108 protein-coding genes and 1 riboswitch (2 of these 109 cut by a window edge) are annotated in these 113,747 nt (G+C 72.3%); of the genes, 34 read left to right on the forward strand and 74 right to left on the reverse strand.

Annotated elements, in window-relative coordinates; genetic code table 11:
* Positions 1-42 carry the 5' portion of a hypothetical protein gene (locus ACA361_RS01585; protein WP_375009925.1) on the reverse strand. The gene continues 309 nt to the left of window position 1, outside the view, so the window shows 42 of its 351 coding nt (coding positions 1-42); it begins with the start codon at positions 40-42; its stop codon lies off the left edge, out of view.
* Positions 43-160: 118 nt separating this feature from the next.
* Here ACA361_RS01585 and ACA361_RS01590 point away from each other — a divergent pair, with 118 nt between their 5' ends.
* Entirely contained in the window at positions 161-961 is an 801-nt protein-coding gene (locus tag ACA361_RS01590) for a class I SAM-dependent methyltransferase (RefSeq protein ID WP_375009926.1), read from the forward strand.
* A gap of 60 nt (positions 962-1,021) precedes the next feature.
* Positions 1,022-1,702 carry a hypothetical protein gene (locus ACA361_RS01595; RefSeq protein WP_375009928.1) on the forward strand — a complete coding sequence of 227 codons (681 nt, stop codon included), beginning with the start codon at positions 1,022-1,024 and terminating at the stop codon, positions 1,700-1,702.
* A gap of 20 nt (positions 1,703-1,722) precedes the next feature.
* Here ACA361_RS01595 and ACA361_RS01600 read toward each other — a convergent pair whose 3' ends face one another.
* Positions 1,723-3,798 (reverse strand): glycohydrolase toxin TNT-related protein, encoded by a 2,076-nt coding sequence (locus ACA361_RS01600; protein ID WP_375009929.1) that lies wholly within the window; start codon positions 3,796-3,798, stop codon positions 1,723-1,725.
* Between the two features lie 111 nt (positions 3,799-3,909).
* Between ACA361_RS01600 and ACA361_RS01605 the strand changes: the two genes are divergently transcribed.
* Positions 3,910-4,434: an NADAR family protein gene (locus ACA361_RS01605; RefSeq protein ID WP_375009930.1), complete on the forward strand. Its 525-nt coding sequence runs from the start codon at positions 3,910-3,912 to the stop codon at positions 4,432-4,434.
* Here the strand turns inward: ACA361_RS01605 and ACA361_RS01610 are convergent.
* Both ACA361_RS01610 and ACA361_RS01615 read right to left on the reverse strand, forming a co-directional pair.
* Positions 4,424-5,308 carry an LLM class flavin-dependent oxidoreductase gene (locus ACA361_RS01610; protein ID WP_375009931.1) on the reverse strand — a complete coding sequence of 295 codons (885 nt, stop codon included), beginning with the start codon at positions 5,306-5,308 and terminating at the stop codon, positions 4,424-4,426. The genes ACA361_RS01605 and ACA361_RS01610 overlap by 11 nt on opposite strands.
* Complete coding sequence (locus ACA361_RS01615) at positions 5,305-6,252, reverse strand: zinc-binding dehydrogenase (protein ID WP_375009932.1); 948 nt, start codon at positions 6,250-6,252, stop codon at positions 5,305-5,307. The genes ACA361_RS01610 and ACA361_RS01615 overlap by 4 nt, the downstream gene beginning before the upstream one ends.
* A 55-nt stretch (positions 6,253-6,307) precedes the next feature.
* Here ACA361_RS01615 and ACA361_RS01620 point away from each other — a divergent pair, with 55 nt between their 5' ends.
* Entirely contained in the window at positions 6,308-6,640 is a 333-nt protein-coding gene (locus ACA361_RS01620) for a YnfA family protein (protein WP_375009933.1), read from the forward strand.
* A 3-nt stretch (positions 6,641-6,643) separates the two neighbouring features.
* On the opposite strand, the gene ACA361_RS01625 is transcribed toward ACA361_RS01620, so the two are convergent.
* Positions 6,644-8,455 (reverse strand): serine/threonine-protein kinase, encoded by a 1,812-nt coding sequence (locus ACA361_RS01625; protein ID WP_375009934.1) that lies wholly within the window; start codon positions 8,453-8,455, stop codon positions 6,644-6,646.
* A 262-nt stretch (positions 8,456-8,717) separates the two neighbouring features.
* On the opposite strand from ACA361_RS01625, the gene ACA361_RS01630 reads away from it, so the two are divergent.
* Genes ACA361_RS01630 through ACA361_RS01640 form a run of 3 tightly spaced genes read left to right on the forward strand, consistent with a single transcriptional unit; the run spans position 8,718 to position 10,757 of the window.
* Positions 8,718-9,227: a hypothetical protein gene (locus tag ACA361_RS01630; RefSeq protein ID WP_375009935.1), complete on the forward strand. Its 510-nt coding sequence runs from the start codon at positions 8,718-8,720 to the stop codon at positions 9,225-9,227.
* Between the two features lie 44 nt (positions 9,228-9,271).
* Positions 9,272-10,015 carry a hypothetical protein gene (locus ACA361_RS01635; protein ID WP_375009936.1) on the forward strand — a complete coding sequence of 248 codons (744 nt, stop codon included), beginning with the start codon at positions 9,272-9,274 and terminating at the stop codon, positions 10,013-10,015.
* Positions 10,016-10,031: 16 nt separating this feature from the next.
* Entirely contained in the window at positions 10,032-10,757 is a 726-nt protein-coding gene (locus ACA361_RS01640) for a hypothetical protein (RefSeq protein ID WP_375009937.1), read from the forward strand.
* 73 nt (positions 10,758-10,830) lie between these two features.
* On the opposite strand, the gene ACA361_RS01645 is transcribed toward ACA361_RS01640, so the two are convergent.
* From ACA361_RS01645 to ACA361_RS01665, 5 genes are all read right to left on the reverse strand, one after another.
* On the reverse strand, positions 10,831-11,262 hold the full coding sequence (locus tag ACA361_RS01645) for a hypothetical protein (protein WP_375009938.1): 432 nt from the start codon (positions 11,260-11,262) through the stop codon (positions 10,831-10,833).
* 846 nt (positions 11,263-12,108) lie between these two features.
* Positions 12,109-13,344: an RNA polymerase sigma factor gene (locus tag ACA361_RS01650; RefSeq protein ID WP_375009939.1), complete on the reverse strand. Its 1,236-nt coding sequence runs from the start codon at positions 13,342-13,344 to the stop codon at positions 12,109-12,111.
* Positions 13,341-13,676, reverse strand: a complete 336-nt coding sequence (locus ACA361_RS01655; RefSeq protein WP_375009941.1) for a YciI family protein — start codon at positions 13,674-13,676, stop codon at positions 13,341-13,343. Before ACA361_RS01655 ends, ACA361_RS01650 begins: the two co-directional genes overlap by 4 nt.
* Before the next feature lie 20 nt (positions 13,677-13,696).
* A complete protein-coding gene (locus ACA361_RS01660; RefSeq protein ID WP_375009942.1) occupies positions 13,697-14,323 on the reverse strand; it encodes a dihydrofolate reductase family protein in 627 nt (208 codons plus the stop codon).
* Positions 14,324-14,438: 115 nt separating this feature from the next.
* Positions 14,439-14,948, reverse strand: a complete 510-nt coding sequence (locus tag ACA361_RS01665; RefSeq protein ID WP_375009943.1) for a hypothetical protein — start codon at positions 14,946-14,948, stop codon at positions 14,439-14,441.
* Between the two features lie 4 nt (positions 14,949-14,952).
* Here ACA361_RS01665 and ACA361_RS01670 point away from each other — a divergent pair, with 4 nt between their 5' ends.
* The 3 genes from ACA361_RS01670 to ACA361_RS01680 all read left to right on the forward strand — a co-directional run bounded on the left by ACA361_RS01670 (position 14,953) and on the right by ACA361_RS01680 (position 16,478).
* Positions 14,953-15,282, forward strand: coding sequence for a response regulator transcription factor (locus ACA361_RS01670; RefSeq protein WP_375009944.1), 330 nt, complete (start codon positions 14,953-14,955; stop codon positions 15,280-15,282).
* Positions 15,283-15,353: 71 nt separating this feature from the next.
* Positions 15,354-16,010 carry a class I SAM-dependent methyltransferase gene (locus ACA361_RS01675; RefSeq protein WP_375009945.1) on the forward strand — a complete coding sequence of 219 codons (657 nt, stop codon included), beginning with the start codon at positions 15,354-15,356 and terminating at the stop codon, positions 16,008-16,010.
* 126 nt (positions 16,011-16,136) lie between these two features.
* Positions 16,137-16,478 carry a hypothetical protein gene (locus tag ACA361_RS01680; protein WP_375009946.1) on the forward strand — a complete coding sequence of 114 codons (342 nt, stop codon included), beginning with the start codon at positions 16,137-16,139 and terminating at the stop codon, positions 16,476-16,478.
* Positions 16,479-16,493: 15 nt separating this feature from the next.
* Here ACA361_RS01680 and ACA361_RS01685 read toward each other — a convergent pair whose 3' ends face one another.
* Positions 16,494-17,378 (reverse strand): Gfo/Idh/MocA family protein, encoded by an 885-nt coding sequence (locus ACA361_RS01685; protein WP_375009947.1) that lies wholly within the window; start codon positions 17,376-17,378, stop codon positions 16,494-16,496.
* A gap of 64 nt (positions 17,379-17,442) precedes the next feature.
* Here ACA361_RS01685 and ACA361_RS01690 point away from each other — a divergent pair, with 64 nt between their 5' ends.
* Positions 17,443-18,015 carry a TetR/AcrR family transcriptional regulator gene (locus ACA361_RS01690; protein ID WP_375009948.1) on the forward strand — a complete coding sequence of 191 codons (573 nt, stop codon included), beginning with the start codon at positions 17,443-17,445 and terminating at the stop codon, positions 18,013-18,015.
* Positions 18,016-18,079: 64 nt separating this feature from the next.
* Positions 18,080-19,294: a Cmx/CmrA family chloramphenicol efflux MFS transporter gene (locus tag ACA361_RS01695; protein ID WP_375009950.1), complete on the forward strand. Its 1,215-nt coding sequence runs from the start codon at positions 18,080-18,082 to the stop codon at positions 19,292-19,294.
* Here the strand turns inward: ACA361_RS01695 and ACA361_RS01700 are convergent.
* From ACA361_RS01700 to rraA, 4 genes are all read right to left on the reverse strand, one after another.
* The gene (locus ACA361_RS01700; protein WP_375009952.1) at positions 19,283-20,542 is read right to left on the reverse strand and encodes a hypothetical protein; all 1,260 of its coding nucleotides are present in this window, start codon (positions 20,540-20,542) and stop codon (positions 19,283-19,285) included. The two genes, ACA361_RS01695 and ACA361_RS01700, sit on opposite strands and share 12 nt — an antisense overlap.
* 284 nt (positions 20,543-20,826) lie before the next feature.
* On the reverse strand, positions 20,827-22,686 hold the full coding sequence (locus ACA361_RS01705) for a M6 family metalloprotease domain-containing protein (protein WP_375009954.1): 1,860 nt from the start codon (positions 22,684-22,686) through the stop codon (positions 20,827-20,829).
* Positions 22,650-22,892 (reverse strand): hypothetical protein, encoded by a 243-nt coding sequence (locus tag ACA361_RS01710; RefSeq protein ID WP_375009956.1) that lies wholly within the window; start codon positions 22,890-22,892, stop codon positions 22,650-22,652. The genes ACA361_RS01705 and ACA361_RS01710 overlap by 37 nt, the downstream gene beginning before the upstream one ends.
* 146 nt (positions 22,893-23,038) lie before the next feature.
* Positions 23,039-23,518 carry a ribonuclease E activity regulator RraA gene (gene rraA / locus ACA361_RS01715; protein ID WP_375009958.1) on the reverse strand — a complete coding sequence of 160 codons (480 nt, stop codon included), beginning with the start codon at positions 23,516-23,518 and terminating at the stop codon, positions 23,039-23,041.
* A 112-nt stretch (positions 23,519-23,630) separates the two neighbouring features.
* Here rraA and ACA361_RS01720 point away from each other — a divergent pair, with 112 nt between their 5' ends.
* Complete coding sequence (locus ACA361_RS01720; protein WP_375009960.1) at positions 23,631-24,716, forward strand: protein kinase; 1,086 nt, start codon at positions 23,631-23,633, stop codon at positions 24,714-24,716.
* 22 nt (positions 24,717-24,738) lie between these two features.
* Here ACA361_RS01720 and ACA361_RS01725 read toward each other — a convergent pair whose 3' ends face one another.
* Entirely contained in the window at positions 24,739-25,191 is a 453-nt protein-coding gene (locus ACA361_RS01725; RefSeq protein WP_375009962.1) for an Lrp/AsnC family transcriptional regulator, read from the reverse strand.
* Between the two features lie 67 nt (positions 25,192-25,258).
* Between ACA361_RS01725 and rocD the strand changes: the two genes are divergently transcribed.
* Positions 25,259-26,461 carry an ornithine--oxo-acid transaminase gene (gene rocD / locus ACA361_RS01730; protein ID WP_375009963.1) on the forward strand — a complete coding sequence of 401 codons (1,203 nt, stop codon included), beginning with the start codon at positions 25,259-25,261 and terminating at the stop codon, positions 26,459-26,461.
* A 1-nt stretch (position 26,462) separates the two neighbouring features.
* Here rocD and ACA361_RS01735 read toward each other — a convergent pair whose 3' ends face one another.
* The 4 genes from ACA361_RS01735 to ACA361_RS01750 all read right to left on the reverse strand — a co-directional run bounded on the left by ACA361_RS01735 (position 26,463) and on the right by ACA361_RS01750 (position 29,900).
* Positions 26,463-26,987 carry a flavin reductase family protein gene (locus ACA361_RS01735; RefSeq protein WP_375009964.1) on the reverse strand — a complete coding sequence of 175 codons (525 nt, stop codon included), beginning with the start codon at positions 26,985-26,987 and terminating at the stop codon, positions 26,463-26,465.
* 25 nt (positions 26,988-27,012) lie between these two features.
* Complete coding sequence (locus tag ACA361_RS01740; protein ID WP_375010877.1) at positions 27,013-27,468, reverse strand: DUF6113 family protein; 456 nt, start codon at positions 27,466-27,468, stop codon at positions 27,013-27,015.
* A 37-nt stretch (positions 27,469-27,505) separates the two neighbouring features.
* Positions 27,506-28,405, reverse strand: coding sequence for an N-acetyl-1-D-myo-inositol-2-amino-2-deoxy-alpha-D-glucopyranoside deacetylase (gene mshB, locus ACA361_RS01745; RefSeq protein ID WP_375009965.1), 900 nt, complete (start codon positions 28,403-28,405; stop codon positions 27,506-27,508).
* Between the two features lie 85 nt (positions 28,406-28,490).
* Positions 28,491-29,900 carry a serine/threonine-protein kinase gene (locus ACA361_RS01750; RefSeq protein WP_375009966.1) on the reverse strand — a complete coding sequence of 470 codons (1,410 nt, stop codon included), beginning with the start codon at positions 29,898-29,900 and terminating at the stop codon, positions 28,491-28,493.
* Between the two features lie 189 nt (positions 29,901-30,089).
* On the opposite strand from ACA361_RS01750, the gene ACA361_RS01755 reads away from it, so the two are divergent.
* Positions 30,090-32,183: a prolyl oligopeptidase family serine peptidase gene (locus ACA361_RS01755; RefSeq protein ID WP_375009967.1), complete on the forward strand. Its 2,094-nt coding sequence runs from the start codon at positions 30,090-30,092 to the stop codon at positions 32,181-32,183.
* Here ACA361_RS01755 and ACA361_RS01760 read toward each other — a convergent pair.
* Complete coding sequence (locus ACA361_RS01760; RefSeq protein WP_375009968.1) at positions 32,180-33,913, reverse strand: ABC transporter ATP-binding protein; 1,734 nt, start codon at positions 33,911-33,913, stop codon at positions 32,180-32,182. The genes ACA361_RS01755 and ACA361_RS01760 overlap by 4 nt on opposite strands.
* Positions 33,910-35,664, reverse strand: coding sequence for an ABC transporter transmembrane domain-containing protein (locus ACA361_RS01765; protein ID WP_375009969.1), 1,755 nt, complete (start codon positions 35,662-35,664; stop codon positions 33,910-33,912). The genes ACA361_RS01760 and ACA361_RS01765 overlap by 4 nt, the downstream gene beginning before the upstream one ends.
* Positions 35,665-35,977: 313 nt before the next feature.
* On the opposite strand from ACA361_RS01765, the gene ACA361_RS01770 reads away from it, so the two are divergent.
* The 4 genes from ACA361_RS01770 to ACA361_RS01785 all read left to right on the forward strand — a co-directional run bounded on the left by ACA361_RS01770 (position 35,978) and on the right by ACA361_RS01785 (position 40,753).
* Positions 35,978-37,222, forward strand: a complete 1,245-nt coding sequence (locus ACA361_RS01770) for a PP2C family protein-serine/threonine phosphatase (RefSeq protein ID WP_375009970.1) — start codon at positions 35,978-35,980, stop codon at positions 37,220-37,222.
* A 149-nt stretch (positions 37,223-37,371) separates the two neighbouring features.
* Positions 37,372-38,061 (forward strand): succinate dehydrogenase cytochrome b subunit, encoded by a 690-nt coding sequence (locus ACA361_RS01775; RefSeq protein ID WP_375009971.1) that lies wholly within the window; start codon positions 37,372-37,374, stop codon positions 38,059-38,061.
* Between the two features lie 2 nt (positions 38,062-38,063).
* Positions 38,064-40,001, forward strand: a complete 1,938-nt coding sequence (locus tag ACA361_RS01780; RefSeq protein ID WP_375010878.1) for a fumarate reductase/succinate dehydrogenase flavoprotein subunit — start codon at positions 38,064-38,066, stop codon at positions 39,999-40,001.
* Positions 40,001-40,753: a succinate dehydrogenase/fumarate reductase iron-sulfur subunit gene (locus ACA361_RS01785; protein ID WP_375009972.1), complete on the forward strand. Its 753-nt coding sequence runs from the start codon at positions 40,001-40,003 to the stop codon at positions 40,751-40,753. The genes ACA361_RS01780 and ACA361_RS01785 overlap by 1 nt, the downstream gene beginning before the upstream one ends.
* An 18-nt stretch (positions 40,754-40,771) precedes the next feature.
* Here the strand turns inward: ACA361_RS01785 and ACA361_RS01790 are convergent, their stop codons facing one another.
* From ACA361_RS01790 to ACA361_RS01815, 6 genes are all read right to left on the reverse strand, one after another.
* Entirely contained in the window at positions 40,772-41,815 is a 1,044-nt protein-coding gene (locus ACA361_RS01790; protein ID WP_375009973.1) for a LysR family transcriptional regulator, read from the reverse strand.
* A 116-nt stretch (positions 41,816-41,931) separates the two neighbouring features.
* Positions 41,932-42,726 (reverse strand): Crp/Fnr family transcriptional regulator, encoded by a 795-nt coding sequence (locus ACA361_RS01795; RefSeq protein WP_375009974.1) that lies wholly within the window; start codon positions 42,724-42,726, stop codon positions 41,932-41,934.
* A 231-nt stretch (positions 42,727-42,957) separates the two neighbouring features.
* Entirely contained in the window at positions 42,958-43,728 is a 771-nt protein-coding gene (locus tag ACA361_RS01800; protein WP_366613586.1) for a succinate dehydrogenase/fumarate reductase iron-sulfur subunit, read from the reverse strand.
* Positions 43,728-45,719, reverse strand: a complete 1,992-nt coding sequence (locus ACA361_RS01805; protein WP_375009975.1) for a fumarate reductase/succinate dehydrogenase flavoprotein subunit — start codon at positions 45,717-45,719, stop codon at positions 43,728-43,730. Before ACA361_RS01805 ends, ACA361_RS01800 begins: the two co-directional genes overlap by 1 nt.
* 14 nt (positions 45,720-45,733) lie before the next feature.
* A complete protein-coding gene (locus ACA361_RS01810) occupies positions 45,734-46,564 on the reverse strand; it encodes a hypothetical protein (RefSeq protein ID WP_375009976.1) in 831 nt (276 codons plus the stop codon).
* A gap of 292 nt (positions 46,565-46,856) precedes the next feature.
* Positions 46,857-47,384, reverse strand: a complete 528-nt coding sequence (locus tag ACA361_RS01815) for a helix-turn-helix domain-containing protein (RefSeq protein WP_375009977.1) — start codon at positions 47,382-47,384, stop codon at positions 46,857-46,859.
* 119 nt (positions 47,385-47,503) lie between these two features.
* Between ACA361_RS01815 and ACA361_RS01820 the strand changes: the two genes are divergently transcribed.
* Positions 47,504-48,091 (forward strand): hypothetical protein, encoded by a 588-nt coding sequence (locus ACA361_RS01820; protein ID WP_375009978.1) that lies wholly within the window; start codon positions 47,504-47,506, stop codon positions 48,089-48,091.
* Entirely contained in the window at positions 48,088-48,663 is a 576-nt protein-coding gene (locus ACA361_RS01825; RefSeq protein WP_375009979.1) for an OmpA family protein, read from the forward strand. The genes ACA361_RS01820 and ACA361_RS01825 overlap by 4 nt, the downstream gene beginning before the upstream one ends.
* On the opposite strand, the gene ACA361_RS01830 is transcribed toward ACA361_RS01825, so the two are convergent.
* A complete protein-coding gene (locus tag ACA361_RS01830) occupies positions 48,644-49,558 on the reverse strand; it encodes a serine/threonine-protein kinase (protein ID WP_375009980.1) in 915 nt (304 codons plus the stop codon). The genes ACA361_RS01825 and ACA361_RS01830 overlap by 20 nt on opposite strands.
* A gap of 197 nt (positions 49,559-49,755) precedes the next feature.
* Here ACA361_RS01830 and ACA361_RS01835 point away from each other — a divergent pair, with 197 nt between their 5' ends.
* Positions 49,756-51,303, forward strand: coding sequence for an LCP family protein (locus ACA361_RS01835; RefSeq protein WP_375009981.1), 1,548 nt, complete (start codon positions 49,756-49,758; stop codon positions 51,301-51,303).
* On the opposite strand, the gene ACA361_RS01840 is transcribed toward ACA361_RS01835, so the two are convergent.
* A complete protein-coding gene (locus ACA361_RS01840; RefSeq protein ID WP_375009982.1) occupies positions 51,304-51,906 on the reverse strand; it encodes a prepilin peptidase in 603 nt (200 codons plus the stop codon).
* Between the two features lie 79 nt (positions 51,907-51,985).
* On the reverse strand, positions 51,986-52,273 hold the full coding sequence (locus ACA361_RS01845) for a hypothetical protein (RefSeq protein WP_375009983.1): 288 nt from the start codon (positions 52,271-52,273) through the stop codon (positions 51,986-51,988).
* A gap of 134 nt (positions 52,274-52,407) precedes the next feature.
* Between ACA361_RS01845 and ACA361_RS01850 the strand changes: the two genes are divergently transcribed.
* Positions 52,408-53,934, forward strand: coding sequence for a DUF2079 domain-containing protein (locus ACA361_RS01850; RefSeq protein WP_375009984.1), 1,527 nt, complete (start codon positions 52,408-52,410; stop codon positions 53,932-53,934).
* Here the strand turns inward: ACA361_RS01850 and ACA361_RS01855 are convergent.
* From ACA361_RS01855 to ACA361_RS01900, 10 genes are all read right to left on the reverse strand, one after another.
* Positions 53,876-55,030, reverse strand: coding sequence for a glycosyltransferase 87 family protein (locus ACA361_RS01855; RefSeq protein ID WP_375009985.1), 1,155 nt, complete (start codon positions 55,028-55,030; stop codon positions 53,876-53,878). The genes ACA361_RS01850 and ACA361_RS01855 overlap by 59 nt on opposite strands.
* 333 nt (positions 55,031-55,363) lie before the next feature.
* A complete protein-coding gene (locus ACA361_RS01860) occupies positions 55,364-56,833 on the reverse strand; it encodes a hypothetical protein (RefSeq protein WP_375009986.1) in 1,470 nt (489 codons plus the stop codon).
* A gap of 131 nt (positions 56,834-56,964) precedes the next feature.
* Positions 56,965-57,360, reverse strand: a complete 396-nt coding sequence (locus ACA361_RS01865) for a hypothetical protein (RefSeq protein WP_375009987.1) — start codon at positions 57,358-57,360, stop codon at positions 56,965-56,967.
* 26 nt (positions 57,361-57,386) lie between these two features.
* Complete coding sequence (locus ACA361_RS01870) at positions 57,387-57,983, reverse strand: hypothetical protein (RefSeq protein ID WP_375009988.1); 597 nt, start codon at positions 57,981-57,983, stop codon at positions 57,387-57,389.
* On the reverse strand, positions 57,983-58,381 hold the full coding sequence (locus ACA361_RS01875) for a DUF3592 domain-containing protein (protein ID WP_375009989.1): 399 nt from the start codon (positions 58,379-58,381) through the stop codon (positions 57,983-57,985). Before ACA361_RS01875 ends, ACA361_RS01870 begins: the two co-directional genes overlap by 1 nt.
* Positions 58,382-58,409: 28 nt before the next feature.
* Positions 58,410-59,804: a hypothetical protein gene (locus ACA361_RS01880; RefSeq protein ID WP_375009990.1), complete on the reverse strand. Its 1,395-nt coding sequence runs from the start codon at positions 59,802-59,804 to the stop codon at positions 58,410-58,412.
* 147 nt (positions 59,805-59,951) lie between these two features.
* Positions 59,952-60,476 (reverse strand): DUF3592 domain-containing protein, encoded by a 525-nt coding sequence (locus tag ACA361_RS01885; protein ID WP_375009991.1) that lies wholly within the window; start codon positions 60,474-60,476, stop codon positions 59,952-59,954.
* A 13-nt stretch (positions 60,477-60,489) separates the two neighbouring features.
* Positions 60,490-60,891, reverse strand: coding sequence for a hypothetical protein (locus tag ACA361_RS01890; RefSeq protein WP_375009992.1), 402 nt, complete (start codon positions 60,889-60,891; stop codon positions 60,490-60,492).
* Between the two features lie 24 nt (positions 60,892-60,915).
* Positions 60,916-61,491 (reverse strand): hypothetical protein, encoded by a 576-nt coding sequence (locus ACA361_RS01895; RefSeq protein WP_375009993.1) that lies wholly within the window; start codon positions 61,489-61,491, stop codon positions 60,916-60,918.
* The gene (locus ACA361_RS01900; protein WP_375009994.1) at positions 61,464-63,074 is read right to left on the reverse strand and encodes a hypothetical protein; all 1,611 of its coding nucleotides are present in this window, start codon (positions 63,072-63,074) and stop codon (positions 61,464-61,466) included. Before ACA361_RS01900 ends, ACA361_RS01895 begins: the two co-directional genes overlap by 28 nt.
* A gap of 304 nt (positions 63,075-63,378) precedes the next feature.
* On the opposite strand from ACA361_RS01900, the gene ACA361_RS01905 reads away from it, so the two are divergent.
* Entirely contained in the window at positions 63,379-64,596 is a 1,218-nt protein-coding gene (locus tag ACA361_RS01905) for a C40 family peptidase (RefSeq protein ID WP_375009995.1), read from the forward strand.
* A gap of 74 nt (positions 64,597-64,670) precedes the next feature.
* Here ACA361_RS01905 and ACA361_RS01910 read toward each other — a convergent pair whose 3' ends face one another.
* From ACA361_RS01910 to ACA361_RS02000, 19 genes are all read right to left on the reverse strand, one after another.
* Positions 64,671-65,255, reverse strand: a complete 585-nt coding sequence (locus tag ACA361_RS01910; protein WP_375009996.1) for a hypothetical protein — start codon at positions 65,253-65,255, stop codon at positions 64,671-64,673.
* 32 nt (positions 65,256-65,287) lie between these two features.
* Positions 65,288-66,505: a glycosyltransferase 87 family protein gene (locus ACA361_RS01915; RefSeq protein ID WP_375009997.1), complete on the reverse strand. Its 1,218-nt coding sequence runs from the start codon at positions 66,503-66,505 to the stop codon at positions 65,288-65,290.
* Between the two features lie 25 nt (positions 66,506-66,530).
* On the reverse strand, positions 66,531-67,904 hold the full coding sequence (locus tag ACA361_RS01920) for a hypothetical protein (protein WP_375009998.1): 1,374 nt from the start codon (positions 67,902-67,904) through the stop codon (positions 66,531-66,533).
* Between the two features lie 150 nt (positions 67,905-68,054).
* Complete coding sequence (locus ACA361_RS01925) at positions 68,055-69,518, reverse strand: OmpA family protein (RefSeq protein WP_375009999.1); 1,464 nt, start codon at positions 69,516-69,518, stop codon at positions 68,055-68,057.
* Positions 69,519-69,697: 179 nt separating this feature from the next.
* Positions 69,698-69,823 carry a hypothetical protein gene (locus ACA361_RS01930; RefSeq protein ID WP_375010000.1) on the reverse strand — a complete coding sequence of 42 codons (126 nt, stop codon included), beginning with the start codon at positions 69,821-69,823 and terminating at the stop codon, positions 69,698-69,700.
* 228 nt (positions 69,824-70,051) lie between these two features.
* Positions 70,052-70,747 (reverse strand): response regulator, encoded by a 696-nt coding sequence (locus ACA361_RS01935; protein WP_375010001.1) that lies wholly within the window; start codon positions 70,745-70,747, stop codon positions 70,052-70,054.
* Entirely contained in the window at positions 70,748-71,950 is a 1,203-nt protein-coding gene (locus tag ACA361_RS01940) for a sensor histidine kinase (RefSeq protein WP_375010002.1), read from the reverse strand.
* Positions 71,950-72,828: a type II secretion system F family protein gene (locus tag ACA361_RS01945; RefSeq protein WP_375010003.1), complete on the reverse strand. Its 879-nt coding sequence runs from the start codon at positions 72,826-72,828 to the stop codon at positions 71,950-71,952. Before ACA361_RS01945 ends, ACA361_RS01940 begins: the two co-directional genes overlap by 1 nt.
* Complete coding sequence (locus tag ACA361_RS01950) at positions 72,828-73,754, reverse strand: type II secretion system F family protein (protein WP_375010004.1); 927 nt, start codon at positions 73,752-73,754, stop codon at positions 72,828-72,830. Before ACA361_RS01950 ends, ACA361_RS01945 begins: the two co-directional genes overlap by 1 nt.
* 1 nt (position 73,755) lies before the next feature.
* On the reverse strand, positions 73,756-75,246 hold the full coding sequence (locus ACA361_RS01955) for a CpaF family protein (RefSeq protein ID WP_375010005.1): 1,491 nt from the start codon (positions 75,244-75,246) through the stop codon (positions 73,756-73,758).
* Between the two features lie 3 nt (positions 75,247-75,249).
* Positions 75,250-75,597 (reverse strand): TadE family protein, encoded by a 348-nt coding sequence (locus ACA361_RS01960; RefSeq protein WP_375010006.1) that lies wholly within the window; start codon positions 75,595-75,597, stop codon positions 75,250-75,252.
* A complete protein-coding gene (locus ACA361_RS01965; protein WP_375010007.1) occupies positions 75,594-76,016 on the reverse strand; it encodes a TadE/TadG family type IV pilus assembly protein in 423 nt (140 codons plus the stop codon). Before ACA361_RS01965 ends, ACA361_RS01960 begins: the two co-directional genes overlap by 4 nt.
* Positions 76,013-77,230 (reverse strand): CpaE family protein, encoded by a 1,218-nt coding sequence (locus ACA361_RS01970; RefSeq protein WP_375010008.1) that lies wholly within the window; start codon positions 77,228-77,230, stop codon positions 76,013-76,015. The genes ACA361_RS01965 and ACA361_RS01970 overlap by 4 nt, the downstream gene beginning before the upstream one ends.
* On the reverse strand, positions 77,227-77,973 hold the full coding sequence (gene cpaB / locus ACA361_RS01975; RefSeq protein WP_375010009.1) for a Flp pilus assembly protein CpaB: 747 nt from the start codon (positions 77,971-77,973) through the stop codon (positions 77,227-77,229). Before cpaB ends, ACA361_RS01970 begins: the two co-directional genes overlap by 4 nt.
* 29 nt (positions 77,974-78,002) lie before the next feature.
* Positions 78,003-79,430 carry a hypothetical protein gene (locus ACA361_RS01980; protein ID WP_375010010.1) on the reverse strand — a complete coding sequence of 476 codons (1,428 nt, stop codon included), beginning with the start codon at positions 79,428-79,430 and terminating at the stop codon, positions 78,003-78,005.
* 774 nt (positions 79,431-80,204) lie between these two features.
* A complete protein-coding gene (locus tag ACA361_RS01985) occupies positions 80,205-80,837 on the reverse strand; it encodes a hypothetical protein (protein ID WP_375010011.1) in 633 nt (210 codons plus the stop codon).
* Between the two features lie 26 nt (positions 80,838-80,863).
* A complete protein-coding gene (locus ACA361_RS01990; RefSeq protein ID WP_375010012.1) occupies positions 80,864-82,396 on the reverse strand; it encodes an RNase A-like domain-containing protein in 1,533 nt (510 codons plus the stop codon).
* 113 nt (positions 82,397-82,509) lie between these two features.
* Entirely contained in the window at positions 82,510-83,196 is a 687-nt protein-coding gene (locus ACA361_RS01995) for a hypothetical protein (protein WP_375010013.1), read from the reverse strand.
* A gap of 55 nt (positions 83,197-83,251) precedes the next feature.
* Positions 83,252-84,118 (reverse strand): hypothetical protein, encoded by an 867-nt coding sequence (locus ACA361_RS02000; protein WP_375010014.1) that lies wholly within the window; start codon positions 84,116-84,118, stop codon positions 83,252-83,254.
* A 147-nt stretch (positions 84,119-84,265) separates the two neighbouring features.
* On the opposite strand from ACA361_RS02000, the gene ACA361_RS02005 reads away from it, so the two are divergent.
* The 7 genes from ACA361_RS02005 (at position 84,266) to ACA361_RS02035 (ending at position 93,209) form a co-directional block, all read left to right on the forward strand.
* On the forward strand, positions 84,266-85,786 hold the full coding sequence (locus ACA361_RS02005; RefSeq protein ID WP_375010015.1) for a Hint domain-containing protein: 1,521 nt from the start codon (positions 84,266-84,268) through the stop codon (positions 85,784-85,786).
* 14 nt (positions 85,787-85,800) lie between these two features.
* Positions 85,801-86,271, forward strand: coding sequence for a hypothetical protein (locus ACA361_RS02010; protein WP_375010016.1), 471 nt, complete (start codon positions 85,801-85,803; stop codon positions 86,269-86,271).
* 260 nt (positions 86,272-86,531) lie between these two features.
* On the forward strand, positions 86,532-86,849 hold the full coding sequence (locus tag ACA361_RS02015; RefSeq protein WP_375010017.1) for a DUF4282 domain-containing protein: 318 nt from the start codon (positions 86,532-86,534) through the stop codon (positions 86,847-86,849).
* Between the two features lie 48 nt (positions 86,850-86,897).
* A complete protein-coding gene (locus ACA361_RS02020) occupies positions 86,898-89,249 on the forward strand; it encodes a protein kinase (RefSeq protein ID WP_375010018.1) in 2,352 nt (783 codons plus the stop codon).
* A 10-nt stretch (positions 89,250-89,259) separates the two neighbouring features.
* The gene (locus ACA361_RS02025; RefSeq protein WP_375010019.1) at positions 89,260-90,396 is read left to right on the forward strand and encodes a response regulator receiver protein; all 1,137 of its coding nucleotides are present in this window, start codon (positions 89,260-89,262) and stop codon (positions 90,394-90,396) included.
* A 246-nt stretch (positions 90,397-90,642) separates the two neighbouring features.
* Positions 90,643-92,493, forward strand: a complete 1,851-nt coding sequence (locus tag ACA361_RS02030; RefSeq protein WP_375010020.1) for an AAA family ATPase — start codon at positions 90,643-90,645, stop codon at positions 92,491-92,493.
* Positions 92,494-92,525: 32 nt separating this feature from the next.
* Positions 92,526-93,209, forward strand: a complete 684-nt coding sequence (locus tag ACA361_RS02035) for a 4Fe-4S single cluster domain-containing protein (RefSeq protein WP_375010879.1) — start codon at positions 92,526-92,528, stop codon at positions 93,207-93,209.
* On the opposite strand, the gene ACA361_RS02040 is transcribed toward ACA361_RS02035, so the two are convergent.
* The gene (locus ACA361_RS02040) at positions 93,146-93,682 is read right to left on the reverse strand and encodes a hypothetical protein (protein WP_375010021.1); all 537 of its coding nucleotides are present in this window, start codon (positions 93,680-93,682) and stop codon (positions 93,146-93,148) included. The genes ACA361_RS02035 and ACA361_RS02040 overlap by 64 nt on opposite strands.
* A gap of 144 nt (positions 93,683-93,826) precedes the next feature.
* On the reverse strand, positions 93,827-94,132 hold the full coding sequence (locus tag ACA361_RS02045) for a hypothetical protein (RefSeq protein ID WP_375010022.1): 306 nt from the start codon (positions 94,130-94,132) through the stop codon (positions 93,827-93,829).
* 27 nt (positions 94,133-94,159) lie between these two features.
* Between ACA361_RS02045 and ACA361_RS02050 the strand changes: the two genes are divergently transcribed.
* Positions 94,160-94,552 carry an FHA domain-containing protein gene (locus ACA361_RS02050; protein WP_375010023.1) on the forward strand — a complete coding sequence of 131 codons (393 nt, stop codon included), beginning with the start codon at positions 94,160-94,162 and terminating at the stop codon, positions 94,550-94,552.
* 68 nt (positions 94,553-94,620) lie between these two features.
* Here ACA361_RS02050 and typA read toward each other — a convergent pair whose 3' ends face one another.
* On the reverse strand, positions 94,621-96,474 hold the full coding sequence (gene typA, locus ACA361_RS02055) for a translational GTPase TypA (protein ID WP_375010024.1): 1,854 nt from the start codon (positions 96,472-96,474) through the stop codon (positions 94,621-94,623).
* A gap of 191 nt (positions 96,475-96,665) precedes the next feature.
* Positions 96,666-96,807: riboswitch (cyclic di-AMP (ydaO/yuaA leader) on the forward strand.
* Positions 96,808-96,814: 7 nt separating this feature from the next.
* On the opposite strand from typA, the gene ACA361_RS02060 reads away from it, so the two are divergent.
* The gene (locus tag ACA361_RS02060) at positions 96,815-97,855 is read left to right on the forward strand and encodes an NlpC/P60 family protein (RefSeq protein WP_375010025.1); all 1,041 of its coding nucleotides are present in this window, start codon (positions 96,815-96,817) and stop codon (positions 97,853-97,855) included.
* Between the two features lie 74 nt (positions 97,856-97,929).
* Here ACA361_RS02060 and ACA361_RS02065 read toward each other — a convergent pair whose 3' ends face one another.
* A complete protein-coding gene (locus ACA361_RS02065; RefSeq protein WP_375010026.1) occupies positions 97,930-98,343 on the reverse strand; it encodes a (deoxy)nucleoside triphosphate pyrophosphohydrolase in 414 nt (137 codons plus the stop codon).
* Between the two features lie 23 nt (positions 98,344-98,366).
* Positions 98,367-99,170 carry a Mut7-C RNAse domain-containing protein gene (locus ACA361_RS02070; RefSeq protein ID WP_375010027.1) on the reverse strand — a complete coding sequence of 268 codons (804 nt, stop codon included), beginning with the start codon at positions 99,168-99,170 and terminating at the stop codon, positions 98,367-98,369.
* A gap of 149 nt (positions 99,171-99,319) precedes the next feature.
* Between ACA361_RS02070 and ACA361_RS02075 the strand changes: the two genes are divergently transcribed.
* Positions 99,320-99,748, forward strand: a complete 429-nt coding sequence (locus ACA361_RS02075) for a ribonuclease domain-containing protein (protein ID WP_375010028.1) — start codon at positions 99,320-99,322, stop codon at positions 99,746-99,748.
* Between the two features lie 50 nt (positions 99,749-99,798).
* Here the strand turns inward: ACA361_RS02075 and ACA361_RS02080 are convergent, their stop codons facing one another.
* From ACA361_RS02080 to ACA361_RS02120, 9 genes are all read right to left on the reverse strand, one after another.
* Positions 99,799-100,863 carry an NlpC/P60 family protein gene (locus ACA361_RS02080; protein WP_375010029.1) on the reverse strand — a complete coding sequence of 355 codons (1,065 nt, stop codon included), beginning with the start codon at positions 100,861-100,863 and terminating at the stop codon, positions 99,799-99,801.
* Positions 100,860-101,519: a hypothetical protein gene (locus ACA361_RS02085; RefSeq protein WP_375010030.1), complete on the reverse strand. Its 660-nt coding sequence runs from the start codon at positions 101,517-101,519 to the stop codon at positions 100,860-100,862. The genes ACA361_RS02080 and ACA361_RS02085 overlap by 4 nt, the downstream gene beginning before the upstream one ends.
* The gene (locus ACA361_RS02090) at positions 101,520-103,961 is read right to left on the reverse strand and encodes a type IV secretion system protein (RefSeq protein ID WP_375010031.1); all 2,442 of its coding nucleotides are present in this window, start codon (positions 103,959-103,961) and stop codon (positions 101,520-101,522) included.
* Between the two features lie 185 nt (positions 103,962-104,146).
* Positions 104,147-106,660, reverse strand: a complete 2,514-nt coding sequence (locus ACA361_RS02095) for an ATP-binding protein (protein WP_375010032.1) — start codon at positions 106,658-106,660, stop codon at positions 104,147-104,149.
* 115 nt (positions 106,661-106,775) lie between these two features.
* Positions 106,776-109,847, reverse strand: coding sequence for a TcpE family conjugal transfer membrane protein (locus ACA361_RS02100; protein ID WP_375010033.1), 3,072 nt, complete (start codon positions 109,845-109,847; stop codon positions 106,776-106,778).
* Between the two features lie 53 nt (positions 109,848-109,900).
* Positions 109,901-110,185 carry a hypothetical protein gene (locus tag ACA361_RS02105; protein WP_375010034.1) on the reverse strand — a complete coding sequence of 95 codons (285 nt, stop codon included), beginning with the start codon at positions 110,183-110,185 and terminating at the stop codon, positions 109,901-109,903.
* 67 nt (positions 110,186-110,252) lie between these two features.
* A complete protein-coding gene (locus ACA361_RS02110; protein ID WP_375010035.1) occupies positions 110,253-111,239 on the reverse strand; it encodes a conjugal transfer protein in 987 nt (328 codons plus the stop codon).
* A 435-nt stretch (positions 111,240-111,674) separates the two neighbouring features.
* Entirely contained in the window at positions 111,675-112,766 is a 1,092-nt protein-coding gene (ychF, locus tag ACA361_RS02115; RefSeq protein ID WP_375010036.1) for a redox-regulated ATPase YchF, read from the reverse strand.
* Between the two features lie 66 nt (positions 112,767-112,832).
* Positions 112,833-113,747, reverse strand: partial view of an alpha/beta hydrolase gene (locus ACA361_RS02120; protein WP_375010037.1) — the 3' portion only. The gene runs 93 nt beyond the window's last position; the window shows 915 of its 1,008 coding nt (coding positions 94-1,008); its start codon lies off the right edge, out of view — the gene reads right to left on this strand; it ends in the stop codon at positions 112,833-112,835.

A 113,747-nucleotide genomic window follows, 5' to 3' on the forward strand; every position in this document is an offset into this window, starting at 1 on the left:
GATGATCCGTATCTCGGCGCCCGTGCCGCCGTGCTCGCCCATGTCCTGACCGTACGGGAAAGGGGGGCCGGTCAACGCCCCCCGTGAAACTGATCACCCTACGCCGTCCGGCATCGGCAAGGCCGCTACATGCTCATGACCGATCGGATAAATTACGACGGTGAATTGGGCCGTCGCGACGTACGACTCCGCCTTCGGGTACGTCTCCGCACATGGCGCGCCCCTGGTCGATCTGCTCGACCCGCAGCCCGGCGAGCGGATCATCGACCTCGGGTGCGGCACCGGCACGTTCGCCGCGGAGATCGCCGAGCGCGGCGCCGAGGTGCTCGGCATCGACGGCTCGCCGGAGATGGTCGCCCAGGCCGGCCGGCTGCACCCCGGGCTGTCGTTCACGATCGGCGACGCGCACGACTTCACCACCACCGAGCCGTTCGACGCGGTCGCGTCCAACGCCGCCCTGCACTGGATGGTCCGCGACCCGGACGCCGTGATCGCCCGGGTGCACGCGGCGCTGCGGCCCGGCGGCCGGTTCGTCGGCGAGCTCGGCGGCGCCGGCAACTGCGCCGAGCTGATCGTCGCGATGCAGACCGCGTGGCGGGTGTTCGGCCTCGGCGAGCCCGAGCTGCCCTGGTACTTCCCCACCCCCGCCGAGTACGCGCGGCGCCTGGAGGACGGCGGGTTCACGATCCGGCTGCTGGAGCACGCCGACCGCCCGTCCCGGATGACCGAGGGCCCCAACGGCGCCGCCGACTGGGTGCGCGTGTACGCGCCGCGCGCGCTGGCCGACGTGCCGCCGGAGATGGTCGAGCCGCTGCTGCACCGCATCAACGACCTGGCCGCGCCGGCGCTGCGCCGCGAGTCCGGCTGGGTCGCCGACTACGTTCGGCTCCGCTTCGCGGCCGTCCGCAAGGCGGACAGCAGCGCCCCGATGCCCGAGGGGCCGCCGTTCAGCGGTCTCTGATCTTGGCGGCGCGGCCGGTTCCTCCTGGGTTCGGGGCGGTCGCGAACGTAGGGTTGAGGCATGCTGCGCCTGCGCGATCATCGCACCGGACAGGAGCTGGAGCTCCCGCCGTACGGGCTGCGGGTACACGTGCACGAGGGGAACGAGCGCGCGCTCGTGACCGCCGACCTGCTGCGGCGGGTCGCCGAGCGGTCCCGCCGCCGCGTCGTCCTCACCCGTTCCGCGGCCGTCCGCCCGCACGCCGACTTCGCCGAGCTCAGCATGCCCGAGGTGGAGGTCGCCGATCCGGCCGGGCCGCCGGACGGCACGCTGTGGATCGGCTCGGAGGCGGTCCCCGGCCGCCGCTGCCTGGTCGTGCCGCCGGAACGCTACGAGTGGGACAAGCTGGTGGAGAGCGCCAGCGCGGACCCGCTGTGCGTCCGCCTGGCGATCCTCCGCGAGCGCTACTTCGAACCGGACGTGATGGACGGCGACCTCGTCGTCGGCGCGGGCCGCGACCTGGCGCACTGGCGGGACGCGGTGGCCGAGTGGGCGACGCAGCCGGGCCGGCCGATGGACCGCGCGTACGCGGCCGAGGCCGAGGCGGCGCTGTGGGACGACCTGGACAGCCCCACCGCGCTCGCCGTCCTCGACGAGCTCACCGCCGACCCGCGGGTCGAGCCGGGCGCCAAGCTGGAGACCGTGATCCATCTGGACCTGATCCTGGGCCTGGACCTGGTCGCCGCCATCGGCCGCGCCTGACCGCGCCCCGCGCGGCGGCGTCAGCCGTCCTGGACGGTGACCAGCGCGCCCTCGGCGACGAGGTCGGCGACGGACCGTTCGAACAGGTAGGCGGTGCCGCCGCCGGGCTGGTCGAACCACGGCACCGCGATCCCGGTCAGCGCGCGCAGCGGGCGCTGGAGGCGGAACGCCTGGTACGGGCGGCCGGCCCAGTCGGGCGGCAGCGACCGTTCGGTGAACGGCGTCCGCACCGCGTAGGTGAGGTTGCCGCCGTCGCCCCCGTACCGGTCGACGGTCGTCCCGGCCGGCACCTCGATGATCTTCCGGTCGCGGAACAGCGTCAGCGGCGGCTCGCCCGCCAGCGGCGTGATCGGGCGTTCCGGCGGCGGGCCGTCGAGCAGGACCGATCCGAGCAGGTAGGCGGCCGCCTGCCGCTCCGCCGCGAACACCGACTCGTGGTCGCGGCGGCCGCGCTCCCCGGCCTGGAAGACCGTCCAGCGCCCGTCCTCGCGCAGCAGGCACCACGCGCCCTCGGCGACCTCCCCGACCCGGTACGCCGACGCCGGCACGCCGAGCTCGCGCAGCCGCTTCTCAAGGACCTCCGCCCCGCCCGCCGACGGCTCGGCGCCGGCCGGCTCGCGACCGGGCGGCCGCGAAGCGGGGACCGGGGCGGCGGGGACCGGGTCGGCGGGGGCCGGGGCGGCGGGCTGCTGCTGGGAAGCGGAGGCGGGCGGCGCTGAAGCGGGGTCGGGGGCGGGGGTGCGCGGGGGTGCCGGGCGGCCGGTGACGGCGGCGCTCGCGGCGTCCATGGCGGCGTCGTCCACCTCGGGGATCCGGAAGCCGCGCGCCCGCGCGTGCGCGACCAGGTCGGGCTCGGGCGGGATCCCGTGCTCCTCCAGGTAGTAGCCCACCGCGCCCGCCCACACCCACGCGCCGTCGGTGTGGAACGTCAGCGGCACCCGGTCGCCGCGCGCGGGGTCGATCTGGTCGGGGGCGGCGGAGCGCGCCGCCATCACGACCGGCGCCCCCTTCAGGTATCCGGCCAGCCGCGCGACCTCGCCGTCCGGTACGGCGGGACGCGACACCGAGGGCCGCCCGCCGTCCGGCTCCACGTGGTCGAACACCCGCGCCCGCCGCAGGCCGCCGCTCCCGCTGGACCCGGGCCCGGGCTCAGGCTCGGGGTCGGGCTCGATCCGCTGGACGACCGTGGCGGCGGCCGGGGGCGGGCCGGCGGCGTCCAGGCGGCGCCTGATCCACTCGCGTCCGGCGTGCTCGGGGAAGCGCTCCACCTCCAGCCGCAGGTCGCCGACGGACGGCGCGGAGTTCCAGGCGGGCTCCTCGTCGTTGGTGAACTTCGCCTGGACGCGTACCGTCCCCTCCTCGAACGTCACCCGGTAGTCGATCCGCCCCCAGGTGCTCCGCTGGAACCCGTACGTACCGGCGCGGAGCCGGTCGAACAGGGCGTCCGCCGCCGGGGGCAGCGCCCAGGTCAGCATCGTGCGGTCGGCGAGCTGCACCATGGCGGGCGGGTGCTCGACATGGTCGCCGGCCGCCTGGTAGTAGCCGAAGACCTGGTCCCACAGGGCGGGGGCCTGGTCGCCGACCAGGACGCCCAGCTCGTTCGACAGCAGCTCGATCTGCTCCATCGGGTTGAGCGCCTCGCCCGGCTCGGCGCGCGGGTACGACGGCTCGCGGCCCTCCAGCCGGGCCTGGAGCCATCCCGGCAGGTGGGCGCCGTCGCGCGGCATCACGATCTGGTCGCGCCGCCAGCAGTCCACGGGGATGGGCGGGTCCCAGTTGGGGTCGTGGTCGTAGTTGAAGATCGGGCGGATCGGCGCGCCCGGCTCCAGCATGAACCGGGCGGAGAACCAGGTGCCCTGCTCGGGCAGGTAGTGCGCGCGGCGCAGCTCCAGCATCAGGTCCGTCAGCTCGGACGGCATCCCCTCCGGGCGGAGCGTCTTGCCGTCCTCGGTGAGCACGGTCACCGCCATGTCGTTCACCGCGACGGTCGCGATGCAGTGCACGTCCACCCGGCGGCTGCCGGGCGGCGCGATGCCCGCCAGGAAGTCGATGACCCGCCGCTGCACCTCGGCGATGCGCTCCTTCTGCCCGCTCACGAACCCGTCCCCCACTCCGATCAAGGCGAATGCCCGGCAGGCTACCGATTGATCTGGTTTGGGGCACGAAACCGTTTGCGACCGCACTGCCCGCTGCGCCACGCTCGGAGGATGCGCATGGAGGAGCTGCTCGACCTGGAGGAACGCGGCCGGCTGCCGGAGTTCGTGCTGTTCTGGGGCGGCAGGAAGGAGAAGGGCCGGCTCAGCCAGTGGTACCCGTCGCCGTTCACGGTCGACGGCGTCGAGTACCCGACGGCCGAGCACTACATGATGGCCGAGAAGGCGCGCCTCTTCGGCGACACTGCCGCCGTCGGGAAGATCCTCGCCGATCCCGACCCGGGCCGCGCCAAGGCCCTCGGCCGCCGCGTGCAGGGCTTCGACGAGGACGCCTGGACGGCCGCGCGGTACGAGATCGTCGTGCGCGGCAGCATCGCCAAGTTCGACTCCGACGACCGGCTGCGGAACTACCTGTTCTCCACGTCCGGCAAGGTGCTCGTCGAGGCCAGCCCGCACGACCGGGTCTGGGGCATCGGACTCGACGAGCACCAGCCTGAAGCGCTGAGGCCGTCGCAATGGCGCGGCCTGAACCTCCTCGGGTTCGCCCTGATGGACGCCCGGGACGCGCTCAGCGCCTGAGCAGGGCGGCGGCCTCGCCGACCAGCTCGATCTGGCGCAGGTGGTCCCCCGGGAACGGCATCGCGATCACGCGGTGGGCGCCCGCCTCCGCCAGCGCCGCGAACCGTTCGGCCGCCCGCTCCGGCGTGCCGGTGACCAGCGCGGCGCGGGCCTCGTCCGCCGTCATGCCGTACTCGGTGAGGCCGCGGACCTGCGCGTCGATCCGTTCCGCCGGGACGTCGCCGAGCCCGACGCTCACGCTGACCGTCAGCCGGGGCGCGGGCCGGCCGTACTCGGCCGCGAGCGCCGCCAGCTTCTCGGCGGCGGGCCCGATCCGCGCCGGATCCGAGAACGCCGGGTACCACTCGTCCCCGAACCGCGCGGCCCGCCGCATCGCCGCGGGCCCGCCGCCGATGAGGACCGGCGGCATCGGCGCGCCCGGCGACAGCGTGACCTCCCCGTCCGCCAGCTCCACGGCCTCGCCCCTCACCAGGCCGGGCAGGACCGCCAGCGCCGCGTCGGTCCGCGCGCCGCGCTCCGCGTACGGGACGCCCGCCGCGCGCCAGCCCGCGTCGCCGTGGACGGCCCCGCCCGTGCCGACGCCCAGCAGGACCCGGCCGCCGGACAGGTGCTGGAGGCTGGCGATCTGCTTGGCGGCCCACGCGACCGGCCGCAGCGCCAGGATCATCACACCGAACCCGATCCGCACCCGTTCGGTGACGGCGGCGGCGGTCGCCATCCGCAGCGTGCTGTCCAGGAACGGCCGGTCCCTGGCGATCAGGTGGTCGCCCACCCACACCGACTCCAGCCCGGCGTCCTCGGCGCCCCTGGCGTACACGGCCACTCCCGCCGCCTGCTCCAGGCCGCCCGACGGAAGGTACACCCCGACGTTCACCGGCCGACCTCCAGCAGGGTCTTGCCGACGGTCGCGCGCGTCTCGATGGCCCGGTGCGCGTCGGCGGCCCGTTCCAGCGGGAAGCGCTGCCCGATCACCGGGCGCAGCCGTCCCGCGGCCGCCTCCCGAAGGGCGCTCTCGGTGTACGAGCGCCTCAGCGCCGGATCCGGATCCGGCTTCACGAGGACGACGCCGCGTTCGGCGGCCCGCTCCTCCGGCACGCCCGCCCACTCGCCGCTCGACAGCCCGTAGCTGACCATCCGGCCGCCCTTGCCGAGCAGCCCGAACGCGGCCCGCCCGATGTCACCGCCGACGCCGTCGAATACCACGTCCACGCCCCGGACGGCCTCGGCCCACCCCGGCCGCCCGTAGTCGACCGCCTCGTCCGCGCCCAGCTCCCGCGCCAGCGCCAGCTTCCGCTCGCCTCCGGCGGCCGCGACCACCGTCGCCCCCGCCGCCTTGGCGAGCTGCACCAGCAGCGTGCCGACCCCGCCGGCCGCCGCCTCCACCAGCACCCGCTCCCCGGGGCCAGGCGCCGCCGCCCGCAGCATCATCGTCGCCGTACGCCCGTCGGCGAGCAGCGCGACCGCGGCGTCCAGCTCCAGCCCGTCCGGAACGGCGAACAGGCCGGCCGCGTCGACGTCGGCCCGTTCGGCGTATCCGCCGGAACCGCCCATGCCGCTGACGATCCGCTTCCCGGCCAGCTCCGGGTCCGCGCCTTCGCCGACCGCCGCGACGACACCGCCGACCCCGTTCCCCGGTATCACCGGCAGGTCCGGCTTGAACGGCGACGGCGCGCCCGACCGGAACTGCGTCTCCACGAACGTGATGTTCGCGTACGCCACGTCCACCAAGACCTGCCCCGGGCCCGGCACCGGATCGGGCGCGTCACCCGCGACGAGCACCTCCGGCCCGCCGAACTCCCTCAACCACACCGCTCTCATGGGTCAAGCGTGCAACCTCGACCTGACTTGAGGTCAACCCGCTACCCTCACGATCATGACGATCGCCCGGTCCCTGCTGCTCTTCGCCCTGGCCGCCCTCGCCGAGATCGGCGGCGCCTGGCTGGTCTGGCAGGGCGTCCGCGAGCACCGCGGCCTCGCCTGGACCGGCGCCGGCGTGCTCGCCCTCGGCGCCTACGGCTTCGTCGCCACCCTCCAGCCCGACGCGAACTTCGGCCGCATCCTCGCCGCGTACGGCGGCGTCTTCGTCGCCGGCTCCCTCGCCTGGGGCATGGCGCTCGACGGCTTCCGCCCCGACCGGTACGACGTCATCGGCGCCCTGATCTGCCTCGCCGGCGTCGCCGTCATCATGTACGCCCCGCGCCCCTGACCGCTACTTCGGCAGCATCGCCACGATCTCCGGCTTCAGCAGGTCGCGCACCTTCGCGTACGGCGCCGTCAGCCGGTCGTACATGCAGCTGCTCCCGCCGGCCGACCAGTTGATCTCGAACTGGCCGGGCGCGAAGAACGGCGTCGCCACCGCCGGCCACGGGCCCGTCACGTCCTGCCGCGGGAAGAAGTCCTTACGCTCCGGCCCGCCGTGCACGCAGCCCCGCGGCCCCCACATCACCTGCCCCCACGGCCTGCGCCCCGTGTCGGACTCGCTCTTCAGCCGCCCCCACAGCGTCGCCAGCCCGCTCGCCGTCAGCGTCCCCGGCTTGAACACGTCGTCCGCCTTCAGCGCCCGCCCGGTCTTCAGATCGACCGTGACCGCCCATCCCGGCATCTCCCCGTCCGCGGGCGCGCAGTACCGCGCGTTCGTCTTGTAGACCGCCGAGACCAGCGACGGCCCGCGCAGCCCCACCCGCGCGGTCGTGCTCAGCCGCGCGTCCTGGGTGCACTGGGTCCCCGCGTCCGTGCCCGCCCTGCGGAGATAGCCGATGGTCCAGTCCAGCGGCTCGCGCAGCGCCCTGTTGACGCGCTCCTGCGCCGCCGCGTCCCGGAGCCCGGTGATCCGCGCGTACTGCGCGTTCTGCACCACCAGCCGCGCCTCGGTGTACGCCTGGTTCTGGACGGCCACCGTCGCCGCAACCGGCTGCGTACGGGGCGTCGCCTCCCCGTCGTCGGCCGTCGTGTACGCGACGACCCCGCCCGTACCCGCCACCACGGCCGTACCCGCCACGACCAGCGCCGCCTTACCGCCGACCGTCGCGAACACGCCCGTACTGCTCGTCGCCACGCCCCCGCCGACGACGGCACCGCCGGCACCGGCGCCCGCGCCCGTTCCCGCCGCCGCGCCGGTGGCGGCCGCGGCCCCCGCCGCGACCGGCGCCGCCGAACCGATCCCCGCCGCCACCAGCGGGAACAGCGCCGCCAGCGCGACGGCCGTACCGGCCAGCGCCCGGACGCCCCGCTGCTCCCAGTCCGCCCCGTAGGCCGCGGCCGCCGCCCGCTCCAGCTCCTCCACGAACGCCGCCGCCCCCGCGGGACGCCCGCCCGGCTCCTTCGCCATCCCCCTGGCGACGAACTCCCGCAACGCCTCCGGCAACTCGTCCACCGGGACGTCCGCGTTCAGGTGCTTCGCCATCAGCTCGGGCCCCGACCCCGTGAACGGCCGCCGCCCGGTGACGCACTCGTAGAAGACGCACGTCGCCGCGTACACGTCCGCCGCCGGCGTCGCGGGCTCCCCGCGCCACTGCTCCGGCGGCATGTACGCGGGCGTCCCCGAACGCCCGTCCTCCCCCTCCGGCACCGCGATCCCGAAGTCGATGAGCTTGCTCAGCCCGTCGGCCTGCACCACCACGTTCGCGGGCTTGTAGTCCCGGTGGACGACCCCCACCGCATGCGCGGCCGCCAGCCCCCGCAGCGACCCCTTCAGCACCGTCAGCGACGCCTCGGCCCCCAGCGCCCCGTGCTCCGACAGCACCCGCTTCAGCGGGACCCCGTTGACCGCCTCCATGACGATCGCGGCGCCGTGCTCGCTCTCCACCAGCCGGTAGAGCCGCGCGACGTGCGGGTCCCGTACCCGCCCCAGCAGCACCGCCTCATGCCGCAGCCGCTCCAGCTCGGTCCCGGCGCCGCGTACCAGGTATTTGATCGCGACCGGCGTCCCGGCCGTCGCGTGCCGGGCCAGCACCACCCGTCCCTGGGCACCGGCCCCCAGCTCCCGAACTTCGTGAAACCCGTCGATCCGCCACACGTCCACCGCACACCCTCCTACCTCTGATCATGAGGCACGCACGGTGTGATCGCCTCCCGTCACGGAAAGTTCGGTCCCTCCGGACACGAACCTTTCCGCAACGAAGCTCTTTTCCCGCCCCACACTCCTCTGTAAGCTTTCGCGCGTACTCCGCCCCGTTGTCGAGACCGGACGATCAGGGATGGCGATGCACGCCCGGTTGGTACGTTCCTCCCCCCACGGGCGTTCCTGCGCACGACCCGCACTGACGCTGACCGCCCTCGCGGCCTTGGCCGCCGCCTGCGGCCAGCAGCCGTCCTCAGGCGACTTCAACCCCAACGGCACCCTCTCCCGCAACACCCCCGCCACCTCCGCGCCGTCCGCGTCCCCCTCGGCCCTCCCCACAGCCCAGGTGAACCAGACCGTCCTCACCCGCTACCGCGAGTACCAGCGCGTCTACAAGCGGGTGTACGAGTCCAACGACCCGTCGGAGCTGAGCACGGTCGCCATGGACCCCCTGCTCACCCAGATCACCCGGGACGTCGAGAAGACCAGGGCGCAGGGCGAGATCTGGCGCTTCACGAACATCTCCAACGCGAAGGTCTACGCCCGCGCGAAGGACGGCCTCACCGTCTACGTCGTCGACTGCGTCCGCACCCTCGCCAGCTACCGCTTCTCCGCCAGGACCGGCAAGCGCACCGGCGGCGGCGAGGGCGGCTCCTACCTCCACCGCACCGCCGTCCGCTACGACGCCGGCACGTGGAAGGTCTCCGAGACCGTCCGGGACGACAAATGCTGACCCGCCGTACCGCACCGAAGGCGGCCCCCGAAGAAGGACCCGCGATGCCCCGACGCCCGCGCCTGACCCCCTTGGCCGCCGCCTCCCTGACAGCCGCCCTGACGGCCCCCTTCCTGACCGCCCTCCCCGCCAACGCCGCCCCCTGCGGCATCGGCTCCGGCCAGCCTGTCTGCTTCCCCGAGAGCGACGGCAGCCAGACCGGCGGCGGAGGCGGCGGCACCGGCGGCTCAGGAGGCGGCGGTAACGCCCCGATTCCCGGCCTCAACGCCGATGATGAAGGGCTCGGCCCTGGGGGCGACCCGGAACCCGCTCCAGAAGCACCGGCGCCCGCCACGATCGACCTGGCTGAGAGCGCCCGCGCATCGGCGCCCATGCCGGTGCCGACCGTCCACACCGCGCCAGACGGCAAGACGTACGTCAAGGTGAAAACCGGCCTGTGGGTAGACGGCTTTGAGACGGTGCAAACCCCGCCCGTCTCCGCTGGAGACCAGATCGTCCAAGCGACCGCGGCACCCCGTTCCGTGTCCTGGAATCTCGGTGAGACGACCATCACGTGCAATGGTCCGGGCAACGAGAACGGCACCGAGTGCAGCCACACCTACAACCGGTCGTCCGCCAGTGTTCCAGGCGGCGCCTACAAGATCACAGCAACGATCACGTGGGGGGTCACCTGGACCTGCGAAGGATCGGAATGTGACGCGCCAAGTGGCACTCTCGCCGATCTCAGTTCGACCTCGGCCCCGAGTCCGCTGGTCGTGAGCGAGATACAGACCAATACCCGGCAATGAAGGCGACCGGCCCAGTATGACCCCTACCAAGCTGTCCGGCGCACTGCTGCTCATATCCGCACTCGTCTTGACCGGATGCGGAAGCAGCGACGGTAAGAGCGCCCCCAAGCCAAGCGCCTCCACGCCCACCTCGAAGCCGCCACCGACGTACACGGCAGCTCAGGTAGAGCGCGGCCTACTGGCACCGGCCGAAATCGGTTCCGGTGTCGAGCAGATCCGCACGGTCGCCGATGTCCTCAAGAATGGAGGCGTCCCCATCTGCTCTCTGTCGGCAGGAAAACTGGATGGAAGCCCGCAAGTCACCAGCCGCCAGTTCAGCAACAAGGCCGACGCAAAGGACGAGGTCAAGTACACCCAAGTCATCGCCCGTTACGACACGCCCAGCAATGCCACCGCCGCCTTCGAGGCTTTGAAGACAAAAGCCGAGTCTTGCCCACCCAAACAGCATGTCGCCCCACGGAAAGTTCGTGAGAACTTCACTGTTTATGCTCACGACGACACATGGAAGCTCAACGAAGACCGAATCCTCGACTGGCGAAGGATTCGCGGCACCGAGCAACAGAAATACTCTGCGTCGACCACGAAGTACAACATCTTCCACGTCTTTTATGACTACGCCGTTCAGGGAAACCTGATCGTCGCGACGATGTATTACGAGCGGACCGAGCCCAAGAAGTCGGGCGACCCGATCGCGAAACGAGCGACCGAGGTACTGACCAGGCAGCTGCAGAGATTCGCCTGAGCGGGAAGTCAGCGACCCTCCCCATACAAGGGGGCTCAGGAGCTCAGTGCCTTACGACCTCTGGCCTGCTGGCCTAGGTGTCGGCGCCACGTCTTCGACACCGCTCCGGCGGCAGGAACGCGTCATGAATCAAACAAATCGCTGACGCCACCACATAAACCCCTGCAACGTGCAACCTCTCACCCACGACCACGTCAATCCATGACTGAACGCCTTTCCGTGCCGCCTCCATCTCAGACCGGGAATTGGTGACGTCGAGAAGGCACTCGGACATGCTGAACGTCCGCTGCAACTCCGCGTCCAGCAGGGGACGGATCTCCGCATTGACGACATTGGCAGCCGTATCCCACCCCACGGCCCTGCCGGGCGCATGCACCGTGACCGCCGCCGCGAACGGATGCACGAACCGCGTGGTCGAACCCTCGATACCGACCCCGACGATCTGCGTGCTCTCGTTCCAGGACGCGTAGAAAATCCGCGCACTCCACCCGTCGCCACCCCGCATGAACCTCAATAATGAGGCACACCCACAAGATCACGCTGCCCACGTTCCAGAAAGACCGGACTGCTGGCAAATATCCCTGAAATCTAAGAAGAAAGCACGTTAACAGCAGCAATCCGTCCTATCGGAGAATAAGGTGAAAGTTGATTCTGTCCCGGCCTAAGCACGTTCGTATTCGGTATGGGAACTAAATGAACTACGGCCGCAGGGCCATCCGTAGGCAAGGCGGTCGTGTTCTACTTCGCGGCTCTCGTTCGACTGTGTCATCCCATGCAGCCGGCCTTCCCGGAACGGTCTTCCCGGATACGCGGACGAGCCGTTTAGGGCCGCGGTTAACGCGCCGCAGCCGCACGCCGCGTTCGATGTGCTGGTGGGCCGCGGGCGGTGGAGGCCGCGTGACGATCTGGACGGGATCGTCGTCCGGTTCCGGGCGGCGGGCCGGCCATCGTGGACGGGTGCCACGTCGACGCGAGCTTCCCCGGCGACTACATGAGCTGGCGCGTGAACGTGGCGTCCAAGGACTACGCGCTGCGCATGTTCTTCCTGTTCTCGGACGTGGGAGAGGACGACGCGCCCGCCCGCGTCCGGGTCGGGTCCCACGCGGACGCGGCGCGGGAGCTGGTCGCGCGCGCCGGTGCGGCCGCAGGGCACCGTCGTGTCGCGTACGCCGCGGGCCGCGCGGGCGACGTCTACCCGTTCCTGGCGCATGCGGGACAGCCGCACCGCGGGACGAGCCCGCGCTTCCTGGGCCAGCCGAAGCTCGAACCGGCCCGGCCGCTCCGGCTCGGCCGTCGAGACGGCGATCCGGCGGGCCCTCGGCCGGGACGGCGGTCGTCCCGACGGGCTCGGTCAGGGATCGTCCAGGTCGGCGAGGCGGCGGGTGAGGTAGGCGCGTTCGGCGTCGTTGGCGGTGAGGGAGATCGCTCGCTCGTACGCGGCCGCCGCCTCGGCCGCGCGGTCCAGGCGGCGGAGGAGGTCGGCCTTGACGGCAGGGAGGTAGTGGTAGGCGGCGAGCCGTTCGTCGCGTTCGAGGGTCTCGATCTCGGGCAGTGCGGCGGCCGGGCCGTGGACCATCGCGACCGCCACGGAACGGTTGAGCGCGACCACCGGGGACGGCCAGACCTTCAGCAGTTCGTCGTAGAGCACCAGGATCTGCTCCCAGTCCGTGTCGGCGTAGGAGGGCGCGGTCGCGTGCAGGGCGGCGATGGCGGCCTGCAGGGCGAAGCGGCCCGGGCCGCCGCGGAGCGCGCTCACGACCAGGTCGTGCGCTTCGGCGATGGCCTGCCGGTCCCAGGCGGAACGGTCCTGTTCCTCCAGCGTGAGCAGCCGCCCGTCCGCCGCGGTACGGGTGGCGCGGCGGGCATGGTCGGCGAGGAGGAGGGCGAGCAGCCCCCTGGCCTCGGGCTCGTCCGGCATGAGGTCGCGGAGCAGCCTGGCCAGGTCCAGGGCGCGTGCGGCGAGGTCGTCCCTGGTCAGCGCGGGTCCGGAGGGCGCGGTGTGGCCGGTGGTGTAGAGGAGGTGGACGACGGTGAGGACCGCGTCCAGCCGGTCCGGGAGGTCCGCGGCGGGCGGCAGCCGGAACGGGACCCCGACCGAAGCGATCTTCTTCTTGGCGCGGGTGATCCGCGCCGCCACCGTCGGTACGGGGACCAGCAGCGCCTTCGCGATGTCCGCCGTCGCCACTCCGCACACCAGCCGCAGCGTGAGCGCGATCCGCGCCTCCGCGGCCAGCGCGGGGTGGCAGCACAGGAACACCAGCCGCAGCCGGTCGTCGCGCACGACCGGAGCGGGCGGTTCCGGTTCCGGTAGGGGTTCCACCAGCAGGTGCTGCTTCGACCGCAGGTTGGCCGCTCTGCGCAGGACGTCCAGCGCGTTGTGCCGGGCGGCGGTGGTCAGCCAGGCGCCCGGCCGGTCCGGTACGCCGCCGCGCGTCCAGTCGCCGAGCGCGGCGGCGTACGCGTCCTGGACGCATTCCTCGGCGAGGTCGAGGTCGCGCGTGACGCGCACCGTCGCGGCGAGCACCCGGGCCCACTCGCGGCGGTGCGCGTCGGCGACCGCCCGCCGGACGGCCGGGGACGGCGTCACCCGGCGAGCAGCGGCCGCACCTCGACGGCCCCGTCCATGATCGGGAGCAGCCGGCCGATCTCGATCGCCTGGTCCAGGTCCGCGGCCTCGACCACGAAGAACCCGGCGATCACCTCCTTGGTCTCCAGGAACGGCCCGTCGGTGACCACGCCGCCCTTGCGGATCGTCCGCGCGGTCGCGCTCGGCTGGAGGCCCTGCTCGTGGACGACCCGCGCCCCCATCGCGGCGATCTTCTCGCCGGCGCGCAGGTTGGCCTCCATGACGTCGGGCGGGATGTCGGCGGCTCCTCCGGGCAGTTCCCTCTCGTAGATCAGAATCGCGTACTGCGGCATGGCGCGTCCCCCTCCTGGAGTCACCAGTTACCGGTCTCCGGACCCATCGCACCGTATTCGACCCCGCCGTCGCGGGCGTAGGTGCCGACCACGGCGCCGGTGGCGTGGACCGTGCTCGCGACCAGCCGGAGCCCGGCCGGTACGGTCCCCTCCGCGAACAGCCGCTTGCCGCTCCCGATCAGCACCGGGAACACCACGAGGTGGTACTCGTCCACCAGGTCGTGCGCGATGAGCGTCTGGACGAGGCCGCCGCTGCCGTGCACCTGGATCTCGCCGCCGTCGCCCTCCTTGAGCCTCCGTACCGCCTCGGGGACATCGCCGGTGAGCAGCGTGGAGTTCCGCCACGACACGCTGTCCAGCGTCCGCGACGCGACGTACTTGGGCATTCCGTTGAGCTTCGCCCCGATCGGGTCGCCGTCCTCGGCGAGGGGCCAGGTGGCGGCGAACTCCTCGTACGTCCTGCGGCCGAGCAGGAGCGCGCCCGCCCTGCCGGTCAGGTCCGCCATCGCCGCCACGAGCCGCTCGCCGATGTGCGGCGCGGCCCAGCCGCCGTGCTCGAAGCCGCCGTCGCGGTCCTCGTCCGGGCCGCCGGGGCCCTGCATGACGCCGTCCAGTGACAGGAACGTGGTGACCTTCAGCTTCCGCATGCCTTCTCCTCCGTCCGGGGCGGGGCGCCGCTGTCCGGCGCCCTCTCCCATGACGGCGAACGGGCCCGCGCGAATTCGACGACCCGCGCCATCGGTTTTCCCCGCCGGTGGCGGTTCAGAGGTCCCGGCGGGAGGTTCCGATCACGGTGACGGCGGCGGCGGCCAGGGCCCAGGCGGCGTAGACGGTCCACGCGCCGGCGGTCGTCCACGGGTACGGGACCGGGTCCGGGACGGCCTGGCCCAGGCGCTGCCAGGCGTTGAGGGGCAGGGCGTGGGCGACGAGGGCCGACCAGTGCCGGTCGGCGCCGAACGCGGCGGGCGGCACCAGCAGGATCACGAACACGGTGACGAGGGTGGGCGCGGTGTGCCGGACGACCGCCCCCACGGCCATGCCGGCCAGCGCGGACACGGGGGCGAGCAGGGCCGACGCCGCCACCAGGCGGAACGCGGCGGGCTCCGTGATCGACACGCCCGCGCCGCGCCCGGACAGGATCGCCTGGGTCAGCCCGAACGAGGCGCCCGCCACGACCGCGCCGAACGCCGCGGTGACCGCCGTGACGGCGGCGACCTTGGCCGCCAGCACCGCGTTGCGCGCGGGCACGGCGGTGAACGTCGTACGGATCATGCCGGTGCCGCGTCGTCGCCGCCGGGGACGGACTCATCCCCCCGGCGTCATCCGCCGCCTGATCGCGCGCCTGGCCGGCGGCGGGCCGCACCCGGCGCCCGCCGTCCCGCCGCACGGGCTCGCCGGCGTCACCGCGCGCGAGCGCGAGGTGCTGACCCTCGTGGGACGCGGCCTGACCAACGCCGAGATCGCCGCCGAGCTGCATCTCAGCATGGCCACGGTCAAGACGTACGTGGCGCGGCTGCTCACCAGGCTCGACGCCCGCGACCGCGTCCAGCTCGTGATCATCGCCTACGAGAGCGGCCTCCTCGGTCCCGGCACGCGGCCCGCTTGACCGCCTCCATCGCTAGAGCTTATATCTAGAGAACACCACTAGAGTTCAGCTCTAGCTTCTTGGAGGCACGGATGCCCGACCCGCGAACCGCCGACGCCGTTCAACGCGACCAGGAGGAGGCCGTCCGCCGCGAGCTGGAGCGCTACTACGGCTCAGGCAAGCCCCCGTGGGACAGCGGCGTGACGCCGCCCGAACTGGTCGCCCTCGTCGAGGGCCCCGGCGCGGCGCCGCCCGGCCGCGCGCTCGAACTCGGCTGCGGCACCGGGACCAACGCCACGTACCTGGCCCGGCACGGCTGGGACGTGACGGCCGTCGACCTCATCGAGAACGCCGTCCGGCAGGCCCGCGCCAAGGCCGCCGCGGCCGGGGTTCCGGTACGGCTGCTGCACGGGGACGCGACCCGGCTCGACGACCTCGACGCGCCGGGCCCGTACGACCTGTTCTTCGACCTGAGCTGCTTCTGCGGCATCCCGCCGCACCGCCGCGACGCGTACGCCGCCGGCCTCACCCGCCGCGCCGCCCCCGGCGCGCGGCTGCTGATGTTCGGGTACGGCCCCGAGGCGTTCGACGACCCGATCTCCGGCGTCACCGCCGGCGAGCTGCGCGCCAGGTTCACCGGCTGGGAGCTGACCGGCACCGCGCCCGGCACCAACCCGGTCCCCACCTTCTGGTTCACCCTGCGACGGACCGCCTCGGAGGCGGGGACCGCGCCCGCGCCCCGGGGTTAGCATCGAGGGTCCAGCCCGTTCCTTCCGGACGGCCCAGGCAGCGGAGACCGGCCGATGGGCGCAGAGTGCGTGTCCCTACCGCCGAGACCGCCGAGACCGCCGAGGTCGCGGTGGCGCCGGCGAGGTGTGTCGGTCTCGCTCGCGCTGATCGTCCTGCTCGGGGCGGCCGGGTGCGGCCCCAGGTACGCGACGTCGCGGATCGAGCCGTACGAGGCGCTCGTGTCGGCCGACGGCAGGAGCCTCACGCTGTTCTTCGGGCGAGGGCGTGACGAGACCGTCGAGACGCGGGTGGCCGAGCTTCCCGACCAGCTGATCGTCACCTTGCGCGGCCGGTTCCGGGCGGACGTCGACGTCGCGCTCGACCTGCTCCGCGACTCCGTGACGGTGACGCTGGAGGCCCCGCTCGGCGGGCGGCCCGTCCGCACGGAGGACGGTCCGCCGATCACGGTGCGAAAGGCGCGTTCGTAGCTTGGCGCCAGGTGGTCAGGCGTGTTCGACGATGCGTTCGCAGAGGCGGTGGGTCTCCAGGGCATCGTCGGCGGGGAGGGGCGTGCCGGCGCGGACGGCGTCCAGGAAGGCGAGGGTGATCTGCTCGATGCCGCGCTGGCGGGCGACCGGGGTCCAGTCGCCGCGGCGGTGGAGGGTCGTGCCGTCCCGGTGGTCGACGACGTCGGCGAGGTTGAGGACCTGGCGCTTGGTGTCGCGGCCCATGACCTCGAGGACCTCCTCGGTGGAGCCGTTCGAGCGGTTCATGATGCCGAGCGCGGTGAAGCCGTCGCCGGAGAGCTGCAGGACGATGTGGTGCAGCTCTCCGGCGACGAGGCGGGTGCGGACGCCGACGTGGTCGATCGGGCCGGGGGCCAGGAAGCGCAGGGTGTCGGCGACGTGGATGAAGTCGTCGAAGACGACCGCGCGCGGGGCGGCGGGAAGGCCGGTGCGGTTCTTCTGGAGGACGATCAGGTCGCGCGGGCGGTCGAGCAGGGCGCGGTAGCCGGGGGCGTGGCGGCGGTTGAAGCCGACCATCAGGCCGGTGCGGTGCTCTTTCGCCAGTTCGGTGAGGTACGTCGCGTCGGCGAGGTTCGCGGCGAGGGGCTTGTCCACGTACGTCGGGACGCCCGCGGCGATGAGGCGCTCGGTGATGGCGCGGTGGGTGTCGGTCGGGGCGTGGACGAACGCGGCGTCGAGGTCCTGCGCGAGGAGGTCGTCCAGGGTGGCGTGCCGGTCGGGCAGGCGGTAGGCGTCGCCGACGCGGTCCAGGGTGGCGCGGGTGCGGGTGTGCAGGTGGAGGTGCAGGCCGGGCTGGGCCGCCAGTACGGGCAGGTACGCCTTCTGTGCGATGTCCCCGAGGCCGATCACGCCGATCTTCATGGGTCGAACCTACTGCGCCCCAGGTATTGAACTGTCCGTTCCAGAACGTGCTACGGTACGTCGCATGGCACGGCCGAGGAACTTCGACGAGGACCGGGCGGTCGAGGCGGCGATGCGCGCCTTCTGGACCGCCGGGTACGAGGCGACGTCCACCCAGGACCTGTGCGCGGCGACCGGGCTGGGGCGCAGCAGCATCTACAACACGTTCCGGAGCAAGCACGACCTGTTCGAGCGGGCGCTGCGCCGGTACATGGAGATCAAGGACGCGGCCACGCTGGAGGCCCTGAAGGGAGAGGGGACGTTCCGGGAGCGGATCGCCGTCCTGCTGCGCGGAATGATCGAGGAGGACTGCCGGGACGGCATCGGCTGCCTGGTGGTCAACAGCGAGATCGAGCTGGCGCCGCGCGATCCGGTGATCGCGGAGCTGCTGCGGCGCAACTACGGGCGGCGGCTGGAGGCGCTGCGGGCGGCGATCGAGGAGGCGCAGCGGAACGGGGAGATCGACGCGGAACGGGACGCGCGCGGGCTGGCGCACTTCGTGATCGCGACGATCAGCGGGCTCCGGGTGGCGGCCCGGGCCGGCGCCGGGCGCGAGGCGCTGGAGGCGGTGGCGGAGACGGCGCTGCGCGCGCTGTGAGCCGGCCGCCTTATTTTTTTGCGCATGTTTTGGACCGATCAATACAGAACAGGAGTCGATATCCATGCCAGTGGCGATCTACGTGCTGGGGTTCGCGATATTCGCGCAGGGCACGTCGGAGTTCATGCTCGCGGGGCTGCTGCCCGCGATGGCCGCCGACCTGGGCGTGTCCGTGCCGGCGGCGGGACTGCTGATCTCGGCGTACGCGATCGGGATGGTGGTCGGCGCGCCGGTCCTGGCGATGGCCACGCTGCGGGTGCCGCGCCGCACGGCCCTGCTGGGCTTCCTCGGCGCGTTCGCGCTGGTGCACGCGGTGGGCGCGCTGACGTCCAGCTACGAGGTGCTGTTCGCGACCCGGCTGGTGGGCGCGTTCGTGAGCGCCGGGTTCTTCGGCGTCGCGATCGTCGCGGCCATCGGTCTCGTCCCGGCGAACGCGAAGGGGCGGGCCATCGCCATCGTGCTCGGCGGGATCACCGTGTCGACGATCCTCGGCGTCCCCGGCGGGACGTTCGTCGGCAACGCCCTGGGCTGGCGCGCCGCGTTCTGGACGGTGACCGCCCTGTCGGCGGTGGCCATGGCCGGCGTGGCGTGGGTCCTCCCCCGCGGCCGGCAGGACGCGGTCGACGCGCCGGGCGTGCGCGACGAGCTGCGCAGCCTCGCCAACCCCGGCCTGCTGGTCGTGTACGCGACGAGCGCGCTGACCTTCAGCTCCATGATGGCCACCTTCAGCTACCTGGGGGCGTTGCTCACCGAGACGACGGGCGTGCCCGAGGCGTGGGTGCCGGCCGTGCTGGCGCTGTTCGGCGTCGGGTCGCTGATCGGCATCACGGTCGGCGGGCGGGTCGCGGACGCGTACCCGTTCCGCACGCTGACCGTCGGCATGGCGGGCGTCGCGCTGGCGTCGGCCGGGATCGCGCTCGGGGCGGCCGAGCCGGTGGTGGTGATCGCGCTGGTGCCGCTGCTCGGCGGGTTCGGGCTGGCGACGAACCCGGCGGTGACCGTGCGCGTGTACGCGAACCTGGGCCGCGCGCAGACGCTGGCCGTGGCGACGACCTCGTCCACCATCAACATCGGCAACACGCTCGCGCCGTGGCTGGGCGGGCTCGTGATCGGCGCCGGGTTCGGCTACCGGTCGGCGGCCTGGGTCGGCGCCGGGATGGCGGTCGCGGCGCTCGGCACCGTGGCGCTGGGGGCCGGGATGGAACGGCGCAGGCGGGGTGCGGCGGGTGCCGCGGCGGCGGGAGCCCGGGAGGCGGAGTTCAGCCCGTCAGCACTCTGACCGCGCCGTCCCGTACAGGACGTGCCGCCCGGCATGTCCCGCGACCGTCCAGAGGCGGCCGGTGCCGCGCCCGCAGTACAGGTCCGCCGCGCCGGACGCGGCGGCCCGCCCGCCGGTCCGCTCGAAGCCGCGGCCGGTCAGCCGGGCCTGGATCAGCTCCCCCCGCTGCCCGGCGCCGCGCGCGAACCACCAGGTGCCGCCGGACACCGCGCCGCCCTGGACGTGCGAGGCGGGGAGCCTGGCCACCGTCGAGGGCGTGGCCAGGCCCCCGCCGTCGGTCGCGAGGTCGCTCGAACCGTCCGCGAGGGGGAACGCCGCCACCCGCCCCTCGCCGTTCCCGCACCGCTCCCCCGTCACCAGCCGGTCCCCGCCGGTACGGTCGACGGCCAGCCACGAGTGGTTCGGGGTGCCCTCGCCCGTGCAGGACGCGCCGGACTTCTTGGCGGGAACGTACGAGTACACCTGCGGCATCACGTAGCGGTGGCCGTGCCCGTAGTACTTGCGGCCGTTCAGGCCCACCAGGCCGGGCCTGGCGGTGGCGCCGGCGCGGCTCTTGCCGAGGTCGAGGATCCGGCGCATGTCGAAGACGCGGATGCCGGTGCCGCCGTCGGCCAGGTAGAGGCGGTTGCCGTACCAGGCGATGCCGCCGGCGCTCGTGCCGGCGGCGCCCTTCCCGCGCGTGCCGATGGGCTCGTACGTGGGGCGCCCGCGCGAGTCGCGGTACGGCCACACGAGCAGGGCGTGGTGGTAGGCGCCGTTCCTGTCGTTCACGAACGTCACCCGCACGCTCCTGTGCGGGCTCTTCCCGTCCTCGTCGGACCAGGCGACCAAGAGCGGCCGGTACGCGCCCCACCGCCCGTCCGCGCGGGCGTCGGAGGCACCGGTGACGCCGTGAGGACGCCATCCGGATGCGGCGCCGCCGGCGGCGCCGAAGCAGAAGACCCGCGCCCCCTGGGGGACGCCGGCCGCGCCGCCGCAGTCGCCGTCCCACTCGCCCCTGCCGCCGCCTCCGGCGGCGAGCAGGGCCGGGAGCCCGGTGGTCTCCAGCCGCCCGGCCAGTCCGGCGAGCGCGGCGGCGTCGGGCCCGGTGCCCACCTGGAGGGCGTACGGGTCCTTGGCGGGCGTCTGCGCGGCGGCGGAGGTGTCCACGCTGGCCGTGGGCCCGGCCGAGTAGTAGGTGTACATGGGCGTGCCCACCGCCACCACCAGCAGCGGCGCGGCGAGGGCCAGCAGGTGGCGGACGTTCACTGATCACCTCCCAGGCGATCAAGGAACCTAACATCATGGGACTTTTCACCCAAGATCACGCTTTGCAGCGACATAATCGCTAGAGGAGATCGGCAGAGGTCAGTGCGGCCGCGCCCGACACGCCACGACCACCGGCGGAAACGACTCCGCATAACGATCCGATAACGCAGGTAAACCGTTGGACCGCTCGGGCGTCACGAAACGCCCCCCGCCGCGCGGACCGCGGCGGGGGTCGCCCCTTTCACTCCGGTCGTGCCGGCCGTCTCGTCGTGCCGCCCGTCAGGTCAGCCGAGCCGGCAGGCGCCCGTGTCGGACCTGCTCGGATCGCTCTCCGAGACCGCCTTCACCTGGAGTCTCGCACCGTGCTCCGCACCCGCGCCGGGCTTGGCCCACACCTCGGCCGTGGTGCGCCGTCCCGCCGCGGCGGTCGCCAGCTCGTTCGGCACCCAGGTCCGCCAGCCCCTGCCGGTCACCGACGCCGACAGCCGGTAGACGTCCGACGCGTGGTGCCCGCTGCCGCCCTTCCCGGAGTTGCGCAGCGGCACCGTGCACTTCACCCAGCCCGATCCGGCCGGCGCCGTGCGGCCGTTGTCCACCTTGACGCCGCGCCGCTGCGGGCCCGCGCCGTCCAGCGAGCGGATCGCCACCGTGTACGACAGGATCCCCTTGCGGTCGCGCTCGAGGTCCAGAACGTAGAAGTGCAGGCGGTTGCCCTCGTCGACGTACTCGAACTCGCTGCCCGAGCCGGTGCCCGCGTGGAACAGCGCGTCCGAGAGCTGCCGGTAGTCGCCGATCGTCATCTTCTGCGGGGTGCCGTCCGGCAGGACGAAGTCGACCTTGTCGATGTCCTGCGGGTTGGCGTCCTTCACCCAGATGAACGGGGCGTCGTCCTCGTCCTTGGTCTTGGCGAGCAGCACGCCCGAGTCCGGCGTGAACGAGTCGAAGCCCATCCGGTCGACGACCTCGAGCGTGTAGTTGTCGTACTCGCCGCCGTCGCACAGCGGATCCTTCGCCTCGTCGCACTCCGGGCTGGCGTCCCCGCCCGCGCCGAGCTTGAGGTTGATGCCGGTCAGGCCGCCCTTCCCGGGGTCGGCGGCACGCGCGGTGATCTTCGCGACCAGGGTGCCGGACGCGGCGAGCGCGTCCCGGTCGGCCTGGAGCACGTGGTCCGGGTTCACGATGCCCAGCTTGAGCTTGTTGCGCAGCATGTGCTGCGCGCCCATCGAGCCGCCGCCCGTCGCCGGGATCGTCCACCGGCTGTGCGGCCCGCCCGGCCCGTTGAAGCTGCCGCGGCTCAGCATCTCCCAGGGGCCGGAGAACGCGCGGCGCGGCGGGTTCGCGTACGGGTTGTTGTAGTTGTCGCCGATCCCGAGGATGTGGCTGAACTCGTGCGCGAACACGCCCATCCCGCTGCTCTCGGCCTGCGTCGAGCTGTCGCCGGTCGCGTTGGGCCAGATGGTGGAGCCCGCCGCCCACGACGACCACGGGACGTACCGGGTCCGCACCCAGTTCGGCAGCGCCGGGTCCTGCGGGCCCCACTCGGGCGGCACGGCCTCCGGGGAGGCGAACTTCATCTGGCCGAACTCCTGCCAGGTGCTGCTCTCGTCCTGTCCGGCGGAGAGGAAGAAGACGAAGTCGAACTCGGCCGCCTTCGCCTCGCCCACGTCGGCGATCCACGCGGCCCGCGCGTCGGTCCGGATGTTGCGGTTGCAGGTGTCCCCGGCCGGGCAGCCCATGTCGCCCTGCCAGCGGGCCTCCACGCCGTACTCGTGGTCCTTGGCGGGCATCCGGTACGCGCCGAACGCCGTCAGGTCGACGCCGTACCGGCCGCCGGAGTCCTCCATCCAGTACTCGTGCAGCGTGTGCCCGTTGTTGAGCTTCTGCGGCTTGTTGAGGAAGTCCTGGTAGAACCGCGCGACCCGGTCGCGCGGGACGTTCCCGACCTCGCTGGGGTTGCCGAAGAGCGTCGAGTTCTTCGCCCTGGTGATCACGAACTCCTGGTCGGGGTAGTCGACGAGGACGACCGCGCCCTTGAAGTTCCTGATCGAGCCCTTGCGGGCCGGGTCGGCCCACGAGGTGCCCGGGACGGGCTTGTAGTCGTCCCAGGTCATGGTGTCGGGGAGCTCGTAGTTCTGGGGGTCCACCGGCCTGGGGGCGCCCGCGCGTACGTCCTCGCCTGCTGGGGGCGCTGCCAGGGCTGCGTCTGCGGCCAGTGCCGCATCTGCCAGGCGTTCTCGGTGGGTTCGGGGACGGGGGTGCGCTGCAGCGCGGCGGCGGGAGCGGCCGCCAGGCCCATGGAGAGCGTGAGCGTTGCGGCGAGGGGCACCAGGAGAGTCTTCTTGACGCGCATGTCTCACCTGCTTCGGGGGGTTGCTGCGACGCTAGATAAGTCCGTCCCGCCGGGCAATGGCCGACTTAGACGATCTTGTTAGGACGCCGCTGGCATCTCCCGACAGCCCTCCCCCGGACTCCCAGGCCGGCCCCGTAGGGCCGGGTTCAGACGAGGGCGCGCACGGCGGTGACGATGCCGTCCTCGTCGCTGTAGAGGAAGTCGCCGGGCCGGAACTCGACGCCGCCGAACGCCACCGGGACGTCGACCTCGCCGGCCGCGTCCTTCGCGCTCTTGCGCGGGTTGGAGCCCAGCGCCTTGACGCCGAGGTCGAGGGTGCCGAGCGCGGCGACGTCCCGGACGGCGCCGTAGATCACGACCCCGGCCCAGCCGTTCCGGACCGCGGCGGCGGCGATGAGGTCGCCCATCAGCGCCGAGCCGAGGGAGCCGCCGCCGTCGACGACCAGCACCCTGCCGCCGCCCGGCGTGTTGAGCAGCTTCTTCACCAGGCCGTTGTCGCGCAGGCAGCGCACGGTCGCGATCGGGCCGGCGAACCGGCCGCGCGCCCCGTACGACCGGAACTGCGTCTCGCAGCTCTGCAGCTCGGTCCCGAACTCGTCGATCAGGTCGGCGGTCGCGAATTCCATGGAACCTGAGCCTACTGGCAGGTAACCGAGGTGGCGGGGCCAGGGGCGGCCGTACGCGTGGCGACGGCGGTTGATCTTCGGTACAACGTTCTTCTCAACCAGGAGGTCCGTCATGCAGCCCCCCATCCGTCCCGGCGCGGTGTTCGAGCCGCTCCGGGGCGACGATCCGCCGCTGGTCGGCGGCTACCGCGTGCTGGCCCGGATCGGCGCCGGCCGCACCGGTCCCGTGCTGCTGGCCACCACGCAGAGCGGCCGGGCCCTGGCGATCAAGGTCGCCGGGGAGGAGGCCGCGCGGGACGCGGCGTTCCGGCGGCGGTTCAAGCAGGAGATCGCCGGCGCGCAGCGCGCCCGCGGCCGCTACCTGGTGCAGGTCGTCGACGGGCACGCGGAGGCGCCCGTCCCGTGGGTCGCCGCGGAGTACGTGCCCGGCCCGGCGCTGCCGGACGCGGTCGCCGAGGCCGGCCCGCTGCCCGTCCCGGCGGTACGGGCGCTGATCGTCGCGCTCGCCGAGGGGCTCCGGACGCTGCACGAGGCCGATCTCGTCCACGGTGACCTGAGGGCCTCCAGCGTGCTGCTCGCCGCCGACGGGCCGCGCCTGGCCGACCATTCCTCGCTCGAACACCCCGCCGCGCCGCCCGACGACGTGTTCGGGCTCGGCGCCGTCGCCCTGCACGCGGCGACCGGGCGCTCCCCGCTCCCGCGGCCGTCCCAGGACGGGCCGCCGGACCTCACCGGATGCCCGGACGAGCTGCGCGACCTCATCGAACGCTGCCTCGGCGCGCCCGAGGGCCGGCCGGCGCCCGCCTCGATCATCGCGGAGCTGGAGGAGGAGCCGCCCGGTCCCGGCTGGCTGCCGCCCGCGTTCGCCGAGCTGCTCCCCGCGTACGCGATCGAGCCCGCCCCCGAGCCGAAGCCCGAACCGAAGCCCGAGCCGGCGCCCCAGCCCGGGCCGAGGCCCGAACCGGCGCCGAAGTCCGAGGCGGCGACCGCTCCGAAGCCGAAGCCGGGCCGGCCCAACTTCGCGGTGCCGCTGCCGCCCGCGCCGCCGGTCCCGCCCCCGGGGCCGCCGCCCGCGATGCTCCCCCAGGGGCAGCCGGTGATGGGCCCCTACCGGCACGACCTCGCCATCGCGCTCGGCATCGGCGGCGCCGTCTTCGGCGCGCTCGTCCTGGTGCTGCTGTTCGCCTTCATGCTCTAGGCCGCCGGGGCCGCCGGGGCCGCTAGGCGGGGGTGTCGATCGGGCGGCCGATCAGCCGGGACAGCACGATCGCGGTCTTGGTGGCGGTGATGTTGTCCTCGCGGCGCAGCCGTTCCAGCGACTGCTCCAGGTGCTGGATGTCGCGGACCCGCACGTGCACCAGCGCGCTGGCGTCGCCGCTGACGGTGTACGCGGCGACCACCTCCGGATGCTTGCGGATGCTGGAGTAGATCTCGTCCGGCGAGGTCGCGCCCGTGCAGAAGATCTCGATGAACGCCTCGGTCGTCCAGCCCAGCGCGGCCGGGTCCACGATCGCCGCGAAACCGGTGATGACGCCGTCCGCACGGAGCCGGTCCACGCGCCGCTTCACCGCCGGCGCCGACAGCCCGACCTTGTCTCCGACCTGCGCGTACGAGGCGCGGCCGTGCTCCAGGAGCTGCGCAACGATTCGCCGGTCGAGGTCGTCAAGACGCAATGGATCGCTCCCCCCGAGTCCGTTTTGGCCGTTGGTCGGCCGCCGATCCCGAACATACGCTGATCCCGTGAACGTCGCGAGCACTACCGATCGGCTGCGGGCCCTGTCAGGGGAGCACAGCGCGCACAACTACCACCCCCTGCCCATCGTGATCGCCGAGGCCGAGGGGGCCTGGGTCACCGACGTCGAGGGCCGGCGCTACCTCGACATGCTGGCCGCGTACTCCGCGGTCAACTTCGGCCACCGCAACCCGCGGCTGATCGAGGCCGCGCGGCGCCAGCTGGACCGGGTGACGCTGGTCAGCCGGGCCTTCGACCACGACGCGTTCGGCCCGTTCGCGGCCGAGCTGGCGGAGCTGTGCGGCAAGGACATGGTGCTGCCGATGAACAGCGGCGCCGAGGCCGTCGAGACCGCGCTGAAGACCGCCCGCAAGTGGGGGTACGAGGTCAAGGGCGTCCCCGCGGACCGGGCGAACATCGTCACGTTCGAGGGCAACTTCCACGGCCGCACGACCACGATCGTGAGCTTCTCCACCGACCCCGACGCCAAGGACTCCTACGGGCCGTACACGCCCGGGTTCAGGACCGTCCCGTACGGCGACGCCGCCGCGCTCCGGGCCGCCGTGGACGAGCACACGGTCGGCGTGCTGATCGAGCCGATCCAGGGCGAGGCCGGCGTCAACGTGCCGCCCAGCGGCTTCCTGACGGCCGTACGGGAACTGTGCACGGAGGCCGGCGCCCTCATGCTCGCCGACGAGATCCAGTCGGGGCTGGGCCGCACCGGCACCACGTTCGCGGTCGAGCACGAGGGCGTCGTCCCCGACGTCTACATCCTCGGCAAGGCCCTCGGCGGCGGGATCATGCCGGTGTCGGCCGTGGTCGCCGACCGCGACGTGCTCGGGGTGTTCAGGCCGGGCCAGCACGGCTCCACGTTCGGCGGCAACCCGCTCGCCTGCGCGATCGGGCGCGAGGTCGTGGCGATGCTGAAGACGGGCGAGTTCCAGGAACGCTCCCGGACGCTCGGCGCGCACATGCACGAGCGGCTCGGCGCGCTGTCGTCCGACCTGGTCCGGGACGTGCGCGGCCGCGGCCTGTGGGCCGGGATCGAGCTGCACGGCCCGGCCCGGCCGGTGAGCGAGCGGCTGATGGGGCTGGGCGTGCTGGCCAAGGAGACGCACGCGACCACGATCCGGCTGGCGCCGCCGCTGGTGATCGACGGGACGGACCTCGACTGGGCGCTGGACCAGCTGGAGATCGCGCTCAAGGACTAGCTCAGGGACCAGGGCTGGAGATCGTGCGGTAGCCGCCCTCGTAGAAGACCAGGGGGCGGCCGCCGGGGTCGGGGACGTCCAGCCCGACGACCTCGCCGACCACGATGCTGTGGTCCCCGGCCTCGTGGACGGCGTACGTCCGGCACTCCAGCGTCGCCACCGCGCCCGTGAACAGCGCCACCCCGGTCGCGGGCCCCCGGTGGTGGTCCCAGCCCTCCAGCTGCCCCTCCAGGACGCGCCCGCGGGTGGCGAACCGGTCCGCGGCGTCCCGCATGCTCTCCGCCAGCACGGACACGCCCCACACGCCGCACGCGCCCGGGTCGGTCACCACGTCATGGAACCGCCCGGACTTCTCGGCGCAGAACAGCACGAGCAGCGGGTCCAGGGACACCGACGTGAACGCGTTCACCGTCATCGCGTGGTCGGTGCCGTCCACGACGGTCGTCACCACCGTGACGCCGGTGGCGAAGCGGCCGGCGACGCGCCGGAGCAGCGCTCCGGCGTCCGGTCCGGGATCGGGGCTCACGGCGCGTCCACTCCGGGCACCGGCCTCATCCGCGGGCGAGCGGCACGCCGCCGGTCAGCCAGGCGCCGGGGGGATGCCTGGCCGGGACGAGCGACACTCCGATCACCGCCGCAACCAGCCCGCCGATGATGAACAGGTAGCCCGTCCAGGTACCCGGAACGATCAGGTCGCCCTCGCCGCGCGGCACCGCCAGCGCGACCGCGGCGGCCGTCCACAGCAGCGCGGGCACCGACGCGCCGATCCGGCCGCCCAGCGCCCAGCCCGCCAGCCGGACCATGCCGAGATTGACCAGGATCACCGCGACCCCGGCGACCGGGACCGGCCCGGCCGTCCACGAGTGCGCGTACGCGCCCACCACGCCGACGACCGCTCCCAGCACGCCCAGCGCCGCGTACGCGGCCCCGGAGACGAAGGCGTCCAGGGGACCTTCGGCGGCGTCGTCCGGGTCGCCGGTGAGGTCCTGGGGCTCGTGGTGGTCCATCACGGCGGTCAGCGTACCGATACCGGAGCGTGCCCGATCACGGCCGGGGCGGGACGGCGGGCTCGGCGAACAGCCCGTTCTCCCGGCCGCCCGCGGGGGCCGGGCCGCGCTCGCCCGCGAGCAGGATGAAGTACTCGGTGCCGAACGCCTGCTGGCCGAGGTTGTTGGAGAGGGCGAAGAACGGCCCCACCTCGTCCGGCGCCACCACGATCTGGGTCCGGTGGGCGCGCAGCGCGGCGAGCTTGGCCGGCAGGTGGGCGCGGGAGTCGACCACCGTGGTCACCTGGTCGTCCGGCACGCCCGAGCCCAGCTCGTCCAGGCCCGCGACCCGGCCGAACGGCAGCCGCGCCTCGCGCATCACCGCGATGGCGCGTGCCAGGACGGTCCGCGGGGTCGCGTACGCGTAGAACTTGCCGATCCTCCACGGCTCGCCGTCCCCGTGGGCGGGGTCGGCGGCCAGCTCGTACGCCCGCCACGCCACCCGGTGCGCCTGGATGTGGTCGGGGTGGCCGTAGTTGCCGCGGTCGTCGTAGGTGACGAGCACCTGCGGGCGCACCTCGCGGATGACCTTCACCAGCTCGCCGGCGGCCTCGTCGAGATCGGCCCGCCAGAAGCAGCGCGGATCGTCGTTGGTCGGGGCGCCCATCATGCCCGAGTCCCGCCAGCGGCCCGGGCCGCCGAGGTAGCGGTGGTCGGTCACGCCGAGCGCGGCGCACGCCTCGGCCAGCTCGCCCACCCGGTACTCGCCGAGGCGGTCCTCCTTGTCGGAGGCGAGATGGCGCAGCTCATCGGGGATGACCTCGCCCTCTTCGCCCAGCGTGCAGGTGACGAGGCAGACATGGGCGCCCTCGGCCGCATATTTGGCCATGGTGGCCCCGGTCCCGATGGACTCGTCGTCCGGATGGGCGTGGACGAACAGGATCCGCGGCTCCTTCATGGTCCGAGCCTACTCAGGGCGGAACGGCGGCCGGGAAACCGCCCTCCCGCCCCGCGGCCGGACCCCGCGGAACCGGGGCGGCGCGCTACTCCTCGTCGCGGCCGCCACCGCCGCCGCCTCCACCGCCGCCGGCGGGCGGGGTCTCGCCGTCGGGCGGGGTGGTGGGCTCGGTCGGCGTCGTGGGCGTGTCGTCGGGCTCGGACGGCTCCGTGGTCGGCGCCGTCGGCCGCGTGGGCCGGGTCGGCGTGAACTCCGGCTCGGTCTCCCGCTGCCGCGTCCGGGTCGTCTCCGGCGTCGGATCGTTCTCCTCGGTCTCCTCGTCGGTCGGCGACACCGAGGTGCTGGCCGGCGGCGGCGTGACGTCCCCGCCCGGCTCGTCGTTGCCGGTGTTGAACATCACCAGGCCGACCACCAGCGCCAGCGCGGCGATCGCCCCGACCGCCGCCACGATCGGCCAGCGCGACTTCTTCTCCGGCTCCCAGTCCTGGTAGCCGCCGCTCCGGCGCGGGTCCGGCCGGCCGTAATGCGCGGGCGGCATCGGCGGCCCGGGCGGCATCCCGACCGGGCCCATCGCGCGGGTGCGGTCGACCGGCTGGGTCCCGCCGGTCGCCCGGGTCGGCCCGGCGGCCAGGTTCGCGCCCTGGCCCAGCATCGCGGTGGCCTGCGTCGGGTCGTCCATCTGCGTCTGCGCGGCGGGCCCGGCGCCGATCAGCGTCATCATCAGCTGCTGCGCGGTCGGCCGCCGCTCGGGCTCCTTGACCAGCGCGGCCGAGATCAGCCGGTGCAGGTCGGGCGGCAGGCCCTCCAGCGACGGCGGCTCGTTCATCACCCGGTTGATCACCGCGACCACGGTGTCGTCGCCGAACGGCGGGTGCCCGGTCGCGGCGAACGCCATCGTGGTCGCCCACGCCCACACGTCCACGGCCTCGGTCAGCGTGGACCCGGCCACCTGCTCGGGCGCCATGTACGAGGGCGTGCCGATCGCCTTGGTGGCGCCGGTCTGGCTGGTGTCCAGCGCCCGCGCGATACCGAAGTCGATCACGCGCGGCCCGTCCGGCGCCATGATCACGTTGTGCGGCTTGAAGTCGCGGTGCACGATCCCGGCCTGATGGATGGCCACCAGCGCGGTCAGCGTGCCGATCCCGAGGCGCTCCAGCGCGGCGCCGGTGATCGGGCCGTCCTCCAGCACCTGCCGGTGCAGCGACTTGCCCGGCACGTACTCGCTCGCGATGTACGGCTGGTCGCCGGCGACGTCGGCCTCCAGCACCTGCGCGGTGCAGAACCGCGCGACCTGCTTGGCCGCCTGCGCCTCGCGGACGAAGCGGTTGCGGGCCGAGGCGTCCGCCGCCAGGTCGGCGCGCAGCAGCTTGATCGCGGCCTGTGCCCCCGAGGCGTCCCTCCCCAGGTAGACCACGCCCTGCCCGCCCTCGCCAAGCCGTTCGAGCAGTTCGTACGAACCCAGCCGCCGGGGATCTCCCGGCTGCAGCTCCGGCATGGACCACTCCTTCGTACCCGCGATGACGGTGATGTGATGATTGGGGAGAGTTTTCGAGCTTACGCGAGCCCGGCCGCGATCTCCGGCGAATCCCGATCGGGCACACTACAGCGCCCGCCCCGCGGCGGTCAGGCGTAAAGGCGGGACGTCGCCGCCACCGCCGGACCCATGCTGGCAGACTCGGATGCCATGAGCATCAGCTATCCGCGGCAGAGCGCCCGTACCCGGCGGTTCACCCTCGGTGTCCCGCGCGCCTTCCAGATCGCGCCGGACGGGTCGTTCGTGGCCTTCCTGCGGACCAAGGCCGGCGACGACCCGGTCACCTGCCTGTGGACGCTCGACCTCGCCTCCGGCGAGGAGCGCCTGATCGCCGACCCGGCCGCGCTGGACGTCCCGGGCGAGGAGGACCTGCCCCCCGAGGAGAAGGCCCGCCGCGAGCGGGCCCGGGAGCAGGCCGGCGGCATCGTCGGGTACGCGGTGGACCGCGAGGTCCGGAAGGCGGTCTTCACCCTCGCCGGGCAGCTGTTCCTCACGGACCTGCGTTCCGGCGAGGTCCGGGCGCTACCCGCGAGGACGCCGGTGTTCGACCCGCGGCTCGACCCGGCCGGGCGCCGGGTCGCCTACGTCTCCGGCCGCACGATCCGCGTCCTGTCCCTCCAGGAAACGGGCGACGACGCCGACCGGGAGCTGATCACGCCGGAGAGCGACCAGGTCTCCTACGGGCTCGCGGAGTTCATCGCGGCCGAGGAGATGGGCCGCATGCGCGGCTACTGGTGGTCCCCCGACGGCGCCGCCCTGCTGGTCGCCCGGGTGGACGAGACGCCCGTCCAGCGCTGGACGATCGCCGACCCCGCCAACCCCGACCGCGGCGCGCACGAGATCGCCTACCCGGCCGCCGGGACGCCCAACGCGATCGTCTCCCTGGTGCTCGCCAAGGCCGACGGCTCCGGCAAGGTCGGGGTCGCCTGGGACCGCGGCGAGTTCCCGTACGTGGTCACCGCGGCCTGGGACCGGCACGGCCTGGTGATCGTCACGCAGTCCCGCGACCAGCGCGCGCAGCGGGCCCTCTCCGTCGACCCGTCCAACGGCGCGACCTCCCTCCTGCACACCCTGCACGACCCGGTCTGGACCGAGATCGTCCCCGGCGTGCCCGCCCGCACCGGCGACGGCGCGCTGGTCTGGCACGTGGAGGACGCCGGGACCGACACCCGCCGGATCACCGTCGGCGGCGAGCCGGTCACGCCCGGCGGCCTCCAGGTCCGCGCCGTCCTCGGCGTGGAGGGGAGCCGGATCCTCTTCACCGGCGCGGAGGAGCCCACCGAGCAGCACGTGTGGTCCTACGACGGCGCCACCGGCCGCACCGAGCGGCTCACCGAGGGCCAGGGCGTCTTCGGCGGCGCCCGCTCCGGCGAGGTCACCGTGATCACCGGCTCCCGGCTCGACCGTCCCGGCACGGCGGTCGAGGTCCGCGGCCCCGCCGGCGTACGGGAGATCGCGTCCCGGGCCGAGACCCCCGACCTCACGCCCCGCGTCGAGCTGCTGCGGGCCGGGAAGAGCGAGATCCGCACCGCCGTCCTGCTGCCGACCGGCTGGAAGCCCAGCGACGGCCGGCTGCCCGTCCTCATGGACCCGTACGGCGGGCCCCACGCCCAGCGCGTCCTGGCCGTGCGCCGCGCGTACTACGAGGCCCAGTGGCTCGCCGACCAGGGCTTCGCCGTCGTGATCGCCGACGGCCGCGGCACGCCCTCGCGCGGCCCGGCCTGGGAGCGCTCGATCCACCACGACATGGCGACCCCCGTCCTGGAGGACCAGGTCACCGCCCTGGAGGACGCCGCCCGCCGGCACCCCGGCGCGCTCGACCTGGACCGCGTCGCGATCCGCGGCTGGTCGTACGGCGGCTACCTCGCGGCCCTGGCCGTCCTGCGCCGCCCCGACGTCTTCCACGCCGCGGTGGCGGGCGCGCCGGTGACCGACTGGGCGCTGTACGACACCCACTACACCGAGCGCTACCTGGGCCACCCCGACGAGGAGCCGGCGAACTACACCGCCAACTCCCTCATCCAGGACGCCGGCCGCCTGGAGCGCCCGCTGCTGCTCATCCACGGCCTGGCCGACGACAACGTGGTGGCCGCCCACACCCTCCGCCTGTCCGGCGCCCTCCTGGCCGGCGGCCGCCCCCACACCGTCCTGCCGCTGTCGGGCGTCACCCACATGACCCCGCAGGAGGTCGTCGCCGAGAACCTCCTCCACTTCCAGGTGGATTTCCTCAGGCGCAACCTCTAGGAGCCGTGCCAGCTGCGCCAGAGGGCGGCGTAGGAGCCGTTCTGGGCGAGGAGCTCGTCGTGGGTGCCCAGTTCGGTGATGCGGCCGTCCTCGACGACCGCGACGCGGTCGGCGTCGTGCGCGGTGTGCAGCCGGTGCGCGATGGCGACGACGGTCCGGCCGTCGAGGACGGCGGCGAGCGAGCGCTCCAGGCGGCGGGCCGCGCGCGGGTCCAGCAGCGAGGTGGCCTCGTCCAGGACGAGGGTGTGCGGGTCGGCCAGGATCAGCCGGGCCAGCGCGAGCTGCTGGGACTGCGCGGGCGTGAGCGGCTCGCCGCCGGTGCCGACGGCGGCGTCCGGGCCGGGGCCGTCCCAGTCGACCGCGCGCAGGGCCGCGTCGATGTCGGCGGCGGTGGCGTCCGCGCGGGCCATCACGAGGTTGTCGCGGAGCGTGCCGCGGAAGACGTGGTGCTCCTGGGTGACCAGCGCGACATGGCCGCGCAACTCGGCCGGCGGGAGCCCCGCCAGCGGCGGGCCGTCCGGCGCGACGGTCACCGACCCGGCGCGCGGCGCGTCGATCCCGGCCAGCAGCCGGCCCAGCGTGGACTTCCCGGCGCCGGACGGGCCCACGATCGCCAGCCGCTCGCCGGGCCGCAGCTCCAGGTCGACGCCGTGCAGGACGTCCCGGCCGGGCCGGTAGGCGTAGCGGACGCCGCGCGCGGTGATCCGCTCCTCTCCCGCGGGCGCGGCGGGCGGGCTCGCGGGCTCCTTCGGGGACGGGCCGGCACCCACGCCCAGCAGCCGCGCCAGCGAGGCCGACGCGACCTGGAACTCGTCCAGCCGGACCAGGATCATGTCGATCGGGATGATCAGCTGCTGGACGTACAGGGTGGCGGCCGTCACCTGCGCCAGCGTGGCCGCGCCCTCCGCGTACAGCAGGCCGCCGATCAGCAGGGTGACGGCGACCGGCAGCACGTGGCTCAGGTCGACCACCGGGTACAGGATCGTGCGCAGCCGCAGCGTGTAGCGCTCGGCGGCGTACGCGCGGGCGATGTCGTCGTCGGCGCGGCGGGCGCGGCGGTCCTGGAGGCCGAACGCCTCGGCGGTGCGGGCGCCCTGCACGGTCTCGGCCAGGCCCTCGGTCAGGTCCGCCCAGGTGGCGTTCTCCCGCAGGTAGCCGTCCCGGGCGCGGCGCAGGTACCAGCGCATCGCGATGACCAGCGGCGGCACGGCGACCAGGCAGGGCAGCGCGACCAGCGGCCCGTTCAGGAACAGCGCGCCGACCGTCAGCACGGTCACGACGATCCCGATCAGCGTCTCGGGCACCGCGTACCGGACGCTGTCGCCGAGGTTGGCCACGTCCCGGGAGGTGCGGCTGACCAGGTCGCCCGTGCCGGCCCGCTCGACCGTGGTCAGCGGCAGCGCCAGGACCCGCTCGACGAACTCCTCGCGCAGCCCGGCCAGCACCTTCTCGGCCAGCCGCGCCGAGGCCAGGTAGGCGTACCGCAGCAGGACGCCCTGGACGATCACGAACGCCGCGATCGCCGCCCCCGTGGCGTCGATCCGCGCGTCGCCGCGCTGCACGCCCTCGACCAGGCCGCCGAGCAGCCGCGGCGTGACCAGCCCGGCCGCGGCCGCGAGGGCGTGCAGGCCCACCGCGGCCGCCAGCTCGCGGGGGTGGCGCAGCATGAGGCGGCGCGCGTACACCCGGACCTCGCGGGGCGTGGCGACCGGCAGGATCTCGGCGCTCACGGGCTGCGCACCTCCTCCGGTACGTCCTCGGGCGCGTTCTCTGGTGCGTTCTCTGGTGCGTTCTCTGGGGCGGGCTCGCCGCGGGTCACGGTGGCGGCGTAGCGGGGCTCGGTCTCCAGCAGGCCGCGGTGCGTGCCCTCGGCGGCGACCGTCCCGTTCTCGACGTAGGCGACGTGGTCGGCGCGGTCGAGCATCAGCGGGCTGGTCGTGCACACCACGGTCGTGCGGCCCGGGCGGCCGGCGGCCAGCCGCGCGGCGATCCGCGCCTCGGTGTGGGCGTCGACCGCGCTGGTCGGCTCGACCAGGACCAGCACCTCGTGGCCCGCGGCCAGCGCCCGCGCCAGCCGGAGCCGCTGCCGCTGGCCGCCGGAGAACTCCCGCCCGGCCTCGGCGACGTGCGCGTCCCGGCCGGCCGCGGCGACGATGTCCGCGGCACCGGCCGTCTCGACGGCGCGTTCCAGCTCGTCGGGGTCCGTCCGGGGGCCGGCCAGGCCGTCCATCAGGGGGCCGGAGAACAGCCGGTCGTCGTTGATCGCCACCAGGACGCGGCCGCGCGGATCCGCCAGCTCGCGCAGCGGCCGGCCGCCGTAGGCGACGTCGCCGTCGGCGTACCGGCCGAGCCGGTCGGCGATCGCCTGCGCGTCGCGCGGGTCGGCCGCCGCGATCGCGGTCAGCCGTCCCGGCCGCACGACCAGGCCGGACGCCGCGTCCACCAGCTCGCCGCCGGGCTCCGGCCGGGCGGTGCCGTCCAGCGCGACGCCGGGCCGCAGCGCGAGCACCGCGGTCACCCGGGCCGCCGCCACGTGCGCCTTGGTCAGCTTCCCGGCGGCCTCGCCGATGGTCTTGAGGGGGTGGATGAGGAACACCGCGTACCCGTAGAAGGCGACCAGCTCGCCCACGCTGATCGTCCCGGCGGCGGCGAACCGCGCGCCGAGCCAGGTGACCAGCGCCACCAGCAGGCCGGGCAGCAGCACCTCGGCGCCGCTCAGCTTCGACTCGGCCCGCGCGACCGCGACCCCCGCGGCGCGGACGCGCTGCGACTCGGCCCGGTAGCGGCCGGCGAACATCCGCTCGCCGCCGGCGCCGCGCAGCACCCGCAGGCCCTCGACCAGGTCGGTCGCCTGCGCGGTCAGCTCGCCGGACAGCTCCCGGGCGACCTGCTCGCGCTCGCGGTACGGCCGCAGCAGCGGCGCCGCCAGCGCCAGGATCACCGGCACGCCGACCAGCACGATCAGGCCCAGCGGCGGCGAGGAGGCCAGCAGGATCGCCGCGACGGCGACGATGGCCACCACGGCTCCCGTGCCCCGCGCCACGATGTCCATCCCGTGACCGATGTGTGCGACATCGGCCACTCCGACGGTCACCACCTCGCCCGCGCTGAGGCGCGTGGGGAGCGTGCCGCCGAGCCGCGTCGCCTGCCGGGTGACGACCTGGACCGTCCGGTACGTGGCCGCCATCCAGTTGAACACCGCGAACCGGTGCCGGGTCACCGCGGAGGCCGCCTGGACGGCGCCCAGCCCGAGCAGCACCCCGGTCCAGGCGAGCAGCGCGCCGGAGTCCTTCGCCGCCACGCCCGCGTCGATGGCGCGGCCGATCGCGGCGGGCATCACCGCCTGGCTGAGCATCCAGACGACCCCGAGCAGCGCTCCGGCGGCCAGGCTGCCGGCCTGGGTACGGGCCAGCCACAGCAGGTAGCGCGCCGGTGAGCGATGGTCGGGTTCGCCGGGATCTTCGACCGGCAACGGTTTCACGGACCGAAGGTTAGACAGGCGGCGAGCCCGATCTCGACAGGTTTTCCGGCGGCCTCCGGCGCGGCGCGGCCGCCACCCTGGATGCACGATCGTGATCGGAGGCGATAAGGTCGGATGGTACGGAGCGCCGCATCTCAGCTTTGCGCCGTCGCTCCATGAGCCGGGAACCCGGCGGCTGGGCAGAGGCCGCTGCCCCGGCGCGGACCGGTTCCGCGGGCCCGCGAACGGCGTACCGGCGCACCAGCGCCCGCCGTCCGGATCCGCCGCCCGGCCGTTGCCAGTGCCGCCGCCCGACCGACACTCCGGAAGCCTTGTGAGCACAACCAGCCACCGTTCGCATGCCGTCGCACTCGGCGGCGAGGACAGGATCGACCTGCTCCTCATCGGCGACGACCCCGCCGACGTCTTCCTGGTCGAGAAGATGCTGGGCGACAGCGGCCTGGAGATCAGGATGACGGTCGCCGAGAGCCTCCCGGCCGCCCGCCGCTCGGTCACCCGCCGTACCCAGTGCATCATCGTGGACCTGTCCGCGCCGGACGACCACGATCCGATCGAGCGGCTCCGCGAGGTCCTGGACATCTCGCGCAACGCCGCCGTGATCGTCCTGACCGGCTTCGAGGACACCCGGCTCGGCGTCCGCGCGGTCGCCGCCGGCGCCGAGGACTACCTGGTCAAGCAGGAGGTGGACGGGCCGCTGCTGGCCCGCGCGATCCGGTACGCGATCGAGCGCAAGCGGGCCGAGGAGACCGAGCGCCGGCTGGTCGAGGCGCGGATCCTGGGCCGCGAGAACGCCCGGCTGGAGCGCGGGCTGCTGCCCGTGCCGCTGATCGACGAGCGGGCGGTGCGGCACTACGCCCGCTACCGGCCGGGCCGCCGCCGGGCGCTGCTGGGCGGCGACTTCTACGACACGGTGCAGACCGGCGACGGCACCGTGCACGTGATGATCGGCGACGTCTGCGGGCACGGCCCCGACGAGGCGGCGCTGGGCGTCCAGCTGCGGATGGCGTGGCGGACGCTGGTGCTGGCCGGGCACACCGGCGAGCAGCTGCTCGGCACGCTGGACACGGTGCTGGGGCACGAGCGGCGCAGCGAGGAGATCTTCACCACGCTGTGCATGATCACGATCGCGCCGTCGCTGCGCACCGCCCGGATGCATCTGGCCGGGCACCCGGCGCCGCTGCTGTTCCGCGAGCACGGCGCGGACGGCGGGACCGAGGTGACCGCGCTGCCGGAGTACGCGCACGGCCCGGCGCTGGGCCTGGTGCCGGGCGCCGAGTGGCCGACCACCGAGATCGACCTGGGCCCGTCGTGGAGCCTGATGCTCTACACCGACGGGCTGATCGAGGGCCGGATCGGGGCCGGCCCGGCGCGGCTGGGCACCGACGGGCTGGTGGACCTGGCCCGCAAGGCGCGCGGCCGGGGGGCGGCGGGCCGGGGGCTGATCGACGCGCTCGTCGGCGAGGTCGAGGACCTGAACGGCGACGCCCTCACCGACGACCTGGCGGTCGTGCTGCTCTCCCGTGACGGCGCCGCGACGGAGAAGTACTACCGTTCGTAGTTCCTGATCTTGCTGTGAGGTCGCTCACCTCGATGTACGTCCCCGGGTGACCGGTTCGCCTGGCCTGCTTGGTTCATAGCCTGAGGCTATGGAAACCAGTGCTGCGATGACTTGGATTGGATGACCAGCGCAGACATAACGTGCGGGCCGTGGCTATAGCGATACCTGCGATCTACCGATCGACCGTCGGCAAGAAGGCCGTGATGGCCGTCACCGGCGGCGTCCTGGTGCTGTACCTGATCGCGCACATGGTCGGGAACCTCAAGATCTTCTATGGGGCGGAGAGCTTCAATCACTACGCGCACTGGCTGCGCACGATCGGCGAGCCCGCCGTCCCCCACCGCACGGTCCTGACCCTCATCGAGGTCGTGCTGGCCGTGTCGGTGATCCTGCACATGTGGTCGGCGATCTCGCTGGCCCGCCGCGCCGCCCAGGCGCGCCCGGAGAAGTACCGCTCCAAGAAGAAGTCGCACGCGCAGGGCTACGCCACCCACACCATGCGGTACGGCGGCGTCATCATCGCGCTGTACATCATCTGGCACCTGCTGGACATGACGTTCCTGGTCGTCAACGGCGGCGGCCCCGACGCCACCCCGTACGAGCGGGTCGTCGAGGGCTTCGCCCCCTCCCGCTGGCCCGTCACCGCCTTCTACGTCATCGCCCTCCTGCTGGTGGGCCTGCACCTGTGGCACGGGATCTGGAGCGCGTTCCAGACCCTCGGCCTGCGCAACCCGCGCAACGAGAAGGCCCTGCGGGCGCTGGCGATCACGGTGGCCGCGCTGATCGTCGTCGGCTTCCTCGCCGTGCCCCTCTCTGTCACCGCCGGATGGGTGAGCTGAACATGACCGACACCTTCTACAAGTCGGGCGAGCCGATCGCCGACGAGAAGGCCCCCAAGGGCCCGATCGAGAACCGCTGGACCACGCGCAAGTTCGAGGCCAAGCTGGTCAACCCGGCCAACCGCCGGAAGAAGAAGATCATCATCATCGGCACCGGGCTGGCCGGCGGCTCGGCCGGCGCCACGCTCGGCGAGGCCGGCTACCACGTCGTCCAGTTCTGCTTCCAGGACAGCCCGCGGCGCGCCCACTCGATCGCCGCCCAGGGCGGCATCAACGCGGCGAAGAACTACCGCAACGACGGCGACAGCGTCTACCGGCTGTTCTACGACACGGTCAAGGGCGGCGACTTCCGCGCCCGCGAGTCCAACGTGCACCGCCTCGCCGAGATCTCCACGCAGATCATCGACCAGTGCGTCGCGCAGGGCGTCCCGTTCGCCCGCGAGTACGGCGGCCTGCTCGACAACCGCTCGTTCGGCGGCACCCAGGTGTCCCGGACGTTCTACGCCCGCGGCCAGACGGGCCAGCAGCTCCTGCTCGGCGCGTACCAAGCGCTGATGCGCCAGGTCGACGCCGGCAACGTGGAGCTGCACGCGCGGCACGAGATGCTCGACCTGATCATGGAGGACGGCCGCGCCCGCGGCGTCGTCGTCCGCAACCTGATCACCGGCGAGATCTCGCACCACACCGCCGACGCCGTCGTCCTGGCCAGCGGCGGGTACGGGAACGTCTACTTCCTGTCCACCAACGCCATGGGCTCCAACGTCACCGCCTCCTGGCGGGCGCACAAGCACGGCGCGTACTTCGCCAACCCCTGCTACACGCAGATCCACCCGACCTGCATCCCCGTCAGCGGCGACCACCAGTCCAAGCTGACGCTGATGTCGGAGTCGCTGCGCAACGACGGCCGGGTGTGGGTGCCGAAGAAGGCCGGCGACGAGCGCAGGCCGTACGACATCCCCGAGGACGAGCGCGACTACTACCTGGAGCGCATCTACCCCTCGTTCGGCAACCTCGTCCCCCGCGACATCGCCTCCCGCGCCGCCAAGAACGTCTGCGACGAGGGCCGCGGCGTCGGCCCCGGCGGCCTCGGCGTCTACCTCGACTTCGCCGACGCCATCGAGCGGCTCGGCCGCAAGGCCGTCGAGGCCAAGTACGGCAACCTCTTCGAGATGTACGAGCGCATCACCGGCGAGAACCCGTACGAAACGCCGATGCGCATCTACCCCGCCGTGCACTACACGATGGGCGGCCTGTGGGTCGACTACGACCTGCGGTCCAACATCCCCGGCCTGTTCGTGATCGGCGAGGCCAACTTCTCCGACCACGGCGCCAACCGGCTCGGCGCGTCCGCGCTGATGCAGGGCCTGGCGGACGGCTACTTCGTCCTGCCGAACACCGTCGGCGACTACATCGCCCGCACCGACCTCCCGCCGGTGAAGGAGACCGCCGTCGCCGAGGCGGAGAAGCGCGTCAAGGACCAGATCGACACGCTGCTGTCGATCGACGGGGACCGTTCCGTGGACTCCTTCCACCGCGAGCTCGGCCACATCATGTGGGAGTACTGCGGCATGGAGCGCACCGAGGAGGGCCTGCGGAAGGCTCTGGAGCTCATCCCGGCGCTGCGCGAGGAGTTCTGGACCCGCGTCAAGGTCACCGGCAAGGGCGAGGAGCTCAACCAGCAGCTGGAGAAGGCCGGCCGCGTCGCCGACTTCCTGGAGCTGGGCGAGCTGATGGTCATCGACGCGCTGCACCGCGCCGAGTCCTGCGGCGGCCACTTCCGCGCCGAGAGCCAGGACGAGGAGGGCGAGGCCAAGCGCGACGACGAGAACTTCGCCTACGTCGCCGCCTGGGAATGGGCCGGGAAGGACGCGCCGCCCGTCCTCCACAAGGAGGCCCTCGAGTTCGATTACGTCAAGCCGAGCCAGAGGTCGTACAAGTAATGAAGCTGACACTGCGCGTCTGGCGCCAGACGGGCCCCGAGAGCAAGGGGAAGATGGTCGAGTACAAGCTCGACGACATCTCGCCCGACGCCTCGTTCCTGGAGATGCTGGACGTCCTGAACGAGAAGCTCATCGCCGAGGGCGAGGAGCCGGTCGCGTTCGACCACGACTGCCGCGAGGGCATCTGCGGCATGTGCTCGCTGGTCATCAACGGCACGCCGCACGGCCCCGAGCGGGCCACCACGACGTGCCAGCTGCACATGCGCAAGTTCAAGGACGGCGAGGTCATCGACGTCGAGCCGTGGCGCGCCAAGGCCTTCCCGGTCGTCAAGGACCTGGTCGTCGACCGCTCGGCGTTCGACCGGATCATCTCCTCCGGCGGGTTCATCTCGGCGCCGACCGGTACCGCCCCCGAGGCGCACTCGACGCCGGTGCCCAAGCCGGACGCCGACAAGGCGTTCGAGGCCGCCGAGTGCATCGGCTGCGGCGCCTGCGTCGCGGCCTGCCCGAACGGCTCGGCCGCGCTGTTCCTCGGCGCCAAGGTCACCCACCTCGGCCTGATGCCGCAGGGCCAGCCCGAGCGCTGGGACCGCGTCGTCGGGATGCTCGACACCCACGACGAGGAGGGGTTCGGCGGCTGCACCAACACCGGCGAGTGCACCGTCGCCTGCCCGAAGGGCATCCCGCTGGACGTGATCGGCCGCCTCAACCACGACTACCTGAAGGCGACCGCCGGCGGCAAGAAGAAGTAGGGAAGCAGGGGCGCGGCCCTAGGAACGCTTGCCCATGATCGTTCCTAGGGCCTCCACTCCCGCGGGGAGGCTGCCGCCCAGGGCGGCCTCCACCAGGTAGGTCTCCAGGGTCTCCTGGAACGCGCGGGCGGCGTGCGTCAGGTCGACGTCCTTGCGGTGCGCGAGGGCGATCGTCCGCTGGAGGCCGGGGCCGGGCGAGCCGCGCCGGACGGGGCGGGCCCGGCCGCCGGGCTCGGTGGGACGCACCGTGCGGACGCCCGTCGCCGGATCGTGCTCCTCGGCGATGACCAGCGGCGTCCCGCGCAGGCCGGGCCGCCCGGCCAGCACCATGCTCGGCACGACGGCGATCCCCAGCCCCGCCTCGACGAACCGCAGCACCGCGTCCATCTCGCCGCCCTCGACCGCGAAGCGCGGCTCGAACCCGGCGGCCCGGCAGGCGCCGATCGTCGCCTCGCGCAGGTCGTACCCGGAACGGAACATCACCAGCGGCCGGTTGCGCAGGTCCTCGATCCGCAGGTACGGGCGGCGCGTGAGCTGGGACGGCTCGGCGGGCGAGGCCACCACCAGGTTCTCGCGCAGGATCGAGGTCGTCTCCAGCGGCGGGTCCCCGGCCAGCGGCAGGATGACCAGCGCCAGGTCGAGCAGCCCCCGGGTCAGGTCGCGGACCAGGTCGCGGGAGCCGCCCTCCTCCACGATCAGCCGGATGCCCGGATAGGTGTCGTGGAAGCGGCGCAGCACGTCGGCGAGCAGGCCCGCGCACAGCGACGGCGTGGCGCCCAGCCGGACCCGGCCGCGGCGCAGGCCGGCCAGTTCCTGCACCTCCAGCCGGGCCGTGTCGACGTCGGCGAGGATGCGCTTGGCCAGCGGCAGCAGCGCCTCGCCCGCCGGGGTGAGGGTGATGTTCCCGCGGGCGCGGCTGAACAGCGACGCGCCCAGCTCCGCCTCCAGCGCGCGGATCTGCTTGGACAGCGAAGGCTGCGCCACACGCAGGATCTCGGCCGCCTGGGTGAAGTGCCGGACCTCGGCGACCGCGACGAAGTAGGCGAGCTGCTGCAACTGCATCCTGCACAGGGTACGACCATCCTGGTCAGCGACCCCGGCCAGCCCCGCTGGGGAAGGGCCGCACGGGACGCGGGAACGCCACCGTGGCGGGTGGTTCCTCCGGGGCCGGCGGCCGGTCAGCGGGCGTGCCTGCGGAGGGCCTGCAGGTCGTGCACGATCACGCGGCGGCGGCCGGTCTCGATCCAGCCGTGTCGGCGCAGCGTGCCCAGCGCCTTGCTGACGGCCTCCCGGGACGCGCCGACCCAGCCGGCCAGCTCCTCCTGCGACAGGTGCAGGGTGATCTGCACGCTCGTCCGGCCGCGGTCGCGGCCGTCGGCGCCGTCCGGGACCGCCTCGCCGTTGGGCGCGCGGCGGGGCGCGGGCACATGCGGGGCACGGCCGCCGGGGGCGGTGGGTCCCTTGGCGCGGCCGTCGGGGTCGTACGGCTCGCCGAACCGCTCGGCCAGCTCGACCAGGCGCTGCGCGACGCGGCCGGTCGCGTCGTACATGCCGAACTCGACGCGCTTGCGGTCGGCCTCCCGCCAGCGCCGGCACAGCATCCGCATCACGATGATCGACACCCGGCCGTGCCGGCTGAGGAACGCCGTGAACTGGTCCTCGGTGAGCGTCAGCACCCGGGCCGGCTCCAGCGTGGCGACGGTGGCCGACCGGGGCAGGTGGTCGATCGCGGCGACCTCGCCGACCAGCGCGCCGGGGCCGCGCACGTCCAGCAGCGCCTCGCCGCCGTGCTCGCGGTACGAGAACGCCTTCACCCGGCCGCCGTAGATGACCGCGACCGAGGTGGTCGTCTCGCCCTCGTGGAAGAGCACCTCGCCGCGCGGCAGGTCGCGGAACCGGCCCCGCGCCTCCAGATCCGCGCGTTCCTCAGGGGTGAGCTCGGCAAGGAAGGAGCCAGGCTCGAAGGCGGTCATGGATCCACGCTAAACGAGAGGACCACTTCACGGGACTGGCAGCGAAATCACGAAACCGTCACGCGTTGTGTGAACTTCTCCCTATTCGTGGCGGTTTTTCGGGACAAGAGTGGGTCCCGGCGTGTGCGACCGCGAGGTCGCCCCCTGGGGCTGCGGCGTTCATGGGGAACGGCGGGTACGGCGGGCGGCGGCGACGGGGGCACGCCGCCCGCCGTCGCCCCGCCCGCTCCGTTACGCGGAGGGAGTGTCCTGTCCCTTCTTGACGATGCCGAGCTTGCTCCCGAGCCAGACCACCGGGTCGTACTTGCGGCCGACGACCCGTTCCTTCATCGGGATCAGCGCGTTGTCGGTGATCTTGATGTGCTCGGGGCACACCTCGGTGCAGCACTTGGTGATGTTGCAGAAGCCCAGCCCGTGGTCCTCCTGCGCGATGTTGCGCCGGTCGGCCGCGTCCGCCGGGTGCATCTCCAGCTCACCGATCCGCATGAGGAAGCGCGGCCCGGCGAAGTCGGGCTTGTTCTCCTCGTGGTCGCGGATGACGTGGCAGACGTTGTTGCACAGGAAGCACTCGATGCACTTGCGGAACTCCTGCGAGCGCTCGACGTCCACCTGCTGCATCCGGAACTCGCCCGGCTTCGTGTCCCCCGGGTCGAACGACGGGATCTCCCGCGCCTTCTCGTAGTTGAACGACACGTCGGTGACCAGGTCGCGGATCACCGGGAACGTGCGGATCGGGGTGACGGTGATGGTCTCGTCCGGCTCGAACGTCGACATCCGGGTCATGCACATCAGCCGCGGCATGCCGTTCACCTCGGCCGAGCACGACCCGCACTTGCCGGCCTTGCAGTTCCACCGGACGGCCAGGTCGGGGGCCTGCGTCGCCTGCAGCCGGTGGATGATGTCGAGGACGACCTCGCCCTCGTTCACCTCCACGCTGTAGTCGACCAGCTCGCCCTCGCCCTCGTCGCCGCGCCAGACCCGGAACTTGGCGTCGTAGCTCATCAGTCGGTCTCCTCGGTCTCGTCGGCGCCGGCGGCGGTCGCGCCTGCGGGCGCGGCGTCGCCGGCCGGCCCGGCGGCACCGGCCGCGCCCGGCAGCTCCGCGGCGGTGAGGTACTTCTTCAGCTCGTCGGTCTCGAACAGCTCCAGCAGGTCGGCGCGCATCGGCTCCATCGGCTGGCGCTTCAGCTCCACGTGCGGGGCGTCGGGGTCGCCCGCCAGCCGGCAGACGAGGTTGACCTTCCGCCACTCCGCCGACATCCCCGGATAGTCCTCGCGGGTGTGGCCGCCGCGGCTCTCCTGCCGCTCCAGCGCGGCCCGCGCGATCGCCTCCGAGACCAGCAGCATGTTGCGCAGGTCCAGCGCCAGGTGCCAGCCCGGGTGGTAGCCGCGGCCGTCGTTCACCGCGACCGGCTCGACGCTGACGTTCGCGACCCGCTCGCGCAGCTTCTCCAGCGCCGCGAGGGCCTGCTGGATCTCGCCCTCCTTGCGGATGATGCCGACCAGGTCGTTCATCGTCTGCTGGAGCTCGGCGTGCACGGCGTACGGGTTCTCGCCGCCCTCGCGCTCGAACGGCGCCAGCGCCTCGGCCGCCGCCGACTCGATCTCGGCCTCCGGCAGCGCCGGCCGCGCCGCCAGCGCGTCCACGTACTCGGCCGCGCCCAGCCCGGCCCGGCGGCCGAACACCAGCAGGTCGGTCAGCGAGTTGCCGCCCAGCCGGTTGGAGCCGTGCATGCCGCCCGAGCACTCCCCGGCCGCGAACAGGCCGGGCACCAGCGCCGCGCCCGTGTCGGGGTCGACCTCCACGCCGCCCATCACGTAGTGGCAGGTCGGGCCGACCTCCATCGCCTCCTTGGTGATGTCGACGTCCGCCAGCTCCTTGAACTGGTGGTGCATCGCCGGCAGCCGCCGCTTGATCTCCTCGGCGCCGCCCGGCATCCGGCCCACGACCGTGAGGTAGACGCCGCCGGCCGGTGAGCCGCGGCCCGCCTTCACCTCACTGTTGATCGCCCGCGCCACCTCGTCGCGCGGCAGCAGCTCGGGCGGGCGCCGGTTGTTGTCGGGGTCGTCGTACCAGCGGTCGCCCTCCTCCTCGGTGGTGGCGTACTGCGCCTTGAACACCTCGGGGATGTAGTCGAACATGAACCGCTTGCCCTCGGAGTTCTTCAGCACCCCGCGGTCACCGCGCACCGACTCGGTGACCAGGATCCCCTTCACCGACGGCGGCCAGACCATCCCGGTCGGGTGGAACTGCACGAACTCCATGTTCAGCAGCGTCCCGCCGGCCAGCAGCGCCAGCGCGTGCCCGTCCCCGGTGTACTCCCACGAGTTGGACGTGACCTTGAACGCCTTGCCGATGCCGCCGGTCGCCAGCACCACCGCCGGCGCCTCGAACACCACGAACCTGCCGGTCTCGCGGACGTACGCGAACGCGCCCGCGATCGCGCCCGACTCGTCCAGCAGCAGCCGGGTCACCGTGGTCTCGGCCCACACCTTGATCCGCGCGTCGTAGTCGCCGTGCTCGCGGTGGTCCTCCTGCTGGAGCGCGACGATCTTCTGCTGCGCGGTGCGGATCAGCTCCAGGCCGGTGCGGTCGCCGACGTGCGCCAGCCGCGGGTACTCGTGCCCGCCGAAGTTGCGCTGGCTGATCTTGCCGTCCTTGGTGCGGTCGAACAGCGCGCCCCAGTGCTCCAGCTCCCAGACGCGGTCCGGGGCCTCCTTGGCGTGCAGCTCCGCCATCCGCCAGTTGTTGAGGAACTTGCCGCCGCGCATGGTGTCGCGGAAGTGCACCTGCCAGTTGTCGTTGGGGTTGACGTTCCCCATCGCCGCGGCGGCGCCGCCCTCGGCCATCACCGTGTGCGCCTTGCCGAACAGCGACTTGGAGATGATCGCGGTCTTCTTGCCCTGGAGCCGCGCCTCGATCGCGGCCCGCAGCCCGGCGCCGCCCGCGCCGATCACCACGACGTCGTACGAGTGCCTCTCGATCTCGGTCATGATCTCAGGCCCCCTCAGTTGAAGATTCGCAGGTCGGAAATGGTCTCGCTGGCCACGAGCATCACGTAGAGGTCGGCCACCACCAGCGAGCCCAGGGTGATCAGCGCGTACTGGCCGTGCCGCTCGTTCATCTTGGAGACCTGGCCCCACATCCAGTACCTGACCGGGTGCTTGGAGAAGTTCTTGAGCCGCCCGCCCACGATGTGCCGGCAGGAGTGGCAGGACAGCGTGTACAGCCACAGCAGGATCACGTTCGCGGTCAGGATCAGGCTGCCCAGGCCGATGCCGAAGCCGCCGTCCTTGCCGTGGTACGCCAGGATCGCGTCGTAGGTGTTGACGAGGGAGATGAGCACCGCCGCCAGCCAGAAGTAGCGGTGCAGGTTCTGCCCGATCAGGGGGAAGCGCCGCTCGCCGGTGTACTTCTTGTGCGGCTCGCGCACGGCGCAGGCGCTCGGGGACGCCCAGAACGACCGGTAGTACGCCTTGCGGTAGTAGTAGCAGGTCAGCCGGAACAGCAGCAGGAACGGCAGCGAGATCGCCGCGAACGGGATCCAGCCCCGCGTCCCCTCCGGCAGGAACGTCCCGAACTCCGCGGCGCTGCCCGTGTGGCCGTTCACCGTCACGTCGTTGCAGATGTCGTTCAGGCAGGGCGAGTAGAACGGCGTGAGGTAGTGGAACTCCGGCACGTAGAACGCGGAGCCCCAGAAGGCCCGGACGGTCGCGTACACCACCCACGCCGTGAAGATCACGAAGGTGGTGATCGGATAGATCCGCCAGTTGTCCTTGCGGAGCGTACGTTCCTTGATCTGGGCGCGCGCCTTGCCCGGCGCCTCCACAGTGCTCATCGATCGCTCTCCTGAGCTCGGGTCATCGGTTCCCCGTACCACGGTCGAACGCACATATGCCGCCGTCGCGCCCCGGCCGCACGCGGGCGGTAACGCCGCGTGTGCGTCTCCAGCGAGGCGACCATACGCCCTTTGAACTGGCCTGTGACATACATAACAGCCAGGGCCCCGTGTGAGCCTGACCACAGGCTATGGCATTCGCGAGCCCCGGACGGCGGGCCCCCGCCCCATAACCAGTCGTTATGGCCGCCGGGAATCGACACCAGTGCCGGAAAGCATGATCAACGAGATGCTAGGCGCCGAGCGTGCGGGCCAGGTGCTCCTCGGCCTCGCCGGTGCGGCCGTTGCCGTACACCCGGAGGACGCGGGCGAGCTCCGGATGGGAGGCGTCGATGAGCGCCGCCGCGTCCTCGATCTCCTGCGCGGACGCGACCGAGCGCAGCAGCGCCTGCAACGCGCGGGCGGGCGACCGCTCCGGCACCCGTTCCGGCGTCACCCGCAGGCCGGCCGTCGTGGCCGCCGTCTCGGCCCGGATGCGGTCGAGGCGCGCGGCGACCTCGCCCGCCGGCAGGTCGCCGAAGCCCGGCTCGGCGGCCAGCTCCTCGGCCGCGGCGAGGCGGTGCAGCACCGCCGGGTTGCTGATCTTCGCGCGCTGCCCGGACATGAGCTGGGACAGCATCGGCGGCGACAGCCCGAGCACCCCGGCCAGCCCCGACTGCGAGAGCCCCAGCCGGTCGAGCAGCCTGCGGAAACGGTCACCGAGCGGCTCGCCGTACCACTCGGCCTGGAGCGCCCGGTTACGGGCGACGACGTCGCTCAAGCCTCGACCCCCTTGACGATTCGCATCTGCAAACATTATCTTCGCCGAGCGCACGGGCGTCCTGCCATGGTGGCACCGCCCCAGCACATTTGCATATGCGACCGATGGAACGGAACGAGATGACGATCAGACGGCGTACGGCCGGTCACGTGGCGGCACTGGCGGCGCTCACGGCACTGCTGGCCGGATGCTCCGGCGACTCCGGCGGCGACTCGGGGGACGGCTCCTCGAACGGCTCCTCGAAGGAGTCGGGCGACTCCGGGGTCGCCTCCGGCGGCGGCAGGCCCAGCGTCGACGCCACCGGCGAGCCCGTGATCGGCGGCACCTTCGACTCGCCGCTCGCCGAGGGCGCCAAGGTCGAGATCGCCGTGATGGGCCTGCGGGTCAAGGGCAACCTCGCCACCCTCACGGTACGGCTCACCCCGCGGCTGCCGGCCACCGCCGACCAGGAGCCCAGCCCGTACGAGCTCAACGGCAGGGACGGCCTCGACACCGCGCTGATCGACCCGGTCAACCTCAAGCGCTACGTCGTCGTCAAGGACTCGCGCGGGAGCGAGCTTCAGACCAACTACATCACCACCAACACGCGCAACAACCAGCCGAGCCTGCACACCTACACGTTCGCCGCGCCGCCGGAGAAGGTGAAGTCGGTCGACGTGCAGTACGGCTCATGGCCCACGTTCCGCGACATCCCGGTCCAGCGATGACCGCGCGCCGTTCCGCCGTCGCCGCGGCCGCGGCCTCGGCCGCCCTGCTCGTGGCCGTCGGGACGCCCGGCGCCGCGGTCGCCGACCCGGGCGTCCCGGACGTCAACGTCGGGCAGTCCGTGCGCGACGTCAACACCGGCGACCACGTCCGGGACATCGACCTCTCCAGGTACGTGCTCCCGCTGGAGTCCGAGGAGGTCAGCGGCGACCGGGTCACCGTGCGCATCTCCGCCGACGTGCTGTTCGACTTCAACAAGGCCACCCTGACCGACGCGGCGCGCCGCCGCATCGCCCGGCTCGCCGCCCGGCTCCGGCAGGCCACCGGAACGATCGAGGTCTCCGGCCACTCCGACAGCGTCGGCGACGCCGCGTACAACCAGGCCCTCTCGACCCGGCGCGCCGAGGCGGTCAAGACCGAGCTGGAACGCCTCATGACCGGCTCGGGCGCCCGCGTCGAGGCCAAGGGGTTCGGCGAGACCAAGCCCGTCGCGCCCAACACCAGCGGCGGCAAGGACGACCCCGAGGGCCGCGCCAAGAACCGCCGCGTCGACATCACCTTCCAGAAGAGCTGACACCGTGCGGCCCCTGCCGGCCGCCACTTCCCGGAGGGTCCAGGGGCGGCAGGTGGTCGAAGATCTGCAGCGGCTCGCCGTCCCTCGTGCGGGCGGGCAGGTCCAGGCGCGGGGCGCAGGCGGCCAGCTCCGCGCGGGCGGCCTCGGCGGAGGCGGGACGGTCCTGCGGCGCGGGCGCGCACAGGCGGCGGACGGCGCTCCACAGCGCCGCCGGGACACCGGGCGGCGGCGGGCCGACCCGCTGCCGGGGCTCCGGGTCGCCCGCGCCGGTCAGCATCCGCCAGCAGACCATCCCGGCGGCGTACAGGTCCTGGGCCGGCCCGGGACGGTTCCAGTCGAGCACCTCCGGCGCCAGGTAGCCCGGCGTCCCGACGGTGAAGCCCGTCGTCGTGAACCGCATGCCGTCGCCGCCGAGCGCGATGCCGAAATCGGCCACGCGGAGGTGCGGCGCCCCGACCGGGCTCGGCTCCAGGAGCAGGTTGGCCGGCTTCACGTCCCGGTGCACGATGCCGGCGGCGTGGACGTGGCCGAGCGCGGCGAGCAGCTGGTCCAGCAGCTCGGCGGCGAACGCGGGCGGCAGGCCGCCGTAGTCGCCGAGCAGCGTCTCCAGCGAGCCGCCCCGCACGAGGTTCATCGCCAGGAGCACGTCCTCGTCCGCCGGATACCAGGCGTACGGCGTCACCACGTGCGGATGGGCCAGCCTGAGCGCGCGCTCGCGCACCACGCGCAGCCGTACGGAGGTGCCGGTCTGGCGGACCAGCTTGGCGGCGCAGTAGTCACCCCGCTGCCGGTCGTAGGCGCGCCACACGCGGCCCGTGCCGCCCGCGCCGATCCGGTCGAGCATGGCGAACCGCCCGCCGATCACCCACTCCGCGTCCGGCCACCCCGCATCCACGGGACAGATCGTACGGAAGCGGCCGGATGCGGCATCGCCCGAATCGGACGTTCGGTGCCGACGATGACAACGCGGAGGGCCCGCCGTGCATCCAACATGTGGATGGTCATGAACGGACATCGCCTCCACCTCAGCTCTAAACTGACGAAACACCCAAAGCATCCGCCCTGGACAGGGCCTGCCCGAGACGGGACCCGATGAGCGAGAACGAGCCCCGCCGCGACGAGGACACCGGCACCCCCGGCGACGACGACCGGACGGCCCGCGAGACGGCGGACGAGGCGGCGAACGACACGGCGGACACGCTGGGTGACGGGCCGGCCGGCAGGCCGGGCGACGAGACTGACGGCGAGCCGGGCGGCGAGGCGCCGGCCAAGAGCGGGCGGAAGGCGCGCACGCGGAAGCGGAAGATCCTGCGCCGCACGGCGCTCGGCGCCGCGGCGCTCCTGCTCGTCACCGGGGCCGGGGCGGCGGGGCTCTACCACGACATCATGGGCGGGATCGACCAGCGGGACGCCGACCGGCAGCTGGGCGACGACCGTCCGAAGAAGCTCAACAAGTCGCTCAACATCCTGCTCCTCGGCTCCGACAGCCGCGAGGGCGACAACGCCCGCTACGGCGCCGCCGCCGGGATGACCGGGGCGCGCTCGGACACCGCGATCCTGCTGCACCTGTCCCCCAACCGCGACCAGGCCGTCGGCGTCAGCTTCCCCCGCGACTCCATGGTGAGGATCCCGTCCTGCCGGAAGGACAAGGGCGGAACGGTCCCGGGCCGGTTCGGGATGCTGAACACCGCGTTCGCGTTCGCGGGCCCCACCTGCACGTGGAAGACGCTGGAGTCGCTCACCGGCATCCACATCGACCACTTCGTCCAGATCGACTTCGCCGGCTTCAAGCGGGTGGTCGACGCCCTCGACGGCGTCGAGATCTGCGTCGAGCGGCCGGTGCACGACCCCCGCGCCGAACTCCACCTCAAGGCCGGGAAGCAGACCGTCAAGGGCGAGGACGCCCTCGGCTACGTCCGCGCCCGCTACTCCCTCGGCAACGGCTCCGACCTGGAACGCATCGAGCGCCAGCAGAAGTTCATGGCCTCGGTGGTCGACAAGGCCACCAGCAGCGAGATCCTCACCGACCCCGCCAAGACGTACAAGTTCCTCAAGGCCGCCACGAAGTCGATGACCACCGACGACGACCTCGACCTCGCCGCCATGCGGAAGCTGGCCGAGGGCCTGCGCGGCATGAGCGCCGGCCAGGTCCGGTTCGTGACCGTCCCGGTGGAGCGGTACGCGCCCGACGCCAACCGCGTCCAGTGGGACCAGGACGCCGCCGGCCCGCTCTTCGAGGCCATCAAGCACGACAACGACCTGCCCGCGGCCGCCCCCGCCAAGCCGCGGCCGGCCCTCCCCGCCCCGTCCAAGGTGAAGGTCACCGTGGTCGACGCCGGTGCCGACGACAAGCTCGTCAAGCGCATCACCGACCAGCTAAAACGGCGCGGCTTCAAGGTCGGGAAGAAGACCGAGAAGGCCGCCGGCGCCGCCGAGAGCCGCATCGTCCACTCCGCCGCCGCCGAGGCGCAGGCGTCCGCGCTGGCCAAGGTCGTGCCGAACGCCCTGCTCACCGCCGACACCGGCGCCCCGCAGGACGGCGTACGCCTCGTCATCGGCAAGCCCGGCGTCCGGCTCACCCCCGCCGCCATCAACAACATCAACGGCGGCGTCAAGCCCGGCCAGAACCTCTGCAAATGATCACGCGTACGCCACGATGCCCACGAACGCCCCGAGCAGCATGAACGGCCCGAACGGAATCGACTCCTTCCGCCCGGCCCGCCGCAGCACGAGCAGCCCGATCGAGTACAGCCCGCCGGTGACGAACATCGCGAAGACCCCCAGCACCCAGGCCCCGGACCCCAGCCACCCGAGATAGAGCCCGAGAACGCCGGACAGCTTCACGTCCCCGAGCCCGAGGGCGTTCGGCAGCATGAACCACTGGACCGCGAAGAACACCCACAGAACGGCCATCCCAACCAGCGCCCCCACGTAGCGCTGCCCTCCGGCCTCCGTGAACGGCACCGCGGCCCCCAGCAGCACGAGCCCGACCGGATAGGAGGTCAGCGTCAGCGGATCCGGCAACCTCCGCAGGGCCGCGTCGACGAACCCGAGCGCCGTACCGACGAGCCCGAGATAGAGGAACGCCGCCAGCTCGGCCCGCACCCCGACCCGCCATCCGAGCACCCCGCAGACCAGCACGGCCACGACGGCGACCGGCACCGGCCGCGCCCGGACCGGCTCCATCCAGTCCGCCCGCCACGACCACACCACCGGCTTCTCAGCGGCCGCCTCCGCACTCACCCGCCCGCTCCCCTCCTCGCGCCGCGGATCTCAAGGTAACGGCGCCCTGTACCGTTCGCCACCGGGCGCGGATCGACGCTCATCCCGCCGGGCAGCGGCGCGGGTCGTCGCAGATCTTCAGCGCCGCCGACCGCCGGAACAGCTCGCGGATCTGCCGCGGATCCCGGATCAGATACGCGGCGCCCCCGGTCGCCGTGGCGATGCGCCGCAGCGCGGGCAGGTCGACGTCCGGCCCGAACGCCGGCCCGATCACCTGGACGGGCCGCGCCGGGTCGTTCTCCTCCTTCAGCTCCGCCATCAGCTTCTGCTCGGAGACGCCGTCCGCGGACGTCAGCCGCTCGTCATCATCTTCATCAGGGAGATGCATGATGGGCCCAATTGAAGCGCCCCGAACCCATGCCATGCATGGGTCCGGGGGCCCAATGCCTGCCGCGTCGTCCGGTCCAGGGCGGGCCCGGCTCCTCCTTGTCCCTCACTCCGCCCACTCGATAAAGTCGTCGAGTGCAGACGAAGAATGTGGACGAAAATTCCGGCAACGATCAGGATGACGCCACTGCCAAGCCTTCTGGCGGCACATCGGCAGACACCGGCCCGGTGACCGGGAAGCGCTCGAACCTCCTGCAGGGACGCCTGCATTTCGTGCTTGCGGCGGCGTTCTTCGTCCTCTACTCCATACACGCACTGAAGCGGCATCAGCGACTGGGGACCAGCGCGTACGATCTCGGTATTTTCGAGCAGGCGGTCGGAGCGTACTCCCGTCTCGAGACGCCGCTCGTTCCGATCAAAGGTCCTGAAAGCAATATTCTGGGCGACCACTTCCATCCAATTCTGATCACGCTGGCGCCCCTCTACCGGATATGGCCGACGGCGCACACCCTCCTCATCGCGCAGGCGGCGCTCATCGCTGTTTCGATCGTTCCCGTCGCCAGGCTGGCGATCACCCGGCTCGGACCGGTCACGGGCACGTGGCTGTCGGTGGCCTACGCGCTCTCCTGGGGACTCCAAGGAGCGCTGTCGTTCGACTTCCACGAGATCGCGTTCGCCGTACCGCTGCTCGCCTTCGCCTTGGCCGCACTGGTCGAGGAACGCTGGCGGGCGGCCGTGGCGTGGACGCTGCCCATGCTGCTGGTCAAGGAGGACATGGGCCTGTTCGTGGCGGCGATCGGCGCGTACATGGCATGGCGCGGGCGACGCCGGCCCGGGATCGCCCTGATCGTCACCGGACTCGCCGCCGTCGTACTGACGATCAAAGTCGTCCTCCCGTTCTTCAACTCCGGGCAGTTCAACTACAGCGCCTATCTCGGCGGCGAAGGCGGCCTTCTCTCACAGGCACTGTCGATGCCGGTCGGGCTCGTCGAGGAACCTCGAAAACTCGTGCTCATCTCGTTCCTCGTACTGCTCACGGGCGGGGTCGCGCTGCGCAGCCCCATTATCCTCATCGCCGTTCCGTCGCTGCTCTCCCGGCTGGCCTCCACCAATCCGCTGCATTGGGAGATAGGGCGGGTGCACTACAACGCGGCGCTGATGCCGGTCATCTTCATCGCGCTGCTCCAGGTCCTTCCCCTGCTCGCACGTCCCTCCCGGGCCAACGCGGTCTGGCGGAAGTGCGCCATCATTATTCCGATGCTCTTCGTCCTCCTTCTGCATCCGGTCCTGTGGGCGGTAACGAATCCCGCGGGCTATCGGGAAAGGCCCCATGCCGTGGCCGCCCACCGCGTGCTCGCCCTCATCCCCGATGACGCGCTCGTCGCGGCTGGCAACAACCTCGCGCCGCAGCTCACCGGGCGGTGCCGGGTGGTGATCTTTCCCCAGTCCCATGGGGAACGGGTCGACTGGGTCGTGGTGGACACGACGCTGAGCACCAAGTCGTTCAAGGTGCCCGACCGTCAGGGGGCCGTCCGGTCGGGTCTGTGGCCACCGACCGTCGAGCAGCAGCGGGCGGCCCTGCGAACGCTGCCGGACCAGGGGTTCACGAAGGTCGCCGAGCGAGACGGAGTCGTCCTCTACCGGCGCCTCGCCTCTCCGTGACCCGGTCCGTGCCGTGCACGGCGTCCTCCCCTCCAGGTCGCGCCTGCCGCGTCTCCGCCTTCCACACGGTCACGACGGCGAGGACCGCGGCGACCACGAGCAGGACGTTGCGCAGGGCCAGCACCCCGACGGCGAGCGCTTGTCCTTCGAGAACGTCCTTCCAGAGCAACGGGAACTCGGCGTGGGTCAGCGCCGTCGCCACCAGGACCGCCGTCACGGCCGGCCGTTGCCGGGTACGCGCCGACGCCAGGCAGACCACGGCGATCCCCAGCGCCCAGAGCAGGTACTGCGGCGACAGCACGCGGCCGCACACGATCAGCACGAGCACCGCCGCCAGAGCCGCGTCCGCACCCGCCGCCGGCGTCCACTCCCGGGGGTCCCGGCGCGCCACCGCCCACGTCACCATGGTCAGGCCGAGGACCGTGGCGAGGACGCTGACCGTACCCGCGGCGGCGACGCCCGGGCCGACCAGCTCCCAGGACCCGTAGCGGTATTGCACGTCTCCCGGCCAGCCGAACCACCGTGCCACCTGGATCGGTGTGGCGACCAGCGCCTCCACCTCCACCCCCCGGTCGCGCTGGGCTCGCAGGAAGCCCCAGGCCCCGTCCCCCGCCACCGACATGGAGACGAGAACGGCGAGGGACGTCACGGCGGACGCGGCGGCCGCCCGGACCGCCGCGCGCCCCCGGCCGAGCGCCAGCAGCAGCAGTCCCGGCCATACCTTCATCAGCACGCCCACCGCGACGAGCGCGCCGAAGGTCCGGTCGCGCCCGAGCCACAGGAGCGCCGCGACGACGGGAGCCGCGACGAATAGGTCGTAACGGAAGAAGCAGACGGGGCCGAGCAGGAGGACGCCGCCGATCCAGCACCAGGCGCCCGCCTTCGACTCGCCCTTCTTCAGCAGAAGGCACAGAACGAGAAGGTCGGCGGCGATCGCGCAGAGCATGAAGGCGATCCCGTACATGCCGCCCAGCAGACGCGGCAGCAGCATGGGGAACGCGGCCAGCGGCGGGTACTGCCAGCGAACGTCGTCGCCGGGGAACGCGCCGTCTGCGAGGACCCTGCTCCACCCTTCGTAGATGATGGTCTCGCCCACGACGGGGTTACGCGGATACCCGGGGGCGAAGCAGATGACCAACATCAGGATGCGCGACGCCGTCCACGGCCACAGGAGCGACCACCGGCTTCTCGCCCGCCTTCCCGTGTCCGCTGTTACCGGCGCCCTCGCCTCCGTGGAGTCCTCGGACCGCAGTGCCGCCGCTGTGGAAGGCGGGCCGTCCGGTACGACCGGGGCGTCCCGGTCTCCGGGATCGGCGTCCGGCCCGAGCACTGTCCCCATACCGTGCAACGGTAGCGATGGCGGACGGCGGAACGGAGGGCCCTGGAGCCCGCAAACCCGGTGGGCCGGTGGGCCTGTGGGCCCATCGTCTCAGCGTCTGGCCAGGACGGTCGCCATGGCGTCCCGGTGCACGACCCGCCAGCCGGGTTCGCGCGAGACGATCTCGGTGAGGGCGGCGCCGGTCCTCCAGACGACGACGTCGACCCCGTAGCGTTCGAACGTCGGCCGCCAGCGCGCGTCACCGTCCCGGACCTTCATGTAGTTCTCGGTGAACGCGACCGGATACATGTCGAAGCGGTCGTCCATGAAGACGCGCTGGCGCGGCCAGTAGGCGTGGATGACGTACGCGCTCCACGCGTGCTGCGTGAACAGGCGGCGCCCCAGCAGGCCCTGCTGCTCGACGGCCCGCATCGCGGCCACCGGATAGTGGCGGAGGTCGAACGGCGGATCGGAGAGGCCCGCCCTGGTCAACAGGGCCATGAAGACCAGAACCACCACGACGATCACCATGTCGGCGCGGGGGCGCGGCACCGCGGGCCGCGCGCCGGGCAGCAGCCGCGCCAGGACCGGCAGGGCCACCAAGGGGGCGATCGCCGCGTTGCGCATGGCCCAGAGCCCCAGCAGCAGGAACGGGACGGAGACCAGAACGTCACGCCTGGACGGCCTCGTCCGCGCGAGCGCGATCACGACCACGAACACCGCGATCCACACCGCGAAGGCGATGCCGGTCATGGTGTGGAAGTTCGGCGACTTCCATTCGCTCACATGGCGGAGGGCGTCGCCGCGCGCCAGCAGGTCGAGCGGGAAGAGCACGAGCCTCGCCCCGTACGGGTTGATCAGGCACGCCAGCAGGGCCAGGCCGGACGCCTGCAGCAGCCGCAGCTCCCGATCCCGCCACGGTACGGCTCCGTCCGCCCATCGACCGAGCAGATGCAGGGCGAGATATCCGAAGCCCAGCGCGAACGTGCCGTGGGAGTTGGCCCACAGAAACATCAGAGAGGGGATCGTCGCCAGCGGCCAACGCCCCGCCGCCGAGTCCGGTACCTCCACGATCCACAGCAGTGCCAGGAGCGCCAGGATCCCGACGAACAGCGGCCGCTCCACCCAGTACAGGGACGAGACGAACAGAGCGGGCAGCAGCAGCGCCACCGTGCGACCACCGCCGGCCCGGTCGGCCAGCCGGCAGGCGAGATACGCGCACGCCGCGCCGAAACATCCGCCCAGCACCCGGATCCCGGTCGGGCCGGCGAGCTCGGCGATGGCCGCGTAGACCACCTCGACCAGCCAGGACTGGGCGATCCAAGTCGTTCCCGGCACCGTGTAGGAGTAGATGTCGGCGTGCGGGACACCGTGCTCGAGGATCCAGCGCCCGGTCCGCAGATGGGTGAGGAACGAGTTGTCGTCGAGCCGCTCGATCCCGATGATCCAGCCGAGAGCGGCCCAGACGAGGGCTGTGCGAACGCGCGCGGAACGCGGGCGGCCCCCCGTCTCGGACCGCCCTGCGGGCGCGTCCTCCCGCCCGTCCGGCCGGCTCCGCTCGCGCGTGTAAGAGGTGCTCACCTGTCGCGTTCGCCTGTCGAGAAGATGTGAACTCTGCGGGCGGGCAAGGAGACATGGGAACATGGCCTCGTCCGTCCCGACCGGACCCTAGCGGCGCCGCCGCCTGCTCTTCCAGGGCCCGGGGGCCCAAGTCAGGTGGCGGGACGCAGCCGCCCCAGGGCGACGAGGACGCCCCAGCCCGCCGCGGTCCCCACCAGCGCGCCGGCCCCGCCGCTCCACGCCGACACCGCCGGCCCGGTGGCCAGGCCGAAGACCACGCCGAGGACTCCGAGGACCGCGGGCACCGCGAAGACCGCCAGAGCGTGCCGGGACGATGACGACCGCCGGGGGCCAGGATGTGCGAGTCCCGCCAGCACCGTCATGGCCGCGAAGGTGAGCGCCATGGGCACCGCGTTCCAGACGACGCGGTCCCCGGTGGCGGTGAGCCCGTCGGCGGCCGCGTCCGATCCGACGGCGGCGATCGTGGTGACCAGGCTGGCCACCAGATAGACGGCTACGGCCGTCCCCCAGGCACGAACGAGATCCACCGTCTCTCCTTCCTGTGGCGCCGCGCTCAGCCGGCCGGTCCGGGCACCACCGCGATGGTGGCGACGATCTGGTCGATGGTCCGCGGGGAGAGCCGGTCACGCCGGCCGTTGATCCGTACGACCACGGCCTTCCCCGTCCCGTAGACCAGGCTGACATCGGTGCCCAACGCCGGCTCCGCCGCCGCGGAGTCGTTCACGTAGGTGTAGTCGATCCGGACCGCCGCGCGTGCGCCCGGCACCTTGAGCGCCCGTTTCGGTCCGCGTTCGAACCGTACGGCCGTCAGCCGCAGCGCGGCGTCGGAACCGGCCGCGACGGCGTCCGCGTCGTGCACCTGGGGAACGTTGCCGACCACCCCGGCCCGCGCGTCGACCGAGGCGCCCTTCCGTGACTCGGCCGCGAAGACCCAGCCCTGGGGCGGCTTCACCTCGAGCCAGTCACTGGGGCGGGCGAACGTCACCTGCCCCCCGGACGCGGGGGTGTACCCCGCGGGCGTGCTCCTCGGGGCCGCCGCGGGCTCGCGGGCGTCCGAACCGCAGCCGGCCGCGAGCGCGCAGGCCACAAGGGCGGCGGCGGGCACCGGCGCGCCGCGCCGGCGGCCGCCTCCGGTCGTCCCCGGCCCCATCACAGGTCCAAGATGGACGCGACGGCGATGGCCGCGCCGACGGCGATCACCAGCGGGTACGCGAACAGCATGAGGATCAGATGGACCCCCGCGCGCTCGGCACCGTGGAAGGGCCGGTCCGGGTCGTAGAGCACCGTGATCCGCTTGCCCGGCTTGGGCCCGGGGAAGGAGTACACGGCGCTGGTCGCCTCGAACTCCCGCCCGTCCGGCGTCCGGAAGCGGAAGACCCCGGAGCGGTTCGCGATGCCGGGACCGCGCCCCATCACGTCAGCGCGGCCGACGATCGTGCCCGCGGCCCGCGCCCCGCGCAGGTGCATCCGCACGCGCTCGGCCAGCGTCCACAGGCCGGCCCCGCAGACGATGAGGCCGAACAGCGTTCCGATCAGTGCCTTGACCATAGAACCTCCCCGTCCGGCCGGCCCGCCGTCACCGGCACTCGTCCAATTCCTTGTAGATGCGCCTGCCGTCGGCGGTGGGCGCACCGAGGTACTCCGCACTTCTGACGTCGCGGCTGGAGTTGGAGATCCCGAAGTTGGCGCCGAGTTTGAGGCCCAGCTTCACACTGGCCCCGTAGTTCTCGTCATTCTGGTCGTAGTCGTAGTCGACGCGCGACGTGCGGCCGTTCTGGAAGATCTGCCGGAGGAACGGGTGCGCATCCGGCCCGGGGTCCTCGGTCGGCGCCATGTCGTCCCAGGTGAGAGCGAGCGTCTGGCCCTGCGGCCCACCGGACTCCAGCGGGTTGAGCAGGTACTCCGCCGCGTCCGCCCGCTGCTGATCCGTCGTGATGGGCACCTCGGTGGTGACGACGGTGGCCCGCCCGTCGACGATGTGCGTCTGAGCCAAAGTGATCTTGGTGAGTCTGCCGTTCCTGTCGGTGGTCATCGAGAGCGCCCCCATCGCTGTGCGCTGCCCCTGGTTCCCGTCCACCACGTGCTGCTCGCCGTAGTTGACCTCCCCCTTGAGCATCAGCGTCACCGTGGTGTCCCCGGACCGCTCGTTCTCCTCGATGACGACCTTCTCGTTGCCGTCGACGCCCACCCAGGCCGAGGCGTTGGGCGAGATGCTGTCGCTGCCGCGCGAGTCGGGCAGCCGGTCCTGGGTGGTGGGCCGGCGGTGCCGCCCCTCGTACTCGGTGTGCCGGTCGGGCGCGCGGTGCCGGCCGGTGGGATCGGGCGGGCCCACCCCGAGCCCCGCGGTGAGCGAGGCGGACAGGTCCAGCTCGGCCTCGTACCGGTTGATGTGCGGGTCGGGGATGTCGGGACCGGCCACCGCGTCGTACACGCTCCCGCCGAGCCAGCCGAGGACGCCGCCGTTCTCCTTGACCGCGTCGATGCCGTACTGCTCGCGGATGTCGGCCTCGAACGCGTCCGCCTCGGCATCGGCGTTCGGCCCGGTGAACTCCCAGGCGTCGCCGATCCCGAGCCGTACGCGGGCGTCGGCGCTGGCGTCGATGCCCGCGTTGAACAGGTTGCCAGCGTTGACACCGACGCCCAGTCCGGTCCCGACCCCGGCGGAGCCGCCCTTGATGGCGGTGATCCGGATCTTCCGTTCGCCCGTCTGCGGATCGATCGTGGTGGTGCGCATGAACGAGTAGTCGCGGCCGACATCGAAGATCAGCACCTCGACGGTGCCCGAGTAGCTGTCGTAGTTGAGGTTGGTGGTGCAGGCAGGGCGCATCGCCAGGTCTTCGGGCGATTCGCACTTGCTCTCGTCGCCGACGTTGGCGGTGACGCAGATCGCGTACTTGATGCGCTCCATGATCTGCCCGCCGACGCCGGTCAGGAGGACGGCGGCCGTGACGGAGGCGATCAGGAGGACCACGACGAAGTAGCTGACACTTCCTTCGCCGATTTCCCGAAGAGATCGTTTCGTGTTCACGATGCATTCACCCGATGAACAGGAAACGGCTCCCTTCGCGAAATTGCGTGAGCCTCCGGACCCAAGCTCGGGCCCAATCCGCCGAGTGCGTCAGCCGCCCCGGTAGTGAAGCCAGAGCAGGATGCAGCCCACCCCGCCGACCACCAGCGACAGCAGGGCGCCGGCGAGATCCGCCGCCGGGTGCGTATAGAGCCTCGCCTCCGCGGGGTCGCCCGGGTCGTACCGGATGCGGACCCGCCCGCCGACCTCCCGGCGGCGGCCGCTGTGCGCGGTGAACGAGCGTTCCCGGCCGTCCGGTGCGGTGAAGCGGACGGTCAGGTCGTATCCCGTGTCCCGCAGGTAGCCGTCCTCGCAGGCGACGACGACGCCCGTCCCGGTCACGGCCCGGCCGCGGAAGCGGTACGCGGCCGCGAGCATCAGCGGGGCCGAGAGGACCAGCCCCGGACCGGCGGCGATCAGCACCGCCGCCCTCGCCCACCCGTCCGGTACCGACGAGAGCGTTCCGGACAGGGCGTCGAGCCACAGGAACGCCAGGACGGCGCAGGCGACGACGATCAGGACCGGCCGCCGCCTTCCTCGCGGACCCGTGTTCTTCAGCGGCCCCGTGTTCTTCAAGGGAAGGAGCCCGTCACACGGCCCGGCGTGCCCGGCGGCCGCCCGTCCACGCCCCCAACGCCGCCCCCGCGCAGGCGACGCCGATCGCCGCCAGCGCGACCGCCGCCTCGCCCTCGGCGAGCACGCCCAGCTGGATCACGCAGGTCGTCACGACGGGGCCGGCGCAGGCCGCCGTCCGGAGGCGCCGTGGCGCCCCGTCCCGCAGCCGCCGGACGGCGACCCGGGCGCCCGACAGGCCGAGCGCTCCGTGCAGCACCACGGAGAACGCCGCCGACGTCCAGAAGAACCCGGCTCCGAGCACGGTGCCCGGTGCCGCGACGGTGACGACCGCGACGACGACGGCGGCGGCCGCCGATCCGGCCAGCGTCACCAGGGCGCCGGCCAGGAACGCGCCCGCGCCGCTTCGTGCGCCCAAGTAGCCGCTCCGTTCCGGTCCGGGTCAGTCGTTCAGATGGAACGAGTCGAATATCACCGGCAGTTGGGAATGCGCGGAACCGCGCCGGGGCGAACGCAGCATGAACTCAAGGAGAATTCCGTCATCCGTGAGCGCGTACAGGCCCAGCAAAGTGAACGGGATCCGCGCACCGTTCTTGTCCTGGACTTCATAGGCGGCCTCGAAACGGTGGGCCTCGGCGGCACCATCGATCCTCATCGGCCGGTCGGCGGTCAGCCGGTACCGGTGCATGACGGCGAGCCCCCGGAACTGGCCGAGCTGGACATCGAGGTCATGCCCGTAGCCGGCGATCCGGCCGACGTGCAGCTGCCCGTCGAGTTCCCCGGACGGCAGCCGCGGGCCCACGAACATCAGCGTGGGACGCCCGCGCTCGTCCTTACCCTCCCTGCGCTGCCAGCCGGAGGGATGGGCGAACGAGTACGTGCCGTCCCGGTACTCGGTGAAGCCCGCGGGCACCTCTGGGCGCCCCTCCCCTCCGCAGCCGGTGACGCCCGCCAGGCACGCGAGCAGGGCGGCGAGTACGGCGATCCCTCTCAACGGCAGCTGGGCCACGTCACCCATCCCTCTCCCTCGCGCCAGTACTGCGCGCTCTGCAGCGTGTGGCGCTCGTGCTCCCGGCCGATCTCGATGAACCCCAGCCGCCGCCTGGGCGTGTTCCCCTTGCCCTCCAGCTTGGTGGTGTCGCCGGTGTTGTCGTAGGTCATCCTGCTCATGGTCCCGGCCCCGTTCCGCCAGGCCTCCTCGACCGCGTCGGTGTCACCGTCCCGGAGGTAGCGGTCGATGACCGCGCGGTCCTCGGCCGAGCTGTAGTCCAGATGCTTCTCGGTCACGGTCCGCTGCGCGAACAGGATCCACTGGCCGCCCGCCGTGATCTGCCCCCGGTCCCGGTCGGTGTTCTCTCCGACGGCCCTGCCGTCGGCCCTGACGTACAGGATGTCCTGGCCGTTCTGGATCTGGCTGACGCCGACGACGTTGCCGTTCCGGTCGTACGTCACGCCCCACTGCGTGCCGCCGCGGTGCTTGTAGTTGAACCCGACACTGGGGTTGATCTTGATCTGCGCCTTCATCTGCTCGCGGTGCTGGGGCAGCAGGCTGAAGTCGCGGCCGTACTCGTTCCTGAGCTTGCCCTCGATGACGTCGAGGACGGCGTCAAGGCCGACCTCCAGGCCGTCCTGCACCTGGCGGCGCACGCCGGCGGGCAGGCGCCGGACGATGTCGCCCACGTCCAGCTGGACCGCCGCCTCCACCTCCCCGCGCTGCGTGTAGTACTCGGTCGTCTGGCCGTTGGTGTTGTTGCGGCGGGACCCGACGAGCAGCCAGCCGCGCCCCTTGAACGGGAGGCGGAGGTTCGCGGGCCCCAGGCTGAGGTCCACGTCCGCGCGGAACCCGCCGGTGAGCCCGCCGTCCATGTACTCCTCGGTCGGCGCGCGGTCCGGCTCGCTGCCGCCCATGTAGCGATCGATGTCGTCGCCCACCCACGGCAGCCTGCTGCCCAGCCAGACGAACCCCCCGGTGACGGGATTGGTCCGCAGGGTGAACCTGATGTCGCTGCCGATCCGGTGATCGCGCAGCTCGTCGAAGAAGCGGCGGGCCTCCGCCTCGCTGGTGAAGCCCCCGTACACCTTCCCGTTGGTGATCGTCAGCCCGCCCCAGACGCTGCCGGAGACCGGACCGGTGCGCAGGCCGTCGGGCGACCCGACGCCGCCCTCGCCCCAGGTGAAGTCCACGACCTCCCAGGTGCGCTTGCCGTCCGGCCCCACCCGCTCGACGAGCTGGAGCGTTCCGCGGCTGTTGGTCCGGACGTCGACATACCGGAGCGGGATCCCCACCGTCTCCTCGAGGTAGTGGCTCTCCATGAACGGCACGCAGCCGCGCGTCGGCTCGTCCGGGTCGCGCTGGGTCAGGTCGTCCCGGGGCGGCCGGGGCGGCTCGCATTCGGCGACCAGCCCCGCGGCCTTGCCCACCTGGCACACAGCGGCGGCGATGGTCTGGGCGGCCTGCCCGCCGATGCCCGAAAGCACGACCGCGACGACCAGCACCGCGCACAGCAGCACGATGAGCAGGTAGCTGACCGGCCCCTCGCCGGCATCGCGGGCCCGTGCCCGCCGGAGCACCGCCTTGTTCGACTCTCGCACGAGCGTCAACGGTGCCATTCGAAAGGCTTTTTACATTGAGCCTACGGACCCCATTGAGGACCCAACATAAAACGCGAAATCGGCAAGCCATCAACAATTCTTCTACCGTTGTCCGGGCATTCATTCGCGCTTCCTGAACGCGACCGGCGCGCCCTCCGTACACGGCCGCCAGTGCCCAGAACGCCGCACCGGCCCGGATCGGAACGTCACGCGAGCGCGGAAGATTGGGCCCACAGGCCCTGTCGATCATCACTGCAGATCTCTAGAGTCCTTTCCGGTCTCTTGTGATCTGGACTCCTCGGTGGGGGGCGCTGTGCGAGCTGGACGGTGGCGCGCGGTCGGCAGGGACGAGGGCTCGACGCAGATCGTTCTGCTGATGGCGATGATCTGCGCCTTCGCGCTCACGCTGCTGGCCGTACAGGTGGCGCGCGCCAATGACCTGCGCTCGCGCGGCCAGACGGCCGCGGACGCCACGGCCATCGCGGCCGTGACTCCGCTCCGCGACGCCGCGATGGAGGCGGCCCGCCAGGGCCAGCTCCCCGACGGCACCGGCCTGTGGTCGATCGCCGACGACATCACCGACGCGGACGCCGCCTTCTCCGTGTCCGCGCGCCGGTACGCCGACCGGAACGAAGCGGTCCTCCAGGGCAACGCGAAGCCGTCTGGGGCACTCGGGCACACGATGAAGGTCTCGGTGCACACCAAGGACTGCGTCATCAAGAAGCCGGAGGAGCTCACCGCCAAGGACCGCGAGGACCTGGCGGCCAGGCGCAACCTCTGCACCGACAACCGCGGCCGGACCGGCATCGTCAAGGGCCGGGGAACCGCCACGGCCATCGCCGAGCTCAGACTCCCCGAGTGCCGCTACATCACCACGGGGGGCGGCAGCGAGTCCGCCCCGTTCTTCGACACGCTCATCTGCGACCGCAAGGTGGTCTGGCAGGCGCGGGGCATGGGCGTCGCCCCGCGCGACGAGGTCATCCGGCTGTTCAAGATCCGGCTGGTCGCCGAGGAAGACCCGGTGAAGTACACCGGCATCCCCGAGAACGGCCTCTACGGCTCCGGCCCCGCTGTCGCCACCAAGTGCGCCAAGGAGCAGCGGCCCACACCCGACATGCCGTTCGGCCTCCGCGTCGTCGCCTGGGCCAGGTGCTGGTACGGGACCCCCTACTCCTGGGGCGGCGGGCGCCCGTCCGGGCCTAGCTACGGCATCTGCTGCTCCCCCGGCGGCCACAGCGGTGAGCGCACGTACGGCTTCGACTGCAGCGGCCTCACCCTCTACGCGGTCTACCAGGCCTCCGGCGGCAAGATCTCACTCCCGCACTACACGGTGTCGCAGCTAAACGACCCGCGCGGCGTGCGGGTCTCGCAGAACGATCTCCAGCCGGGCGACCTGGTGCTGCCGAACTCGGGCCACATCGGCATCTACTCCGGCGGCGGGAAGTTCATCGAGGCACCGCAGACGGGTGACGTCGTCAAGGAATCCGAGCTCGCCGGCCGCGGCTTCTACGGCGCGATCCGCTTCGGCTGACGCCTCCAGAGGGGCTCTCTGGGGGACCGCCTAGCGGAACGGCCCGCCGGGAACGCGCGGACCGTTCCAGGCGGTCAGCGGAGGAGGAACCAACCCTGCCGGTCGACGCGCAGGCTCTCCAGGACGCGCGGTAGCCAGTCCGGCTCCGTCCCCTCCAGGGGAGCCCGCGCGGTGATGTCGAGCAGCATCGCCTCATCGGAGAGGACGAACATCTCGGTCTCGTGCAGGCGGACCGAGACGCCCTTGGGGGTCGTCTCGCGCGTGACCATGTCGAACCGGTGCGCGGCCTGCGCACCCTGTACCGAGACGGGCTCGTCCCTGGTGACGTCACGGCCGGTCGCGGAGGCGGCGACGCGGAACTGCGCCAGCTTGTCCTGCAGCCGGTGGCCCCACGCGTCCTGGCGAACGACGCGGACCTGGCCCGAGTGGGCCCCGTCGCTGGTCGCGGGGCCGTTGAACTCGACGTAGCCGAGCCCGTCCTGATTCGTTCCGGAACGGACCTGCCAGCTTTCCGGGTAGGCGAGACGGTAGCCGTCGACCCGGTGCAGGCGGAGGTCGTCGGCCGTCATGAGAGCGTCGATCCGGTCGCGCCAAGGGGCCCACCAGAGCAGGCCGGCGACGACGGCGACGAGTACGGCGAAGCGGGGGAAGTATCGCACGCCTTCACGTATACAAGCGGTCACACCTCCTGTTATGAGCCCGCGGGCCCATTCCCGGCCCCAAGTTCCGCCCGGGTCCGGAACGTCCGGACGGCCACCGCGAGCAGCAGCACCAGCCCGATCCACACGTAGAGGTTCCCGATGGCGAACTGGACGCCGTTCCAGGCGTACTCCCGCCGATGGTCCAGCGGCACCCTCCAGATGAGGTCCAACCCGCCGCTGAACGGCAGGTAGAGCAACGGCAGCGCCAACAGCCGGGCCGCCCCGGCACCGGGCCGGAAGTGGAAGACCGCGATCACCAGGACGGGCACGATCCACACCCAGTGGTGCGACCAGGCGATGGGCGACACCAGCAGAGCGGTGAAGGCGCACGTCAGCATGCCCAGGATGTCGTCGCCGCGACGCCCGGCCACGACGGCGAGCGCGAACCCGGCCGCGCCGACCAGCACGACAGCCACCCACCAGTACGGCCGGGCGGCCGACGGGTCGCCCGCCAGCCGGATCAGCATGCCGCCCAGCGACTGGTTGGGCGCGAACTCCGGCTCCAGGCGCGCCGAGTTGCCGAACAGGTCGTGGAACCAGAACCGGGCGGTGTCGCCCGGCAGCACGACCGCCCCGGCCAGCACCGTCGCGGCGAACGAGCCCGCCGCCACCGCGGCCGCGCGGAACCTGCGGGTCAGCAGGAGGTAGGCGATGAACACCCCGGGCACGACCTTCACCCCGGCCGCCAGGCCGATCAGGACGCCCTTGCTCCTGCGGTCGTCCGGCCTGGCCATGTCCGCCATCACGAGGACGACGATGAGGAGGTTGACCTGGCCGTAGAACAGGTTGCGCAGCACCGGCTCCGTCCACAGCGCGGCACCCGCCACCATCAGCGTGGCCCCCAGCCGCTGCCGGTCGCGGCCGTACCCGAGCATGCCCCAGGTGATCCAGCAGATCGCCAGCAGCGCGGCCAGGCCGGCGAGCGCGCTGATCCAGCGCATCGCCTCGGCCGGGAGGAACGACGTCCAGACGAAGAACACGGCCGCCGCCGGCGGGTAGGTGAAGGGCAGCCCCTCGGGCGACACCCACCCGTACACGTCGCCCGACGACCGCACGAGACGGCCCGCCGCCAGGTAGACGTCGAGGTCCTGCATCGTCCACAGCCGCTCGCGGTACCCCAGGACGAACCTGATGAGGGCCGCCAGGGCGACCGTGAATACCACGGCGCCCAGCAGCACTCCGCTCCAGCCACCCGGCGCCGCGCCCATCCCCGGCTCCGGAGCCGCTGTTCGGTCAGCGCCGTACGAAGATGAACGCTTGGGAGTTCTCATCTATCACTCGCCAGTCCGTCGTGGTGCCGAGTCTCCGCGCCAGCGGCGCCGCTCTGGGCAGCAGCGCCACTTCGATCCGCCATCGCCGCAGTGCCGCGTCCCAACCGGCCTCGGCGTTCATCATCCGGCGGTGGTCACGGACGACCTCCATGGGATACATGTCATAGCGGTCGTCGATGAAGACGCGCTGCCGCGGCCAGTGCGCGTGGATGACGTAGCCGGCCCACCGGTCGCTGGTCAGCAGCCGCCGCCCGGCAAGGCCGTGTTCCTCCAGCGCGCGCATCGACGCCACCGGGTAGCGTCCGAGGTCGTAGTGCGGGCCGCGCAGTTCCTTCACCGCGACCTGCACCGGGAGCACCAGCAGGACGGCCAGGAGCAGCGCGTTCGGCAGCCTGCCGCGATCCCGGGAGACCGGCACGGCGAGAGCACGGGCGGCGAGCGGCAGGCTCACCAGCACCGCCACCGCGATATTGCGCTGCGCCCAGAATGCCAGCAGGAGGAACGGCACGGCCACCACCAGCTCGCCCGGCCGGACGCGGCGCCGGGCGACCGCCAGGGCGGCCACGAGGACCGCGAGCCACACCGCGAACAGGATGCCCGCCAGGGACCCGAAGTCCGGCGACCGCCACTCCTCGACGTCGGCGAGCGCGCCGCCCCGGAGGGCGAGCCGGAAGGGGAACGTCAGCAGGCCGATGCCGTAGGGATTGGCGAGACACAGCGCGGCGCCCGCCGACGCCGCGACGAGCAGCCGGCGCTCCCTGCCCCGGACGGGCCGGTGCCCCTCCAGCCACCGGCCCGCCAGGTGCAACCCGAGGTAGCCGAAACCCAGGACGAACCCGCCGTGCACGTTCGCCCACGCCCACATCAGCAGCGGAACGAGGAGAACCGGCCGCGAGCCCGCCCACGAGTCGGGAAGCTCAACGATCCAGACCAGCGCGGCCATGGCCAGGAGGCCGAGGAACAGCGGACGGCTCGACCAGAACGGCAGCGACGCCGTGAGCGCCGCGACCGCGAGGAACGCCGCCCGCCCGTTATGCCGGACCAGCCGCAGCGCCAGCCGGTGGGCCAGCATCGCGAGCAGCGCACCGACGAGCGCCTGGAGCATCCGGATCCCGCCGGGGCCGACCAGATCGTCCAGCAGCGCGTAGAGCACTTCGGCAAGCCAGGACTGCGCCGTCCACGGCCGGCCCGCGGCCGTGAACGAGTAGAGGTCCGCCCGCGGCACACCGTGGTCGAGGATCCAGTGCCCGGTCCGCAGATGCCACAGGAACGAGTTGTCGCCCAGCGGCCGCAGGGCGAGCGTCCATGCGCACACCCCGACGGCGACGGTGACCACAATGCCGAGCCCGGGAGAGCGAGGCCTCCTCGCGGTCGCCGGGCCGCCGGCATCGGCGCCCGGGGACGTGTCCCGCCGTGGCACGGCCGCGGCGGACTCGTCTACCGAGGCCATGGTGAGGCCGCCGACGCCGGCAGCGCGGGAAGGGCGTCAGCCCACCGCGACATTCTCGGCCTTCCCGTAGCCCGGGATGTCCAGCGTGACCGTCGTGACCTCGGGGGGGAGCCTGACCATGGTGTACAGCCCGATCTGCTCCCCCTTCTCGAGGGTGTTCACGTCGAGGCCGAGAGACGCGAACTTCGGCCCGAAAGCGTAGCGCTCACCGTCACGTACGGCCCGATACCTCTTGCCGCCCGAGCCTAGGAACACCCCGGAAGTACTGCCGTCGATGTAGCCGTCGGCCGAGGGCGCGTCGAACATGCCGTTCACCGGCACCTGCTCGCCCGCCTCGTTGCGGAGGGTCCAGGCCACGGTGGTGTAGCCGTTGCCGTCGCGGCGCACCTCGTCCACATGGATGGAGGTGCCCTTCGGGCCGGTGGTGGGCTTCAGCACGCGCCCCTTGGCCGGCGCCCCCGCCCCCTGCCCGGGGGATCCGCTCCCGGCCGGCTTCGGCCTGGCGAAGGAGACGACGACCCGCCGGTTCTTCTTCTTGCCTTCCTCGGTGTCGTTCGAGGCGATCGGCTTGGAGGAGCCGAATCCCTGGGACTCGTAGGTGACACCCGAACGCGTCACGAGCTTCTTGAGCGCCTCCACGACGCTCTGGGCGCGCCGTTCCGAGAGCGGCTGGTTGATGGCGTCATTCCCGCTGCTGTCGGCGTGCCCCTCGACCTTGACCGAGCCGCCCGGCGAGTTCTGGATCTTCCCGGCGACCTCGCGCAGGGTCTGCTGCGCGGCAGGGGTGAGATCGGCCTTGTTCACCGCGAACAGCACGTCGGTGGAGATGCGCACGTTGAGATTGGTGCCGTCGTCCTCCTCCGCGCCGACATCGCTCTCGGTGATGGCGGTCACGGGCAGGATCCGTTCCGGTCCCTTCTTCGCCGCGACCGGATCGACGCCCCGGTTCCCGTCGTCGAGGTCGATCCTGGTGCCGGGCCGGTTCCCCACGGGGATGTCGGTGAACGGGAGCACACCGGGAACGAGCACCCCGAGCTTCGACACACCTGCCGGGGGCGCGGGGAAGGCGGCGTGGAACTCGAGGGTCCCCCCGGCCGGCACCGTGGGGAATCCCGCGGAACGCGAGCACAGGCACTTGCGGCCGGGCTCGACGAGCGGGTGGTAGAGGCGCGCCCCAGCGCCGTCGAGCAGCGCCATGCCGCCGATCGAGTTCCGCTGGAAGCTGTTCACGTTCGCGACGCTGCGGGTGACCGGCCGCATGATCAGGCCGAGCGAGGCCTCCGTCTGGGAGTTGTTGCGCGCGGTCATCTTGGCGACGACGACGTCGTTCGACACGCGGTCCAGCGCCGTCAGGTCGAACCGCACGGCCCCGTTGTGCAGGAGGGGCTGCGACTGGAGCACTCCGCCCTTCCCGGGAGTCGCGGCCGACGGCCGGGCCGGGGTCGACGGCGCCGCCTTCGGGTCACCGGAAGAACTGCAGGAAGTCAGCGCGAGCGCCATCGCGACCACGCCCGCCACACCCCGGCGCCGGATGCCTTCCGCGGCTCTGTTCACTGGCCGGTCTCCCTTCACCATGCACACTCGGTCGGAGGATTAGACCACACGCGAAATGCCTGTACGGGGGTCAGAGTTTCTGACCCCCGTACAGGCGACGACTTCTTCGGAGGGAACGAGGCGGATCAGGAGCTGGCGCCGTCGTTCCGGTTGTTCCAGACCTCGGCCACGGCGCTCTCGATGTAGCCCACGATCGTGTCGCCCACGCCGCTGGCCACGACCGCGATCACGATCACGGAGATCAGCAGCACCACCGCGATGTAGGAAACGGGGCCTTCGCCGCGGTCCCTGTCGCCCCGGGCGCTGAGTGCGATAATGCTCGAAACAAGCCGGATGCCTGCATTCCGGAGAGGCGTCATGGTTTTTCTCCCGCGTTTTCGACTCCGCCTTCGTAAACAGAAGGTACGGAATCGCCGACGCCCGCCCCAGGGTCCGCAGACCCAACCTGGACCCATTCCGCAGACCCATGCCCGGACCCATCATCGGGGCTCCACCGCCGTACCGAGCCAGCGGGCGATCGCGGCGGCGCGGTTGCCCACGCCCAGTTTCGCGAAGATGCGGTTGACATGGTTCTTGACGGTCTTCTCGGTGAGGAAGAGCTGCTCGGCGATCTCGCGGTTGGTGCGTCCCTGGGCGATCAGATCCATCACCTCGGCCTCCCGCCCCGACAACCCGTGCCTCGCACGGTCGACCGCGCGGCCGACCGTGGCCGCGGCCGGCGGCGCGGGCGGGTCGACGCGCTGCTGGACGGCCGCCATCAGCGCGGTGACCGCGACGGGCGACAGCGGATTGGCCGTGCCCGCGACGGTGTCGCGGACCGCCACGGCCAGCTCATCCACCGTGAAGGAGCCATGCACCAGGTAGCCGCTGGCGCCGTTGCGGATCGCGGTGCGTATCACCTCGTCGTCCTCGGTGTAGGTCAGCATCAGCACCTTGGTGAGACGGCTCAGATCTCGCAGCGCGGTGATGCCGTCGACGAGCGGCATTCGCACGTCCAGCAGGACCAGGTCCGGAGCCAGCCGTTCGGTGAGTTCGATCGCGTGCCGGCCGTCCGCCGCCTGGCCCACCACCCGGGCCTCTCCGGTCGACTCCAGCAGGGAGGCCAGGCCCGTGCGGACGACCGGATTATCGTCGGCGACCACGACGGTGATCACGTCTGCGCTCTCCTCTGGCATTCAGGCCACCTCCAGATCCGCCGGCGAGGCCGGTTCCACCACTGAGCAGGGCACCGCGACACTGATCGTCGTACCGGCGCCGGGCGCGGAGTCCACGCTGAGGGACGCTCCGGCGGTGCGCGTCCGTTCCCGCATCCCGACCAGCCCGTAGTGCCCGCCCCGGACGAACCGGGTCAGGTCGTCGTCGCTCTCGAAGCCCCGGCCGTCGTCGTGCACCCGCAGGAGGACATGGTCGCCGTCGCTCGTCAGACCGACCTCCACGGCCGTCGCGGCGGCATGCCGCCGGACGTTCTCCAGCGCCTCCCTGAGGATGGCGATCACCTCGTACCGCGACCGCACCGGTAGGTCGATCCTGTCCTCGATATCCAGCTTCAGCGCGGTACCGGTCTCGCGTGCCCAAGCCTCGGCCACCCCAGCGGCCCCCTCCCCGAGCGGCTGCTGGAAGACGTCGTCGCGCAGGTCCTGGATCAGCTGCCGGGCCTCGCGCGAGGCGACCTCGGCCGCGGCCGCGATGCCGCGGGCCTCCTCGCGGGCCCGCGCCGGCGACCGCTCCACCCAAGCGGGCAGGGCCTGGGCCGACATCGCGATCCCGCGTAGCGTCTTGGCAATGGAATCGTGCATCTCCCGCGCCAGGCGATTGCGCTCCTCCGCCGCCGCGGCGGCCACCTCCGCCGAGCGCCGCGCCGCCTCCAGCACGCCCTGCTGGGCGTACAGGCGCCGCAGCCCGGCACCGACGAAGCCCGCCACCAGGTAGAACAGCGGCATCGCGACCACGGACTGGAAGCTGTTCAGCTCCCGGCCCTCGCCGAAGGAGACCGCGGCGGTGAAGTACAGCAGGATCTGCAGGCCGCAGGCCAGCAAGCCCCGCCTGCCGTACAGCAGCCCCGCCACCGTTGAGGTCACCACGGTGAACAGAAAGAACGGTCCGGTCACTCCGCCGATCTGCAGCACCGCGTAGGCGGCGAAGACATCGAAGCCGATCAGCACCGGGTACTTCAGCAGGGACGGCACGATCTGCTGCCACGAGAACAGGACGAGCGCGGAAAGCAGCCCTACACCGCTCAGCAGCAGCAAGGTTTCCAACGTCATCCGATGGCCGGGCACCAAGGCGATGGTGAGGGCGGCGACCAGGATCCGTACCTGCATCAGCAGGCGGAACGTGGCACCCATGCGCTCGACGGTGATCGGATCGTCCCAGGACATCAGAAGAACGACCCGTTCGTTCCGAAGTACATGATCGAGATGACCAGCGCCATCATCGCGGGCAGCATGAGAAAGGTGACGATGAGCGTGATCTGCGGGTCGGCGCGCTGCGCCCGCCGCCGCGCGTTCTGGAAGGCGTCCCGGCGCATGTCGGTGCTGATCTCGCTCAACGCGCGGGCCAGCGGCGAGCCCAGCTCCTCGGCCTGCAGGATGGCGGTCACGAAGCTGGCGAGGGCCTCGCTGTCGTTGCGCTGCCGTAGCCCCTCGAACGCCTCGCGCAGCGGCGTTCCCAGGTCCATCTGCCGCAGCGCGGTCTTCATCTCGTCGGACAGGGCGCCGGGCATGCTGTCCGCCACCCGGGCCAGCGCGTGCCGGAAACCGAGGCCGGCCGAGACGGTGACGGTGAGCACGTCGAGGAAGTCCGGCAGGCTCTTCTGGATCTCCTCCTGGCGTTCGCGGCTCAGATTCCACAGCACGATGTCGGTCTGCACCAGCCCGATGATGAAGAGGGCGCCGCCGACCATGCTCTGACCGGCCAGGATGCCGAGAACTCCGACCGAGCCGTAGATGAGGATGTTGCCCGCCTTGTTGGCCGCGTAGCCTTCCACGGTCAGTCCCGCCGGGCGGCCCGCGCGGTCGATGCGCCGCCGCAGGCGGCTGCGGCCGGCACCGCTCAGGGTGGCGGCGACCAGAGGGGCGAAGGGACGTCCGATCGGGTTGATGACGCCGCCGAACGGCCCGAACTCCTCGGGCTTGGCCGCCTTCGCGGCCGGTTCCGCCAGGTCGGTGGGTGCGGGGCGTCCCGCGGTCCTGAGCTGGTAGCCCCAGATGAACAGCGGCACGGTGAGGCCGGCCGCCAGGGCGAGGAGCAGAGGCATCAGACATCGATCCTTGTCATCCTGCGGATCAGCAGCAGTGCGGCGGTGAACAACCCCAGGACCACGACCAGGACCAGCTGGCCGCCCAGCGACGAGGTCATCCGGTCCATGGTCTCGGGCTGCATGACGCCGATGCCCACGAACATCGCGAAGCCCATGCCGCCGATCGCCCACCCGGCGACCACCGACTGGCCGAGAATCGTTTTGACCTCGCGCCGGGTCTCCTTGCGTTCCTCCAGCGTGGTGGAGATCTTGCGGAGCGAGGTGATGAGCGAACCTCCGGACCGGCCCGCGACCACAAGGGTGCTGACCAGCACTGCCAGCTCCCGGGAGGGCAGCCGGCTGCGCAGGTCGATCATCGCGTCGTCGAAAGACTGCCCCAGCCGGAGCGCCTCGGCCGTCCGGCTGAGCTCGGTCCGTGCGGGCTCGTCCAGTTCTTCGGCCGCCATCTCGATGGACGTGCGGATCGCCAGCCCCGCCGCCGCCGCATTGCCCAGCACCCGGGCCAGCTCGGGCAGCTGGCTCACGAACTCCTCGCGGCGCCGATCCTCCTGGTGCCGCAGGTAGGCGAAGACGCCGAACCCGACACCGGCGGCGATGATGATGCCAAGGAAGGGCGACAAGAACCGGCCCATCACGACCACGACGACGAGACCGCCCGCGACCATGCCGCCCATGAAGACCGAGAGGCGGATCCGCAGCCCCGAGCTGAGGAGGCGCCGGGACACCTGGCGGCCCATGGTCGTACGGCGCAGCCGGGCGTCCCAGCGGTCCAGCATCGTCGCCATGCGCCGCTCGTCGTAGCCGCGGGCGCCGCGGACGACCAGTTCCCTCCGCTGGTCGAGGCCGCGCCCGATCTCCCAGGCCGCCCAGACGACCAGGAGCAGTACGGCGATCAGCGCCAGCACGATCATCGGATAGTTCATCTCAGCTCCCGTTCCCGGCCGGACCGCCGGCCGCGGGTGGTACTGCGTCGCCCGGCCCGCTCGCCGGTGCCGACGGGCCATGGTGCTCGTTCCTGGTCGGTGCGTCCCCCGGAGCCGGTGGCGGCGCCGACGGTGGCGGCGCCTGCTTGCTGAACGCCACCGGCTGCTCGGGCCAGGGCGCGTCGCCACCTGCCGCGCTCGGTGCGAAGGCGGGCGGGATCGCCTCCCCTGCGAACATGAGCCGGCTCACCAGGGTCTGCGGGAGCCGCCCGTGCACGAAGCGGCCCCGAACTACCCGGTCCAGCCCGATCGGCTCCGGCACGAACTCGGCGATCCGGCCGAGCTTGATCGCCTCGCCGCGCTCGGAGACGATCGCTCCGACCTCCCGCACCCGGCGTGAGCCGTCGGGCCCGCGCTCCAGGTACACGACCACGTGCAAGGCGTTGGCGATCTGGGACCGGATCGCGTCGTAGGGGATCTTGACCTCGCTCATCGAGGCCAGCGTCTCCAGCCGGTAGATCGCATCCTCGGCCGAGTTGGCGTGCACGGTCACCAGCGAGCCGTCGTGACCGGTGTTCATCGCCTGGAGCATGTCGAGCGTCTCGGCGCCGCGGACCTCACCGACGATGATGCGGTCCGGGCGCATACGCAGGGAGTTGCGCACCAGGTCGCGGATCGTGATGGCGCCCTCGCCCTCGATGTTGGGCGGCCGGGACTCCAGCCGGATCACGTGGTCCTGCTGGAGCTGCAGCTCGGCGGAGTCCTCGATGGTGACGATGCGCTCGTGCGGCGGGACGAACCCCGACAGCGCGTTGAGGAAGGTCGTCTTCCCCGTGCCCGTACCGCCGGTGACGACGACATTGAGCCGTGCCCGGACCAGCGCGGCGAGCAGCAGTGCGGTCGGCTGGTCCAGCGACCCCATCTGCACCAGTTCCTGCATGGAGTACGCCCGCGGGAACCGCCGGATCGTCATCACCGGGCCCACCAGCGAGAGTGGGGGAACGATGACGTTGACCCGCTCACCGGTGGGGAGCCGCGCGTCGACCATGGGGCTCGACTCGTCCACGCGCCTGTTGACCTGTGCCACGATCCTGTCGATGGTCTGGTACAGCTGAGCCTCGTTGGCGAAGCCCAGATCGATCCGGGTGAGCCGGCCGGCACGCTCGACGTACACGTCGTCGGGGCCGTTGACCATGATCTCGGTGACCGACGGGTCGGCGAGCAGCGGCTCCAGCACGCCCAGGCCCAGAGCCTCGTCGACGATCCGCCGGATGAGCGTCGTGCGCTCGCGGGTCGACAAGACCGGGCCCTCGCGGGTCAGGATGTGCCCGACCACCCGTTCCAGCCGGGCGCGCCGCTGCGCCAGGTCCAGCATGGCCAGGTCGTCGAGGTTGATCTCTTCCAGGAGCCGCTTCCGCCAGTGGGCGAGGTTCGCTCCCGTGGTCGGGCGGGCGCCGTTCTGGTCGGCGTCCAAGCGGTTACGCAGTCCCATGCCTCACCCTCCGACCGGCATATGGACCCGGCGGGTCACCGACATGTCCACGGGGACGCCCTTGGCCAGAATCGGGACCTGGGCCCAGATCACGCACTCCACGTCGTCGCCGACCTCCCGCACCTCGACCCGGTGCTGATTGAGCCATGCGGGCATCACCCGTTCGGCGGCCGCCTCGCCCGCTCCGGCACCCTGCATGCTGCCGACCCGGGCGCCGGTACGCGCCGCCTCCTCCACCTTCTCGATCGTGCTGAACGCGACGTAGGCCTCGAAGCACACCATGAGCGCGAACAGGAACAGCCCGATGGTGGCCATGTACTCCGTGGCGGCCGAACCGCGATCCCTGTTCACTGCTCCCCCTCGTACACGACGCGGGTCCGGGAACTGACCTCCATGGGCAGCAGCACTCCGGGGAACAGCAGCGGCGGCTCGATGGTGACCCGGACGTACCCGCAGTCCTTGTCCACCTGAGGCACCTGATCGGGGTCGCACACCCGGCCCGTGGGGTAGTGCACCTCGATGTTCTCCTCGTCGGCCCACACTCCGAAGATGCGTTCGACGGCGGCCGACTTCACCTGGCCGTAGTCGCCGTGCACCGCCGCGATCCGGGCACCCTCGTTGGCGGCGTGGCCGGCATAGGTCGCCGACATCCCGAGGAGGAACCCCTCCCAGACGAGCAGCACCGTGACGAGGATCAGCGGAACCATGCCGGTGAACTCCACCATTCCGGCGTCCTTCCGCAGGCCGGCACCGCGTGGGCTTCGCGTCATATCGCCTCCGCCTTCGGCCGTCTGGCACCGCCGCGCGGCTCGGCGGCGGCGATGACGGGAAGGACACCGAGCTCCTCCCCCAGCTGTCTCATCGCGTTACGGAACCCGTCGTGGTCGATCCGGACGGGCGCGCCGTTGTTGATGGCCTTCTCGAGCGCGCGGAACGCCGGGGGCACGGCGGTCTTCAGCGGGGTCATGCCGAGGATCCGGGCGGCGAAGTCCGGCTGGATCTCGTCCTTGCGGGACTGCCGGGTCAGCACGATCGACACGTCCTCGGGCTTTCGCACGTCAAGGCGTTTCCAGAGATGGCTCAGCCGTTTCGCCGCGCGCAGGCAAGGCAGATCCGGCGTGACGGCGATGACCGCGCGGTCGGCGACCTCGATCGCCGTCACCGACCCCTCGGTCATGAACGCGCCGCAGTCGACGATGATCACCTCGTACCGGGAGCGGAGGACCGCGAGGATCTGCCGGGCCGCCGAGGAGCTGACGTCCTCCGCCCGTTCCCCGTCCTGTGGGGCCAGCAGCACGTGGGGGCCCGCCTCGTGGATGAACAGCACATCAGCCAGCACCGCACCGGTGATCTCGTTGGCGACGCTGACGAGGTCGGCGACGCTGCGCCGGTGCACCATGTCGAGGTACGTCGCCACGTCGCCGGTCTGCAGGTCCATGTCGACCAGGCACACCGAACGGCCCGCGCGGGAGGCGGCCAGGGCCAGCTGGACCGCGATGGTCGTCGCGCCCGTCCCGCCCTTCGCGCCGGCCAGTGCCACGATGCGGCCGCGGCGGCCCCCCAGTTCCGGTCCCTCGGCCCGCCCCGTGCCGAGCAGCTGCCGCATCCGCTGCGACCACTCCGCCACCACGTCCAGCCGGGAGCTGAGCTCCTCCAGCGTCGGGTTGCGCCCGAGCACCCCGCGCGCACCCGTCTCCAGCGCGCGACTCAGAACCTCCTCGTCGAGCTGCTCGCTCAGCAGGACCACGGCGACATGCGGGCTTCGCAGCGCGATCTCGCGGATCAGATCGTGCCCCAGCTGCGGACCGATCCCCTCATCCAGCAGGACGATGTCGAGCTCCTGATGGGAGCCGACGATCCCCAGCACGTTGCCTGAGTTGTTCTCGACCCCGATCACCTGCGTGTCGGCCAGTTCGGCGATCTTCGTACGCAGGCCGGCCGCGAGCTCCGGGTCGGACGTGCCGATGAGGACCTGGATGCTCATCGGCCCGCCTGCGGGGTCTCACACAGCCGGTTGAACGGCGGCTTGGCGTCCTGCGTTCCCCCGACCAGCGCGAGCCGTACCTTGCGGGCGAAGCTCTCGGCGTAGGTGAGCCCCAGCGTGTCGTTGGAGTTCAGCGCGAACGTCACGGGCAGCACCGATCCGCTGTTCTGGCTCGCCTGCGCGGTGTTCGGCTGCTTCCCCGCATCGGGCGACGCGGCCTGCACCTTGCCCACGTTGATGACCTGCACCCGGTTGAGGATGCGCACCGCGCAGGCGGCGGTCGTCTGCCGGCCGTTCTGCGTCGAGTCGAAGGTGGCGTAGACGTCCACGATGGAGCCGTTCATCACCTTGCCGGCCACCCCGGTCTCCGCATCGATCATGATGGCGATCTCCCGCTGGCCCGGCTGCAGGGCCGGCGCCTCCAGCAGCATCCCCTGCTGCAGGTAGGCGCCCTGAGGGATCGCACCGGCCGCCACCTTCCCCTGAAGGTCGGCCAGGTTCGTGATGAAGGCGGGTGTCGTCCACTTCTTGGGCACCTGCGTCTGCTTCATCTGCGATGCACTGATCGGCTGGAATGCGTCGACCTTGGACTGCACCTGCAGCACCGTCGTCATCTCACCGACCGCGGCGTCGGCGTCGGCCCGGACCTTGCCGACATATCCGAGCACCGTGATGAAGACGAAGACGGCGCCCAGCGCGGCCAAGATCATCAACAGCACACCACGTCGCTGGCGGGGGTTCATGTCACTCCGTTTCCTACAGAGGTGCGGTGTTAGCGGTTTCGGAGCGGTCGAAACTCGATGGTGTCGGTACGAGTGGCCTCGTCCGAGCCTGCGGAGGGCTGCGCCGAGGGCGCGGGAGGTTCCGGGGTCCGCGGTGGTTCCGGCGGAGCGGCCGGCCGCACGGCCCCGTTGGACGTCGCGCCCGCGCCGCCCGCCGGACTGTTCCGTGCCGGCACGGCGTGCCGGCTCCCGCCGCCGGGCTGGGCGGCGTCCGGGCCCGGAGCCGGCGCCTTCCGTTGACCGGGTTCGGGGGGACGGTCCGGTTGCGGCGCGGTGGCGGCAGGCGTGGGACCGCCGAAGGACCGCGGCGGACTCGGCGTTTGAGCGGGCGGGTCGGGGACGGGAGCCGCCAACGGCACCGGTTCCGGCGCCCGCGCCTGACCGGACGAAGCCGGCGGTGGTGGTGGCGGTGGTGCCTGCGCCATGGGCGGTGGTGGCTGTGGCTGTTGCGCCACGGACGGTGCCGGGGCTGGAGCCGGGGCCGCGGGCGGCGTGACGGAGGGCGCGGCAGGGGGAGGCGGAGCCGGCGTGCCCGGACGGGCCGTGCCGGCCCCCGTCCCGGCAGGCGGCCGCGCCTGCTGATGGTGCCCGGCGACCGGACGGTACTGCACCCGGGCGCAGAACGGGCAGATGCCGAGCGCCGTCGGCTCCCCGCACCAGGGACACGGCTCGCAGTCCACCGACTGCAGCGCCAGATGGAGGTCTCTCGGATGACCGCTGAAGGCGACGAACTCCGCGTACTTCTTGGTTCCCCAGAAACGCGGGCCCAGCGGCTGGCCGGCGACGAAGGTGAGCGACACCACGCGCAGCTCGGGCTTGAGCTTGTTCTGGAGCCAATCCACGTCACCGTGCTCGTGCGCGGCCAGCATGAGGACCGGGTCGAGCGGCCGGTGGCCGATCTCCAGGGTCGGCTTGCCGGACGTCACCCGGTGCACCCCGGGCCGGTTCCCCGCGGCGACCATGAAACCGCTGCCCGGCATGAGCGACACCATGTGCTGCCCCAGGCTGGTCCGGACATGCTCGAGCTTCGCGACGCTGCCGACCCAGGCACCGGCGAACAGCCGGTCGGCCAGCACCTGGGCGAGACTCGCCAGGAGTCCCGGCCGTACGTGGGGAGCCATGAACGCGAGCTGGTCGGCGACGAGGGAGAGGGCCAGGGGCGGCAGATCCAGCGGGACGGCGGCGATCCGGTCCGTCGCCAGGTACGCGCGCGCCTGCCGCACCAGCCGGACGGCCGCCTGAGGACGCCAGGCCGGGTAGATGACCAGCACCGCGCCGTCTTGCCGCAACGCCCCGGCCGTCTGCTGGACGAACGCGAGCGTCGCCTCCGGCACCGCGGAGTCGGCGACGCGCCATGCCACCGGCTCCGGAATGATGCCCGTGCTGGGGAGCTCACCCACGAGCACCACCGCGGTCATGCGATCTTCCGTGCCTTCTGGGGCATCACGAGCCGTTCCCTCTTTCGTGACTCTCCGTTAATTGAACGAACATGCGGTCGAGACGAATTCATATAAATCCAAAAAGACCTTAGCCGCGCGACCAAGCATGATTCAAGAGGTTTGGGCGCCAACTGGGCGCCCCGGGACCATCGAGACCGGCATTTCACCCCGCCCGGCCCGCACACCGAAGATGATCTCAGCGCTCCGGGCGCGAGAGCCCCGCCCTCTGCCCCGCCACCCCGGCCGCAATGATCATTCGAATATGGGCTCGACCTGCGGATACCGGGGCAAGGACGGCCTTCCACCAGAACCGCCGCACGGGCGGGTGAATTCTGCTTTACGGCAGAGTTACGCGACACCGCCAGGCCCTGGCCGCCGCCCCGGCACCCGCCCGCAAGGCGCGGGACGACGCGCTCGGCCGCCGTCGCCCGCAGTGCGCGCGGGGGCCGCTTTGCGGGGCTCTCGCGCACCTTCGCACGGTCCGCGAAACACATTACCGAGCGTCGGCATGGCGACGACTGAGCAATACTCGACAAAGTTCCGACAATGGGGCCCATCGGCCCTAGCCATCGCGTCCGTCTCACATCAGCCACACCCTCCGGCGAAATCAACCTCTGAGACGCTGCCGTTCCCCGGACGGGACCACACTCGTCCCCGATTGGCCACATTCGGCCATTTCGGTGTCCGCGCCGGCCACGGGCTCCCCACCGGCACCGCCCGGCTCCCTCTCCGGCGGAGGTGGGCGCGGAGGACTCACCCTTTGAGGTGGTCAAGCTGTTCGAAGAAGAACTCTCCATAGCCGAACCGCCGCCCGGCCTGCCTGATCTGGGCTTCCAGGGCGGCGTCCAGCCGCGCGTAGTGATTGATCGCGATCCTGACGAGGAACCGCAGGGCGAGTTCGGGTCGTCCGTCCGCGGCCAGATCCGAGAGCGCGGTACGCAGGGACGGCTCCTCCACCGGGTCCCGCTCGAAGTTCTGCCGGATCGAGAGCCGGTCGACGATTTTCCGCACGGCCCGTACCACCGCGTCGTCGCGCTCGATCTCGTCCTCGACGGCCGTGGACAGGCCTGCCTTCAGGACCGCCGGCTCCATGATCGAGATCAGCCGCTCGAACCATTCCCGTCCGTCGATTCCTTCGGTGGACGGGGCATGGTGCCCGGCGGTGGCCGAACGCCATATCTCCTCGAGCTGCCGGGGTGTGAGGGACGAGCCCGCCAGCAAGCGTGCGTCGCAGACGTACTGCTGCAGGCTCGGCGCCGACTCGTTGCGCGCGATGTCCTCGAGCACGGCCGGAGCGGACGGGTAGCGCGTCCACCAAGTCGGCGTGAACCACCCGATCGCCAGAACCGTCAGCCCGAAGTCATCGCTCCGATCATGCATATTCACCTCCGCTCCCTCCGGCCACGTGCCGGTCAGGGCTCGGGGTAGGCCGTGTAGACGTACCAGCCCGGCGAGTGTCCCTTGGACCTCTGCAGGATGACCGTGAAACGGTTACTCGAATCGACGAAATCACCGTTGCGATACATCACCTTTCCGAGTGGCGGAGCACCATTCGGTCCTATTTGATAGCTGATGGGGAACCTATCACTGCTTCCGTGCGGTCCCTTGCGCTGGAGCCAGTTCTGTATCTTCTTCGCGTTCTTCGGATCATCGAGAGCGGCGTTGATCGCCGACTCCGCCGTCGCACGGTCGGCCCATTTCCCCGCCACGCCCCTGGTGTTCCTCGGGTCCTGTGCATGCGCGCGCAGGCGTTCCGGTGACGCATCCACGTGATCTTGCAGCGTGTGCCCCAGCTTGAGCGGATCCGGCCGATGACCGGGCGGCCGGTTCGTCGGCTCCTCGTGCAGATCCAGATCGCGGCAGTTGTGGACGAGGACGTCTCGCTCGCCGGCCGCGACGAAGAACGTCGGTATACCGTCGACCGTCAGGTTGTGCACCCGTTGCGCACGGCTGTGGCGGCGGTGGCCGACCACCATGGCGCGCCGCCCGTCCGGAGTGACGAGAGTGTCCCCGAAGACCAGCCGGCCGCCGTCGATCCAGTCATCGGTGCCGCCGTCCACCCAGAAGGGATGGTTCGCCGTCGCCGTGATGCGGGCGGTCGCGCCGCCCAGCCGTCCGTCCAGATCGACGGTCAGGTCCACCAGTTCCTTGGGCCCGGACCCGACGATGTGGCGGATCACCCTTCTGGGACCGCTCCTGCCGCTCTCGGGATCGCTCGCCCAGATCGTGTCCCCGACGTCCACGTCCTCGATGGGTCTTCGGGTCCCGTCCGCCATGAGCACCCGGGTGCCGGGCACGAAGCTGTTGGGCTGCCGATTGCTGAGCTCGCACGCCTCCTCGGCCCGGTCCAGCCGGTCCCTGGCGTCCTTGCGGGCCTTGCGGGCCTTGTCGAGCCGGCGCTTGAGGTCCAGGAACCGGTCGATGAGCTTGATGACCTTGGGGATCGATTTCAGCAGCTTGCCGATCTTTCCCCATGGCACCAGCCCCACCAGGGCCCACAGGCAGTCGCCCAGATTCGGGTTCTCGATACAGGCGATGATGTCCCCGGCGATGAAGTCCAGGCCGAGCTTCCCGATCTCCTTCAGCAGACTGAAGTCGTTCCACTCGTTCTCGAGCCGCTGCGCCTCCTGGTCGGCCTGGGTGGCGGCGTCACGGGCCGCGCGGTACTCGCGCTCCTCCGGTGTCTCGCCGTTCCCGGCCGGTGTGTTCGTGACCCCTGGCGAAGGCTGCGGCGAACTCGACGGCGTTGCGCTGGGAGAGGCCCCGCCGTCGCCGCGGTCGCAGTTCTCCCCACCGGCGGCATGGCAGACGCTGGCGCGGATCCTGGCGACGACCGTGTCGGGGAGTGCGACCACCACGGTCGCGGCGACGATCGTCCCGACGAGCAGGACGATCGCGACGTAGGAGAGCGCCCCTTCTCCGCGATCTCCCCTTCGGCTGAGCACCGAGACACCCCCGCGGCAGTGAGCGGCCGAAGTGGTCAGCAAACCAAGTGTCACTCGCGGGCACATAGGCCCCGGGACCTAACCGGGGACCTCAATCGGAGTCGCGGAACGGGTCAGGTCGGTTCGAACGAGGCCGCGATCTTCTCCGCTTCGGCGGGCAGGCCTCCTTGCCTGGCCTCGATGTCCACGAAGCAGAAGCGGTCGGCGGCCACCGGCACGCGCACGGTCAGGCCGCTGACCGGGCCGCTTCTCTTCTGCGAGTCGTAGGTGGCCTTGAAGCCGGGCTTGCCGCCGACCGTCAGATCGGTGATCTTCGAACCCGGCGCCAGCGCCTGCTGCTTGCGCTTGAGCTGCTCCAGCGAGGCACCGACCATGCCGCCGCGGTCGCATCCGGCCTGCAGGTGCGGCGCGAGGCCGGAGGCGACCGACGTGTCGATCGCGAACACGGTTCCCTGCTTCACCTGCCGCTCCATCAGGCTTCTGATCAGAGGCCCGGTGTCGCCGTCCAGGCCGAAGGTGGTGCGCACGACCGCGGAAGAGTCGTTGAGCGGGTCCACCCCCTTCCATCCCGCGGGGAGCCGCAGCGTGACCCCGCTGCTCCCGCCGCCGATGCGGCCGCCCTCCCCGGTGGGCGCCCCCGTCTTCGTGGGAGCCGACGTCGCCGGTGGCGCCTGCGACGCGGCGGCCGTCGGGGTGACCACCGGCGAGGCCGCCGACCGTTCACCGGCTCCTGAATCGCCGCAGCAGGCGAGCAGCAGCGGAGCGGCCACGGCGAGGGCCGCCATCGCCGAAGGCTTCATCGTTCTCCCTTTGTGTCCGGTCGCGTCACCGTGGCGGCCGGACGGCGAGCCGCCGTCATCCACCGATCTTGTGCACCTGCCCCGCCGGGGGAGCCTGGATGAGGACGGGCTCACCCCATCGGCTATAGGTCACCGTCTGCACTCCGCGCAGATCCTGCGACGTCGTGTAATCGACCTGGAATTTCTGTGGAAGCCCCTTGCCGTCCACCCACAGAGTCCAGGTGACGTCCTTGAGACCGACCTTGGCGAGCGCCCTGTAAGCGGGATCCGTACCGGCGATCTTCGCGGCCGGCGTGGAACCGGAATAGCGCCGCACCTGAACACCGCCGAGCGTCTCCGGGGCCGGAGCCCCCTTGAACGTGCCGTTGCGCACCAGCGCGAGCCCGGTGTCGGCTGTCATCTGGGAAAGGGCCTGATCGACCTGGTCCATGAGACCGGTCAGCAGCGTCGTGAACGGCCCGAGTTCGGGATTCTTCGCGTCCTGCCGGCTCAGCCGCCCCCAGGGCTTCCCGGGAGCCTGTTCCTCCCCGGCGACGCGGGTGTAGATGACCCCGTCGAGCACCACAGCCTCCGTGGTCCCGGGATCGGCGGGGTCCATGTCCACGATCGTCATCTGCGCGCTCGGCGGCCGCACCCCCGTCCGCAGCTGCGCGGTGATCTTCTGCTCGATCTTCTTTCCGCCCTCGGCGCTCGTCGCCGCGTGCTCGGCGCGGACGCTTCCCGCCCTGCCCGCCTGACGCGTGATCACATCGACCAGGGCGGCCGGGGCACCGGGCAGGTCGACATCGGCGAGCTGCGCGGCGGGGACGGGCTTCGACGGAGTGCGGGCGGCCTTGGGCCGGGAGCCGCTCTCGTCCCCCGTACATGCCGCGGTCCCGGCCAGGCACATCGCGAGCACAACGGCCGCCGAGAGACACCTCATATCGCAGAACCCTAAGGGCAGCTGCGCGGAACGAGCAGTGCGCCGGCCGTATTTGGGCCCTGATTGGGTCCTGAGACCCGTGCGAGTCGACAGAACCTGTTATTGCCTCTTCTGAGGGCTGTTATGGGGGAATGGAGCACGGGCGGCATGCTCAGACGGCGGGCGGATCGGGGCGAGGGGTCGCTCTCCTATGTCGCGATCGTTCTGCTGGTGGGGACGATCGTGGCGGCGACCGCGGTCGTGGCGCTGCCCGAGTCGGTGGTGGCCAAGATCCGTGCGGCCGTGTGCGTCGTCGGCGGTGGTGAGGACTGCGACGGCCAGGGCTCGGCGTCGCCGAGCGGGTCGCCGTCGCCGAGCGGGTCGCCGTCGCCGAGCGGGTCGCCGTCGCCTTCGGGATCGCCTGCGTCCACGGGCCCGTCACCGAGTCCGTCGGGGTCGGAGTCTCCGGAGGAGCGTGAGCTGCGGGAGGCGCGGGAGGCGCTGGCGGCGGCCGAGGAGGATCTGGGCGCCCTAGAGGACGAGTGGGAGGCGTTCGATCTCCTTGAGGAGATCGGGAAGCTCGGGCTGGACTTCATCGCCGGGGACATCATCGCCTGCGTCGAGAACCCGAACCTGGGCGACTGCCTGTGGGCGCTGGTGGGGCTGGTGCCATGGGGGAAGATCGGCAAGCTGCTGAAGTCGATCCCCAAGGTCATCAGGCTGATCGACCGGTTCCTGGACCTCAAGCGCCGGCTGGACAGGGCCCGCAGGGCCCGCGGTGACGCCAGGGACCGTCTCGACGACGCGCTGGAAGCCTGCAGGAACCGCAGGGGCGGCAACAGCTTCGTGCCCGGCACCCGGGTGCTGCTGGCCGACGGGACCCGGAGACCCATCGAGGACGTCGCGGTCGGTGACCTGGTGTGGGCCTCCGATCCCCGCACGGGCCGTGCCGGGCCGTACCCGGTGACCGCACTGATCACCGGTACCGGAGTGAAGCACCTGGCCGAGATCACCGTCGATCCCGACGGGCAGGTCGGCGGCCCGACCGCGCGGATCACGGCCACCGCCAACCACCCGTTCTGGCTGCCGTCGGGCGGCTGGACCGATGCCGGCGACCTGATGCCCGGCGACGCGCCGGCCACCCCCGGGGGACGCTCGGTGCTGGTGGTCGACACCCGCGAGTACACCCGTACCGAACGGGTCCACAACCTCACCGTCGACGGCCCGCACACCTACTACATCTCGGTCGGCGGCGTGGACATGCTCGTCCACAACGACCCCACCCCCGGCCCCGGCGAGGCGTGCGACGCCGACGGCCCGGACGCGTCCCCCGAACCGTCGGCGACCCCCTCCGCGAGCCCGTCCCCGAGCCCCTCCGGCACCCCGGGGAAGGGCCAGCCTGACCCGGCGAGCCAGGCCGGCGACGTGGACCTGATCGCCGACAAACTGGCCCTGCACGCCAACCACCGCAGCATCCCCGGGGTGCCGGACGATCAGCTGGCCGAATATCTGGAGAACATCATGCGCGGCACGCCGGGCATCAAGATGCGGCCGACGCCGTCCGGCACCCCCCGCTGGGCCTGGTGGGACTCCAACACCGGGACAATGGTCATCCGGGAAGGGAACGACGGGACCTTCATGCAGCCGGACCGCGGCTACCAGTACTTCCTGGAACAGATCAACGAGTGATGGGGCGCACCGGCATGACGGGGACACCGGCCACGGACTCCACATGGGAGCGGCTGCCCGCGGCGCAACTCGCCGCGGTGGCCGCCGTGGACGGGGAAAGGCTGGAACTGGAACGCTCGCGGCTGCCCGCCGCGGCGGCGGAGCGGCTCGTGGAGCCCACCTACTCCGTCCGCTCCCGGTTCCGGTACTGGGAACGCCTCGTGACCCTGATGGAGAACGACTGGGCCCCCCGCGGCCGCTACATCGTGGACGAGTACATCAACGACCTCGAGTCGAGGGACCGCATCGACGACATCCTGCGAGCCCATCCCGTCCTCGCCACAGGACTCGTCACGGACCTGCTGGCCCGTCTCGACCGGCGATTCCTGGAACGGACGCTGCCCGACGACGGCGCGGCACTGCGCACTTACGCGAAGGCCCTGCGGGAAAACGTGCCGCTCAGCGAGCGCTGGTACAGACGTCCCGTCACGATCCCGTGGCTGTGACCGCCGGACCGTCCCCACTCGTGCGGAGTGGACGGGACGGCGGCACGCTCTAGAGTTCGGTGCAGCAGCCTCGTGACACTCGGGAGTCGGCGATGACGAATCCTTCGGAGCAGCCCCATCGGCAGGCACCCGGCCCGTACGGGCCGCCGCCTCTGCCGCGGCAGTCCGGGCCCGTTCCCGGTCAGCGGCAGGACTGGAACCAAGGTCCGGAGGCACAGCAGGCCACGGGTGCGCCGCAGCAGCAAACGCCTCAGGGGTGGGTGCCGCCGGAGCGGACGGACAAGGGGCTGCTGGGGGCGCTGCTGGACGCCAACTTCAACCACCTGGTGACACCCAAGCTGATCAAGCTGCTCTACGTCTTCTCGCTGCTGTTCGTGACGTTCTCCTCGCTCATCGTGCTGGCGTGCGGGATCTGGCTCATGCAGATCCATGACGGCTGGCTCGTCGGGCTGCTGGTCATCGGAGCCTCCCCGGTCGTCTGGGTCTTCCAGGCGGTGCTGGCCAGGGTGTTCCTGGAGGCCGTGGTGGTGCGGTTCAAGACGGCCGAGCACCTTCGGGTGATCAAGGACAAGATCTGAAAGGGCGCGTTAGGCTCGCGTGCAGGCGCGCGGGGACATGGACGGGGCATGCAGGTGGGCGACTTCGAGGAGCCGGAGGGCGAGGGTCCGCCGCGGGCGACCCGCCGGGATCCGGGGGTCACTCATAGGGATCCGTACGTTCCGGGGCCGCGGGCGACGCGGCGGGACGGCGGCGGGGCGGCGGGAGCGCAGGAGCCGCTGCTGCGGCTGCCCGGGGAGCTGGCGCGGCGGTTCGAGGTGGTCGCGGAGCTGCCCGTCCAGGGGGCCGAGTCGGATCTGCTGCTCGTACGGGATCAGGGCGGCGAGTACGTCGTCAAGCTGTTCCGGCGGGGCTACCACGCCGACCGGGAGGTGTGGGCGAAGCTGCCGGCGCTGGGGTCGCCGCATGTGGTGCGGATCCTGGAGACCGGGCAGGCCGAGGGCCGGGACTACGAGGTCTCGGAGTACGCGCCGGACGGCAACCTGCGGGCGCTGATGGGCGGGCCGCTGCCGAGGGCGGCGGTCGACCGGATCGTGGAGCAGCTGGCGCGGGGGCTGGAGGCGCTGCACGGGGCGGGGATCGTCCACCGCGATCTCAAGCCGGAGAACGTGCTGGTGCTGGCCGCCGACCCGCTCCGGGTGGCGATCACGGACTTCGGGCTGAGCAGGGTCATCGAGCAGAGCGTGGTGTTCGCGTCGTCGTCGCGGACGCTGGCGTACGCGGCGCCGGAGTCGCTGTCGGGGCAGGTGTCGCCGGCGCGCGACTGGTGGTCGCTCGGGATGATCGTGCGGGAGCTGGTGACGGGGCGGGCGCCGTTCTCCGGGCTGAGCGAGACGGCCGTGGTCGACCATCTGGCGACGCGGGCGGTGCCGGCCGGCGATGTGGACGATCCGCGGTTGCGGCTGCTGTGCCAGGGCCTGCTCACCCGGGATCCGCGGCGCCGGTGGGGCGGCGCGGAGGTCGGGCGGTGGCTGGCCGGCGGGTCGCCGGAGGTCGTCGAGGAGCCGCGCACGCCGCCGCCGGGTACGGGGGTGCCGTTCGACGGGCGGCGCTACGACGACCGGGCGGAGCTCGCGCGGGCACTGGTCGCGAAGTGGGACTTCGCCGCCTCCTATTTCTTCGGCCGGGGCGAGGCCGGGGAGGCGTGGCGTTCGCTGCGGGAGTGGCTGAACGGGCTGCCCGACGACAGCCGGATCGGGCTGATCGACGGCTACCTGACGACGGATCTGCCGCCCGACGTGAAGCTGCTGCATCTGGTGCGGTGGCTGGAGCCGGGGCTGCCGCCGCACTATCTGGGGCGGCGGGTGACGGCGGACGATCTGCCGGGCCTGGCGGGGCTCGCGGGTGATTTCGAGCATCCGGACCACCGGGTGGCGTGCCTGCTCGGCACGGAGCTGTGGGAACGGCACCTGCTACGTGTCCTGGCGGGCTTCGAGGGCGGCCGGGAGCTGGCCGCGATCGACGACCGCTGGCGGTCGCACGTGGCGGCGTGGAACGAGCTGACGGCCGGGCTGCGGCGGCACGTGCCGCCGGGGGCGGCGGCCAGGCTGCCGGCGGCGGAGTCGGAGGATCCGCCGGTGCTGCGGCTGACGCTGCTGGCGCTGGCGGCGCGGCCGGGCGAGGCGCGGGAGCGGATCGCGCGGGCGGCGGAACGGGCGCGGGCGTCGGTGCGCGAGCCTGTCGGCTGGTTCGGCTGGATGGCGGACGGCGCGGGCGACGATCCGCTGCGGCTGCTGGCGGTGGCGCGGGCCGCGCCCGAGGCCGTACTGGAGAACGAGGCCGCGGAACGGGACCGGCGCGCGGCCGAGCGGCGCACCGGCGAGCTGCGCGAGCGCTGGGCGGACCGGGAGCGGCGCCGCCTGGCGGGCCGGCCGGCGGCGGTGCGCCGGGCGGTGGCCTGGTCCCTGCCGCTGCTCGCGGTGTGGCTGCTCGGCAGCCTGTTCGTCGGGACGGTCCTCAGCGGCGAGGAGGGCGGTACGCGGAGCCAGGGAGGCTTCCAGCTGCCGCCGGGCCTGCCGCTCGGGGTGCTGGCCGCGTTCTCCCTGCTCGCGTGGGGGGTGCAGTGCGGCAGCGAGGTTATGCTGGCGCGCACGCAGGGCGGCGACTACCTGCCGTACGGCCCGTGGTCGGCGCTGTCGGGCTTCCTGGGCGCGGGCGGCCGCGGGCTGGCCAAGGCGTCCCAGACGATGTCGGGCGCGGCCCGGCGGACGTCCGGGCGCGGATGCGGCCTGATGCTGCTCGCCGGGACGGTGCCGCTGCTGCTGTTCCTGATGCTGATCGGCATGGTCCTCTCCATCCCGAGCCCGCTGTGGGTGCTGGTGATGGTGGCCGGCGCGGCCGCGCACGGGGTGGCCGCCGGGATCAGGCTGCACCGGTGGCGGCAGGCGCACGCGGCGGCGGAGCGGAAGGCTCTCACATGACAGGGGTGGCATGAGCAGCGGACTCGAGGCCGACATCGCGCTGGACGCGGCCGTCGTCCTCAGCCTGGGGATGAACCGCGTGCTCGGGCGCACGGCGGGGCTGGCGGGGCGCGGCGCGGAGGCGCTGGCCGCGCTGGCGGCGGGAAAGGCCGAGGCGCGGGCGGCGGCGCTGGCGGAGGCCGAGTCGTACGACCAGGCGCTGCGCCAGGTCCTGGAGCGCAACGCCCGGATGGCGGCGCTGGCGGAGACGCGCGAGAAGCTCGGCGCCGACGTGGCGCTGCCGCGCCCGCTGCGCCCGGCCGAGCAGCCCGCAGAGGAGCTGACGGCCTGGTGCGCCGCCGTCGACCCGGAGCTGGACGCGGCCGAGCGGGCACTGTCGGAGCATCTCGCGGGCCAGGTCGCGGCGGAGATCTTCGCCGTACCGGCCGGTGAGGGCCTGAGCGCCGACCTCGGCACGCCGGCGCCGCCGCCTCACGCCGAGAGCGCGGACGTCCACCGGACGCTGGAGCGCGTCCTCGCGCGCCTCCTGCCGGACACGACGGAGGCCGACCGGCGGGCGGTGGCGGAGGCGGCACGGCTGCTCGCCGAGGCGGCCTCGCCGGAGGAGGCCGAGGGCGTGCTGACCGAGGTGCGGCTGCGCGTCGGCGCGGCCAACCGCCGTACGGAAGAGGTGCGCGCGGAGGAACGCCGGCGGGCGGCGGAGCGCGACGCGGCGGAGCAGGCGGAGGCCGAGCGGCGGTACGTGCTCGGCTCGATCACCTCGGCGTTCGAGGAGATGGGGTACGACGTCGAGGGCGGCTTCGAGACGCTGGCCCCCGCCGGTGACGGCACGGTCGTGCTGTCGCGGGGCTCGTGGCCGGACCACAGCATCCGGATGCGGGTCGACGACGCGGCGCACGTGCGGGCCAAGATGGTGCGGACGAGCCCGGCCCGCAGCGAGGACGACCGGCGGCTGGACGTGGAGCGCGAGCGGGAGTGGTGCGAGGCGTTCGAGGCCGCCAGGGAGCGGCTGGCGGCCGCCGGCGTGCGCTCCCAGATCACCTGGCGGCTCGCCCCGGGGGTCCAGGAACTGCCGGTGTCCGGCGCGGCACGGCAGACTGGGACCCGACCCGCCCAACGCGAGCGCCGCCGGGAGCGTGAGAAGTGACTGCCTGCAAGGCCCCGTCCGTACGTGAGCGGCCCCGAGCCGCCCACCGCCGAGCGGAGGCGAGGCAATGAGCGCGAGTGGCCGCGTGGCGGCTGGACTGAGGAGCGCAGGGAGCCTGCGACTGGAGCGACGAGGGAAGCCGCCGCGTGAAGCGGCCGCTCGCCGCCGAGCGGAGGCGAGGCAATGAGCATCGAGTCGCCGACGTTGGGTGGGCGGTTGCCGGGGTGGCCGCCGTTCATCAGGGAGTTGGACGCGACGCTTTCCGTGCACTCCCAGTACGTGCTGTCGGGGAATCTCTACGACAGCTTTCTGGCGCCGCCCCTGGACGGTGCCGGGGCGGGGCGGCTGCTGCCGCTGCGGGAGCTGCTGTGGGAGTCGCTGCGGTCGAGCGGGTTCTCCTGCATGGTGGTGTACGACCCGGTGGACGGGCTGCAGGTGCATCCCGACACCGGTGACGAGATCTCCGAGGAGGCGCACCGGGCGGCCGACCAGCTGCTGGGGAAGCGCAAGGACGGCAAGCCGTCGCTGGAGGCGCTGACGGGGCATCTGGCGTCGATCGCGCGGCCGTCGGAGAACCTGCGCGCCGCGTTCGTGATCGACTCGGCGTCCCGGATCGCGCGGACGCCGACGGATCTGGAGCCGGCCGAGCGGGACTTCTTCCGGTTCTGCGCGAAGCTGTCGCGGTCGGCGCGGCCGGTGCGGGTGGTGGGCGCGCGGCCCAAGCCGCTCTACAACCCGATCATCTGGCTGGTGGAGCGGCCGGGTGATCTGCCGCCGTGGCTGACCGCCGACAACGAGACGATCCGCGAGATCACGATCCCGCGGCCGCATCTGGGCGACCGGCAGGAGACGGCGCGGCTGCTGGCGCGGGCGTTCGGCGTGAGCAACGTGGAGGACGACCAGGTCGCGGCGGCGGCGTGCGACGCGTTCGCGGAGCAGGCCGACGGGCTGACGCTCCAGTCGATGATCGAGGTGACCCGGCTGGCCAAGGAGCGCAACGTCGATCTGGCCGACCTGCCGGACGCGGTGCGCACGTACAAGCTGGGCGTGCTCGACAACCCGTGGAGCCGCGGCCATCTGCGGCGGCGGGTGCTGGACGGCGAGCGCAAGGTCCCGGAACGGGTGATCGGCCAGACGCAGGCGGTGACCAAGACGCTCGACATCCTCAAGCGGGCGGTGCTGGGGCTGTCGGGCGCGCAGGCGACGCGGTCCGGGAGCCGGCCGCGGGGGGTGCTGTTCTTCGCCGGGCCGACCGGTACGGGCAAGACGGAGCTGGCGAAGGCGATCACCGAGCTGGTGTTCGGGGACGAGTCGGCGTACCTGCGGTTCGACATGAGCGAGTTCTCCGGGGAGGGCTCCGGGGACCGGCTGATCGGGTCGCCGCCCGGGTACGTGGGGCACGAGGCGGGCGGCGAGCTGACCAACGCGGTGCGGGAGGACCCGTTCCGGGTGATCCTGTTCGACGAGATCGAGAAGGCGCATCCGCGCATCCTGGACAAGTTCTTGCAGATCCTGGAGGACGGCCGGCTGACCGACGGCCGCGGCAACACCGTGCACTTCTCCGAGTCGATCCTGATCTTCACGTCGAACCTGGGGATGTACGTGCAGGGCCGCGACATCACGGCCCGGTCGGACGTGGCGTCGCCGCCGGCACCGCGGATCCAGAACATCACGCCGGGGATGTCGTACGACGAGGTGGAGCACCGCATCAAGGGCGCGGTCGCCGACCACTTCACCGAGGTGCTGAACCGGCCGGAGCTGCTCAACCGGTTCGGCGACAACATCGTGGTGTTCGACTTCATCGGCACCGAGGCCGCCAACAAGATCTTCGATCTCCAGTTCGCCAACATCTGCCGGCGGGTGACCGACGAGCACCGGCTCATCCTGGCGGTGAAGGGCGACGCGCTGAACACGCTGCGCGAGTGGTGCACGGCCGAGCTGGACAAGGGCGGCCGGGGCATCGGGATGGCGCTGGAGTCGTACTTCGTGAACCCCCTCGCCCGGGCGCTGTTCGACCGGGAGCTGGTGCCCGACGAGCGGATCACCGTGTCCGGCATCCGGCGGGAGGGCAGCATCGTCCATCTGGACCTGCTGTGACCGGGCTGCTGCTGGCGAAGGCGCACTATCCGGTGACCACTCTCGGCCCCGGGGTCCGCGCGGGTATCTGGACGCAGGGCTGCACGCTCCATTGCAAGGGCTGCCTCTCGCGGGACACGTGGGACGCGGATCCGGCCAGGAACGTGCCGGTGGAGACGGTGCTGGGGTGGCTGAAGAGCCTGCCCGGGCCGGTGGAGGGGGTGACGATCTCGGGCGGTGAACCGTTCCAGCAGCCCGCGGCGCTGGCGGCGCTCGTGCGCGGTATCCGCAGGTGGCGGGACGAGTCCCACCATGAGACGATTCCATTGGACATTCTCGTTTACAGCGGATATGTCTACTCTCGGCTCTCGCGTTCCCCGGAGGCGCGCGAGATCCTGGAGTCGTGTGACGCCGTCATCACGGGGCCGTACATCGATCGGCTCAACCCGAGGGGGCGACACGCCCAGAGCGGCTCTCTACTCTGGAGGGGGTCGGCCAACCAGCGCGTCGTACCACTGTCCCCCCTGGGACAGGCGAGATACGGGGCCCTGAGCGGCGCCGACCAGGTTGAGGAAGAACAGGACGCAGGGCCCCGAGTTCAGGTGTCCGTGGACGAAGGGCCGGAGGGAAGGCGGGTGTACTACATCGGGATCCCGCGGAGAGGTGACATGGATCACCTCACATCGACGCTGGAGCGCGCCGGGGTACGAGCGGGGGAAGTGTCATGGCGACCTTGAATTGCCCTGTCTGTGACGAGCCCTTCCAGCAGGGCGATCTGCTCTGCCTGAGCTGCGGGGCCAATCTGGCGCGCGCCGGGGGCGGCCGCCGGCAGGGACCGGCGTACGACGACCAGCAGCCACCGCGGATTCCGCCCCCGCCCGGCCCCCAGCAGGGCTACGGGCAGCAGCCCGCCTACGGCCAGGACCAGCAGCCCGCCTACGGGCAGCAGGACCAGTACGGGCAGGACCCGTACGGCGGCCACCAGCAGGCTCCCCAGCACCACCAGCAGCAGGGCGGCCAGCACCAGCAGGGCGGCGGCCAGTACGGCCAGCCGCAGCAACCCGGCCCGGGCGACAACCCGTACGGCGGCGGTGGCGGCGACGCCCAGTTCGGCGCCCCGTACGGCCAGCAGGGCCAGCAGCAGCCCCCGGCGCAGAACCCGCACCAGCCGCCCGGCCCGCCCCAGTACCAGCAGGGCGGCGGCCAGCATGACCAGTACGGCCAGCCGCAGCCCCAGTACGGCGAGCCGCAGCAGCAGCCGCCGGTCCCGAACGACCCGTGGGGCTCGCCCCAGCAGGGCCAGCAGGGCCAGCCCCAGCAGGACCAGAACCAGTGGGGCGCTCCCCCGCCGCCCTCACCGGACCAGTGGGGCCAGCCGCAGCAGCAGCCACCGCAGCCGCAGCACGGAGGCGGCCAGCACCAGCACCAGCCCCCGCCGCCGCAGCACCAGCAGCATCAGGGCCAGCCCCAGCAGGACCAGTGGGGCGCTCCCCCGCAGCAGGACCAGTGGGGGCAGCCGCAGGGCGGCGGCCAGTACGGCCAGCCGCAGCAGCCCGGCCCGGCCGACAACCCGTACGGGCAGGCGCCCCAGCAGGGCCTCCAGCCCCCGCCGCACGGCCGCGAGGCCACCCTGCTCCCGCAGGACCAGCAAGGGCAGCACCGTCCGGGTCCCGACAGCACGGGCCTGATGTGCCCCTACTGCGAGGCCGTGCTGAGCAACCCGAGCGCCGCGCAGTGCGACTCCTGCCTGCGGCCGCTGCCGCAGCAGGGCACGCCGGTGCTGCGGGTCCTGTTCCCCACGGGCGAGCTCAAGGTCTCGGTCGGCCAGCACCTGGTCCTGGGCCGGGACGCGGGCCAGTCGCCGGTGGCGGCCACGTTCACGCAGTACGACAACGTGTCGCGGCGCCACTCGACCGTCTGGCTCGACCCGTCCGGGACGGCCTGGGTCCGCGACGAGGGCTCCACCAACGGCACCTTCGTCAACGGCGAGCGCCTCCCGCGCGGCGTCGAGGCCCCCCTCCGCGACGGCGACCAGCTCCGCCTGGCCGCCGACGTGACCGGCACCGTCCAGCTGAAGTAAGCGGCAGCACCGCAGAAAGCCCGAGGGCCGCTCCGTACGACGGAGCGGCCCTCGGGCTTTCCAGGGCGTCAGCTCGCGCGCTTGGCGCGGGCGCGGGTGCGCTCGCGCTCCTTGGCGTCCAGGACGACCTTGCGGAGCCGTACGGCGGTCGGGGTGACCTCGACGCACTCGTCCTCGCGGACGAACTCCAGGGCCTCCTCAAGGGTGAGCAGGCGGGGCGGGGTGAGGGTCTCGGTGCTCTCGGCCGTGGAGGAGCGGATGTTGGTCTTCTGCTTCTCCTTGCAGATGTTGACGTCCATGTCGTCGGAGCGCGAGTTCTCGCCGACGATCATGCCCTCGTACACCTGCGTGGTGGGGCCGACGAAGAAGGTCCCGCGCTCCTGGAGGTTGGTGATCGCGTACGCGGTGGCGGCGCCGGTGCGGTCGGCGACCAGGGACCCGGACGGGCGGGTGCGCAGCTCGCCGAACCAGGGCTCGTAGCCCTCGAAGACGTGGTGCGCCATCCCGGTGCCGCGGGTCTCGGTGAGGAACTCGGTGCGGAAGCCGATCAGGCCGCGGGCGGGGACCAGGAACTCCATCCGGATCCAGCCGGTGCCGTGGTTGGTCATGTGCTCCATGCGGCCCTTGCGGACGGCCATGAGCTGCGTGACCGCGCCGAGGTGCTCCTCGGGGAGGTCGACGGTGAGCCGCTCGACGGGCTCGTGCTTCTTGCCGTCGATCTCGCGGGCGACGACCTGCGGCTTGCCGACGGTGAGCTCGTAGCCCTCGCGGCGCATGTTCTCGACGAGGATGGCCAGCGCCAGCTCGCCGCGGCCCTGGACCTCCCAGGCGTCGGGACGCTCGGTGGGCAGCACCCGGATCGAGACGTTGCCGATCAGCTCGCGGTCCAGGCGGTCCTTGACCAGCCGGGCGGTGACCTTGGTGCCCTTCTCGCGGCCGGCGAGCGGGCTGGTGTTGGTGCCGATCGTCATCGAGATCGCCGGCTCGTCCACCGTGATCAGCGGCAGCGGGCGCGGGTCGTCGGGGTCGGCGAGGGTCTCGCCGATCATGATGTCGTCGATGCCGGCCAGCGCGATGATGTCGCCGGGCCCGGCCTCGTCGGCGGGCTTGCGGGTGAGCGCCTCGGTCATCATCAGCTCGCTGATCCGGACGCGCTCGACGCTGCCGTCGCGCTTGCACCAGGCGACGGACTGGCCCTTCTTGATGACTCCCGAGTGCACCCGGCAGAGCGCGATCCGGCCGAGGTAGCTGGAGGCGTCCAGGTTGGTGACGTGCGCCTGGAGCGGGGCGTCGGGGTCGTACGAGGGGGCCGGGATCGTCTGCTTGATGATGTCGAACAGCGGCTCGAGGTCCTCGCTGTCGGGCATCCCGCCGTTCTCGGGCTTGGCGAGGGACGCGCGGCCGGCCCGGCCGGAGGCGTAGACGATCGGGAAGTCGATCTGGTCCTCTTCGGCGTCGAGGTCCATGAACAGCTCGTACGTCTCGTCGACGACCTCGTCGATGCGGGCGTCCGGCCGGTCGGTCTTGTTGACCACGAGGATCACCGGCAGCTTCGCGGCCAGCGCCTTGCGCAGCACGAACCGGGTCTGCGGGAGCGGGCCCTCGCTGGCGTCCACCAGGAGCACGACGCCGTCGACCATGGACAGGCCGCGCTCGACCTCGCCGCCGAAGTCGGCGTGGCCGGGCGTGTCGATGATGTTGATCGTCATCCCGGCGTGCCGGACGGCGGTGTTCTTGGCCAGGATCGTGATGCCCTTCTCACGCTCCAGGTCGCCGGAGTCCATGACGCGGTCGTCCACGTCCTGGTTGTCGCGGAACGCCCCGGACTGCCAGAGCATGGCGTCGACCAGCGTCGTCTTCCCGTGGTCGACGTGGGCGACGATCGCGACGTTCCGGAGGTCGTCACGCGTGGAGATGGGCATGCGGTCTCGCCTTGGGTGAGAGTGTGGGGTTCCGCCGCAGACTGCGACTCTTTCGATTCTACTGGCCGTACAACGTCGACGGCCCGCTCCCGTCTTCCCGAGCGCCGCACATCTTGCTATTTGGCCAACTTTGCCCGGACTTTGTACTCTCCCGTAATCCGGTCGTTCCGAGTCCCGCCCCCCGGGACGACGGCCGGACACCGCCGAATCCCCCTCGGGGGAACCGGGGACCCAGGCCCCCTGGGGTGAATCGGCGCGCACTCCCGCGCGCCGTAGGGCGACTCCTGGCCCGAACCCGTCAGCTAACCCGGTAGGCGGCCAAGGAGAGGAGTTCACCGGTTTGTCACCGGCTCGCGAACGGCGCGGCTTCGCCGTGCCCTCCCTCACCGCTGCCTCGATCGTCGCGTTCGGCGCGCTGACCCCGATCGCCGCGGAGGCCGCCGTGCACCCGGCGGCCGCGCCCACGCTCGCGCCCCCGGCCGTACGGGCCGCTGCCACCCCCGCCGCGCAGCCCAAGCCGTCCGAGAGCGAGCTGCGCAAGCGCCTGGACGCGCTGAACACCGAGGCCGAGAGGCTGACCGAGGCGTACAACAAGACCCGCGTCGACCTGAAGGCCGCGCAGCGGGCCGAGCGGACCGCCGCCCAGACCGCCGCGCGCCTCCAGCAGCAGGCCGCGCCCGCCCGCGAGGAGCTGGGCCGGCTCGCCGCCGCCAACTACATGGCGGGCGGCTCGGACATGTTCTACGGCGCCGGCACCGACACCTCCGGGCTGTCGGCCTCCGCGTACCTGGCGCAGAGCCGCGCCGCCGCCGTGAACCGCCTCCAGGCGCAGATCGACCAGGCCACCCGGGCGCAGAACGCCGCCAGGGCCGAGACCGCCAAGGTCCAGCAGGCCGCGACCAAGGCCGCGCAGGCCCGCGAGACGGCCCGTTCCAAGGTCGCCGAGGTCGTCAGGCAGCTGGACAAGCTGACCACCACCCGGGTCAGGGACCCCAAGACCGGGCTCAAGGCCACCGTGAAGGGCTCCGACCTGCCCGCCAAGATGGCCCGCAAGGCGCTCACCAAGATCGGCAGCCCGTACGTGTGGGCCGCCGCGGGACCGAACAGCTTCGACTGCTCCGGCCTGGTGGTCTGGGCGTACGGGAAGGTCGGCAAGCCCGGCCTCCCCCACTACACCGGCGCCCTGTACGGCGAGGGCCGGAAGGTGAGCAGGGGCGAGCTGCGGTCCGGCGACCTGGTCTACTTCGGCTCCAGCCTGCACCACATGGGGATCTACCTCAGCGACGGCAAGTACCTGCACGCCCCGCAGACCGGCGATGTGGTGAAGATCTCGAAGATGTCGGACCGCTCCGACTACGCGGGCGCCAACCGGATCTCCTGAGACCGGCCGGCGGGCCGGCGCGGGCCCGCCGGTCCACCCGCGCCCCGCCGGCAGCCGGCCGCCCGTACGCGGCCTCAGCCGCTCAGGTGCGGCCGTACGGCCTCGACGATGGGCAGGTCCGCGGGGAGCCACGCCACGTCGTACAGCTCCGCCGGGCCCAGCCACCGCAGCGCGAGGTGCTCCAGCGCGCGCGCCTCGCCCTCGACGATCGCGGCGGTCCACACCCGCAGCACGCCGCCCAGGACCAGCGGCCAGTCGCCGCCGATCCGCTCGGCCAGGGCGATCTTGACGCCCAGCTCCTCGTGGCACTCGCGGACGAGGGCGTCCTCGTCCGTCTCGCCGGGATCGACCTTGCCGCCGGGAAACTCCCAGCCGCCGGCCAGCGCCGGCGGCTCGGCCCGCTGCGCGGCCAGCAGCCGTCCCCCGGAAATGATCGCCGCGCCCACCACTACGTTGATCGTGACCAGCCCCTCTCTGCCCGGCATCATGCCGGACGGGCGGGCCGGGCGTCTCAGGAGGCCGCGCTGCGCGCCGATCCGGCGGCCGGGCCGGGCGCGGAACCGGGCGCAGAGCCGGCCGCCCGCGCCGCCGCCACCACGGCCGTCGCGTCCTCGACGATCCGCTCCAGATGGCCGCCGTGCGCGCCGCGCCAGTAGACCTGGCCGCAGTCGGTGCAGCGCCCGTACACGTCGTAGCTGCGGCGGGTGCCGTCGGCCAGCTGCCGCTCGACCTCCTCCTTGTCCACCGCGGCCAGCACGCCGTTGCAGGCGGTGCAGCGGGTCCACGGCGACAGCTCGGGCGCGAAGCGCTCCAGCAGGTCGCGCAGCTGGTCGTCGGGGCGCGAGCCGCGCGCGTACGCGCCGAACCACAGCGCCCGGCGCCGCAGCAGCCCGCGGTCCTGCGTCAGCAGCACCCGGCGCTCCGCGTTCGCCTGGACGACCAGCGCGGGGTCGTCCATGTCGTTGTGGTACGCCGTGTCCAGGCCGAGCAGCCGCATCCGGCGCGCCAGCGTGCCCAGGTGGACGTCCAGCAGGAACCGCGGCGCGGTCTGGCCGGGCTCCAGCGGTACGTGCTGCGGCCGGGACACGGCCTCGACCCGTACCTCCTCGCCCGCGGCCGGCAGGTGCCCGGGCTCGACCGGGACACCGTCCACCAGCAGCCGCCCGGCCTCCGGCAGCGGCACGCCCAGGGACTCCACGATGTGCCCCAGCGTCGAGGTACCGTCGTGCGCCACCTCCTGCCGCGCCCGGCGGCGCGCCGAGGGCAGGAACATCAGCAGTTCGTCGTCGATCGAGATCGTCGTCGCGGGCTCCACGCGGCCAGCATGCCACGCGGCGCCGCGTTGTCGACCGAATTGATCCGGGCCGTGGGCGCCGAAGCGCGGGTAACGCGGACGGCAACTTCCCCTGAAACCGCCGCGCCCGCCTTGACCGGTTCCGGGGTCGCGCCCGCACACTCGGTCACATGAGGTTCCCCCGCCATCTGCTGCCGCTCCTGCTCCCGTTCGTCGCCGCCGCCTTCCTCGTCCCCGCCGGCCCGCCCGGCACCGGCGACCGGCCGCTCGCCGGGCCGCCCGCGCTCGCGGCCGTCATCGCCGCCGACGTCCCGCCGATCTGCGCGACCGACCTGCCGCCCGAGGCCGGCACCACCGTCCGCCTCATCGACCGGGGCGGCCCGTACCCCTATCCCCAGGACGGCACCGTCTTCCACAACCGCGAGGGCCTCCTCCCGGACGAGCCCGCCGGCTTCTACCGCGAGTACACGGTCGAGACGCCCGGCACCGACCACCGCGGCGCCCGCCGCATCGTCACCTCGGGCGACCAGGGGCACGACGGCATGTACTACACCGACGACCACTACGAGAGCTTCTCCGACATCGACTTCGCCTGCTGAGCCGCCGGACGGCCGGCGCGGCCGGGCCGCCGGCGCGGCCGTCCGGCCGGTCAGTCCTGCTGCGGCTGGGCGGCCAGCTCGGCGACCCGGCGCTTCATCTCCGGGCGGGCCAGCGGGCGGGTCGTGCCGATCCAGTCCGAGCGCTTGTACGACTTGACGCCGATGTTCGGCGTGCAGGTCGAGCAGCTCGCCACGATCATCTTGCCCTCGCTGATCACCATGCCGACATGGCCGGGATTGTTGGCGGACGTCCCCGGACCCGAGTTGAAGAAGACCAGGTCACCGGGCTGCTCCTTGCCCTTTTCGATCTTCACGCCCCAGGGCCACTGCTGGAACGTGGTGCGCGGGATGCTGAGCCCGACCGAACGGTACGCGCCCTGGAGCAGGCTGGAGCAGTCCCACGCGTCCGGGCCGTTCGCGCCGAAGATGTACCGCTTCCCGCGCTGCGCCATCGCGAACGCGATGATGCGCTGGACCAGCTCGCCCGCGTTGCCGGGGAGCTGGTTGTCCTGGCACTCGACGCCGTTCGACTGCACGATCTTGAAGTCGCCGCCCACGTACTTCTTGGCCCAGTCGAGGACGAGGTTCACGTAGTCCCACGAGTGGTTGTACATGAACAGGGCCGTCCGCATCCGCTCCGGGGCGCCGTTGTGCTTGAGGTAGCGGGCCGCGGACGGGATCGCGTCGTCGGGGTCGTAGCGGTCCTTCTTGCCGTCCTTGTCGCCGTCGACGGCGAACGACTTGAACGTCGCCGCGAGGAACTGCATCGGGCCGCCCGCGCCCGCGTAGTTCTCGCCGCTCTGCACGCCGGGCAGCCGGGACGTCCCGTGGCTGGTCTCGACCTTGCCGATGCCGGCGAGGACGTTCCACGGGATGCCGTAGTCCTTGCCCGCCTTCTTGTAGAGGTCGAGGTAGTTCGCCGGGATGGCGCGGGCGTCGTTCGCCTCGGAGGGCTGCGACCCCGCCTGCGACACGTCCACGCAGGCCGCGCCCGCGCCCCCGCCGCCGAACATGAACTGGCTCGCCCCGAACAGCACCGGAACGATCATCAGCGCGCCGAACACCGTCGCCACCGCGCCCAGCGCCGCCGCGGTCAGCAGCCTGCGCCGGTTCATTCGGTGTCACCGGTGCCGGCGGTGTCACCGGCCTGGCCCGCGTCGGCGGGACCGAACGCGTACACGCGCAGCGCCGAACCGTCGCGCGCGACCGTCACCGCGTACTGCTGGCTCTCCTGGCCCTCCTTGCCGCCCTTGGTCACCCGCTGCTTGCCGGTCACCAGGAAGATCACGGAGTTGTCCTCGATGTCGCGGACGCGGTCGAGGGTGGCCGTGCTCTGGGCGACGATCTGCTGCCGCCGCCGTTCCTCCAGCAGGCCCGGCGAGGCGGCGCCGCGCTGCAGCTCGCCGCGCAGCTGCTCGGTGACCATCCCGGCGAGGCGGTCGGTGTAGACCTTGGGGTCCTCGTCGTAGCGGTACGTCCCGTACGCCGCGGTGAACCGCTGCGCCAGGTCCGCCGCCGTCGCGAACTCCTGCTGCGAGAACGGCAGGAGGCGGTACAGGTCGAAGTTCTGAGCCGAGACCGTGCCGGAGATCCCCGGCGGCGGGGACGCGGGCCCGGTGGGGCCCGCGGTCGCGGCGGGCGGGGGGCTCGCGCTCTCCTCGCCGCCCGGGTCGCCGCTCGGCGCCGCCACGGTCAGGTAGACACCGACCGCGGCCAGCACCAGCACCAGTCCCGCGAACAGCCACTTGCGCTGACGGTCCGTCAGGTTCATCTAGTCGTCCCGCTCCGCATCACCGTCGACCGGACGCAGCCAGAACGGGATCGGCGGCTCGTGGCCGCCGCCCGAGTCGCGGCGTCCCCACAGCGGCGGGGGCGCCGGCCGCCCGCCGGAACCGCCCGCGGGCGCCGCGCCGGACGCGCCCGTACGGGGCTTCGGCACGTTCGACGCGGGGTCGGAGCCGCCGCCCTTCGCCGGGGCCCCGCCGCCGGACGAGCCGTTGCCGCCCCTGCCGCCGCCGGACCCCGCCGAGCCGCCGCTTCCGGACCCGCCGCCGGCGCGCCCGCGTCCCCGCCCGGAGGACGCGGCGGAGCCACCGGACGCGCGCCCGCTCCCGCTGCCACCGAACCAGCCGCCGCCACCGGAAGCACCGCCCGCACCGGCCCCGGCCCCGCCGGAGCCGCCGGAGCCGCGTCCGGCGCCGCCGTTGCCGCCGGTGCCTCTGCCGTTCCCGTTGCCGCCGCCCGTGACGGACGAGCCGCCGCCCGCGGAGCCGGCGCCCGGCCGGGCCCACGAGGTCGGACGTGCCGTGCCCCCGCCCGTACCGGCGCCACCGGCGGACTTGCCCCCGCCGGTCCCCGAGTCGCCTCTCCCGCCGCGCACGACGGCCCCGGCCAGCGCGCCGCCACCCCCGGACGCACCGCCCGCACCGGCGCCCGCGGCACCGGCCGCGGCACCGGCCGCGGCGCCGCCGTCGGTACGGGCGTCACCGAGCGCGCCCGCGCGGGACGGCAGGTTGAGCGGGGGCGCGCCGCGCCGCGACCGCCCCTGGGCCGCCGCCACGCCGCCGCCGCGCGGCTTGGCCGCCAGCACCGGCGCCGCCTCCGGCGACGGGCCCTCGCCCGCCCCGGCCGCGCCGCTGCGCCGGTCGTTCGCCGTACCGGCCGCCGTGACGCCGCCGTCGGCACCGGCCGTGCCCGCCTCGCCCGTACCGTCCGACTTGCCGTAGCGCGCGAGCCGGTAGCCCGCCGCCCCCGGCACGACCGCGGCCGCGACGGCCGTGGTGTTCTTGCGCGCCTCCACGATCGACTTCTCCAGCGAGGCGTCGCTCTTCTCCCGGGAACCGACCGCCGAGTACCCGACCGCCGAGAACAGATGCTGGAACGGCTTCCGGTAGATGAACGCCGCGCCCGTCACCAGCGCGATCATCAGGATCTGCAGGCCCCACGGCAGCGTCTCGCCGAGGATCAGCCCGTACGCCCACAGCAGCAGCGACAGCACGCCGATCAGCGCCGCCTGTTTCAGCAGCATCGACAGCAGCAGTTCCAGCCATCTGATGGCGATCACCCGGCCGATGCCCGGATGGATCCCGATGCCCAGGAAGATCGGCCCGGCCACCAGCAGCAGCAGGAAGGCGATCTTCACGACGATCAGCGCGATCGCGATCACCAGGATCAGCAGCCCGGCCACCAGCGCCGCGAACAGCCCGCCGAACGCCACCGCCAGCCGGCTCGTCCAGTTCTTGCCCTGGAACAGCGGGTAGACCCCGGCGTGCTCCTCCTTGACGTTGCTCGCGACGTCCTTGTACGCGTCCGCCTTCTTGGCCAGGTCGACCTTCTGCCCGCCGTGCGTCTCCGGCAGGTCGACGGCCTGCGACCACAGCAGCTTGTCGGCGTTGTCCTTGACCACCTTGGCGTTCGGGTCGGTCGTGCCGAACTGCCCCATCAGCCACGGCTTGCAGACCAGCGCCACCCACAGCCCGTTGGCGTTGCGCGAGGTCGCGTCCACGTTGGCGGCGCTCGCCGGATCCGCGCGGCCCTCGGGCGGCGGGATGCAGGTGGAGCCCTTCGCGTCGCTCTGCGGCAGCGCCGCGTTGAACGCCGCGCTCGTCGCCTCCGACACCTTGGTGCCCAGCGTGGTGAAGTCGGCGGGCCGCGCCACCAGCCAGATCAGCGCCACCATCGCCGCGACCATCCAGATCGCGCCCTCGGTGACCTTGCTGGCCCGCTTCCGCACCAGCCCCCACCAGGCCAGCCACATCGCGCCGAGGATGACCACCCACGACCAGTACCGGGCGTTGAACGTCTTGCCGATGTCGCTGATCACACCGTCGACGGTGTCCTTCAGCCAGCCCAGCAGCGACTCGGACGCCGCCGCCTGGTAGACGCTGATCGTCGTCCGGTCGATCGCCCTGACCAGCGTGAACGTGGTGTTCGCGAGCGCGTTGCCCATCATGGCCATCGCGTCGGAACAGCCCATGTCGACCGCGTACCAGTGCTGCCCGGCCGTCCCGTACCGGTCGTAGTACGTGAGCTGCTCGACCGGCGTCTTCTTCAGCTGCTCGTTCGGATAGTCCGGCGGCTTGATCAGCCCGTCCGTACCCGAGCCGTACTGCTCCGGCGCGGGATTGTCGGCCGGGCGGCAGGCGTCGCCCACGCCGGGCAGCGGGATGTCGGCGACCGCGGGCGAGATCGGGCTGAGGAGGAACAGGGACATGAGGATCAGCAGGACCGCCGAGCGGCGCGTCCTCGGCCTGGCGGCGCGCCTTGTCCTCCGGCGGGAGCTCCGCAGCGCCGCGCGGTCGAGTCCCGCCGCTGGCGAACGTTGCAGCCCGCGCGCGGTCGCGCGGCCCAGTTGACGATCCGGCATGCGGGGACGGCTCATCGACTGACCTCTCGTGTTCACCCGGCTCCACCTTGCCCCTGAGCGGCTTCGGCCCCCGAGGTCGTGAGTTCGGCCTGACCCGGGCGGGACCGGGTCGGGTTGGTGTCCAGCCAGTGCCGCAGCTCCTCGGAGATCAGGTCGACGCCGATCCGGCCGGCGCGCCCGTCCAGGTCACGGAAGATGCACTCACCGTTGCCGAGGTTGCGCAGCACGGCCTTGTGCTCGTCGGACGTCTCCACCCCCAGCAGAGACATGACGTTCCCGACCTCCACGCGTTCGGAGGAGCGGAACGAGAACACCGACGAGAGGCAGTTGGTCACCTGCTCGTTCAAGAGGTCCCCGGCGTTCTGCGACACCAGGATCAGCGCCGTGTTGCGGGAACGGCCCATCCGCGACACCTCGGGGATGAGCTTGGCGCCCTCCGGGGTCGAGGTGATCGCCCACGCCTCGTCCAGGAAGATCGCCTTGGGCATGCGCCGGTCGAGCCCGTGCATCAGCCTCCGGGCGAACTGGGAGACCAGGTACATCAGGGCGACCGACAGGCGCTGCTCGTACGAGTAGTCCTCCCGGGAGATCGCCACGTCCGGCAGGGTCAGCCCGCCGAGCGTGAACACGGTCGTCCAGCCGGCGGTGTCGATGCGCTCGCCGCCGGACGGGTCGAAGCACAGCCGCGCGAGCCGCATCTCCGACATGGAGCGGAGCACGGCGCCGAGGTTCTTGGACGCCGGGTCGGCCGAGCCCTCCAGATGGTCCACGACCTTGCCGAGCGACGGCCGGTCGCCGTTGGCGACGGCGCCGACGGCCTGGATCATCGCGGACTCGCGCTCCTCCGACATCCGCGGCAGCAGCAGCCGCAGCGTCTCGGTGGCCATCGTCTTCTTCGCCGCGAGGTCGTCGCCGAACGAGAACGGGTCCAGCAGCCCCGGCGCGGCCGAGCCCAGCGGCAGCGTCCGCGCCTTCCGGCCGCGCGCCTGCAGCAGCTCGACCAGCGACTCGGCGTCGCCCTTGGGGTCGATCGCCGCGATCGTCACCCCGCGCAGCGCCATCTGATAGATCAGCAGCAGCGCGAGGGTGGTCTTGCCGCCGCCCGGCTCACCGGTGATCGCCACCGCGGTCGGCCGGTTGCGGGCCGCGGCGACCAGCGGGTCGAAGTGCACGATCGACCGCGCCCGGCCGAGCGTCTCGCCGATGTACGGGCCGATCCAGCCCTCGCCGTTGTCGTCGGTGCGGTCGCCGAGGTCGACCGTCGCCACCGGCATCCCGCCCGCGATCGTGCGCAACGGCTGGCGCTGCGCGTACGCGTTGAGCCGCAGCCGGTCGCCCGGCAGCGTCTCCATGAACAGCGAGAACTGGTCGCCGGTCGAGTTCACGACGTCGATGCCGATGTCGCGGTAGTGCTCGACGACCGCGTCCACCCGCTGGGCCAGCAGCTCCTCGGTGGGCGCCGACACGATCAGCCGGTGCCAGCCGTACACGAACGGCAGCCGCTCCTTGGTGATGCCGTGCTCCAGCAGCCGCGCCGCGTCGATCTGCTCGGCCAGCGCGATCGGCGCCTCCACGCCCGCCTCACGGATGTGCTGGTCCATGTCCCGCGCGTGCGCGAGCTTGCGGGAGACGTCCTTGGACGCCTTCGCCGGCGGGATCAGCTTCATCCGCGAGCTGATCTCCACCGGGAACGGCAGCGCGTCCGCGTAGTGGAACCAGGGCTCCCCGTCCGGGAACGGCATCATGTCCGGGAACCGGGCGAACGACAGGTACGCCACGTACGACTGCGCCGTCGCGCCCGGCCCGACACCGTTGAAGTTGGGCTGCTCGACGCGCAGGTAGGAGCGGCCGTTGTGGATGGCGCCCTCCACCAGCGACTCGATCTCGCCCTTGCCCCAGGTCCGCCGCGGCACGGCCGACGGCGGCGGATCGGCGAGCGACGCCGTCACCGCGTGCTGGAACATCCACGCGACCTCGGTCGAGGCGGCGTGCCGCGCGTACAGGGCGGACCCCGCCAGCGCGCGGCCGACCCGTTCGGCCTGGTCGGTCCAGCGCGCGATCTCCTTCTTGTCGATCGCGTCGTCGGTGATGCCGAGGACCTGCTCGCTGCGCTTGTAGAAGCCCAGCCACTGCGCCAGCACCCCGCCGGAGAACTGCGCGCCCACCCCGCGCGGCCCGAGCCGTACGCCGAGGTAGACCTCCTTGGTCCAGAAGTCCTTGGCCCACACGTGGGCGTAGGTCTCCTCCAGGTACTCGCGCCAGCCCGGCCCCCCGTCCGAGGTCCTGTCCAGCGCCAGCGCCCAGTCGGCCGCCGGATACGTGCGGTGCGCGATCCGCAGGTGGATCTCGGCGTCCTGCATCCGGATGCCGGCCAGCGCGATCGTGATGTTGGTGGCGAGCGCCTCGCGCTCCTCGCCGGTGGTGAACTCGTACGACACCGTCGGCAGCCGGAAGTACGCCCAGGCGGCGGTGTCGGTGAGCAGCACCCGGTCGTCGAAGTACCGCACGCCCAGCCGCGTCGACCGCGCCTTCGACGCCCTGCTCATCGCTTCGCTCCGCTCAGCGGCTCGCAGCCGTGCTCACGCACCGGCTTCCCTCGTCGCTCTGGTCGCAAGCTCCCGCCGCTCCTCGGTCCAGCCGGCACGCGACTGCTCGCGGGGCTCATCGAGTGGCCTCCTGCTCCTGCTGACGCTCCTGGTAACGCTCGGGCACCTCGGCGAACCCCCCGGCGACGACGCCGGCGAGGGCCAGGTAGGCGCGCCGGGTCGGTGCGCGCAGGGATCTGAGCTCGTTGCGGGGCGCGCGATCCATGCTCAGATGATCGTCCCACGGGATCCGCACCAGCGCCCGGCAACGGCCGCGCGCCACGGACTCGGCCTGCTCGACGTCGTCCATGCTGCGGCGGCTCACCCCGTTGATGACGGTCACGGCGCGCGAGCGCAGCTCCTCGTACCCGTGGCCGTCGAGCCACTCGTACGTCATCGCCACCGCGCGCGGCGCGTCGGCGCTCGCCGGGGCCACCAGCACGACCTGGTCGGCGTACGGCAGCACCCGCGCGACCACGGCCGCCGCCGCGTCCAGCAGCGTGACCGAGTAGAAGCGGTCGATCGTCCGCATCGCCAGCGCGTAGTCGCGGTCGTCGAGCGCCTGGAGCGGGTTCTTGCCCGCGGCGACGACCTCCAGGCCCGACTTGGCCTGCGACGTGTACCTGCGCATCGCGGTCAGGCTGTTGACCTGGTCGGCGCGCGTGATGAGCCCGGTGAGCGTCTCGTTGGTCTCGCTCCGCGTGCGCCGCGCCAGCGCGCCCGGCCCGGGGTTGACGTCGATCGCCACGACCGGTTCCCCGTTGTGCTGCGCGAACGTGTGCCCCAGCATCAGCGCGGTCACGGTCTGGCCCGCGCCGCCCGTGCACCCGAGGACCACGATGTGCCGCGTCCCCTGGAACGGCTGCTGGAGGCGCTGCTGGTACTCGGCGTCCGCCTCGCCGTGCCCGCCGCCGACCGCGTGGATGAGCCTGCGCAGCCCGCCGCCGCCGTGCGTCTCCTGCTCCGGGTCGGGCGGCGTGATCGCCGGCTCGGACGGCGGCGCGGGCGGAGGCGGCGGCAGCGGCCGCGGCCGCACCGGCGACGCGGGTCCCGACCGCACCTCCCGCGGCGGCTCCTCCTGCACGTACCCGGCCGCGGCCCCGGACATCGGCGCCCGGCTCGCATGCCCCCCGACGGCCCGTTCCACCTGATCCTGCGACTCCTCCTGAACGGGCCACCGCGCCCGCCCGGCCCACTCGTCCTGAGCGGACGGCGCGACCTCCGAGGGCGACTCCGCCCGACCAGGCCGTTCCGCGTACGCGGGCGGCTCCTCGACGGGCAGCTCCTCGGCAGGAAGGTCCCCTGCGGGCCGCTCCGCCTCCGCAGGCGGCTGCGCCTCGTTGGGGGCCCCAGCGGGACGCTCGCCTCGCGGCGCGGGCACAGGGGGCCACACAAGGGCGTCCGTGGTGGCCGCGCGCAGCGGATTGGACAGCTCCTCGGACCACGGCTTGGGCGGCTCCCGCCGGGGGGCCTCCGCGTCGTTCCGTTCCGCCGCCCCGAACGCGCCGGGGACCATCGGGATGTCCGGACGCGTCGGCTTCGCCTGCGCGACCTGGGGAATGTCCGGCCGCGTCTCCGGTGCCCGCTGCGGGATGTCCGGACGCGTGGCGGCGGGCCGCACGTCGCCCGCCGACTCCTCCGCGGTGTCCGCGGGCGCGGCCTGGCCGTCGGACGCCCTGGCCGCTTCGATGCTCTCGTCGCGTTCCACCGTGCCCGTGCGCTCGGCCTCGCTGCGAGCCACCGACTCGGGCCGCGTACCGAACGCGTCCCCATCGGCCGCCGGCTCACCGGCCGCCGCAGGCGCGTCCTCACGCTCCAGCTGCTCCAGCGCGGCGGGCACGCCCTCGCCCTCCGAACCCGCTCCCGACCCGCCGGCCGCGTGCGGATCATCGCCGGGGGCGCCGCCTTGCGGAGATGCGGGCAGGTCGGTGACCGTGTCCGCGGCCGAGGCGGGGGCCTGCCCCGTGGCCGACGTGGACTCGGCGGCGACCTCATCGCCCGCCCCATGCGGCCGCATGGCGGGCGCGTCGCCGGACGAGCCGTCGCCGGGGGCGCCGCCTGGCGGGGAGGCGGGCAGGTCGGTGACCGTGTCCGCGGCCGCAGCGCGAGCCTGCTCAGCGCCCGACGTGGACTCGGCGGCGTGCTGGGCGTCCGGCGTCTGCGGCCGGGTGGCGGGCGCGCCTGGCGGGGAGGCGGGCAGGTCGGTGGCCGTGTTCGCAGCGGAGGCCGGGGGCTGCTCGGTGGGCGGCGTGGGCTCGGCCGCGTGCTGGGCGTCCGATGCCCGCGGCGGGGTGGCGGACGCGTCGGCGGGGGTGGGGGTCTTCCAGAATTCCGGGGGGCTGCCCGCGCGGCGGATGCCGGAGGCGAAGGCGCGCTTGCCGGAGGCGCCGAACTCGAGCTGGGGGGTCGCGGGCGGGCGTTCGAGGTCGGGGCGGGCCTCTTCCTCGTGGGCGATGTCGCGGGTGGAGCGGCGCCAGGGCTTGGCCGCCGGCGCGGCGGGCGCGGAGGCGGCCGGAGGTCCGGCGGCGGGAGCGACGGTGGCGGGCGCGGGTGTGGTGGGGGTGCCGGCGACGTGGACGTCGTCCTCGGTGCCCAGGGTGCCCCAGTCGCGCTGGGCGGCGTGCTCGGCGAGGGGACGGGGCTCGGAGGCGATGGCGGGGGTCGGCGGGAGCGCGGCCGTGGGCGTGAACGCGGGGATCTCCTCGGCGCGCCCTCTCTTGCGGGCCTTGCGGCGGGTCTTGAGGGCGGCGCGTTCGGGGGCCGCGGCGGGGGCGGGGGCCTGCGGGCGGCGCCAGACGCGGGCCACGATGACGACCTCGCGGGGCTCGCGGATGGGGGTCAGCCGGCACCAGGTGCGGGGTTCGGCGAGGTAGCGGGTCTGGGAGAGGAGCAGTTCGGTGAGGCGCTTGCCCTCGATGACGGGGCGGGTCGCCAGCCAGGTGAGGACGCCCGGCGGGACGATGTAGAGGACGTGCCACGGCGACTCGAACGGGATGCCGACGATCTTGAGTAGCAGGATCCAGGGGACGAACACGCCGGCGAACACGCCGATCTGGACGAGTGGCAGCGGCATCGGCAGCCGCAGGTCGTACAGCTTGTACAGCCTCTTCTCGATGCGCCAGATGTTCGTGTACGTGGGTAGATCCACGCCCCTACTCCCCTAACTGTGCGAGCACAGTGCCGCCTGACCCCGGCCGAGGGTCAGGTCAAGTCCACTCCCAGGGCCCGGGCGATCGCCCTGGCCGTGACTTCGATGATGTTCGGTACGTAGAAGATCACCCCGATTCCGATCGCGAGCAGGATGAACTGGACGAACCGCGTGATCTCGCGGGTGAAGAGAAAGAAGATCGCCACGATGGACACGATCACGAGGAACAGCGGGCCGAATATCTGCCGCAGCCAGTCGGCGAGCTGGTCGGTTTGCAGATCGTCGTTCGGCGCCGCCAGGACCTCGAACGGAATCGACGCCATCAAGTGGTGCAGCATCGACTGACTACCTTCCTGGGTCGGCGGGTGCCCCGGGGGGACGGCGTGCGGTCACGCCGCGGTCCCGTCATGACGCACCCGGCTCTGTGGTGCCGCGGATTTCCTTGACGTACCAGGCGTTGTCCTTCTTGACCATCGCCAGCTCGTAGGTCTGCTCCAGCTCGCCGCCCGCGGCGGCGCCGGGGATCTGCCAGGCGACGGTGGCGGTGACCGTGCGGTCGCCGGCGCCGCCGCGGGGCGCGTTGACCTCGCGCACCTGGACGAACGTGACCGAGTCGGGGGTCAGCCCGGTGATCGGGGCGCCGGTGGCGAAGCGCGCCAGCGCGGCCTGGTCGTTGCGCGCGTAAGCCTGGAAGAACGTGGTGAGGACGGGGCTCAGCTCGGTCTCCAGCGCGCTGTCGCGTTCCCGTACGCCCTGCTGCGGCAGCGCGGCCTTGGCGGGCGGGGGCAGCAGCGCGGGACGGGCGGAGATGACGAACGCGCCGTTGCTGCTGTAGACGGGGACGGCCAGCCGGAACCACTTGTCCGCGCTGCGGGCGAGGACGGTGACGACCGCGTTGTTGGCGTCGCGCGCGTCGACCCCGGCGACCTGGACGGACTGGACCTGGGACTGGCCGACGCCGTTCCAGCCGAACTGCCCGTCGGCGCCCTCGGGGATGAACGCGCGCAGCTGCGCCTCGCGGGCGGCGGCGCTCTTCTGGTCGTAGTTCAGGTAGACGCTGGCGAACTGGAGCGCGAAGGCGCCGCCGGCGCTGGCGGGGAAGCCGGCGCCCTTCTGGGGCGACGCGCCGCCGCCGGAGGCCGCGGTGTCGGACGTGAAGCGCTCGAACGGGGCGCGGATGCCGTTGACGAGGATGACGATGATGACCGCCCACAGGATGGCGCGGCCGAGCCAGACCCACCAGCGGCCGCCGGAGCCGCCCCAGCGGCCCGCGCGCGAGCGGTCGCCGCCCCGGGCGGCGCCGTTCGCCCGCCGATCGTCGGCGGGCGGGAGTGCGCGCTCCTGCTCCACGGCGGTCTCCCGGCCGTGTGCCACGGCCGACCTGCGAGCCATCCTGCCTCCGCTCGCGCCTCGCCCCCGGTCGGCGCGGTCATCTGTGCAACTGGTCGTGTAACGGGGTGCGGTTTCGCGAACCCACTTCGGCCCAGCGTAACCACGAGCGTCAATTCTTCCAGCGCATCGGGGCGAAGCACAGCCCCGGCACGCGGTTGTGGATAAGGCGATCCACCTCGGTCGTGCCGGGATGGATTGCCAAACGGTGACGATCTCCTATCCAGGACTCCGAACGACGTGCGAAAGGCGGTTCCGGACAAGCACCCCGGACCGGATGGGTGCTTGGTCACCGCGTGGCGCGCCGGAGCGCAATCTCTTCCCGTCAAATCCGACATCGTGCCTTTTTTGCGACAAAACACCACGCGACACGCCGACCGGCGGGCCATGAGAATCTGGCCTCCGGGCTGCCCCTTCGACACTCGCGACCGGCGCAACTTACACGTTGAAACGGAACTCCACCACGTCGCCATCGCGCATGACGTAGTCCTTGCCCTCCATGCGGACCTTGCCGGCGGTACGGGCGGCGGCCATCGACCCCTCGGCGACCAGGTCGTCGTACGAGACGATCTCGGCCTTGATGAAGCCGCGTTGGAAGTCGGTGTGGATGACGCCGGCGGCCTCGGGGGCGGTGTCGCCCTTGCGGATCGTCCAGGCGCGGGCCTCCTTGGGCCCGGCGGTCAGGTAAGTCTGGAGGCCGAGGGTGTCGAAGCCGATCCGGACGAGCTGCGACAGGCCGGACTCCTCCTGGCCCATCCCCTGGAGGAGTTCGAGGGCCTCGTCGTCCGGCAGCTCGATCAGCTCGGCCTCGATCTTGGCGTCCAGGAAGATCGCCTCCGCCGGGGCGACCATGTCGCGCAGCCGGGACCGCAGGGCCTCGTCGGTGAGCTCTTCCTCGTCCAGGTTGAACACGTACAGGAACGGCTTGGCGGTGAGCAGGTGCAGCTCGCGCAGGAGGGCCAGGTCGATCCCGGCGCGCTCGGCGCCGGCGAAGAGCGTGGTGCCGTCGTTCAGCAGCTTCTGCGCGGCGGTGACGGCCTCGACGACGGCGAGCTGGTCCTTGTCCTTCTTGGTGCGCGCCTCCTTCTCCAGGCGCGGCAGGGCCTTCTCGATCGTCTGGAGGTCGGCCAGGATCAGCTCGGTGTTGATCGTCTCGATGTCGCGCAGCGGGTCGGTGTCGCCGTCCACATGGGTGACGTCCGGGTCGTCGAACGCGCGGATGACCTGGCAGATCGCGTTCGTCTCGCGGATGTTGGCCAGGAACTTGTTGCCCAGGCCCTGCCCCTCGGAGGCGCCCTTGACGATGCCGGCGATGTCGACGAACTCCATCGTCGCCGGCAGGATCCTGGCCGAGCCGAAGATCTCCGCCAGCCGGTCCAGCCGGGGATCGGGCACGCCGACGACGCCGACGTTGGGCTCGATGGTCGCGAACGGGTAGTTCGCGGCCAGCGCGTCGTTCTTGGTCAGCGCGTTGAACAGCGTGGACTTGCCGACGTTGGGCAGCCCGACGATTCCGATGGAGAGGCTCACGGCGGACAAGTTTATGGGCCGCGCGGACCACGGCGGGACGACGCCCGGGTGAACGGAGACCTTCGGTCAGGCTTCGGCGCCGCGCAGGAACTCGGCGATGTGCCGGAACGCCGCCTTCCCCTCCGGGACGAAGTCGGCGAACACCGTGAAGACGTGCATCAGCCCGTCCCACTCCTGGTAGACGGCCCGGACGCCGGCGGCGCGGGCGCGCTCGGCCAGGTCGCGGGTCTCGTCCCGGAGGATCTCCGAGCCGCTGGCGACCAGCAGCAGCGGCGGCAGGCCGGACAGGTCGCCGTGCAGCGGCGCGAAGACCGGGTCCTCCTTGGCCTTGCCGGCGCAGAAGCGGCGGCCGAGCCAGGCGAGCTTGCGGGCCGGGATGATCGATTCGCTGCGCGCGTTGAGCCGGTGCGAGTCGGACTCGCAGAGCAGGTCGACCCATGGGGACAGGCAGACGGCGGCCGCGGGGAGGCCGGTGCCGCGCTCCTTGAGCTTCAGCAGGAGGGCGAGGGCCAGGTGGCCGCCCGCCGAGTCGCCGCCGACCACGATGTCGTCGGGCGCGTACCCGCTGCGCAGGAGGAAGTCGTACGCGCCGACCGCGTCCTCCAGCGCGTCGGCGGGCGTGTGGTCGGGGACGAGCCGGTAGTCCGGCACCAGGACGGGACGGCCGGTGGCCGCCGACAGCCGCCAGCTGGACGGGCGGTAGAGGCGGGCGCTGCCGAAGAAGTAGCCGCCGCCGTGCAGGTAGAGGAAGACCTTGCGCTCGTCGGGCGCGCCGGCCCGGACCCACTCGGCCTCGCAGGTCCCGAGGTCGGTGCGGGCGACGGCGACGCCGCGCGGGACGCTCTGGACGCGGGCGAACAGGTCGTTGCCGCGCTGGAAGCGGCGGAGCCCGGCGTCGGTGTCGGGCAGCGAGTTCCAGGCGGTCATGATCGCGGAACGCAGGATCCGGCCAACGATCCGGGCCTGGAGGCTGGGCGGGCC

This window comes from Actinomadura sp. 21ATH, from assembly GCF_041951345.1.
GTDB lineage: Bacteria > Actinomycetota > Actinomycetes > Streptosporangiales > Streptosporangiaceae > Spirillospora.

What these genes read in the sequence shown, in the direction of transcription:
- cpaB (WP_375010009.1), bottom strand. Translation starts at nt 77,973, where the DNA reads ATGAACCCCCGCCAGCGACGTGGTGTGCTGTTGATGATCTTGGCCGCG.
- ACA361_RS02080 (WP_375010029.1), bottom strand. Translation starts at nt 100,863, where the DNA reads ATGAACCGGCGCAGGCTGCTGACCGCGGCGGCGCTGGGCGCGGTGGCG.
- ACA361_RS01750 (WP_375009966.1), bottom strand. Translation starts at nt 29,900, where the DNA reads ATGCCGGAGCTGCAGCCGGGAGATCCCCGGCGGCTGGGTTCGTACGAA.
- ACA361_RS01810 (WP_375009976.1), bottom strand. Translation starts at nt 46,564, where the DNA reads ATGAGCACTGTGGAGGCGCCGGGCAAGGCGCGCGCCCAGATCAAGGAA.
- ACA361_RS01820 (WP_375009978.1), top strand. Translation starts at nt 47,504, where the DNA reads ATGACGATCAGACGGCGTACGGCCGGTCACGTGGCGGCACTGGCGGCG.
- ACA361_RS02005 (WP_375010015.1), top strand. Translation starts at nt 84,266, where the DNA reads ATGCTCAGACGGCGGGCGGATCGGGGCGAGGGGTCGCTCTCCTATGTC.
- ACA361_RS01825 (WP_375009979.1), top strand. Translation starts at nt 48,088, where the DNA reads ATGACCGCGCGCCGTTCCGCCGTCGCCGCGGCCGCGGCCTCGGCCGCC.
- ACA361_RS01665 (WP_375009943.1), bottom strand. Translation starts at nt 14,948, where the DNA reads ATGATCCGTACGACGTTCACCGCCGTGCCCGCGCGCAACGCGGTGCTG.
- ACA361_RS01945 (WP_375010003.1), bottom strand. Translation starts at nt 72,828, where the DNA reads ATGCCTCTGCTCCTCGCCCTGGCGGCCGGCCTCACCGTGCCGCTGTTC.
- ACA361_RS02020 (WP_375010018.1), top strand. Translation starts at nt 86,898, where the DNA reads ATGCAGGTGGGCGACTTCGAGGAGCCGGAGGGCGAGGGTCCGCCGCGG.
- ACA361_RS02065 (WP_375010026.1), bottom strand. Translation starts at nt 98,343, where the DNA reads ATGATGCCGGGCAGAGAGGGGCTGGTCACGATCAACGTAGTGGTGGGC.
- ACA361_RS02025 (WP_375010019.1), top strand. Translation starts at nt 89,260, where the DNA reads ATGAGCAGCGGACTCGAGGCCGACATCGCGCTGGACGCGGCCGTCGTC.
- ACA361_RS01635 (WP_375009936.1), top strand. Translation starts at nt 9,272, where the DNA reads ATGCCCCGACGCCCGCGCCTGACCCCCTTGGCCGCCGCCTCCCTGACA.
- ACA361_RS01615 (WP_375009932.1), bottom strand. Translation starts at nt 6,252, where the DNA reads ATGAGAGCGGTGTGGTTGAGGGAGTTCGGCGGGCCGGAGGTGCTCGTC.
- ACA361_RS01780 (WP_375010878.1), top strand. Translation starts at nt 38,064, where the DNA reads ATGACCGACACCTTCTACAAGTCGGGCGAGCCGATCGCCGACGAGAAG.
- ACA361_RS02075 (WP_375010028.1), top strand. Translation starts at nt 99,320, where the DNA reads ATGAGGTTCCCCCGCCATCTGCTGCCGCTCCTGCTCCCGTTCGTCGCC.
- ACA361_RS02000 (WP_375010014.1), bottom strand. Translation starts at nt 84,118, where the DNA reads ATGAGGTGTCTCTCGGCGGCCGTTGTGCTCGCGATGTGCCTGGCCGGG.
- ACA361_RS01655 (WP_375009941.1), bottom strand. Translation starts at nt 13,676, where the DNA reads ATGCCGCAGTACGCGATTCTGATCTACGAGAGGGAACTGCCCGGAGGA.
- ACA361_RS02095 (WP_375010032.1), bottom strand. Translation starts at nt 106,660, where the DNA reads ATGAGCAGGGCGTCGAAGGCGCGGTCGACGCGGCTGGGCGTGCGGTAC.
- ACA361_RS01895 (WP_375009993.1), bottom strand. Translation starts at nt 61,491, where the DNA reads ATGGGTGACGTGGCCCAGCTGCCGTTGAGAGGGATCGCCGTACTCGCC.
- ACA361_RS01695 (WP_375009950.1), top strand. Translation starts at nt 18,080, where the DNA reads ATGCCAGTGGCGATCTACGTGCTGGGGTTCGCGATATTCGCGCAGGGC.
- ACA361_RS01795 (WP_375009974.1), bottom strand. Translation starts at nt 42,726, where the DNA reads ATGACCGCCTTCGAGCCTGGCTCCTTCCTTGCCGAGCTCACCCCTGAG.
- mshB (WP_375009965.1), bottom strand. Translation starts at nt 28,405, where the DNA reads ATGAAGGAGCCGCGGATCCTGTTCGTCCACGCCCATCCGGACGACGAG.
- ACA361_RS01950 (WP_375010004.1), bottom strand. Translation starts at nt 73,754, where the DNA reads ATGAACTATCCGATGATCGTGCTGGCGCTGATCGCCGTACTGCTCCTG.
- ACA361_RS01940 (WP_375010002.1), bottom strand. Translation starts at nt 71,950, where the DNA reads ATGTCCTGGGACGATCCGATCACCGTCGAGCGCATGGGTGCCACGTTC.
- ACA361_RS01675 (WP_375009945.1), top strand. Translation starts at nt 15,354, where the DNA reads ATGCCCGACCCGCGAACCGCCGACGCCGTTCAACGCGACCAGGAGGAG.
- ACA361_RS01645 (WP_375009938.1), bottom strand. Translation starts at nt 11,262, where the DNA reads ATGCGGGGTGGCGACGGGTGGAGTGCGCGGATTTTCTACGCGTCCTGG.
- ACA361_RS01785 (WP_375009972.1), top strand. Translation starts at nt 40,001, where the DNA reads ATGAAGCTGACACTGCGCGTCTGGCGCCAGACGGGCCCCGAGAGCAAG.
- ACA361_RS01925 (WP_375009999.1), bottom strand. Translation starts at nt 69,518, where the DNA reads ATGGCGCTCGCGCTGACTTCCTGCAGTTCTTCCGGTGACCCGAAGGCG.
- ACA361_RS01605 (WP_375009930.1), top strand. Translation starts at nt 3,910, where the DNA reads ATGCGCATGGAGGAGCTGCTCGACCTGGAGGAACGCGGCCGGCTGCCG.
- ACA361_RS02105 (WP_375010034.1), bottom strand. Translation starts at nt 110,185, where the DNA reads ATGCTGCACCACTTGATGGCGTCGATTCCGTTCGAGGTCCTGGCGGCG.
- typA (WP_375010024.1), bottom strand. Translation starts at nt 96,474, where the DNA reads ATGCCCATCTCCACGCGTGACGACCTCCGGAACGTCGCGATCGTCGCC.
- ACA361_RS01915 (WP_375009997.1), bottom strand. Translation starts at nt 66,505, where the DNA reads ATGGGCGCGGCGCCGGGTGGCTGGAGCGGAGTGCTGCTGGGCGCCGTG.
- ACA361_RS01965 (WP_375010007.1), bottom strand. Translation starts at nt 76,016, where the DNA reads ATGACGCGAAGCCCACGCGGTGCCGGCCTGCGGAAGGACGCCGGAATG.
- ACA361_RS01970 (WP_375010008.1), bottom strand. Translation starts at nt 77,230, where the DNA reads ATGAGCATCCAGGTCCTCATCGGCACGTCCGACCCGGAGCTCGCGGCC.
- ACA361_RS01835 (WP_375009981.1), top strand. Translation starts at nt 49,756, where the DNA reads ATGAGCGAGAACGAGCCCCGCCGCGACGAGGACACCGGCACCCCCGGC.
- ACA361_RS01955 (WP_375010005.1), bottom strand. Translation starts at nt 75,246, where the DNA reads ATGGGACTGCGTAACCGCTTGGACGCCGACCAGAACGGCGCCCGCCCG.
- ACA361_RS01875 (WP_375009989.1), bottom strand. Translation starts at nt 58,381, where the DNA reads ATGGTCAAGGCACTGATCGGAACGCTGTTCGGCCTCATCGTCTGCGGG.
- ACA361_RS01740 (WP_375010877.1), bottom strand. Translation starts at nt 27,468, where the DNA reads ATGGACCACCACGAGCCCCAGGACCTCACCGGCGACCCGGACGACGCC.
- ACA361_RS01755 (WP_375009967.1), top strand. Translation starts at nt 30,090, where the DNA reads ATGAGCATCAGCTATCCGCGGCAGAGCGCCCGTACCCGGCGGTTCACC.
- ACA361_RS01710 (WP_375009956.1), bottom strand. Translation starts at nt 22,892, where the DNA reads ATGCGCGTCAAGAAGACTCTCCTGGTGCCCCTCGCCGCAACGCTCACG.
- ACA361_RS01870 (WP_375009988.1), bottom strand. Translation starts at nt 57,983, where the DNA reads ATGGGGCCGGGGACGACCGGAGGCGGCCGCCGGCGCGGCGCGCCGGTG.
- ACA361_RS02090 (WP_375010031.1), bottom strand. Translation starts at nt 103,961, where the DNA reads ATGTCCCTGTTCCTCCTCAGCCCGATCTCGCCCGCGGTCGCCGACATC.
- ACA361_RS01595 (WP_375009928.1), top strand. Translation starts at nt 1,022, where the DNA reads ATGCTGCGCCTGCGCGATCATCGCACCGGACAGGAGCTGGAGCTCCCG.
- ACA361_RS01845 (WP_375009983.1), bottom strand. Translation starts at nt 52,273, where the DNA reads ATGCATCTCCCTGATGAAGATGATGACGAGCGGCTGACGTCCGCGGAC.
- ACA361_RS01790 (WP_375009973.1), bottom strand. Translation starts at nt 41,815, where the DNA reads ATGCAGTTGCAGCAGCTCGCCTACTTCGTCGCGGTCGCCGAGGTCCGG.
- ACA361_RS01995 (WP_375010013.1), bottom strand. Translation starts at nt 83,196, where the DNA reads ATGAAGCCTTCGGCGATGGCGGCCCTCGCCGTGGCCGCTCCGCTGCTG.
- ACA361_RS01720 (WP_375009960.1), top strand. Translation starts at nt 23,631, where the DNA reads ATGCAGCCCCCCATCCGTCCCGGCGCGGTGTTCGAGCCGCTCCGGGGC.
- ACA361_RS01660 (WP_375009942.1), bottom strand. Translation starts at nt 14,323, where the DNA reads ATGCGGAAGCTGAAGGTCACCACGTTCCTGTCACTGGACGGCGTCATG.
- ACA361_RS02050 (WP_375010023.1), top strand. Translation starts at nt 94,160, where the DNA reads ATGTGCCCCTACTGCGAGGCCGTGCTGAGCAACCCGAGCGCCGCGCAG.
- ACA361_RS01685 (WP_375009947.1), bottom strand. Translation starts at nt 17,378, where the DNA reads ATGAAGATCGGCGTGATCGGCCTCGGGGACATCGCACAGAAGGCGTAC.
- ACA361_RS02040 (WP_375010021.1), bottom strand. Translation starts at nt 93,682, where the DNA reads ATGCTGGCCGCCGCCCTGCTGGTACTGGGGCGGGCCGGGCGGCTGGTG.
- ACA361_RS01935 (WP_375010001.1), bottom strand. Translation starts at nt 70,747, where the DNA reads ATGCCAGAGGAGAGCGCAGACGTGATCACCGTCGTGGTCGCCGACGAT.
- ACA361_RS01980 (WP_375010010.1), bottom strand. Translation starts at nt 79,430, where the DNA reads ATGACCGCGGTGGTGCTCGTGGGTGAGCTCCCCAGCACGGGCATCATT.
- ACA361_RS02110 (WP_375010035.1), bottom strand. Translation starts at nt 111,239, where the DNA reads ATGGCTCGCAGGTCGGCCGTGGCACACGGCCGGGAGACCGCCGTGGAG.
- ACA361_RS02085 (WP_375010030.1), bottom strand. Translation starts at nt 101,519, where the DNA reads ATGAACCTGACGGACCGTCAGCGCAAGTGGCTGTTCGCGGGACTGGTG.
- ACA361_RS01640 (WP_375009937.1), top strand. Translation starts at nt 10,032, where the DNA reads ATGACCCCTACCAAGCTGTCCGGCGCACTGCTGCTCATATCCGCACTC.
- ACA361_RS01620 (WP_375009933.1), top strand. Translation starts at nt 6,308, where the DNA reads ATGACGATCGCCCGGTCCCTGCTGCTCTTCGCCCTGGCCGCCCTCGCC.
- rraA (WP_375009958.1), bottom strand. Translation starts at nt 23,518, where the DNA reads ATGGAATTCGCGACCGCCGACCTGATCGACGAGTTCGGGACCGAGCTG.
- ACA361_RS01805 (WP_375009975.1), bottom strand. Translation starts at nt 45,719, where the DNA reads ATGACCGAGATCGAGAGGCACTCGTACGACGTCGTGGTGATCGGCGCG.
- ACA361_RS01800 (WP_366613586.1), bottom strand. Translation starts at nt 43,728, where the DNA reads ATGAGCTACGACGCCAAGTTCCGGGTCTGGCGCGGCGACGAGGGCGAG.
- ACA361_RS01690 (WP_375009948.1), top strand. Translation starts at nt 17,443, where the DNA reads ATGGCACGGCCGAGGAACTTCGACGAGGACCGGGCGGTCGAGGCGGCG.
- ACA361_RS02010 (WP_375010016.1), top strand. Translation starts at nt 85,801, where the DNA reads ATGACGGGGACACCGGCCACGGACTCCACATGGGAGCGGCTGCCCGCG.